Below are 112157 nucleotides of genomic sequence, written 5' to 3'. Positions count from 1 at the left end.
TCGACGAACACCGGATCGACGCCCTGGATCACCGCGAGCGGTTCGGCCTGGTTGCCGGTGACCAGCGCACCCACGGTGAACAGCGAACGACCGATGCGACCGCTGATCGGCGCAGGCACCCGGGTGAACTGCAGGTTCACATTGGCGGTCTGCACCTGCGCGCGGCCCTGCTGCACCGCGGCGGCGGCCTGGCGCGCGGCGGCCTGCGCATCGACATAGTCCTGCATCGCGACCGCCTGCGCTTCGGCCAGCGGCTTCAGACGCTCGGCGCGGATACGCGTGGCCTCGGCGTTGGCGATCGCACTGTTGAGGTTGGCGCTGGCCTCGGCAGTCGCCGCACGATAGAGCCGCTGGTCGATCTCGTACAGCGTCTGCCCGGCGCGGACATAGGCGCCTTCGGTGAAGAAACGCCGCCGGATCAGGCCGGTGACCTGCGGACGCACCTCGGACATCTCGAACGCGGCGATGCGGCCTGCAAGCTCGACCGCTACCGGTACAGAACTGGTTTTCGCGACAACAAAGCCGACCTCCGGCGTCGGGCGTTGCCGCCCCTTGCCTTCATCGCCGGCAGAACAACCGGCGAGCGACAGTGCCGCCAGACCGATCACGGCATAGCGCATGACGAACGTTCGTGTGGGGCGAACGGAAAGCGGAATGGCTAACTCGCAGAAACCTGGGGGACACCGTATACGATGGTTGCTTCGTATCTAGCGGGTTAACCCATGATAGGGCAAGATTGTTTCCTTAGTTGCAAATTTTTTGCCGGATTCCGCTAAAAAGCCTTGCTCAGGCGTGGCCAACCTCCTTGATCGGCACGCTCGCATCGGCGAGTTGTTCAAGATCGAGCGGGATCGCATCGAGAATGGCCTTGCGGCCCTGGACGTAATCCTTGGTGGCATTGACGCAATCGAGCGCGATGACCTTGCCGCCGCGCAGATACACGACCGAGAAGCTGCGGCTCGCCGGATCGCCGCGCACCAGCTCCTGATCGTAATCGACCGACAGGCCCACGGTTTGCAGCCTGAGATCATACTGGTTCGACCAGAACCAGGGAATCGCGTTATAGGCCTGCGCCTGATCGAGAATGTGCGCTGCGGCAACCTTCGCCTGGTCGTTGGCATTCTGCACCGATTCCAGCCGGATGACCCGATCGTTCGCAAATGCATTGGCATGCGCGGCGCAATCGCCGATCGCATAGACATGCGGCAGGCTGGTGCGACAGAATTCATCGACATCGACGCCGTTGCCACCGGCCGCTCCTGCGCTGATCAGCGGGCCGGTCTGCGCGATGATGCCGATGCCGACGATGATCATGTCCGCCGCAATCCGCTCGCCATTGCCGCATTGCACCGCAACGGCATGACCCGAATCATCGGTCTCGATATGGTCGACGGTATAGCCGGTGCGCAGATCGACGCCGTGCGCCCGATGCTCCTCCTCGAAAAACGCCGATAGCGCGGGGCCCGCGACGCGCGACAGCACCCGATCAAGCGCCTCGATCAGCGTCACCTGCTTGCCGAGCTTGCGCATCACTGCCGCCGCCTCGAGCCCGATATAGCCCCCGCCGATGATGGCAACGCTCTGTGTCGCCTCCATGCGCGCCATGATCTTGTCGACATCGGCGCGAGTGCGCACGGCGAAGACATTGCGCGCATTGCTGCCCTGGCAATCGAGCATCCGCGGCGTGCCGCCGGTGGCCCAGATCAGCGTGCCATAGCCCACGCTCGCACCGCCGCTCAGCGTCAGGCTCTGCGCCACCGGATCGACCGCGGTGACGCGCTTGCCGAGCTGCAGGTCAATTCCCCGCTCGGTCCAGAAGGCTTCGGGGCGCAGCAGGATGCGGTCGAACGGCTTGTCGCCCGCCAGATATTCCTTGGACAGCGGCGGCCGCTCATAGGGCGGGAAAGATTCGTCGCCGATCAGACCGATCGTGCCTTCAAAGCCCATCTGGCGCAGGCAAATGGCGGCCTGGGCTCCGGCATGGCCTGCCCCCACGATCGCGATGTCATAGCTGTCCTGCACGGCACTCCCTCCTCAAGATCCAGCCCCCTGCCCTTACGGCATCGCCAGCCATCTGCCGGTTGCGGTCGCGGAAAACAAGCCCGCAAGCGACGCAGGCAATTCTTGGCGCAGACAAAGTGCAATTTGGTTTGACCGCGGCGCATCGTCCAATTATAGGGCGCGACCTGCACCGGCCATTGGCCCGTGCTGGCCTGGATGGCGGAGTAGCTCAGCTGGTTAGAGCGGCGGAATCATAATCCGTAGGTCGGGGGTTCAAGTCCCTCCTCCGCTACCACCGTTAACGTATAGTCTCCCCCCTTTGGGGGCACCCCTTCTGCCAGAGCCATGATGTTCTGCAGTCGGCCCACCATTTCGATATCCAGACCCGTGCGGCCCGGCGCTGGGGTGAGCACCACATAATCGATCAGGCTGCGCAGGATGTTGCGGCCTGTGCGCTCTGCGGCGGCATCGTGCGCGAGGGTGGCGGTGATGTTCTTCACGGCTTCGCGATAGCTGTCGACGATCGCCGGGTGCAGGATGATCGTGTTCTCTGCCTTGCGCTCGCCGATCTGGGCCAGCAGCTGCTCGCGTTCGGCGCGTGCTTTATGAAGCGCGGTGAGCAGCTCGGGGATCTTGCCGCCATCATCGGCGATGACGGTGACCAGGCGATCGATCTTGGCGTTGAGTTGATCGACCTTCTTGCGCTGTGCGCTCTCGGCCTGACGGTCGCGCTTCTGGAGTTCCGATCGCCGCCGGTGATAGTGCTTTACCGCAGCGGCGATCTCATCGGGGTGCAGCAGGTGCTCTTCCAGACCGCCCAGCACCTTGCGCTCGAGCACCGCATTGCTGATCTGCCGGCGGTTGGAGCAGGTGCCCGTGCTGCGCGTATTCGCGCAACCCCAATGGCCGTTTGCGACAATGACCACCGATCCCTTGCAGACGCCGCAGCGGATCATTCCAGAAAGCAGCCGCTTGGGCCTGCGGTTCACTTCCTTTGCGACCTGCGCGCGCGCGCCTAGCGCCAGCTGCAGTCGCTCCCATTCGTCAGCAGGAATGATCTGCAGCTCGGGCACTGGCGTGCGCTGCCACTTCTCGGGGGGATTAGGGCGTGACACGCGACGGCGGGTGTCAGGATCGCGCACCATATGGGTCCGATTATAGACCAGGATTCCGCCATAGATTTCGTTGCGGAGAATACCGTTCTGCCGGCGCACGTCGCCATTGATCATCGACACAGACCATTTGCGGCCTGTCGGCGACGGTACACCCTCGGCATTCAATCGACGTGCGATCGTGCGAGCCGAATCGCCCTCGAGATATTCGCGGACGATTCGGCGGATGATCTCGGCCTGGTCAGGGTCGATCTCGCGTAGGCCAAGCTCCGGCTCGCCGCGTGCATCGAGACGATGCACCTTGCGATAGCCATAGGCCAGATTGCCGGGGATCCGGCCTGCCGCGACGCGGCCGCTCTGCCCGCGCCTGATCTTGTCCGCCATGTCCTTCCGGAACAGCGCGGCCATGGTGCCCTTGAAGCCGATCTGCAGTTCGTTGATCTCTCCCTCGGAGAGGCTGAAGATGCGCGCGCCGGCATGAATGATGTGATCATGCAGCCAGCTCATATCGCCCTGGTGGCGAGAGAGGCGATCCAGCGCCTCCGTGAGCACCTGGTCGGCCTTGCCCGCCTTGATATGCTCTACCAGTCCGTTGAGGCCTGGACGGTCGCGCACCGCCCCGGAAATGGCAAAATCAGTGAAGACCGCCGTTATCGTCCAGCCTTCACGCTCGGCGCGCTCTTGGCAGACCCTGACCTGATCCTCGATCGACCGGGCATTCTGAAGCTGGCTGCTGTAGCGCGCATAGATGGCTGTCCGCACGAATCGCTTCCTCCGTTTCGCGCGCATGGTCGCGCTGTGCCAGTGCCTCGGCAAGCGCAATGGTGATTTCGCGGATATCGATTGGTGGTGACCGGCGCATCAGGCTTTCGCGAGCGCGGCCTCATAGGCTTGGGTGACTCGAGTCACTGCCGTTGCGAAATGCTCGGGGTTGTGCTCGATTCCGGTGAAGATCAGCCCGGCCTTGATCGCTGCCACGCCGGTCGACCCTGTGCCCATGAAGGGGTCGCAGACCGTGCGGCCTGCGATGTTGGTCATGATCTTGTCCATGACGGGTTCGGGCTTCACCGTGCCATGATTGAAAGTCTTGGCCGGAGCGACCGAGGCACTGACAAAGCGCCGCCTCTCGGCAAGGCTTCCCTGCGGTTCAAAGCCGCGCGACCATGCGTGAAAATAGTATTCGGTGTCGTAGAGATAGTGCTTGTTGGCCACCGGCATCGGGTTGTTCTTCGACCATCCGCCCAGGATGAACCGCGAGAACATCCCCTTCAGATGGGCTGACACTTCCGGGATCTGATCATTGTGGCAGAAGACGACAGTCGCACCGCAGAACAAGGGGTTGATGATGCTGTGATCGAAGCCCTTGTCGAGCTGCTCTTCGACGATCATGCGGGTCGCGACGCGCGCTTTGCGCATGTTCCCGGCACCCTTGGCCTTGAACTTGTAGGGCGGATCCATGACGTCGGCATCCATCCAGCCCAGGATGGGCCGGATGGCATAGGCATCGCCCAGGTAGAGGCGGTGCGGACCGATCTGCACCATGTCGAGGATAGCGCTCATCGTCAGGCAGCCTGTCGCGACGGCAGAGGGATGGGATCGCCATTGGCGTCGAACATGTCGGCGAGCAGGCTGGGGGCAGCTGGCGGCAGGGCTGGCTTGCCGATCGATGGTGCATCGGATTGACCGGCTGCCATCGCCTGCCACGCGGCCATGCCATCGCGCTGCCGTTCGAGCTGGCGCACGGCCTTTGACAGCTGACGCCAGTGCTCGGTCAGGTCTTCCCTGCCCTTGCGCTGGATCTCCGTCTCGATCGCATCGCGCGCGCGGGTAACCGCCTCGAGCGTGCGATCAATGGGGCAGATATCCGCGGCGCGGGTGTCGCCGTTGCGCGGGCTGGTGCCCGGCACCGGGTGCCCTGCCAGCCAGGCCTCTGCCGCCGCCCAGGCGGCAAGGTTGGCCTCGGCGGTTTCCGGGTCGATCCTGCCGGCGGCGATCGCGGATTCGGCGCTGGCGATGCGGCGATCGAGCTCGCGCGAGATGAAGGGGCGGTCAGGCATCGCCGTTCGCCAGCTCGAGCAGCACGTCGGCATGGCATGGGCCATCCAGCGGGCAGCAGCATGCCAGGTTCTTGCCGCGCAGATGCTCGCGAATTGCGGCGACCTCATCCGCCTGTTCGGGACGCTCCAGGTACTCGCGATAGAGTGCGACGACATATGCCCGGCTCTCAGGTGTCATCCGCCCATCGCCGACATATGGGTTTCCCCATCGCGACGGGCGGGTGACCTTGACCGCCGGCAGGCCGTTGAGGGCCGCGCTCACAGTCTGGAGCCGCCAGCCACGGCCTCGGGACAGGCGAATTCGGGTAGGCTTGCTCATAGCCCAGCATCCTCGGTTGTCGGCCAGTTCCACAGGCCCTGTCGCCCGCGCGCCGGTATCGGCTCGGGCCAGCGCTCGATCTCATCCATTGGCCAGCCCCAATTGGCGTGGCCGTCTCGGTCGCTGTCATTGGCGAACTCGACCCCGAATTCGCGTGCGATGTCGAAGCCGTTGCGCGGCTCGCCAACCAGAGCGGTGCCAAGGCCGCATGAAACAGGTCGACCGCTCGCCCTCCGCAAAATCGGGATTGCAACATCAGGGCGGAGGCAGGTCATCGCTGCATCTTGTCCGCCCCGCATCAGCTGGAAGAGCAGACAGCGGATTTCGTGGGCGCTTTCTTTGCGCGCAGCCGCGTGGATCACAATTCGCTGGCCGACCAGCGATGCTGGTGGACGCCAGCTCCGGAATTCGAAAGGCTTCGCGCCTTCGATGATCAGGCTCGCCCACGGCTGCCAAACGGTCAGAACCTTGAGAGCACGATCAGGCATGGCCTTCCTCCTGCGAGTATCGGCCTTCATTGCGCGCGATGTACTCTTTCATCATCGAGATGCAGTCCTCTCGATCGCCGTTGCTGATGTAGTTGACACGCCCCCCGTCAATCTGGCCGAAGCCAGCTACCAACAGCACAAATGCGGTGTGACGCGGTCGCGTATCGCCATTCAGGATCCGGTCGATCCCTTCGGCAAGGGCGTTCATGGTCTCATGATATTGCGCTTGGATCGGGTCAGTTTTCATTTTCAGGCTCCTTTGGGCAGGTGGCGGTTGGGGGATGGGGCGATGAGGTTGCCCAGGGTCGCGGCCCCAGGCAGCGAGATCGCGATCGATAAGGGCGTCGGCGGTGGACCGGATGAAGTCGTGGTAGAGCAGCGCGCTCTGCCGATCGGGAGCGACCCGCTGGAGGCGCTTGAGGGCCAGTCGCATCGGCATGGTGAGGCCGCGCGCGACATCGTTGGCGAGGGCTGTGGAGAGGTCAGCCATGCTTTGTGGCTTTCGGTAAATGGCGGTCAGGGTGCGCGGCATCGAGCTGCTGGCGGGTGGCGCGCAGGCGGGTGAAGCGGGGCGTTCGCCCGGCTCCGGCACCGGCGTACCCTTGGCGGGTGAAGCCCTCGCGCTTGAGGATTGCAGCAACTTCGCGGTGCGACACATCCTTCTCGCACCAGACCGCGACGTGCTCGACCGCATTGCTCAGCGTGATCGAATGGAAGTCGTCGAAGAACCGACCGGCGGTTAGGCGGTAATCGGGTGCCATGGGAGCGGTGCTCATGCTGCTGCCCTCCCCGCGCACATCTCGGGCAGGTTCGCGCGCGCCAGCGCCTCGGCGAGGCCTGGGCAGACGCTGTTGCCGATCTTGGCGATCTGGTGGGTCTTCGGCAGCTTGCCGAACTTGCGCGCCCCGCTGTCGGTCCGATACCAGCACTCGGGATCGAGGATGTAGCTCTCGGGGAAACCTTGCGCGCGGGCGAGCTCGCGCGGCTCGAGCATGCGCATGCCGATATCGACCAGGACGAAGGTGACCGCATCGATCGTGACGGTGACCACTGCAAAGCGCGGTTTGACCGTGATGGTGTCGAGCGGCTGATCGACCGGCTGATATTGGCCGATCTCGCTGCCGTAGTATTTGACCAGGAAGGCCGCGACCTGCACCGCGCGGTCCATCACATCCTCGGGAAGCTGGCCCGCCTCGACCAGCGTGGTCTGCACCACCTGCTGCTGCGTGCCGCGCCCGGTGATCGTGCTAACCGGCTTGTCTGCAGGCTGGCCCGGATTGGCGCGATTGCCCCGTTCGGTATTGTGCTGGGCGAGGAAGGCGGCAACGGCGGCATGCTTGCCACCGCCAGCGACCACCGTGCCCAGCGGCTGCTCTGCATCGATCGCGCGCGGGGCCTGCCCCTCCCGCTCACCATAGCCGGTCTGGATGAGGGTCGCACCGACGGCAGCATAGCCACCGCCCGATGCGGTCACCGTGCGAAGCGGATCCGTGACATCGAACGATCTGCTGGCCCGGGTGCTGGTATTATCGACACTCACCAGCGAGGCAGCAACGACACCATGGTGCCCGCCCGTCGATATGACATCTATGGGCTGCTCGGGATGCGAGCCAATACAGTTATTGCGCAGCTTGAGCATCGCCGCCGATTGCAGTGCGATTTCGCCACGATGCGCGCCGGTGATCGTCCTGAACGGTTCATCGACTGTATGGGCACGATCGCCGCCCTGATGCGTGACAGGCAGCAGGCTGGCTCCGATCAGGGCACTGTCGCGCGATGCCGTCACGGTCGGGAACGGCTCTTCAACCGAATGATCGCCGCGCCCGCGCTTCCTGCCGCTGCTGTCTTGCTCGCCATGGGCTGTGCGGGCAAAGACCGGCGCAACAGCTGCCATCTCGCCGCCCTTGGCCGTGGTGATCGTGCGCAGGGGTTCGTCGGCCGACCAGGCGCGACCCGGATTCCAGCTGCTGTTGGTCACCGGCACGATGAAAGGCCGCGCGCTGCCCACCACATAGCGCATCACGCCGGCGGCGATCCTGCGGCAGGTCGCATCCTTGAGCGGGCGCTTGCGATCGAAGATGCTTGGGCAAGGCAGTGTCCAGTCGATGCACTCGGCAGCGGAGCGCCAGGGCAGCAGTTTGCCGGACAGAACGTCCGGGGACCCGGGCTTACCATGCGTCGGCTCAGGCCACACGATCGGCAGGCCGTCGCGCCGCGCGATCAGGAACAGCCGCTTGCGACTGGTCGGCACGCCATAATCGCAGGCCCGCAGCTCGCGCCACTCGACCTTGTACCCCTGCTTGCGGATCCGGCGCACCCACAGGTCAAACTCTTCGCCGCGACGTTCCTTGATCGGCTTGTTGTCGGCGTCGAGCGGCCCCCACTGGCGGAACTCTTCAACGTTCTCGAGCATGATGACATCGGGCGCGCCCTGCCCGCCTGGTGTCGCTTTCTTGAGGCGCTCGATCCAGTGCGGCACGACGTGCGCGAGGTCGCGAATATACTTGTCGCGGGGCTTGCCGCCCTTCGCCTTGCTGTGGTGCTTGCAGTCCGGGGAGAACCAGACCAGCGCGACGGGCCTACCCTCGGTCGCGTCGAGCGGATCGACCGAATAGATCGACTGGCAATAATGGCGCGTGCCCGGGTGGTTGGCCGCATGCACCGCGATCGCCGCCTCGTCATGGTTGATAGCGACGTCGACGTGCCGCCCGAAAGCCGCCTCTAGCCCCGTGGATGCACCGCCGCCGCCTGCGAAATTGTCGATGATGAGCTTCATGCCGCCGCTCCCTTGGTCAGGATGGCGGGCATCTGGTTGTATTCGACGCCTTCGAGGGTGCGGCCTGAGAGGTGCTTGGGTTGGCGCTTCATCGGCCAGCCATTGTAACCACCGTATTCGCCGGACATCGTCACGCGGGTGTCGATGCGCTCGCGGTGGTCGAACCTGCCGCCGATCTGGCGGATCGGGGAATAGGCACCCCATTGCTTGAAGAAATAGGGGATGCCTGCCTTCATGCAGAGATCGCGCAGATGGGTGTGCCAGGACGGGTGCGAGGGCCGCGCGCCGGATCCGCTCTCGCCTCCGCTGATGACCCAATCGGGCATCAGGTCTGTGGGGATATGGCCGAGATGACCGAGCAACGGTTCGCAGCTCCAGAAGCGCAACGCGGCGGGGGTTTCCTTGAGCAGCTTGGCGCGCTGGATAAGGGCGCGCTTGTTCTCGATCGTCACGCCCAGCCAGATGTTGCTGGGGGCCTGCATCTCGTTGTTGAAGGGATGCTGCTCCAGAAGGCCTTTGCCGATCGGCACCATGATCGGTGCCGCGTTCTTGCGCTTGGTCAGATAGTCCCGCATCCGCCGGGGGCGTTTGGTGAGCACCTGAAAGATATGCTGCGGGCAGGCTTCCATCACAGCGAACAGCCGATCGAGCTGTTCATCGGTGACTGCCGGGTGGAACGGGTCTCCCATCGAGTTGACGAACCAGACGGTGGGCAATTTGTATTTCAGCGGCAGCAGCAGCGATTCCTCGGACATGCCGATCTTGCCGGTCCAGACGGCCTTGCCCTTCACCTGTTCAACGGTGCCGGCGTATTTGTCGCTGATCTTTTCGTTGGGGTGCTGCGCCATCCGCCAGGCCAGCGCCATCGCGTAGCAATTGGTGCAGCCGGCGCTGACCAGGCTGCATCCGACAATCGGGTTCCAGGTGCGTTCGGCCCATTCGATCTTGGTGGTCATCAATCGGTCCTTTCACCGAGCATGCGCGCCTGCAGGTCGAAGGCGCTTTGAGGGGTCCATCGAGTGGACGGCGCGCGCGCGGCGCGGCGGGCTGTGATGATCTCGCCTGCCTTGCGCTTCCAGCTGCGCCAGTCGGCCATACGCTTTTCGGCATGGGCGCGGATGAGGTTGTTGCGGATGGCGCTGGGCAGCTGCGGATAGCAAATGTCGCAAATGCGCTGCCAACGCTGGCGAGTGTGCGTGCAGCCTGGCACGTCGCAGACATGCTGGCGGCGGCTCATTGCGCGCGCTCCTGGATGAGATCGTGCAGCTTCCAATCCCTCGCCTGCTGCTCGAGCTGGCGAACGCGAGCGCGAGCACGCTCGAGCTGGGTTGGCAGATTGCGCACCCGCATCCGGAGACGTTCATCGGCCAGTTCTGGGCGGCTGATCGGGCGGCCCATGATCACGCCCACCCCGCCCAATGAAGGCCAAGTGCGAGCACGGCGACCAGGCCCATTGCACCCATTGCGAGGCGGTCGCGGGCGATCTCGGCGCGGCTGTCGGTCGGGGAGACCTGCTGGCCTATCGCGTCGTACAGATCGCCAGCGGGCAGGCGCGGCGGCTTGCAGTCGCGGCAGCGACAAAACTCATCGTGAATCGAATTGACGTGCGGCATCATGCCATCTCCTTCTGGGGTGAGCGATTGGAGTTCTGGGGCTGGTCGGGCTGGTCGAAGACCCAGCAGTGCGAGTTGTGGCCCGCCGGATTGTTCACCTGCTTCTGACCGATGAATTTCCGGGACTTGGAGCCACGCAGGATGCGCTTGAGCTCCATCATGTTGATCGGCGAAAGACCGGCGTTGCGGCAGCGCATCTCGAAATAGCTGAGGCTGACCGCCATATATTTGTCGGCATGCCGGTGCTGGTTGATGCTGTTGCCTTCGGCGTGATCGTTCGGGCTCTCGCGCGAAATCAGGTAATCGACCTTCTCCCAGAAATCGGCGACCAGCGGATGATCACCGCCGCAACTGTCCTGGCGATCCAGCGCCATTTGGTCGACGAAATCGACGGTGCGCTTCAGCCAGCTTTCCTGCAGCCCAGGGAACAGCCCCTTGAGGCAATCGACCGCGGCGGCGAGCTGGCTGTGCGTCTTGATGCAGCGGGAGTTGTGCAGGCCGCGAACACGCTGCCGCATCCCCTCCTCGTGATGCAGATAGCGCCGGAAGTAGTAATCGAGATACTCGGCTTCCTTGCGGATCACATGGATGATCGAGCCGGACATGCTCTCGATCGGCCAGCCCTCGAGCTGCAGCGCGGCGTCACGGGTCTCATCGTTCCACTCAGCCTTGTCGATCTTCATCGACATTAGGCGCTCGAGCACCGCCGGCTGAGCGTCGATGCGCTCATTCTGCATCAGGTAGATGGTGCCCAGGAAGGGCGGCTCGTATGTCTCGGTGCCGGACGATTTCATGCCCAGCACGCGCGGGCTGCGGCCGTTGTAAAGGGTGAGCAGTTCCTGCCAGTCGAACCGGCGCTGGTGCCCCTTCCCTTCCTCGCGATTGCCCTCGATCAGGCCGACAGGCAGGTTCGAGACCTTGAGGAAGTTGCGCGTGACACCGGCGTTGGTGCCCTTGTTCGGGTCGAAGCCCTCGTAACCCGAGCGTCCCAGCATCTTCCACATGAGCTCGACCAGGGTGGTCTTGCCCGATCCGGGCTGGCCGGTGATCTCGAGGAACCCGAGCGACTTCTGCTTTTCGCGGATCTGCACCGCAAACAGCGACATGGTGAAGAACGCGAGCGCGACCAGGCCGCGCGGACCCCATGCCTGCCAGACCAGCGGCACCCAATCGAACTTGAGCGCGTCGGGCTGCCATTCGATATCGAGAATGCGCTCGGGGCTGCGCAGCTTCACCGCCGCCCTGCCCAGGTCGAAATAGTTTTCGCGGTTGACCTCGATCACCCGGCCATCGCGCACCGCCAGATCACCCAGCACCCAGGCACGGTGCGGCGGCGAATAGCCGGTAAAACCGATCGGCTCGACCGTCTTGAGCTGGCGCATCTGCCGCCGCATGATGTTGTCGAGCTGCTCGCCGGTGCCGCTCCACATGCCAGCGAAGGCGAGCAGGCGCTTCTTGAACTCCGATGAAGCGGCGCAGGCGGCGTTGCTGAACCGGGCCTTTTCGGTCTTCGCCCCATCGGGAAAGTCGATCTGGATGAAATAGTTGGTCTCATCCGCAACGTCGTCGCGCTCGCGATACAGGATGCGGAAGGCGCAGTTGGCGATCTCGTTGACCTGAAGCTGCGGCTTCTGGTCTTCGTCATAGGTGGTCTTGGCCCAGAACAGCCGGTTGCCGTGGCGGAATTCGAAGCTGGAAAGCGCCTTGCGATCGATGATCAGCTTGGCCTTTTCGCGTGGGGTTTCGGCGATGGTGACCGCGCCGTTCCACAGGTAATCCTCGATCGCCCGCTCGCCCAAGGGCGCGCGCTCCGGGTCGCCATGGAACTTGACATGGCGCAGCCAGAGATCATTCCAGTCGAGCTTTGTGCCCTCGCCATCCGGGCGGACCTGGGCGGCGGTGGCGTTCCACCCCTCATCGCGGGCGCGCCTGACGAACTTGCGGGTGGCCGACACGCCCGCCGGGCCAACATCGAAGGCGAAGACCAGGCGCGGCGGATTGTTGCGTGCGGGGCTGTCGGCAATGGCCTTGCGGAGCAAGGCGAGGTCATGCTCGGGATAATTGGTGGTGCTCATCAGGCTGACGGCATCAAGGCCCGCCTGGCGCAGCGCCTGGGCGTCGAAGATGCCCTCGGTCAGCCAGATATCGTCTGCGAGCGCGAGCTGCTCATAGCTGGCCGCAGGCGGCGCCCACCACCATCCGCTCCAGTTGCTGCCGTATTTGAAATTGGCCTTGCGCTTGAACCGACCGGCGCGGTCGATCAGGCGTTCCCAATAGCTGCCGTTTTTCAGATCGAAGCGGACGGTGGCGCTGGCCTGGTTGGTCTCGCGGTCGAAATAGGTTTCTTGGGTATAGAGCCCCTGCAGCTGGCTGATATCGAGGCCGCGCTCGACCGAGAGATAGGCGTCGGCGGTGGCGGTGGGATTGGTCTCGCTCGGCGGCGCGCGGCGGGTCCAATCCTCGAAAAGCTCGGGCAGCAGGTTGCGGACGCTGTCTTCCCACCCGCATTTTTCCTGCCTGCCGCATTTGACGATCTTGGGGTCTTCGGCAGCGCAATAGGCCTCCCACTTGTCGCATTGCGGGCACTGGCCTTGCTGCAGCCAGGCACCCTTGGCCGACTTGAACCGGAACATCTGTTTCAGGTCGGCGATAATCTGATCGGAAAGGTTCATTGCGGGCCTTCATGGCGCGGGGCAGCAGCCCCGGAATTGCGGGTGACGAACAAGGCGTTGGCGATTGGGGGATGGGGGAAGTCAGGCGGTGCGCAGCGACCAGCGGTCAGCCGAACATCGGAATCTGGCGCGGATCATGACCGGGGTCATTGCCCGGCTCGCGCGCGCTTTCGGGATAGCGGCGGCGGACATAGTCGCTCGGCGCCATCGGCAGGTTGATCTGCGGATTGGGGATGGCGCTGGGCGACAGGGTGAAGACCGCCGCGAGCTGCGCCTTCCAGGTGTGGCCACAATCGGTGTTGAGGCAGATCAGGTACAGGTCCTTCACCGTCTCGTTGACCCATTCCGACGTGCGGATGGTGGCGGGTGCATTGCAATGCGGGCACTGCACAAACCCCTTGCGCATGCGCGTGGTCAGCCCTTCCCCCTCGCGATCTCTCACCGGATGGCCTCCCTGATGATCAGGCGCGCCTCAGCGCGCATGGCGATGGCGTTGGCGATGATGTCGTCGCATTCGCGCTCAATGCGCTCGGCGTCCGTGCGGCAGATGATACCGTCGGCGGTGGTCTCGACGATCGCCTGGGCGAGGTCGCTGTTTTCCTTGCTCTGCTGAGCGAACAGCACCAGCAAATCCTTGCCTGTGGCGGTGATCGTCGGGGTGCGGACCAGCTCATAGCCCAATTGGCGGGCACGGGTGGCCAGCAAATGAGGATGACCCGGAAGGCCCACCGTCTCATGCTCCAGCACTGCGACCTCATCGACGCGCAGGAAGCTTTCGGTGTGAGGGTTGATGCAATCGCTGATGCGCTGCTGGCGGGTGCCAAGGCGAGAGGCGGCGGCTTCCTGACCGCCGAAGGCGCGCACCAGGGCACGGCAAGCGGTCTTCAATTCCTGCTGATCGGGGGGCAGCACGATGTCGCGGCGATCCGTCATGCGGCCTCTCCGGTGCGATCGAAGGATTTACCGGCTGACGCGGCTCGCAGGATGGTGGCAGACCAGGTCTTGCCGGAACGGTGGGCAGGGGTGACCACCGAGAGGCGCTGCCGGGGGGCGGACGATGATCGGGCAGCAGAAGCCTGACCCAGCGCAAAGGCGCTGGCGACAAAAGTGGCCGTGCGGGCAGGTTCTGTCTGAAGGGGACCAGCCCCTTCCCGCACGGCCACCGGTTCGCAGAGCCAGGTTTCATCTTCCAGCGGATCGGGAAGCGCAAAGCCACGCTGGAAAATGGGGCCGGTCTGCGAGCGGCCGATCTGAATGGGGGATGCAGCGGTCACCGGCGGGCACTCGCGGTCATCCGCTGGGGCGTGCCCAGGTCGATTCCGCAAAAGCGATCGCGCAGCGGCGCTTCGAGCGAGTCCTCGATCGCCTCGGGCTGCAGCACTGGGTGGGGATAGATGTCAGGCCGCAGGACATGGCGCGGCACGTCGAAGGCGCGCTCTGCGATCAGCACGAACTGGTGCGACATGCGGCGGGATGAATGCAGCATCTTCCAGACGGCGGTCTGCGAGCAGCCCAGCTCAAGGCCGAGCTTTTCCTGCGATCCTGCTTTGCGGAGACAGAGGCGGAGCGCCTCGTGGGGGGTGAGTGGCTGTTCCATGGCCACTGGATATAACCTAGGTTATGACCCTGTCAATAACCAAAATACACAGGCAGGTTATAACGGCGGTGGTTATCGCTGAGTCATGAGCGACGATGGCCGAATCGATGGTGACCGCGTCCGGAAGCGGATGGACGAATTAGGTCTAAGCCAGAATGGTTTAGCGCAGCGGGTTGGCGTGTCGCAGGCCTCGATCGCTAAAATCACTGGCGGCCAGTCTTTCGGTTCCAAGCACCTCCACAGGATCGCGCGGGAACTCGGAACGACAGCGGCCTATTTGACTGGCGAAACCGACGATCCCAGCGAGGGCGCGCTTCCGATCCCGACATCCGACGATATCGCCCACCAGGTCGGCGGGGTGCGAATCAAGGAAATCGATCTCGATTACGGGATGGGCGCGACGTGGATCGATGGTGTGCCGGTGACCGAGATCGAGAGGGTCTTCCCTGCCGACTGGCTGGTGCAGTTCACCCGCGCCTCACCGCAGCATCTTTTCTTCGCCCATGGCGCGGGCGATTCGATGATGCCGACGATCCTAGACCGCGACATCGTGCTGATCGACACCACACAGCAAACGCTCAACATGGCCGATCGCATCTGGGCGGTGGCGTTCGGCGGGGCAGGCATGATCAAGCGGCTGCGGCCTCAGCCGGATGGCGGCGTGCGCCTGATGAGCGACAACCCCGCCATCCGCGATGAGGTTGCCTATGACGGAGAACTGTCGATCATCGGGCGCGTGGTGGCCGTGATGAGGAAGGTTTGAGCCGTGGCGGGCGTCATCGGGCCATTGCTTGGTGTCGTGTCCTTCGCGCTGTTGCTTTGGGGACTCATCGGCCTTGCTGTGCCGCGCCGAATTGGGTTTCCGTCACGCTGGTGGGCTGCTTTCACCATGTCGACATTTCTCCCTGCCCTCACCCTTGCAGTGGCTATCGATCCCGCGGCCCGCGATGGCTCGCCGCCTGGTGACCGCGCCGAAACGTCTGATCTGCTGATGATGATTGCGGTTTGGCTGGTCATCGTCGGATTTGGAGCGATGGTTCGGCTCGCCGCGCGCAAAACCTTTCCCGAAAAGCGGGAGCCAGTAGGGTCTAACCCTCCGCACGGAACTCTGCTTTTAAACGAAAGTGTCAAGCCTGACCGGACGCCCGTAGAGGTTGACCATGCGCGACGTACCGCACAGGCAGAAGCGCGACGGCAGGAAGCGGCGCTTAGCGATGGCTATGTCACCCCGTCACCGCCGCCCAAGGCCGTGGTCTATCACCCGCCGCGCAGCAGTTCTGGCCTGGCTCGGCCCCGCAAGAAATCAGGCAAGATGGCGCGCTTTGTGTATGTCGATGCCGACGGAGTGGTAACAGACCGTGAAATCGTGAATTGGCGCATCGTTGGCCCTTATATCAGCGGCTATTGCACGATGAGGAAAGCGAGCCGCGATTTCAGAATCGATCGCGTCGATGAATGGATCGACTATAAATGATCACCCCGCGCTCTCCAGCTTGATTGCCGTCACCAGCCCCCCCGCCCCGAACCGCGTAGTCACCTCGCCGACCAGCCACTTCATGCCGTCAATCTCGCTGTCCCAGCCCTGCAGCTGGACGGGCATGTTGGGGGTGATGGCCGGATCCCCGAAAGCAAGATCATAGGTGAAGCTGTAGGCCGTGCGCTTGGCCTTGTCAGCAGCGGATTTCGCCGCCTTCTCGGCATCGGCCTTGTTCGCATAGACCTTCTTGAGCTTTTTCGGCTTGGTGCCGCCGGTAGTCACGGTCTTGCGCTGGCCCGCATCCTGATCGTGATATTCGGCGCTGACGCCATCGGCGCCGGTGCGTTCTTCATGCCGGAAGGTCCAGCTCCAGCCATCGACCTTGGTCAGGCGCAGGGTGGCCAGCGCCTTGCCACTGGGCGTTGTGCTGGAGCCGAGCGGCATGAAGATGAGCGTGCCCGCCTTGACCGTGGCGACGGCATCGTAACGGCGGCCAAGATCGCGCACGAAGGCCATATCGCTCTTGCCCGCCTGCTCGATCGCCTTGATGGGGATCGCAGCCAGCTCGCCGGTGATGCGCGAGGAAAAGCCGTTCTCCCCCGCGATGGTCTGGATGATGGTACCCAGCGTCGTATCGACCCAGCTCTTGGTGCGGCGGGTGCGATAGTCGCCGGTGAGATCGGCAGAGCGCGCGCGGATGGTGATGATGTCGGGCGGGCCGCTCCTCTCCACCTCATCGACCCGGAAGCTGCCCTTGTCGACCATGCCGGGCAGCACATCGTCGCCGCTTTCCCATCCCAGCGCCAGCTTGAGCACCGCGGCGACCTTGGGCGGGGCGAGCTGGCCATCGTGATTGTGGATGGTGAGATCGAGCGTGTCGGCCTCATCCCCCCGCTTCTCGGTCAGGGTCAGGTCGATGATGCGCGGATTGACGCGGCTCGAAAGGTCCACGCCATTGTCGAGCACCAGGCGGCAGGCGGCCTTGTTCGCGGTCATGGTTCCAACTCTTCCACCGCCGCTTTCCCTCTGCACCCGACATTAAGGTTCAAGCACCAGCCCAATATGTTGAGATAGTAGACCAATCCATAGCCGGAATCCCTGAGGTCATATCTGCCGAAGGCAAACCAGCGAGCGTCCGTGTTGACGAAAAAGCGCATGGTCAATCATGCCGCTCGAGGTCGATCGCGAACTCGGTGCGGCGAGCGATGCCGCCGCCGATGATCGACGTGCCCTTGAGGTCGATATTGACGATGCGATAGCTGCCCCAGATCTGGCCCGCGCCGTCGAGCAGCGGCCAGTTGTCGCCGGTGCTGGCCATATCTACCAGGTTATCGATGGCGCTGAAGCTGCCCGCGACCTCGGGCACCAGAACGCCGACAAAGCTGACCGTGTCTTCGCCCAGGCCGACATATTGCGCGGCGGGGCGCTCCGTGTGGCGTTCGCTCGTCGCGTGCCGCCAGCTCATCCGCCGCTGGAATTCCTGATAGGGCAGGCTTTCCATGCCGAAGACGAACATGCCTAGCACCATCAGCTGCGTGCCCTGGGGCAAGCCAGCGCTGCGGAGGGCCGACGTGTCGAGCGTGGGGGTGGCGGTGAGCGCGCCGAAGAGATCGTCGAGGCGGCGCGCCTCGGAGCGCACCTGGTCGACCCGGCCCCGGGCCTGGTCGAACGGCAGATTCAGCGAAGGCGGAAAGCGCATCGATCAATCATCCTCGTAGCTGGAGCGGCGGCGGACGCCCATGATCTGTTCGATCTTCGCTGCAACCTTCTCCGCAAGCTGGTTGACGTCTTGGCCGGGCAGCGCGTTGATGGTGAAGTTGAACGTCGCCCCGCTGCCTGAGAGGGCGTTCCCTGCCCCGCCCCCACCTCCAGCTGACCGAATTGGTGCTCCAGTGGCAGCGAGGCGTGGCATGCCGCCCCTTGCCACACCCTCGGCGAGCCGCTGAGCCGACTGGATAGCGCGCCCCCTTCCCCCATCGATCCCCATCGCCATGCCAGCGCTCACATGACCGCCCAGCGCCATGAACAAGCGGCTGGGCGACTTGATGCCAAGGAACGCCTTGATCTTGTCGATGCCGATCCCGACGATGCGCTTCAGGGCATTGAAGACGCCCATGGGGTTGCCGAGGATCCCCGAGATCAACCCTTGCACGATCGCCTTGCCGATCGGCCCCATGTTGCTCACGAAACTGCGGATATGGGCGAGCGCGCCGTTGAAGGTCTTCTTGATCGCGTCCCAATGGGTGTAGATCATATAGGCGGCGAAGGCGATGCCGGCGACGAATGCGATCAGGGGATTGGCGAGCATGGCGCGGGCAAGGAACATGATCGCCTGGCCAGCCACCCAGGCACCCGAGCGCAGCAGCCATAGACCCTTGCTGAGCACGCCCAAGGCGCGGAGCTTCTGAAACCAGCCCCATGCGGTTGAGATCGGACCAATGATGCCGCCCAGGGCGATTTTCGCCGCCCCCAGTCCTAGCTTGAAGGCCGCTAGGCCGACGACGATCTTCATGATGGTCGAGGCCGCTTCAGGGTTCGCTTGTGCCCAGGCAGCAACGGATCGGACCGTTGCACCAAGCCATTTGGTGCCTGCGGTCAGCATTGGCAGAAGATGCGTGCCTAGGGTCTTGGTGACCCCCTCCAGGCTGCCTCGAAACTCGATCCAATTTCTCTCAGATGTCTTTGACATCCGATTGAATTCCTTCTCCGTCATGCCGCGCGCGTTAAGCGCCGCCTTGCGGATGGCGATGTATTGCTGCTCGCTCTGGATTAATGCCCGCACGCCAGCCAGCGCCTGTGCGTCAGAGAAGATCAGTCCAAGCTTTGAATCATCACCTCCCGTGGCCTGTCTGGTCAGCTTGGCTATTGTTTCGAGCGGGCTGCGCCCCTCTGCTGCCGCCTTTTTCAGCGCAGCGGGTATATCGATGCCGAGCTTCTTGAACTTGTCGATGCCCTCCTTCGACCCGACAAACCGCATCATGTTGTTGAGATTGCTCGCGGCTTCCGCACCATCACCGGTTTTTGCTTCCAACACCTGCAGCGCCGCTGACAGGTCAGCCACGGCAAACAGGCCCGTCGATCCCAGTGTCGCCATCTGGCTAGCGAGCGCAGGAAACTCCGCCGCCATGTTCTTGACCTCAAAGCCGCCCTTCTGACCGGCAACGGCCATGATCTGGAGCGCGGCAGAGGTCTGGTCGAGCGGCACCTTGAGCGAAAGCAGGTTGGCATGAGCAGCTTTTGCTGCATCGGTCACGTCAGCGTCCCATGCGGTGCCGAACTTGCCGAGCACCGGCAACATGCCTTCCACCTGCTTCTGCCCGAGGCCCTTGCTTGCAAGAAAATCGGCCGCCGTGACGATGTTCTCGGGCATTTGCTTGGTCATGATGGCGGCGCGCATCATGCTGTCCCCGAGCTTGTCGGTTTGAGCCTTCGTAAGATCGAGCTTCTGGGCGAGCAGGGCCAGCTGCTTTTCGTTCCGCATCGCTGCCGCACCAGCAAGGATCAGAGGCGCTGCCAGCGACGCGCCCTGGGCGAGGTCCGACTGGCCCGAGGATATCAGGTTCGCCGCCATGGCCTTGCGATCGGCGGTCTTGCGCTCGATGGCTGCCAGCTGCCCCAGCTTGGCCTTTTGCTGCTCGATCTGGCGGTTGGAGAATTCGAGCTGGCGCGCAAGATCTCGCTCGCGGTTGATCAGCGCCGTGACATTGCCGGTCGCCGACTGCATCTGTTTGCCAACATCGGCGAGCTCTCGCTTCAGGCGGCGCGATTCGTCGCCCATCGCCTTGAGCGCAATCGAGCCCTTCTTGCTGGCTCCGGTGATGTTGCGGATCGAGCCGGAGAGCTTGTCGGCTCCGATGAAGCTGACCAGCAGCGACAGCTTGTTGCTCACGTCTCTTGCTCCATCCGCTTGTCAATCCTTGCCGCAGTGCATCCGGTTCCATCGATCGACCGCCCTGCTGCGCCAGTGGATCAGCTCTTCGAAATCGAGCCCCTCCAGCTCTGACAGCGGCCAATGGAAAATCGCGGCGATGTCGGCGATCAGTTCATCGACACCGGTTCCCCGGACGTCATCTTCTCGATCAGCGCCCGCTCTGCCCGGGTCAGAAAAAAACCGCGGATCACGCCCCCGATTTCGGCGAGGTCTGCCGGGTCAAGTTCGCGTGCCTCTGCATCGGTAAGGATCGGATCAGAGATCCGCGGCACCAGCCTGATGATGGTGGTGACATCGGTGGTGAGAAGATCCTGCAAGGTCAGGCCGCGCAGTTCGCCGGACTTTGGCTTGCGCAGGATCAGGCTGGTGATCCGGGTCTCGCCGCGCACGATCGGCTCGACCAGCTCGATCGGGTCGGAGAAGCGCGACGTGCCGGCGCTGCTGGCGGGGTGCGTGGTTTCGGTGGTCATCTGGGGGAACCTTCATTTGCGGGGGAGGATGGATCGGGCCGGGGGCACCTAACACACCCCCGGCCCTGCCCCGCTCGCGCCGTCCCCCAATGGCAGCGCGTGCGGAATCGAAGAGGTCAGAGGCCGATGGCGGCGCGGATCTCGGCGTAGCGATCGATGCCATCGACCAGCAGGATCGCGTTGATCATGTCGATTTCCATCTCGACGCGGCCATCGACCACCAGCTTGTAATAGGCGAGCGGCATCTTAGCCTTGTGCTCGGTGTCCTCACCGGCCTTGGCGTTGCCCATGTCGATCTCTTCATAGCGACCGCGCATGACCATCTCGACCGCCTGTGGCGCGCTGCCGTCATCGCGCTGATAGGCCCCGACCAGGCGCAGCAGCACGCCATCGACGCGCGGGATGCCGAACTGGCGGATGATCTGGGTGACCAGACCGCCCACCATGAATTCCGCCTCCATGAGCTGCAGCCCCATGTCGATCTTGATCGGACCGAGCATGCCGCCACCGCGCCATTCTTCCATCTGGGCGGCGATCTTGGGCTGGGTGAATTCCCCGACGATGCCGAGATAGCTGTTGCCGTCGTTGTAGAGGTTGAAGTTCTTCAGTTTGCCGGGAAGGCCCATGGCGGTGTCCTTTGTCGATCGAGAGCGGCGATGGTGGCGGCGATCAGTTCAGCTGATCCGCGAAACCGGCGTAATAGCGGTCGGTAATGCGCTGATTCAGGATGATGTTTTCCGCCGGCGCAGCCGGGGTGAAATCATAGTCGATGGTGAGCCTGCCGCTTGCCAGATCGGTCTGGCTGTTGAGCGCGGGATCGAACCATGCGCGGCCGTCGATGATGCGGCCCTGCGCCTTCAGGTTCCTGATTTCCGCATTGATCGTCTCGAGGATGTCCTTCACCAGGCCGCGCGTCATCGGCTTGTCCACAGCCCAGACGAGGCCCTCGGCGATGGTATCCTGCAGCACTTGGGCGGTGCGCACCGCGCTTTCGAACGCGAATTCGGGTACATCGCTGCAGGTGCGGTTGCCCCAGAAGCGATAGCCGTTCATGCGGACCATCGTGGTCACCTGACCATCGTTGAGCACGCCGGCGGGTGTGGTGGCATCCTGCAGGTCGAAATAGACCGACTTGTCGATGCCGGTGACACCATCGACCGCGACGTTGGAAAGGGTCTTGTGCCAGCCCTGCTCCTCATCAATGCGCGCGCGCAGGCCCATGGCGCGGGCGACGGCATCGCCGACGAACTGTTTGGTGAAATTGGGCCAGATGAGCATCAGCTCGCGCGCGGAGAATTCATCGCGATAGGTGAGCGCGTCGGCAATCTCATCGCCGATCGCGCGGGCATAGACCATGCCGCGCAGCCGCTTGGCGATGATCACCATCTCGGCGGTCACATCCTGCACGTCGAGACCGGGGCAGCCCAGGATGCGCGGGCGAATGCCGAGCTGCGCCTGCGCATCGAGCAGGCACTGCATGCCGGTGGCCACGCCGCCGGTATTGCCGCCGATCACGTTGGCGGTGGTTTCCGCGTCATCCTCACCGGGGGCCACGCGCACCACCACCAGGATCGGGCTGGTCTGGTCGGCAATCGCCTCGAGCGCGGGCAGCAGCGTGCCACCAGTACCGGCCTTGCCGATGGCCGAGCGGATATCGGTGACCAGCACCGGGGTATCGAGCGGGAACGCTTCATCGAGCGCCTCGGTCGCGGCACCAGCGGCTGCGGTGGCGGTGGCGACCAGGCCGATCACGGCGCTGGCAATGGGCACGATGGGACGCGCGCCGGTGGTAAGCTCATTGACCTTGATGCCGTGCATGATCGATCTGCCTCTTGCTGCGTTGCGGGCGGGGGTGTTTGCATCAGAGACAAGGGGCAAAGGCTGGCCAAAGGCCAGCGCGGGCGGTTGTTACCGGGCCGGTTACAACGACGTCAGCTATTGCGGGGGCTGGCACCGCCCCGGCGGATCGGGATGGACAGCTGCACGCGCGAATTCGCCTGGCCGATGTCGGTGCGCTCGCCATCGAGCGCAATCACAAGTTCGCCAGGCTGCTCGCCCAGGCCGATGGCGATGCGCTTCAATCGGAGCCGCGGTTCCCAGCGCTGCAGCGCCAGGGCGGTCGCCCCATAGAGCAGCAGGCGCGTGGCCCCGTTGATAGGCTGGTCGATCAGGTCGAACAGCATCGACCCGTAATCGCGCCGCATGACGCGGGTGCCGAGCGGGGTCGAGAGGATATCCCCGATCGACTGGGCCAGATGCGCGTTGCCGTCGAGCTGCTGCCCCGTGGCCTTGTCGATTCCCAGCATCTGCAGTCCCCTTATTGCGGCGCGCCGGTTTGCCCGCTGCCAGGCTGCACGCCACCATGGCGGTGGGTCTTAAGGCTGACACCATCGGCAATCACGTCTTCGCTCGCGGTCAGCGTGCCGTTGAGCGTGACGTCACCGTTGATCGTCAATCCACCGGGCGCGGTGATCGTGGCAGTCGCACCATCTGGCAGCAACGCCTCGAGATGATGCGCTTCCGGATCATAACGCAGCTGTGCGCCATCGACGAAGTCTATGCGCTCTTCCAATGTAGAGCCGAGCGGAGGGAAGGTGTCGCGGGTGATGCCGGTGAGCGCCACCCCTGCCCCGATCTCACCATCGGGACAAAGAAGAACCACCTGCTCGCCCACGGTCGGGGGCGACCAGATGCGCGTGTCACCGCAGCGCGGCATGATCCAGCGAATGGGCGGCGTGATAATCTCACCCCCTTGCGGATCTCCACAGCGAACGATGCACCGACCAGCGTGGAGATCAACGGAATCGACAACCCCCAAGCGAATTAAGGTGGCTACATCAACGGGTATGTCTTCAGAATGACTGTAAGCAGAAGACCCAATCATGGCGCGGAACCACTGCAATCGTGGCGCATCGCCAATGATTTTCTGTTAATTAATGCGGCCACTGGCTTAATCCCTCACGATTGTAACACGCGCAATCAGATCGTGCGGGTCCAACCCTATAAAGTTCAACGCTTTACTTGCATTGTCAGTTTGCAAGGCTGTCGTAACGGGAACGCCATTCGCTAGGCGTGTGCAGCCCAAATCCCAGTGCTCCAAAGAATAGCCCGCTGGCAACGCGACGCTGATTTCCATATAACCATCGCTTGCAGGAGTGACCGAATAGACCAAGCGATATGTCACCCTTCCTACGGCATCCATGCTGATGGTGGGAGCAGCCACCACCAGCTGAAAAGTGGAAGTTGCTGATCCAGCGGTTCTCTGTAGCGTTGGTGCGGCAGGATCGGCGGTTGCACCCATAACCTTCGTGACGCCTTGGCCACCCACTTCCTGCCCACCGCCGCTATTTCCTATCCACAGGGGCTTGATGTTGATGGTGTCGATGAAGTTCGTACCTGCTCCCGAAAAATAATTTCCGATCACCAAGCTTGATGACCCGTCAACCGAGGCCGTGCTGTCAGTAGCAATATTTGTAGCTACAACCTCAAACCAATTACCTTCAACAATACACGCCTGCCCCATAATAACCGCGGTTGTTTCAGGAGAGGCCTCAAAGAGACAATTTGTTACTCTAGATCTTGTACTATTTGCGATATCGCACACCACATCCAGATTGCGATTAGCGTAGATCCAAGAATCGCGAAATTCTATCAAGTTTGGGTTGTTGAGGAAAGTCCCACCATCATTGTGGGTCCGCAATACACGTGAAGGTGCGACCCCCAGCTCCTCCCCGATCAGTCCGGTTATAATGATTCTCTCAAAAACGTCGCAGTACGTCAGCCCATTCTTTGCATCACCCGAAAAAACGCACCCGACCGCACCACTACCGTTTGAGATATACGCTATATCGTGAAATCGAGAATTACAGAATCCGGTAAAATCAACGGCGCGATGCTGAAGGTTAGTTTTATCACTTAAGGCATGAGCTCTGATTGAAAAGTTACCGATGTTTGCACCCAGAACTCTTCCATCACCGATCGAAGAACCATCTCGCCTTAGTAAAGGCCCTTCTGGTGTACCAATTTGTAGGACGGTACTTCTAAATCCAGATCCTTGGATGTTAATCCCCTTGTGACCGACTGGAACAGAAATATCATTGACGACAAAGATACCCGGCCCCATGCGGATGGTCCCTCCCTCGGGAGGCAATGCGTCAAACGCCTTCTTGAATGCGATCTCGTTTTGAGCGCCATTCTTGGCTGCGCTGAAGCCATACTGTTCCGCCCAGACCGTTCGCCGATTGAGTGCTTCCAGAGTTTCTGCATCAGTTTGCGGATCAGCCCCCTGTTGCAAGAACCGTAGATGACTAGCTCCGGCGGGTGAAGCAAGCATGCTTCCGATGCCTTCAAGAGCTTCCTTAAAATTAGACCCATCTTCAATCAATTGGGTAATGAAATTACCGAGAGAACGACCCAATGTGGCTAGCTCACTCTGCAAAACAGGATTTCCAGCGTCATTCAAATACAAGTTCGCAGGATTTGCTGTAAAGAAATATTCACCGCTATTTGTTCCGGCTATCCCCGCTATTATACTGGGAAAAATTCGATCTACTGATAGCGCAGCTACATTAGCAACATCTGCGCTGTTCAACGCTTGGTCGCGAGCATTTTCAGCAGCTTCGAGTGCAGGGGCGACCGCTGCGCCAACCAGGCCGGAAACAGCTGCTCGCCGCGTCACACCGTCCTTCACAAGAACCACCTGCTCGTTGCCGTTAAGATCAATGGCAGGATTGAGAAGGCTGATCTTGGTCACGTGTCAATCTCCGGAAGGTCGAAATTTGGCCAAAGTAGATGATCCGTTATCGGCAGACCCGTCACGGCTGCCAGGTCGGTGGCTTCGCAAACGAGCTCTTCGATCAGGTTGCTAGCATGGCGAATGGCATCGACATCGTGGAAACCGGGGTCTTTGCCTTCGCGAAGGGCATTGACCTGACGCCAGAGCGGCAAGCGATCGTTGATCCGGCGAGAGGCCTCTCGCTTGATGGCCTGTATGCATGCTGCTCGGGCTGACTCGAGGTCTGAAGGGCCAATGGAGCGCAACTGAGGTCGCCCGCGCTTATCGGGCACGATCTCACAACCTTGAGCCTGCCCGGCGAGCAGCGCCGCGTGCCGAGCTGGCGAGACTGATACGGCATCTCCGGGAATGTCGGCATGCACCGCGGGGCTGAAAAAGCCGCCTCGTGAAGCGCTGTAGTAAATCTTGCTGCCTGCCCCCATCGTCAAATTCCGATCGCGATGTAATTGGCCTGATAGCTGGCCTGGTTGTTGTAAGCGCTGAAACCTGAAGCGCTGATCGTGCCCACCAGCACGTTGACATAATTGTCCTGGATCGACGGAGAGCTGAGGCCACCGTCGGTGATGACTGCGAAACATTCATTGGGAAAGGCGATGCCGAACGCGACCGATGTGGATCCATTGGCCGCAGCAGTGAAGCGGCCCTGTTTGATGATCAGCCCGCCGGTTCCGGGAAGCTCACAGCTGCCATTCTGAACGAGAGAGCGTGGAAGGCTGGAAAGTACAGCAGGCGTGATCGCTTGATCGGCAGCGATGCCGGCCTTCATTGTTGCCGAGCTTGCTGCAGTCACGGTGAGCACGCGATTGGCGGTCAGATTGCCACCTCCGCTGACCAGTCCGCCACCGGTAATGGTGCGCCCCTGCAACATATTGATCGCGTCATTGACCGTGCCCTGAAAGGCTAAAAATGCATCATTGAGCGCAGTTGCCAGCGCATCGAGAACACGCTTGACCTTTCTGGGCGACATGATGCGAGTGTCATCAAGACCATCATCCGCTTCCGCGTTGGTCGCGATTTCTGCCACGCCCTTCACATCTTCGCTGGCGGGCGGGTTGAGGAACAGCGCATCGCCGAACTCGATCAGCGCCGCCATGTTGTTGGCGAAGGCGATGTCGAACATGATCAGGCCAGTTGCCAGCTCAGCCTTGCTGAGCACCGGATTTTCTACGGCGCTGTAGACGGCCAGCAGCACGCCGGTATCGGTGTAGATACCGATTCCAGTCACGTCGTAGATGTCCGGGCTGGCATCATAGGCTGTGACGTGGATCACATTGGCGCTGACAGCCTGGCCCGACACCGAAAGCACGCGCTTGAACTCACCAGGCAGAGCATCGAGAGTTGGGGCCATGATGAAGGGCGTGGAGGTGAGCCCGATCTCAGTGATCCGCACCTCATCGGTGCCGCCGCTTTCTGCCGCGACGATCGCGTCAAAGCCTGCATTGGTGATCATCATCGCAAGCGATGCCATCAGCTCACCTCCATGAATATGCTGTCTTCCCGGGTGATCGGCTCGCCATCTTCCGTCTGAAGGTAATTGTCCCAGCGCGGATCGGCGTCATGCGCGGCGGCAAGATCAAAGCGGAGAGAGGTTGCTGTCATCGCAGCCGGCGAGAGATAGGCCATCGCCTGCGCTTCGAGATACTGGACGAAGGTGAAGTGCGAGCGCGCGGGCTTCACTGAGGCGACGTCTCGGATGATCGCCGCTGCGGTCTCTGCGCTCAGAAAGCTGGGCGGAATGAGATTGGCGGGCATCCGCACTTCGAAAGTGTGGACTGGCTGACGGGGGTTGGCCTCGAACCATTCGACGATCTCGAGCAGCGGGTTGAAGCGATCAAGCACCTCGCGGACGATGGCCCGGGTGCCCTTGCGGCGATGGAACGGGATCGCATCCCAGATCGCGGCGCGGCGCTCGCTTTCTGTCCATTGCGGATCCCAACGCGCGATCGCGAGCCCCCACGCGAGGAAGGGCAGCAGTTCTGCCGGGCAGGTATCGGGGTTCCACAGATTGCCGACCTGGGCGATATCGATATCCGCACGCATCGCCGCCTCGAGCGCCATTTCGGAGCTTTGGGCGTTCGGTGGCAGGAGGCTGCTGGCCAGAACCTGATCGGGAAGAGCCATGACCGCGATCAGTCCCAGGTGCCGCCGATGGTGACATCGATATTGGCGCAATGCCCTGCCTGCAGCATGGAATAGACCTGATCGACAGCCGGTTCGGCCAGCTCAACCCGCTGGACGCCGGCGACATGCAGCGCGGCGATGATCGCAGATCGCGGGATGTCTCGGCCAAGGCGGCGCGCAGTGGCGAGAAAGGCATCAAGACTGGCCAGCGCAGTCGAGAGGATAAGGTCGGGATCCGGACCCGAATACAGCCAGAGCTGAGCCGCGATATTGAAGGGCTGGATATCAGCGGACTGGACGCTGACCAGATCGGTCAGCGGGCGCACCTGGTCATTGAGCAGCACGGCTTCGACCGCTGCGAGCGTTCCCGGAGGTGCGGTGCCATCGCCGGTACGCGACAGGACCGAAACCACCACCTCGCCCGGCTCAGGCGAGGTGGCCGACGCATCGAGCACATCGCCCGATGCCGAGATCGCGTGATAGACATAGGCCATTTCAGGCCCGGCGACCGAGAAGCTGTGCGGGGCGAGCAGCACGCGGCGGCGCAGCTCATCGTCGCTTTCCATGACGGCCGCCGCGCCCGTGAAAGGGTTTGCGGGCGTGATCTCGAGTCGCTCCACGGCGTAGAGCGCCGCCAGGTGATCGAGATTGGTGCCGCGCGCGAAGGCGATGAGCAGCTGGCGGGCCGCGTCGTCGAAAGCCTGGGCGAGCACCTGTTCGTCATAGCTGTCCGCCTGCAGCAGTTTGATCGCCGGATCGGATTCCACCAGCGCGCTGAAGGGCGGGAAGAGCGCGAGCAGCTGGGCACGCTTGGCCTCATAGCGCGTTTCGAAATCCGTCTGCGGCACCACCGAGGGCGGCGGCAGACGCGACAGGTCGATGGCTGGCGACGTGGCGATAGAAGAGATTGACATGCACGCCAGCAGCATGATGGCTTGGCCAAAGGCCAGCGGGCGCGATTGTTACTGGGCCGATTACAATGACAAGAATTCGGTCACGCAAGAAAACGGCCCAGCAGGGGCTAGCAACACCTGCTGGGCCGAGCACGAGTCGCTGCGACCACGGCTCACGCACTTAAAGCATAATGCGATGACCGCCATTGTGATGTCCATGGCGTTAAGCACCTTTCTCGATGGCCCTAGTCACCGCTTCGAGCACGGCGTTCATATCATCAGCACCGAACCCGAGCAGCCGTCGGGCCTCATAGCGGGCGCGGACGGTGCGGCCGTCACGGGTTCTGCCTACAATACCGACCTGACCATCGTGGTGAATCGAAGCAATCTTCTCGATAGCGCCGCCGCCGAAATTGAGCTCAACGCTATCTGGAGTGGCCTTGATGCGCATATTGCGAGCCATCCTAATCCGACGGAACATGCGCTTGTTGGCCCGGATACGCCTGCCATCAGGGCCTTTACGCGGACGGCGCGGCGCCATGGCCTTGCCATCGGGTTCCTTGTTAGCGGCGATGCGCTGGGCATTGGACCGGCGAAGCGACTGGCCGACCTTCAACGACAGCTTGCGACGTGCGCCGGGCTCCAAGCGCAGCATGAGGCCATCGAGCCAGTCTTCAACCTTGGTGAGATCGGTGTCGGCCATGATCAATTCCAGGGCGGCAGTGGCCCGTCTTCATCGGCGATCTCAGTGAGCGGCGGGGTGCCAGGAGCCGGTTCGCCATCGTTGGCGATCAGGGGCAGATCATCGTCGAACAGCGGGTCAGGCTCAGCCAGGTGTTGCAAGTTGAAGCCCCCATCTTCGCGGCGGCTGACCGACACGTTTTCATCCAGCATGATCTGCAGCTGAAGATCGACGGTTTTGCTGTCGATGAGATCGACTTCGATCGAGAAAGCTTCCTGCCCTGGCGTCAGCCGTTCTGGCTGGTTGACGCTCAGCCAATTGGTGACCGCCAGCATGACGACGCTGGGTTCGCCCGCATATTCGATCAGGATGATGTTGAGCCGGTAGCGATAGGCAAAGCCCAGCGTACCGGTACCGCGCGACACCAGCGCGCCCTGATCGACCCACATCAGCAGCTTTTGCGGGTCGCGCTCTGCCTCGGGCAGCATGGCAACGATCGCGGCGCGCAGAGAGGCGGGCTTGATCATGCCGGGTCCTTTTCCGGCAGCTGGGCCATATCGCCCGCGCGCTGGGTTTGCGGGATCGAGGAAGTGAGCTGATCGCCCATGCGTTCGACCTGCCTGCCCGATGAGAGGGCAACCAGCGCAGAGAGGCAATCGGCGATCTTGACCACCAGGCCACCGGCGATGGCGGAGAAGATCGATTCCGCCCAGTCGGGCAGCTTGCCCCATGTCATGGCGGCAATGATCGCCAGCAACACGATGAAGCAGCCGGCGGCTATGAACTTGACGACGCTGCGGTCGCCCTGACGATCGAGGACGCTGCTCATCGGGCGCTCCACTTCGCATGGGCCTTGGCGATCTTGATGTGATAGGCGTTCTTCGCATAGCCCGTGCCGTTATAGCCCTGGGCGAAGGGGATGCAGGCCGCATGCACGTTGCTGATCTGCCGCAGCTCATCCTGAAGACGCCTGCTCTCGATAAAGGCGCAGAAGGCATCGAGATGGTCCCGCTCGCTGCGCTTGATGGCGTCCCAGAACAGCTCGACCGTAGCAAAGCCCGCTGCCCGATGATTGAAGCCCATGATCTGGTAGCGGCCTGCCGAGGCAGACTTGAGCGCGGCCTCGGCATCGAGCGCGATCGCCTGGTTGAGCCGATCCCACTCCCCTGCCCCGCCGATATAGAGCTTCTTGTTCCACGACCTGCTGGACAGGTTCGGATGGCTGGCGCGAAACCGACCATCGGTGAATTCGTCGAACTTGTGCGCTTCGAACAGGATGCGCGGCCTGCCATCGGGCAGGAAGCCGCTGCCTTTGCTCTCGACCTCATCGACCGCGCGGATCTGTGCGACGGTGCAGCCCAGGCGGGCAGCGGCCGCGGCAAAGTCCTGCGGCGAGAGCCCGATCTTGGCGATCGGCGCCGGCGCAGCGGGGGCGCGGCGGCGGTCCCAGCTGGCAGCGAGCTGGTTGATCAGGTCAACCTCTGGCTGCACGAACTGGTTGGCGGGGGCGCTGGGGCGCAACAGCGCAACAATCCGGTCGGCGGTGGTGGTCATGACGTAGCCTCCTCCGAGCGCATTTCTTCGAGCAGCTGCTTTGCGCGCTTCAGCGTACGATGACCGGGGTCGATGCCTTCCATCGCATCGAGCAACAGCTGGATGATGGTCCACATCTTGGCACGGCGCTTGTCTCCCCGCTCCTCGCGCTCCTCGCATTCCTTGAGGGCATTCTCGATCCGGCGGAATCGCTCCTCGAGCTTTTCAGCCTCCCGCACGGCTGCCTGCTGGCGCTCGATCCGCCAGGCATCGTACTTGTTCCAGGCGAACTTGAGACCGACGCCCAGCGTAGCCAGCAGCGTGACGATCGCCGAAATCAGGGCGGGTGCATGTACCATAGTCAGTCCCATAGCTGGATGGTCTCGCGCATCGCGGGCGCGGTCTCGGTGATGTCGGGAAGTTGCACGACGGTGCCTTCGGCAAGCTGAGGGCCGGATGCGGCCAGCCCCGGGTTGAGCGCATAGGCCTGTTCCGTCACGCCCTGGGTGCGCCCCAGCACGCGCCAGCAGATAGCATCGAGCGTCTCGCCAGCAAGAGCGGTTGCGGTGGTCATAGCAGCGACACTCGGTTGCGCGGCACCGGCTTCTCAGCCCCGATCGAGAGCAGATCGCTGATCGCATGATGCGCCATGCGGCGATATTCGTCGGCGGTGAGCCGTTCGTTCTCGCTGCGGATATTGGCCTGATCGGAGGCGACCAGATCACGGTGCGTGTCGGCGACCTCGGCGGCCGCGTAATAGCGGATGATGCGTTCCCACAGCACCACCGAGCGTTTACGGCCGCCGATGCTGACATCATCGATCGACGCCAGATCATTGGCACCGCCGGCGGCCCAAGCACTTCGCCAGGCATGCAGTTGCCGTAGCGCCGTGATTACCGCGCCTTCGATTGCGGCGACCAGGCGTTCATGGGTGACCACGCCCTCGCCAATGCGGAGCGTGTCGCGGATGGAATTAACGTCGATCGCGGGAAACCAGTCGTCGACGCTGACCGAACTGTCAACGGGAGAGGCCGGTGCGGGCGGCGTGGCGATGAAACCTGACACTGCGCGGGCCTTTCTGCTCTTCCGGGCCGAACCGCTTTACGGGGGGTGGGGATCGCCTGTGGCTTATGGGCGGACCCTGGCCAAAGATGATCCGCCCCCCGAGCGGCGTGGGCCGATCCTTCAATCCTGCTCGGTCTGGTCAGCGGGCGGCGTGACCAGGCGCTCGAGGCGCTCGATATACTTCTTGATCCCGATAGCCTTGTTGAGCTGGAGCGCACGCTTGCAGGCATCGAGCGCAGCGTGCAGCAGCGCGGCCTTGCCGCCGGCAGGCGCGCTGTCCGCCTCTGCCTCGAATTGCTCGGCGGCCCTGGCATAGGCGCGGCCCAAGGCCTTGAGCAGCTTGGCGCGCGCCTGATCGGGCATGTCGTAATCGCCGGTCAGCCTGTCGAGACGCATGAGCTGATCAAGCGTGGCGAGCTGCGGCTCGCCCAGCACGGCGGTGGCGATTTCCTCGGCGAGCAGGCAGGCGGGGGTGCGAAGATAGCGCTCGGGCAGCGTGATGCCGAAGCGGAGCACATGCTCGCCGATGTCGAGCGCGCGTTCGAAGTCGCGATAGTCGATCGCCCAGATCATCATCTGCGCGACGATTTCATCCTGCGCGGCAGTGCCGTCATAGAGGCCAGCGGCCAGCGCACCATCGACCCATGCCCGGAAGGTCTCGGCCATCTCGCGCTTGATCGGGTTGCGGCCCTCGATCGACTGGATATCGGACAGCGAGCGGAGATTGTCCTGCAGCACCGCGTAGAGCGCGCGATATTCGCTGGCGACATCGCCGGTTTCCGGCATGGCGACGGCCTGGCCGACTGCAGCGGCGGTCTCCATCAACCCTGCCTTGGCTGCAAGGGCGCGTTCACGGTGGCGGCGGGCAAGGCTGGTCATGGCTGGTCCTGGCATTGGGGTTGCGTCAATGGTGGGGGCTTCCCACCCCGCTCGACCTGTTCGTCAGGCTCCGGCGACCCTTTCGGGCTGATACGCTGCCATGTCCCCGGCATTGGCTTCCGGGGCTTTAGGCTCTCATGCAGGGTGCGATCTGCGATCCATGAAGGCTGACCCAATAATCAGCCGCTGGAGGCCTTGCGAGCCGTGCCAGACACCCCTCTCGGGTATTCGGTTAGTCGGGCTTCTTGCCCATGACGATGTTCTCGACCAGTGCGCACATGCCATAGTCTTCGACGACATAGGCTTCGTTCACGCTTTCATAGTTGGCGATCTGATCGTAATCGGGCTCTTCCCTGACCGTGCGGCGACGGGTGTTTTCCTGCCAGTAGATCGACAGGTTATCGAGCCGGGTGATCAGCAGCGAACCTGCCGGGAAGAACGGTACGCGCACGGCGCGCAGCCCGCCGATTTGCTTTTCCGAGCGCATGATGCGATCGACCGCCTCGACCTCGGTGGCCTTGTCACCTGCGGTGTTGACGATGCTGAAATACTTGTCGTGCACCAGGTCGCGGCCGACGATCACCACCAGTTCGGTGTCATCGCGGTTCCATTCGTCGATCAGCTCGACCGCATCGAACACCAGAGCGTCCAACGACTTGTAATCGACATCGACACCCGGCTCGCCGCCGGCATCGACATAGATCGCCTTGAGCGGATTGACGGTTAGGCCCCCATCGTTGAGCACGCGCTCTGCTGCATGCGTCCGGATCTTGTAGAGCCAGCCCAGATTGACGTCCTGCAGCAGCGGATTGGCGACACGATCGGTCTCTGCGGCAGCCGAGGTGCCGTTCCAACCGATCATGATGCGATCGCGACCCTGCTGTTTTGCGATGGCATCGCGCAGCAGCGTCTGGAATTCGGGCCTGTGGCGCCAGGCATCGATCTTGGCATATTTCAGCGCATGGTCGAAATTGGTCTGCTTGCAGCTGTATCGGCCGCGATCGGAGGTGTCGGTGGGGTCGGTCGGCGTGCGGCGATTGCCGGCGGCGGTGTTGGTGCGACCAGCCAGCGGGCGAGTGGTGCCGATGCCTACCTTGTCGCCTTCCTGCTGGATCACCGGCACCATCTGGATCAGCTGCAGGAATTCGCTGCTGTGCTTGATGGCCTCCTCGAGGTTCTGTTCGACGACGGGGGCGACCGTGAAGCTCTTGCTCACGGCATCGGGGTCAACGCCATTGAGCAGCGCGATCTGCGACACATAGGCGTTGAAAAGGGCACGGGTGGCGTTCTGCATCGTCTGATTCCTCGTTGACTTCTGGGTGCTTGAGCTGGGTCTGGTGGTTGCGGGGGACCGGACGGATGATCAGCAGTTGGTCAGGGTGAAGTTCGCGCCATTGGCCTGCGGGCGCTGCTGTTGACCAGGCGCTGCGGTGGTCTCAACGCGCTTGTCGAGCGCGGCGAACTTGAGGGCGAGCGCGTCGATTTCCTCGCGCTGGGCGGCAGCCTGGGACTGCAGCGCGCCTTCGACCTTTTCGGCAAAGCCGGTGAAGAGCGCCGAGAAGGCCTGCATGTCGAAGCCCTGCGCCACGGTCTGCGGCGCCGGATCGGCAGGCTTGGGATCGGCGGGCTTGCTGGTGAACTTGGCGGAAAAGTCGTCGAGCACACTCTTCAGACCTGAAAGGAAGCCCTGTCCCGCCTCGGTGGTGGTGCCCTTGTCGTCGGCGAGCTCCAGCGCAAAGGCGGTCTCACCATTGAGCACGATCGAGCCGGGTGCGGCGCGATTGAACTGCAGGCGCTCGGTCGCGATCGCGGCGGGGCTGTCGGTGAGCGCGCAGCCCATGAGATAGGCAAAGCCCTTGCCGGCGAAATTGGGTTCGATCTCGATCGATGGATAGACCTTCTGGCCCTGCGCGTTGAGCTTCATCGCGTCTTCGAGAACGTCGAATTCGCCGAACAGCGCCTTGCGCTTCTCGGTCTTGCCGTTGAAATTGACATCAACCTCGCCGACCGAAACGGCCACGACATCGCCATAGCTTCGGAAGGGTGCATCTCCAGTGATGCCGCGGATATGTTCGATGTTGAGCCGCGCGCCATAGGTCTTCGGATCATAGCTCGACGCCATCTCGTCGATAATCCTGTCGTCGATCGTGCGGCCATCGACGGTGGTTCCGGCGGTTGCCAGGAGGAAGGGCTTGGTGCGCTTGAACTTCATCGACATCGAGATGGCTCCGTTGCGAGGTGCTGCCAGGTGTCGTGAGATGCCCGGCGGAATTGACACCCTTGGGGCTGAAAATGGCCACATCATGCAACGGGCAGCCGTTGTTACCGGCGTGATAACAATCAGGCGGGCGCGCGCGGGATGGCGCTTGCAGGGCATGGAAAGGCCGTCATGGCCATCCTTGCTGCCCTTCCCACCACCCCGTTCGATGCGCGGCGCGCCGCGCGGTCGCTGTATTGGCGTGGCTGGTCGATGCAGCAGATTTCCGATGAGCTGGGGGTCAGATATCCCACCATCGCCAGCTGGAAAACCCGCGACAAATGGGACGATGCGCCGGTGGTGTTGCGCATGGAGGACGGGCTCCAGGAACGCTATCTGACCCTGATTGCCAAGGAGAACAAATCGGGGAAGGACTTCAAGGAAATCGACCTGCTGGGGCGGCAGATCGAGCGCATGGCGAGGGTGCGCAAGTTCGGTGGCGATGAGGGGCGCGAGAGCGATCTCAACCCCAATATCGAGCGCCGGAACGACGAAAAGGCCAAGGCCAAGCGGGCGGAGAAGCGCAAGAACTGCCTCACGATCGACCAATATCAGGCGCTGCTCGACGACTTCCACGATCGCAATTTCGAATATCAGGAGGCCTGGTGGGATCAGCGACACCAGCGCACGCGAAAGATCCGCAAGAGCCGGCAGGTCGGCGCGACCTGGTATTTCGCGCGCGAGGCTTTCGCCAAGATCGCGGAGATGGCGATCGAGGGGAAACAGCCCCGCAACCAGATCTTCCTGTCCGCCTCGGAGCGCCAGGCGCTGAAGTTCCGGCGCGAGATCACCAACTGGGTGCGCCGCGTCACCGGGGTCGAGCTCAAGGGCAAGATCATCATGCTCGACTTCACGGGCTTGCACGGTGATGACGGGCCATCGCTGGACTCGGTGGGCCTCTATCCGCTCTCGACCAACAGCGCGACGGCCCAAGGCGAGAGCGGCGATTTCTATTTCGACGAATTCTCGTGGGTCGGCGGATTTGCCGAGCTGAACAAGGTCGCCAGCGCCATGGCGACGCACAGCATCTACACCAAGACCTATTTCTCATCGGCCTCGACCAAGACGCATGAGAGCTATGCCTTCTGGTCGGGCGAAGAGTGGAACCGGGGCCGCACCAAGGGCGACCAGCGCCCGTTCGACCTGTCCCTGAAGAACCTGCGCGACGGCGCGATCATGCCCGATGGGAGCTGGCAGCAGATCCTGACCATCCATGACGCGGTGAAGCGCGGCCTGGGCGACCTGGTGGACATCGAGCAGCTGCGGAAGGAATATTCGGAAGACTCGTTCCGAAACCTTTTCGAATGCGAGGAAATCGACGACGCGCAATCGAGCTTCCCGTTCGCTCTGATCGGCCCGGCTCGGGTCGACAGCTTCTACCAGTGGCGCGACTTCAAGCCCGAGCTGATCGGCATGCCGGGCGCGCGGCCCTTTGGTGAGAAGCGGGTCTGGCTGGGCTATGACCCGAACAAGCAAGGCCGCGACGATGCTGCGCTGGCGGTGATCGCGCCGCCCGAAAAGCCGGGCGGAAAGTTCCGCGTGCTCGAGAAGCTCCGGTTCAACGGGATCGACTTTCAGGGCCAGGCCGATGAGATCAAGAAGGTCGCGGCCCGGTACAATGTCGAAGACATCGCGATCGATACCACCGGCAGCGGCGAGGCGGTGCTGCAGCTGGTGCTCAAGTGGTTCCCGACTGCGCGCCGGATCAACTATTCGGTCGCGGTCAAGGGCGCACTGGTGATGAAGGGCCAGAACGTCTTTCGTAACCGCCGCATCGAGTTCGATGCAGGGTGGAGCGACGTGCAGGCCGCTTTCATGGCCATTCGCCCAACCCTCACTGGCTCGGGCAGGCAGGTCACCTATACCGCCAAGCGCAATGGCGAGGTCGGCCATGCCGATATCGCATGGGCGATCCTGCACGCGCTTTCCAATGAACCGATGGACGCCAGCGAGCCGGTCTCGCGCGGGGCCAAGGTCAAATTCTTCGACTGATCACAAGAGGACAGGCCATGAGCGACAGCACTGACATCATCCCCGCCGCGCCCGCGCAGGTGCCCGCTCCTGGCAGCGGCAGCGGGCGGGTTTTCACCTTCGGAGATCCCGAAAGCGTGATGGACGGGCGCGAGCTCTGGTCGTACTTCGAGATGTGGAAGAACGGTCGCTGGTACGAACCTCCAATGCCGATGACCAAGCTGGCGAAGTCGTTCAACATGTCGCCCCACCATCGCAGCGCGATCGCGCTGAAGGTCAACCTGCTGCTCAAGCACTTTACGCCAACCAGGTGGCTCGATCGGGCCAATTTCGAGCGCTGGGCAATCGATTTCCTGCAGATGGGCAATGGCTATATCGAGCGGATCGACAATCTGGGCGGGCGGGTCATGACGCTGCGACACAGCCCCGCGATCTTCACCCGCGTCGGCAGCGAGCCGGGCACGATGTTCTTCATCAAGGGCTCGCTGGGGCATGATCACGAATTTCGGCCGAACAGCGTTTTTCACCTTCTGCAGCCCGATGTTTCGCAAGAGGTCTATGGGGTGCCGGAATGGCTATCGGCGCTGCAGGCGGGCCTGCTCAACGAAAACGCCACCCTTTTCCGCCGCCGCTACTACCTCAATGGGGCGCACGCCGGCTTCATCCTCTACCTGTCCGACCCGCTGGCTGACCCGGAGACAGCAGACGCGATCGAGGATCGGCTTGGTTCGGCCAAGGGCATCGGCAATTTCAAGAACATGTTCCTGCACATCCCCAACGGGAAGAAGGACGGCATCCAGGTAATCCCGATCGCCGATGTGGCGGCGAAGGACGAGTTCATGAGCATCAAGAACGTGACGCGCGACGATCTGCTCGCCGCGCACCGCGTTCCGCCGCAGCTGATCGGCATCATCCCCCAGAACAATGGGGGCTTCGGGGATGTCAGCAAGGCCAGCGACACGTTCTACGAGAACGAGATCGAGCCGATCCAGCAGCGCATGCGCCAGCTCAACGAATGGCTGGGCGTCGAGGCCCTGGTCTTCGCGCCCCGCGCTGCCCCGGCGCCGGGCGCGCGCGCCGGATGATCTGCTAACCCTGCCGCGAAAGCGGCGGGGGCAGAGGCGCGCCAACGCCTCCAACCGACGGACCAGACCCGCCACAATCCAACCGATCCTGCCCATGGAACAGGGGACCGGATCATCCCGCCTGCCGACTCGGCGCGGGAACAAATATGGAACAAACGCGATGGAGTCGAGTCTCTCTTCCGTGCAGCCGGTATCGCCGGTGGCACCCTATATCGGCGGCAAGCGCAAGCTCGCAAAGCGCCTGTGCGCCATGATCGACCAGGTTGATCACCAGACCTACGCAGAGCCCTTTGTAGGCATGGGCGGTGTGTTCTTCAGGCGGTCGCAGCGTCCGCCGTGCGAGGCTATCAACGACTGGTCGCGCGAGGTGCACAATTTCTTCCGGGTGCTCCAGGTGCATTACCTGGCGTTCCTCGAGATGATGCGCTTCCAGATCACGTCGCGGGCGGAATTCGAACGGCTTGCGCTGGAGAAGCCAGAGACGCTCACGGATATGCAGCGCGCGGCTCGGTTTCTCTATCTTCAGCGCACCAGCTTCGGCGGCAAGGTGGTAGGGCAGAACTTTGGTGTCTCACTTGGCCGAGGGGGCCATTTCGATGTGACCAAGCTGCAGCCGCTCCTCGAGGCAGTGCATGAGCGCCTGTCGGCAGTTGTGATCGAGCGGATGCGCTGGGCCGACTTCATCCGCAGATATGATCGGTCCGGCACGCTGTTCTATCTCGACCCGCCTTATTACCGCTCCGAGGGCGACTATGGCGCTGGGATGTTCGATCGCAGCGAATTCGCGGAGATGGCAGAGCTGCTCGCTGGGCTCAAAGGCCGTTTCATCCTGTCGATCAATGACCATCCGGAGATCCGCGAAACCTTTGCTCGGTTCCACCTTGAGCCCGTCCAGGTGGGCTACAGTATCGGCGGCGGCCACAAGCAGGCCAAGTTCGGTGAGCTGATCATCACTCCGACCCGCTAAACCACCCCTGCTGCCTATCGGTTCACCGGAGGGCCGGAGCGCACCACCGCGCTCCGGCCCTCTCGATGTGCCCGAGCGGGTGCCCACGGGGCCGCCCCTGCCCCCTGACACCCCTCGCGGCGAAGGCCATCGCCCCCACCCCGCGCGCCGCGCTCGCCCCCACGCTCCACTTTCGCCTTCCTGCTCGGGTTTTTGTGCAGATCGGGCGGTCCTTGGAAATCCTTGGGAGGGGTACCCCCCTGGGAAAAACCCTACATTCCCTACATCGGTCGGAAAGCACAGCTAATGCACTGATATTGCATCGAAAAAATGTAGGGTTCGAAACCCTACATCGTCCTACATTTTATGCCCAAAAATCCTATGTCATTGATGAATATATGTTTTTTTCATTCAATATATAGGGTTCTATCAATCCTATCAGGTAGGGAAGATGTAGGGAAAATATAGGGCCGGAAACCCGCAGAAAACCTTGGATGTAGGGAATGTAGGGTGTTTCCCGCGCATAGGCGGCACCCTTAGCGGCCTGACGAGAAACTGCGAAATTTTCGGCAGCGTGCCAGCGGCATGCCGTGATCATCGATCGCGGGGATCATTATGCAGTTCTATGCAGGTGTGGCCGCTGAGCCAGTCGGCCGAGCTAGGGCTTGCGTTTGGGCAGCTGGTCCATCAGCGTAATGTTGATGATGCCGCGCTCTTTCGGATAGTCGAAGCCCTGCAGCGCCCGGATGATGATCTAAGCGACCGACGAACCTTCGGCCTGGTGGCTCAACTGCTCGATGCGATCGGGGTCATAGGTGACGATGGCGAATCTGCGGCGCGACATGGCCGCTTTGTTCTCACCTTGTTCTCAGTACGTCAATGCACACTGTGAAGCTAATCACAGCGCGGCTCGCGTGTCCTGCCCAATGAAGGCAGGCTCACCTCCGAGCCGGCCTGGCATACGCGACCCTGGTGCCAAGCCGTTGCCGAGGGGTTGTGATCTTTCAGCGCGCGACCCCTCGGCAAGTCGTAATTCCACTGGTGTGAAGGCCAAATAATGTCCCGCTATAGGCGGACTTTTCGCAGGGTACGTTTTCGACCAATTCGCTCCTCCGCTACCATTCCTTCAAGACATTCGGTGCACCTACCCAAGCGTCGCAGCCCGCGAGCTGGAGAGGGCCGTAATCGATTCTGCCACGTGACGGCTGGCCAGCTGCCGCCGCCCTCCGCTCCCCGGAAGCTTGGGCAGACTGCCCCTTTGTGCGCGGCGGTCGTTGACGACCCTCGCGATCAGCCAGCATTCCTGCCATCCATATCGCGGGAGCGCGCGCCCAAGATACAAAATAGCGCAGCGATATGTCTGATTTATAACATAATGTCTGGACAGGCGTCGCGACGAACCGATAGGGTTTGCCTCGGCGCGGGGGTAATTGGGTTGCACCGCACCGACTGACGGGTGTCGTGGCAATTGACAGGCAATATTCTTGAGCCATCCAGATCAATCTGAGCGCAGGCTGGATGGCTGGAAGGCGATTGCGGGCTATTTCCGCCGTGACCGCACGACCGTGATGCGCTGGGCGCGCGAGCGCGATCTTCCCGTGCACCGGCTTCCTGGCGGCAAGCAGGGTTCGGTCTTCGCCTATGAACATGAGCTTGCATCCTGGGCCGGGCAAGCCGAGCAGCGCGACCTGGACAGTCCGGCCGTTCAGCCGCCGCCGCAGGTTCTGGCTGCAACCGATCGGCCGCCGCAGAATGCCATGCCTTCGAGAGTCGGCCCTTTCCCCTCACCGCGCGGGGGCAAACGTCTTTTCGTCGGCGCGAGCGTGGTCATCGCCATCGGCGCGCTGGTCGTCGCGACGGTCACGCTGACCGAAATGCTCGCGCCTGGTCCGTCCCCAATCGAGCGGGCCGCAGCCCTGCCGCATAACAAGAACGTAACCGACGATTATGTCGCCGCGCGCGATTTATGGGCTCGGCGCACGCCGGAGGATTTGCGCCGTGCGATCGCGCTGTACGAGAAGGTGATCGCCGCGGACAAGGATTTCGCGCCCGCCTATGCAGGGCTGGCCGAAGCCTGGCTGATCTATCGCGAATATGGCGCGGCGACCGAAAGCCGGGCGTACAGCGCCGCTAAGTCTGCGGTCGAACAGGCGCTCGCGCTCGACAACCAGCTGGCAGCAGCGCATCGCGCCAACGGTTTCATCCAGTATTGGTGGAGCTACGATGCGCAGCGATCGGTCGATTCCTTCCGTCGTGCGCTCGCACTCGACCCGCGCGATGGCCTCACCCATTTCTGGTACGCCAATGTCCTTTCCGATCTCGGTCAGGATGCCGCCGCGCAGCGCGAATATGATACCGCGCAGCTGCTGCTGCCCGGAACCCCCGCCATCGCGGTCGAGCGCACCTGTGCGCACTGGCAAGCGGGACGTGACCGGCGCGCGGTGATGGAGCTGGAACAGCTGAAGTCGCAATATCCGGCGGACGCCACCATCCGCAACTGCCTGGCCTGGGCGCATATCTCGCGCGGCGACATCAAGGCCTATGCGCGTGAGTATCGGGCGCTGGCGGCGCTGCGCGGGGTACCGGAGATGAAGCGCCTGTCCACCCAGCTTGATACGGCCATCGAGCGCAATCCGGCTACGGCGCATCTGGTGCTGGTTGCCGAAGCGCGGCGCGAATTTGCCGAGGGCGAGCGCAAGACCCGCATGACGCCCGCCTTCCACGCCTCGTGCATGGGCGACCGCGCAACCCTGGTCATCCTGCTCAAGCAGGCCGCGACGCTGGGCGAGCGCTGGTATTCGGCAACGCTGAACAAGCGCATCGCGGAAAAGTGGCGCGGCGATGCCGAAGTGCAGCGGCTGCTGCGCAAGGTGGTCATCGCGACACCCAGGGTCGATCTGTCCTGATGTAACGCCGCGCCAGACGATACATCCGCGATTTCCCGTCATTTGCGACAATATGCCACAGACTCAATCTGCATCATCGCGCCTAGACTGGTTGCGGTCTGATCGACGGTGTGCGGGGTAATTCGTCGACCCAAAACGGCTGCTGGCCAACCTTCGTGCCCGCGCATCGGCGATCAGGCCACCGATGATCCCTTGTGGAGCGATCCATGGCGCGAACCTGGCTGTTTCTGCTGCTGATTCTGGCGGTGGCGGCGCTCGCACTCATGGTGCCGCGCGAGACCGCGCGCGCGCAGCGGCTGGAATTCGCCTCGCCCAGAGATAAATCCTTGAACGGTAGTGTCCAGCGCGTGCAGGCCGATCTCGCCCGCAATGTCGATAGCTGGCAGGGCGCACGCGATTGCCGTTCGCCGGCCCGAGCCCGCGCCGCGCTCAAGCCCGTTCTCGCGCAATGGCTCGGCCGCCGGATGACCGATCGCCCCATGCAGCGTCTGGCGCGCTGGGGCTATCATTCGGGCGATATGTGGCACGAGGCGCAGGTGATCGACGGCCAACCGCATTGCCGCGCTGGCTTCCGCCGCGTGATCGCCTTTGCAGAATTTCGCTAGAGCTGTGTCGGTGTGACGACCGGCATTGCAACCGCATGCAGTTCTGTCAGAGTTGGCAGGTCGCGCACCCTGCAGCCAGGAGACGATGATGCTACCACCCTTTGCACGCCGCGCGCTTGCGCCTATTGCCCTCGCCGTCTGTCTGCTCGGCTCAAGCCTCGCAGCCCAGGGAACACCGAGCCTGACCCTGTTCAACGGCGAAGGTCTTGATGGAGCCGCCGTCACGGTGCGCAGCGATGTCGCCAACCTGCAGGACATGCCGGCCCGCGAAGGCTTTGATGGAACCGCGAACGATTATGCCTTCTCGCTCAAGGCAGAGGGGCTTTGGCTGGTATGTATGGATGCGGGCTTCCGCACGCGCTGCCGCGAGGTGTCGGGCGAGGTGCAGGCGCTCGGAGAGGATGGCGGCTCGATCAGCTCGGTGCGCTATCTGGGCCCTTCTGCTCAGACGCCGGGCAGCGGCAGGCCCGCCGGCACCCCCGGCCAGAGCGTCATGCGCCCATCCGCTGACGCCCCGCCGATGTTCAACACGGATTTGTTCGGCAGCGACCTGCGCGAAATCATCTACGACCGGCCGGGCATGGACTGGAAAAGCTGCAAGGCGGCGTGCGACGATGAGCGGCAATGCCGGGCATGGACCTATGTCATCCCCGGCCGGACCGAACATGGCGAATGCTTCCTGAAAGAGGCCGTGCCCGAACCTTCGGAAAGCGACTGCTGCGTTTCCGGTATCAAGCGCCAGCGAGATGGCATTGGAAGCCTCTGGCTGCCACAGGCTGCGCCCGTTCCCGATAGACCGCGCCCGCGACGGCGTGGCTGAGAGCGGCTGGCGCCCCCGCGCTCAGGCCTGTGCTAGCAGCGTCTCGCTCATTTCCCACAGCCGTTCGGCGCTATCCTGATCGACCGCGTGCGGCTCGACATCGCGATAGCGCACCGGCTGCTCGCCCGAGAGTGCAGCGATGTTGCAATCCTCGCAATAGACGCCGCCCATGCCTTCGAGCAGCGGGCTGGTCGCCGCCCAGAGCGTGGTGGTGCAGCCCTGGGTCGGTGTCTTGAACATGGCGCGGGCGCCGTCGGAAATCTCACCCTGTTCGTTGAGCCAGCCAAGCACGATCATCTCTTCGGTCGGCAGATGGCGCTGGAGAGGCGTGAAAATGCCGCCGGGATGCACCGCAAAGGCCTGCCCGCCGCTGTCCTTCAACCGGGCGTTGATGCCCAGTGCGAACAGGCTGTTGGCGGTCTTGGACTGGCCATAGGCCTTCCACTTGTCATAGCTGCCATCGGTCCAGTTGGGGTCGTCCCAGCGGATGGCGGACAGTTTGTGCCCGGTGGAAGACAAGGCCACTACGCGCGGCCTTTCAGTGCGCTGAAGCAGCGGCAGCAGCGTCGTCGCCAGCGCGAAATGGCCCATATGGTTGGTGCCGAACTGCAGCTCCCAGCCCGGCCCAACGCGCATTTCCGGACAGGCCATGACGCCGGCATTGTTGATCAGCAGATCGAGCGCGGTGTTGTCGGAGGCAAAGCCCAGCGCGAACCGCTTGACCGAAGCGATATCGGCAAGGTCCATCAGCGCGATGCGGATATCGCCCGGCATCCCTGCCAGCGCGGCATTGGCCTTTTCGGTATCGCGCGCCGGCACGGTAACCGATGCGCCCGCCGCCGCCAGCGCGCGCACCGTTTCCAGCCCTATGCCCGAATAACCGCCGGTGACGATGACCGTCTTGCCCTTGAGGTCGATGCCCGCCAGCACCTCATGCGGTTCGCTGTGGCGGCCGAACGGGGAATCGACAGGCTTCTGGTGGTCGGCGATCATCGGCAGCTCTCCTTGGCGCTTTCGGGCGCTTCAGGCGAGCGCCTCTTCGAGCGGACAATAGGCATAACCCAGGTCATCCGCCACTGCCTTGTAGGTCACCCGCCCGTTCCAGACATTGAGACCGGCAGCAAGGTGCGGATCGCTGCGCAGCGCGTCCTTCCAGCCCTTGTCGGCCATGCGCAGCATGTGCGGCAGCGTGACGTTGTTGAGCGCATAGGTGCTGGTGCGCGCAACCGCGCCGGGCATGTTGGCGACGCAATAATGCACGATGCCGTCGACGATATAGGTCGGGTCGGCATGGGTGGTGGCGTGGCTGGTCTCGAAACAGCCGCCCTGGTCGATCGCGACATCGACCAGCACCGCGCCGGGCTTCATCGTGCCCAGCATCTCGCGCGTAACGAGCTTGGGCGCCGCCGCACCGGGGATCAGCACCGCGCCGATGACCAGATCGGCATTGGCAACGCTGTCGGCGACATTCGATACGTTGGCAAAGCGCGTCTTGGCGCGCGCCTCGAAATAATAGCCCAGCCGCTCGAGCACTTCGGGATTGCGGTCGAGGATCGTCACGTCCGCGCCCAGCCCTGCGGCCATCTGTGCGGCGTTGAAGCCGACCACGCCGCCGCCGATCACGCAGACATTGCCGGGCAGCACGCCCGGCACCCCGCCGAGCAGGATGCCGCGACCGCCATGCGCCTTTTCGAGCGCGGTCGCGCCCGCCTGGATCGCCATGCGCCCTGCGACCTGGCTCATCGGCTTGAGCAGCGGCAGGCCGCCGCTCGCATCGGTGACCGTCTCATAGGCGATGCAGGTCGCCTTGGACTCGACCAGATCCTTGGTCTGCTCCGGATCGGGCGCGAGGTGCAGATAGGTGAACAGGATCTGTCCTTCGCGCAGCATCGCGCGCTCGATCGACTGCGGCTCCTTGACCTTCACCACCATCTCGCATTCGGCAAAGATTTCGGCGGCGGTCTCGATCAGCTTTGCGCCCGCGCGCTGATAATCGCTGTCCTTGGCACCGATGCCCAGGCCCGCGCCCGACTGCACCCATACCTCGTGCCCGTGCTGCACCAGCTCGCGGGCGCTTTCGGGCGTCATGCCGACGCGATATTCGTGGTTCTTGATTTCCTTGACGGTGCCAACGCGCATGACTTCTTCTCCTGCTGCTATTGTTTGTCCCGCCCTTACTCCGACCTCCCGCGCTGCGCGATCAGTTTTGTTACTTTATTACATTATTGCGCAATTTTCCGAATCGAAACCGGAATGTTGCAAATATCCGCCCCGCCAGCGGGGATATTGAAGAACGCATCCTTCCGGTTCGCCCGTGCCCGCGCATAAGCGACAAACGACTCGCTGGTGCTTTCCAGATATTCGAGCTTCGGGCGCTCCGCCTCGGGCAGTTCGGTCGCCAGCCGCACCGAGCCGATGACGGTGCGTTCTTCGGGGCTTTCATAGAAGCCCAGGGCACCGGTGCCGCGCGGCAGGCTGGAGAGATGCTCGATCCCCTCGACCACGCGCCCGACCAAAGCGATATTGCGATCCAGATGCCGCGGCGCATGGCCGATCACGGTGTAAAGCTCTGCGCCCGACCCGGTATCGGGCGAGAGGTTGCGGCCGACGCCGACCATGCCATAGCAATGCACCGGCCAGACGCTCTCGTCATTGCTGGCAACCGGCCAGCCATCCAAGAAACCCAGCGCCTTGGCATAGGCGTCAGGAGCCGTCCAAGGCTCAGCGCCGCTGTTGCCGGAAGCGATATTCAGGCCCTTCCGATCGACCACATAGCCGCTCTCCGGCACTTTCGCGATACCCGCAGGCAGCGGCTTGGCCTTGGCCTCGTCCTCGGCATCGGGATCGCCCCATTGCACGACATAATTGTCCTGCACGCGCACGATCGCGGTGTCGTCCCACCAGTGCGCGGCTGCCAGCTTGCGGATATTGCCCACCCAGCCGGTGCTGAATGGCGCAGGCATAAGCTGGATCACCACGCGGCGCGATTTGCCCTTCGCATCGGGCGCAAGCTCCATCACCAGCAGGTCTTCGGGCGCGATCTTCGCCCAAGCCGAGGGCGGCGCGGCAGCAATGATATCGCCCGGCCCAGGACTGGCGGGCGGCGGATCGCTCGCGGCGATCAGGCTCAGGGGCAACAGTGCAGCGGCAGTGCGCAGCGCAGCGGAGCGGAATCGGTTGGCTGTCATGGGACGACGCTAACACGGCGCAAAGGCTTGCGAAACCTTGGCCTCACGTGCAGTCTCGCGTGCGGGTCGGGAGGGAGACTCGCATGACATTGCCGCCGGACGAGGACGACGACACGCCGCTGGCACTGCGCAACAGCCGCACCACGCTCGACCGGTTGCTCGACGAGATGATCGAACAGCCCGAAAACCTGCCATCGATCGCCGAACGCATCCACCAGGTGTTCGGCGAGACCCGCGCGGTGATGGTGCTCGACATGAGCGGCTTTTCGCGCACCACCCAGCGGCACGGCGTCGCGGCCTTTCTGCTGATGGTTCATCAGATGAAGCGGCTCGCGCTGCCCGAGATCGAGGATCATGGCGGGCTGCTGATCAAGGCCGAGGCCGACAATCTCTATTGCCTGTTCGATGATACCGACGATGCCGTCCGCGCCGCCCGCGGCATCATGCGCCAGCTGAACGCCGCCAACATGGTGCTGCCCGAGGAACGCAAGCTCTATGCGTCGATCGGCATCGGCTATGGGCAGGTGCTCAACATCGACGACGAGGATGTCTTCGGCGACGAGATGAACCTGACGTGCAAGCTGGGCGAGGATGTGGCGCAACGCAGCGAGATCCTCCTGACCGAGGGCGCCCGCGCGACGCTGACGCTGAAGAATGTCGAGACCCGGCCCGAACAGGTCAGCATTTCTGGCCTCGTGCTGACCTATCACGTCGTCTCCTGAGCGCGCCTCTCCCGTGCAAACACCGCTTGCGCGGTGCACCGCTTGGATATAGGGGGTCGCCTTCCAGGACATGCGGAGCGGTGGCCGAGTGGTCGAAGGCGCTCGCCTGGAAAGTGAGTATACGTCAAAAGCGTATCGAGGGTTCGAATCCCTCCCGCTCCGCCACTCATTTCCTCGATCAGACATCCCCTGACTGGGGTTCAGCGATGAAACAGGCGTAAAGCCACGCCTTGCCTGGCGACCGCTGCAGGAGCGAGGACGGTAATCGCGCCGGGCAGGACCTTGAAATGCGCTGGCGTCGCGGTGACGATTTCCCCGTCGGTGTTGATCGGCATGGGGCGGCGCGTCTCGATATCGAACTCGACGCAGCGGGCGGTCCTGACCTCTTTCCAGGCGCCATGCGTACCCGTGCGGAAGGCGCGCACCATCAAGGCGAGCTTCCAAAGGTTGCGCATCTCCAGGCTGTAGAGGTCCAGCGACCCGTCATCGATCGCGGCGGTCTGTTCGACGACATTGCCACCCCCGTAAAGACGCCCGTTGCCGATCGCGATCTGATAGGTCTTGACCCTGATCCCGCTGCCCTTCTCGATGATCGTCGCGCGAAACCGCCGTGCCCCGGCCAGAATCCGCAGCGCGGCGACCGCATAGCCCAGCCGCCCGAAGCGCTTCTTGATCGCAGGATCGAGCTTCTGCGCCAGATCGCTGCTGAGGCCGATGCTGGCGACGTTGAAAAAGGCATGGCCGTTGACCATGCCGACATCGATCTGCCGTGTGTGCCCGGCAACGATCACGTCCGCGGCGGCAGCAAAATCGAGCGGGATGGACAGCGTCCGCGCAAGGTCGTTGGCGGTTCCAGCCGGAATGATGCCCAGCGGCAGCCCGCTCTCTATCACCGCCGGGGCCGCCGATGAGATCGATCCGTCGCCGCCGCACACCACGATGATATCGGCCGATTGATGCAGCCGCGAGATGTCCCGCGCGATTTCGGGCAGGTTGGCGAAGGGCTCGGCAGTGACCGAGAGGCCCGCCGCATCCAGCCGCGCGCGCACCGGCCCGAGTGCAGCCTCGCCCTGCCGCGATTTGGCATTGTGGAGCAGCAGGACACGCTTGCCGGTAACGGATCGCACGAACAGACCTATCGCTTCAGGAGGACGACCGTACCAGCCATAGCCGGTTCTCGCATAAAGCCCTGCATAATCTTTGCAGACGGGTCCGAAGCCAGGTTCGAGGGCTTCCGGGAGAATGGGCGTATCGGTAGTAAAATCCTCGGCCAGGGGCCCTGAAACCGGGCTTTCCACACCGCCCCGGTTGGTTCATGAACGGGCTTTGCATTCATAGGAGCATGCATGCATTTTGACGAGGTCGTTCTGGGTCGCCGCAGCATCCGTGGATACAGACCCGATCCGGTGCCGCGCGCCCTGATCGAGGAAATCCTGCAGATCGCGATGCGCGCGCCCTCTTCGATGAACACCCAGCCGTGGAATTTCTACGTGATTACCGGCGAACCGCTCGACCGGATCCGGCAGGGCAATACCGAGAGGATGATCGCCGGCGTGCCGCAGTCGCGCGAATTCCGGACCGGCAAGCCCTTTGCCGGACCACATCGTGACCGGCAGATCGGGGTCGCCAAACAGCTATTTTCTGCAATGGGCATTGCGCGCGACGACGCAGATGCCCGCCAGGACTGGGTTTTGCGCGGCTTCCGTCAGTTCGATGCACCGGTGTGCATCATCATCACCTATGACCGCGAACTGGACGGCAGCGACGATACTCCGTTCGATTGCGGCGCTGTCGCGACGGCCCTGGTCAACGCGGCATGGTCGCGCGGGCTCGGCACGGTCATCAACAGCCAGGGCATCATGCAGTCACCCGTCGTGCGCGAACATGCGGGGATCGCGGATGATCAGGTGATCATGAAGAGCATCGCTCTGGGGTGGCCGGACGAGAGCTTCCCGGCGAACGCGGTGGTTTCCACGCGCAAGTCGGTCGATGAGGCCGCCGTCTTCGTGGGGTTTGAAGAACCGGTGCGATAGCTCTGCTCGGAAAAGACTGCGGCGATGCCCTGCCCGACACCTAAGGCCGGAGCAGGGCACGCCGCTTCTGCGTGATATTCGCAATCGATTTTCATCCGATAAATGCGAATGATTATCATTGACGCAATCCGTCCGTTGCGATAGCTCCCCAGCCCGATGGAATCGGGATTGGCGATGCTTGTGCACTGTGACGAACATGATACGGACGTCGTGACGGGCTTCGCGGACAGATCATGACCCGCTCCTCGATCAGGACCTGGGCCGTCGTGCACAAATGGACGAGCCTGGCGTGCACCGCATTCCTGCTGATGCTGTGCATCACGGGGCTGCCACTGATCTTCCACGACGAGATCGATTATCTGACCGAGGAGCAGCCGGTGCTCGGGATGCCCGGCATCGGCTCGTCGGGCACGAACGAAGGCCTGCTGTCGCTGGACGACATGCTGGCGCGGGCGCTCGCCAATCGGCCGGGCGAAGTGCCGCTCTACATGGCATTCGACAACGATCAGCCGTCAATGACGATCACCACCGGGCCGCGCCCCGATTCTCCAGCAGCGGAAATGACGATCCAGTCGTTCGACCGCTCGACGGGCAAGCTGATCGGCAAGGTGGCGGAAAACGACGGCGGCGTGATGCACTTCCTGCTCAAGCTGCATACCGACATGTTCCTGGGCCTGCCCGGCATGCTGTTTCTGGGCGTAATGGGCATCTCCTTCGTCGCGGCCCTGGTGTCGGGCGTGGTCCTTTATGCGCCGTTCATGCGAAAGCTCGACTTCGGCACGCTGCGCAGCGGCCGCAGCGCCCGCACCAAATGGCTCGATTATCACAACCTGCTGGGTATCGTCGGCCTCGCCTGGATGCTGGTCGTCGGGCTGACCGGGGTGATCAACGCCTTCGCGGTGCCGATCGAGAAACTGTGGAAGGCAAACGAACTCGCCGCGATGACGCGCGAATATGCCGGGCGCGAGCCGCTCGATCCAGCGCGCTATGGCTCGCTCGACACCGCGATGGCCGCAGCACGTGCCAGGCTGCCGGACAACAATCCGCAATTCATCGCCTTTCCCGGCGGCACATTCAGCTCCAACCACCACTATGCCGTGTTCTTCCAGGGCGATAGTCCGCTGACCGAACGGTTGCTGACCCCGGCGCTGGTTGACGCGGAGACCGGTCGCTTTACCGACGCCCGGCAAATGCCCTGGTATTATCAGGCGCTATCGCTGTCACGGCCGCTGCATTTCGGCGACTATGGTGGCCTGCCGCTCAAGCTGCTCTGGGCCGCATTGACGCTGTTCACCCTGCATGTGCTGGGCACGGGTCTTTATCTCTGGCTGGCCAGGGGCCGGACGAGCAGCCCCGCGCAAGCCCGGTCGCCAGCCCCCATTGCCGAGCCCGCCGAATGACCCGCTCGCGATCGCTCCTTACCATCTTCGCCTGGCCGTTCGCCATTTTCGGCATCGGCCTTGCGGGGCTTGTCGTCGCACTCACCGGGGACGGCTGGCGCGATGCCGCCTCCTGGGCCGCGCTCAGCGCGCCGGTCGCCGCCGTCTTCTGGGCGATGCGCGCGCGCCGCACCTGATCTTTGCACTTCTCAATCCAAGGAATTCAAGCCGTGAAGAGTTTCTCGTTCCGCCCTGCCCTGCTTGCCGCCACCGCGCTCGGGGCGATCGGCCTGGCCAGCCCCGCCCTGGCGCAGCAGCAGCCGGAGGCAGAGGACAGGGAAACCATCATCGTCACCGCCCAGCGCCAGAACCAGTCGGGCGTCGAACTGAAAGGCAGCGCCGGGGTGCTCGGCGACAAGGATGCAGCGGACATCCCGTTCGCCATTCGCAGCTATAATGCCGCGCTGATCCTCAACCAGCAGCCGCAGACGCTGGGCCAGGTGCTGGAGAACGACCCCACCATCCGTACCACCACCGGTTTCGGCATCGCGGGCGAACTGTTCGTCATCCGGGGCTTCGCGCTGGCGGGTGACGATATCGGCTTTGACGGACTGTACGGCATCACCCCGCGCCAGCTTGTCGCGCCGGAATTGTATGAATCGGTGCAGGTCCTCAACGGTGCCAGCGCGTTCCTCAACGGCGCAGCCCCCGGAGGCACCGGCATCGGCGGCAGCGTCAACCTGATCCCCAAGCGCGCCACCGCCGACCCGATCACCCGGGCGACGATCGGCATCACCGGACCGGAGCATGTCGGCGGTGGGTTCGATGTCGGACGCCGCTTGGGCAGGAACGGCGAGTGGGGCATCCGCATCAATGGCACCGCGCGCGCGGGCGATGCCTCGATCGACGACGAATTTCGCAGCAGCTATCTGCTCGGAGCGGCCATCGATTACAATTCGGGTCCGTTCCGCGCGATGCTCGACCTTGCCTATCAGCGGGTCAAGGTGTCGCATTTCCGCCCCAAGCTGCGCGTCAACACGTTGACGGCCATCCCCGACGCGCCCGATGCCGGCACCAATTTCGGCCAGCCCTGGCAGTACACGACGCTGCGCGACATTTTCGGGCAGTTCCGCATGGAATATGACGTCGCCAAGGATGTCATGGTCTATGCCGCATTCGGCGCGCGCGATGGATCCGAAGAGGGCGTTTACAGCACCCCGACCCTGGTCAACTTGAACGGCGACATCACGGTCAGCAGCTCGTTCATCCCGCGCACCGACAATAACGAGGCCGCGACCATCGGCGCGCGCGCGAAGCTGAGCGGCGGCGGCATCAGCCACGAATTCAATTTCGGCGGGTCGATGAACTGGCTGGTCAACCGCAACGCTTTCCGGTTCTTCGACATATCTGCGCAGCGCAACAATCTCTACGCTCCGGTGGAAGTCACGCCCTCGACCCGGGTGACCTTTGTCGGTGGCAATCTGGACGATCCCTTCCCGATCTCGCGCACGCGGCTGGCGAGCGCCTTCTTCTCGGATACGATCGGTTTCTGGGACGACCGTATCCTCGTTACTGCGGGCCTTCGCCTGCAGGTGATCAACGCCAAATCCTATTCCAATGCCACAGGCGCATTGGTCAGCGAATATGACGAGGACAAAGTAACGCCCGTCTTCGGGCTGGTGATCAAGCCGACCGAAAACCTGTCGCTCTACGCCAACCGCATCGAGGGGCTGGTTCAGGGCGCTGCGGCACCGCTGACCGGTGCGAACCCCTCGGGCGGCGCGGCTCTGCCGGTCAGCAATGCGGGCGAAATCCTCCCGCCGTTCGTCTCCGAACAATATGAAGTCGGCGGAAAGCTCAGGCTTGGCGCGATCGATCTGTCGCTGGCGCTGTTCCAGATCGACCGCGAAAGCGCGATCCTGCGCCCCGACCCGGACAATGCCGGTACGCTCGAATTCGGCCCCTTTGGCATCCAGCGTCATCGCGGCATCGAATTTACCGTCGCGGGCGAGCTGACCAAGGGGCTGCGTCTGATCGGCGGCGGATCGGTGATCGACGCCAAGCTGCGCCGGACGCAGAACGGCGTCAGCGATGGCGCACAGGCGGTGGGCGTGCCCGAATATACGCTTAACGCCAATGTCGAATGGGATGTGCCCTTCATCCCCGCTCTGACCCTGACCGGCCGTGTGGTGCATACTGGCGAACAGGCGGCCAATATCGGCAATAGCCTGTTCCTGCAGGATTGGACCCGTGTCGATCTAGGCGCGCGCTATGTCACGGTGCTTGCTGGCAAGCCGCTGACCTTCCGCTTCAATGTGGATAACATTGCCGATGCCGACTATTGGGCCTCGGCTTTCGACAGCTTCCGGCCCGACCTGCAACTGGGTGCACCGCGGACCTTCAAGGCGTCCCTGACCTACGATTTCTAGGTCGGGTAAGGACGCGCCGGTATCAGGCCGCGCGCTTCCTTCCGATCAGCAGTGCACAGGCGGCGAGGACGGAGCCGAGGCTCATCAGCAGCGCGACCACCGGCAGGCCATAGCCTAGCGCGAACAGCAGGCCCGCAAGCGAAGGAGCGAGCGCCGATCCGCCGCGCCCCACGCCGATGACGAACCCTGTCGCCGAAGCACGCAGCGCGACCGGGAAGCCGGTCGCCACCAGAGCATAGAGCCCGACGACCCCGGCATTGGTCATGAAACCGGCGGCGGCAGCGACCATTGACAGCCGCGCCAGATCGCCCTGGCCCATGCCGAAGATGACTACCAGCACGCACGATACCAGCATCGCGGCGATGGTCAGGCTGCGTACCGGCAGGCGCAGCGTCAGCAGGCCGAGCACCAGCGATCCGCTGGCCCCGCCGATGCTCGCCCAGACGAGCACGCCCGCGGCCTCTGCAGGAGGATAGCCGAGATCGGCAACGATCTTGGGGATCCATTTCATCACGAAATAGAAGGTCATGATATGGCCGAGATAAGCCAGCGTCATCGCCGCGGTGACCTTGATCCATTCGGGCGCGAACAGCCGCGACAATGGGACCCTGCCCGTCTGCGCGCCGCCTGCTGGCAAGCTGTCGACGGTCCGGTGCCCCATCGTCTGCAATGTGCGGTTGATCCGCTCCAGCGCGCCCTGGGGCTGACGGCTGGCGAGATAGGCGATCGATTCGGGAACGCGCCACCAGGTGACGAGGATCATCAGCGCGGACCAGGCCGCGCCGAACAGAAAGACCGATTGCCAATCGAAATGCTGGAGCAACTGGGTTGCCGCCAGCCCGCCCAGCACCGTGCCGACGGGATAGCCGCCCGCCATGATGACCACCGCGAGCGGCCTGTAGCGCGCATTCGCCGCCTCGGCCGCCGCCGCGTTGATCGCCGCGAGCATGCCGCCGATGCCCAGCCCGGTGAGAACGCGCCAGGCCGAAAGCGCGATCACGCCGCCCGCACTGGCCGCGCCGAGCATGCCGACGGTCATCAGCGCCAGGCACAGCAAGATGGTGTTGCGCCGCCCGGCGGTATCGGCGAGCCGCCCCAGCGTCAGCGATCCCAGCGCCATGCCCACCAGCTCCATCGACAGCACCAGCCCCAGCACGCCGCGATCGATGCCCCAGGCGGCAGAAATGCCCGGCGAGGCAAAGCTGATCGACATGACGTCGAATCCGTCGAGCGCGTTGAGCGCCACCATCGTCGCGACGATCGACCACTGATAGCCCGACATCGGCCCGGTATCGATGATCGCCGCCGGATCGCCCGATGTCATGCCCTGCTGCGATGCAGCCATGTTCCTCTCCCTTGCGTCATCGCCTGCCCCCGGTTGTGAAGACCGGTGGACCGCTCAGTGCGTGTAGATCAATGCATCGAGCGCGACGAGACCTTGGCCATCCGGGTAGACGATCACCGGATTGAGATCGACCTCGGCGATGGCAGGCGTGCCGACCATCACGTCGATCATCCGCATCGCCAGCCGGGCGACCGCCGCGACGTCGAGCGCGGGCGAGCCGCGATAGCCGTGCAGCAGCGCGGCACTTTTCAGCCGGCCCAGTTCGGCGATGATCGCTGCCTCGGTCATGTCGGGCGTGATCAGCCGCGCATCGTGCTGCAATTCCGCGGTCACGCCGCCAAAGCCGACCAGCACCACCGGCCCCCATTGCGCATCGCGCTTCGCGCCGACGATCAGCTCAAGCCCGCGCTGGCCCATCGCCTCGACCAGCACGCCATCGAGCGCCAGGCTGGCATCGTAGGCTGCGACATTCGCATGGAGCCGGTCCCAGGCGGACAGCAGCGCAGCCTCGTCGGCCAGGTTGAGGATCACGCCACCCGCGTCGCTCTTGTGCCCCAGCGCCGCCGCCTGTGCCTTGATGACCACCGGATAGCCGATGCGCGCGGCGACCTGTGTCGCCTCTTCGGGCGTTGCGGCAAAGCCGCCCTGCGGGAACGAAATGCCGGCAGGGTCGAGCAGCGCCTTGGCCTGATATTCGGGGATGACCCCGCGCCAGGTCGGCAGGTCGAGCGCCAGCGGCTCCGGCGCGCGCTCGGTCAGGTCGCGCTGGCCCAGCGCGACCAATCGCGCGATCGCGCGAAAGGCGCGTTCGGTGCTGGGGAAGACCGGCACGCCGGCCGCACGCAGCCGGTCGAGAATGTCTGGCGGCAGCAATGTGCCTTCGTCGAGACTGGCATAGATCACCGGCTTGGCACGATCACCGCCTTCGACCGCGCTCAGCAGCGGGGGCAGCTTGATGCCGATGGTCGTCGCATCGGTCTGGATGATGCCGGTGACGATGCAGCCGAACCGATCATCGCGCTGCAACGCGGTGACCAGCCGCGCATAGATGGCCGGTTCGACCAGCCCCTGAGCGGTGATGTCGAGCGGATTGCTGACCGCGACGAAATCGGGCATCGCCGCACGCACCGTCGGCGCGTTCGCATCGGTCAGCACCGGCAGGTCGAGCCCCAGTTCTTCGCACAGGTCGAGCGTCAGCGCCTTGAACGCGCCCGACTCTCCTACGACCGCCAGGCCGCCGCTCGGCAGCGCGGGGCAGCGCGAGGCGATCTCGGCAATGTCGCCCAACTCTTCCAGCGTTTCCGCAAAGACCACGCCCGCGCGCTCGACCATCGCGCGCATCAGCACATAATCGCCCGCCATCGCGCCGGTATGCGTCGCCGCGCTCTCGCGTGCCGCGCTCGACTTGCCGGGATGCAGCAGCACGATCGGCTTGCCCGCCGTGCGCGCCGCCCGCGCCGCCGCCAGAAAGCGCTGCGGCTGGCGGAACTGCTCGACGATCATCGCGATGACCTGCGTCGCCGGATCGGCGATCAGATGCTCGACATAATCCTCGACGCCCGAGCCTGCCTCGTTGCCGGTCGAGACCGACAAGGTGACGTTCATGGCACGCGACAGGAAGGTCGTCGCCAGCACCGCCGCCATCGCGCCCGATTGCGACACGATGCCGATGCCGCCCCCCGGGCCAGGGGACGGCACCAGCGTCTCGACAAAGGTCAACGGAATGCGATCGGCATAGTTGACCAGCCCCAGGCAATTGGGCCCTTCGATGACCATGCCCGCCTCGTCCGCGATCCGCGCCAGCTCGCGCTGATCGGCCAGACCCTGCTCACCGCCTTCGGCAAAGCCCGCGGAAAAGATGATCGCAGCCCCACACCGCCGCGCCGCCAGCGCACGCACCGCATCGAGCACGCCCGCACGCGGGATGGCAAGCACCGCGACATCGACATCCAGCGGCAGGTCGTCGATCGAAGCCAGGCAAGGCCTACCCGCGATCTCGCTGCGTTTCGGATTGATCAGATGGACCGGCCCCGCAAAGCCGTTGCGGTCGAGATTGGACACGACCGACGCGCCGAGCGCGCCAGGCTTGTCCGATGCGCCGACCACCACCACCGATCGGGGCGACAGCAGGCGGCGAAGGTCACGCTGCGACGATGCGGCCACAGGCGGGGTTTCCAGATCGATCATCGGCTCGGCGCTCCGGGTTTCAGGCGGGCTGCTTTTTCACGTCATAGGCGCCAAGACCCGGCTTGTAGGTCTTGTCGTCGATGAACTGCTTGATGCCTTCCTTGCGACCGTGATTGTCGAAGCTGTTCGCGGCCTCCTGCGCGCGGATCAGGAAATCCTCGGCATTGTCATAGGTCATCTCGCGCACGCGGCGGATGGCGTCCTTGGTCGCCTTGAGCGCGACCGGGTTCTTCTCCAGCAGCACCTTCGCCACCTGCTCGACCCGCGCCTGCAGTTGGGCGAGCGGCAGCGATTCGTTGACCAGACCCCATTCGGCCGCGGTCTTGCCGTCGACATTCTCGCCCATCATCGCGTGATACATTGCCTTGCGGAACGGCATCAGCTCGGTTGCGACCTTCGAGGCCCCACCGCCCGGCAGAATCCCCCAGTTGATCTCGGACAGGCCGAACGTCGCCTCATCGGCGGCAAAGGCCAGATCGCAGCCGAACAACGGGCCATAGCCGCCGCCGAAGCACCAGCCGTTAACCATCGCGATCGTCGGCTTCTGGTACCAGCGCAGCCGGCGCCACCAGCCATAGGCTTCGCGCTGCGCCTGCCGCGTCGCGCCCAGCCCCTGCGCCTCGGTCTCGCGGAAATATTCCTTGAGATCCATACCCGCCGACCAGCTGGTGCCTTCCCCGGTGAGTACGACGACACCAACATCCTCGCGAAATTCCAGCTCGTCGAGCACCCGGCCCATCTGGCGGTTGAGCCTGGGGCTCATGCAGTTGCGCTTTTCGGGGCGATTGAATTTCACCCATGCGATGCGGTCGGTCACCGTATAGGCGACGGTGTCTTCTTCGGTACGTTCGGTCATCGGTTCGCAGCCTTTCCTGGAAATGTCGTCCTGAAATTCGTGGTTATCGCTCAGATGGGGTAATGGCCGGGTTCGGTCTCGACCGTGATCCAGCGAAGCTCGGTAAAGGCATCGATCCCCGCCTTGCCGCCAAAGCGACCATAGCCCGAGGCCTTGACCCCGCCGAAGGGCATCTGCGCCTCGTCATGCACGGTCGGGCCGTTGACATGGCAGATGCCCGACTTGATCACCCTTGCGACCTTGAGCCCGCGGGCGATGTCGCGGGTGAACACCGATGCGGACAGGCCGTATTCGGTATCGTTGGCGAGCGCGATCGCATCGGCCTCGTCGCGTGCGCGGATGACCGCGACCACCGGGCCGAAACTCTCTTCACGAAACAGGCGCATGTCAGGCGTGACCCGATCGACGACATGCGCGGGCATCAGCACGCCCTCGGATGCCCCGCCGCTGACCAGGACGCCGCCGGCGTTCAGCGCATCGTGCACCAGCGTGCCGACATGATCCACGGTCTTGCGATCGATCACCGCGCCGAGCGCCGCCTTGCCTTCGCGCGGATCGCCCACGCCGAGCGTCGCGACCTTTGCGGCGAATTTCTCGACAAAGGCGTCGGCAACCGCATCGACCACGATGATCCGCTCGGTCGACATGCAGATCTGCCCCTGGTTCATGAACGCGCCGAATGCCGCCGCCTTCACTGCCTCGTCGAGATCGGCATCCTCGAGCACGAGCAGCGGCGCCTTGCCGCCCAGTTCGAGCAGACAGGGCTTGAGATGCTCGGCCGCGCGCCTCGCGATGATGCGCCCGACTGCGGTCGATCCGGTGAAGTTGATGCGCCGCACCGCCGGATGGTCGATCATCGCACCGACCACCTCGCCCGCATCCTGCGGCGCATTGGTGACCAGATTGACGACTCCATCACCCAGCCCCGCCTCGACGAAGCAGCGCGCGATCAGCGCGTGCGTTTCCGGGCACTGCTCGGAAGCCTTGAGCACGACCGTATTGCCGCAGGCGAGCGGCATCGCGATTGCGCGCACACCCAAGATGATCGGCGCGTTCCACGGTGCGATGCCCAGCACCACGCCCGCCGGCTCGCGCACCGCCATCGCGATGCAACCCGGCTTGTCGGACGGGATCACCTCGCCGCCGATCTGCGTCGTCATCGCCGCCGCCTCGCGCACCATATTGACCGCGAGCATATGGTTGAACCCGGCCCAGGCGGCCGTCGCGCCGGTCTCGGCCTGCATAGCGGCAATGAAATCGGCCTGGCGCGCCACCATTGCATCGGCCGCACGGGTCAGCGCCGCGCGACGAGCACCCGGCCCGAGCGCCGCCCAAGCGGGCAGCGCTGCTGCCGCCGCATCGGCCGCCGCAGCCGCATCGGCCACTGTTGCCGCTGCTGCACGCGTGGCCACATCGCCCGTCAACGGGTTGATCCGGTCGAACCGGTCAGCGGCCTCGATTGCCTTTCCACCGATCAGCAAATCCGTCTTGAACATCGGAACCATCCTCTCGTTGATTGATATGCCACATATCAATGTTGGCCAAGCGATGCAATCGGGGTAAAGCCGCTTATGGCCAGAAACGATCCGCCCGCCGCGCTGCATGATCCCCTCGATGCCCTGCTGGGCTACCAGCTGCGCCGCGCGTCGAGCGTGATGATGGCGGACCTGGCCGCAGCGCTGCGCGAGACGGGGCTGCGCCCGGTCGAAGCGTCGATCCTGCTGGTGATCGAATCGTCCCCCGGCTGCACACAGAGCGATGTGGGACGTCTGCTGGCGATCAAGCGCGCCAACATGGTGCCGCTGATCGCAGGGCTGTTCAAACGCGATCTGATCTATCGCGCGCCGGTCGATGGCCGCTCGCAGGCGTTGTTTCTCTCCCCTGCTGGTGAGACCATGGCCCGGGAAGCGCGCAAGGCGATCGACACCCACGAGCAGCGGTTCCAGGTGCTGTTCGAGGACAGCCAGGTTGCAGCTCTGCTCGACGGGCTGCGGCTGATCCGCAAGCACGGCTAGGCGCAGCAGGCCATGCGGCACGCCATCCACCCGTCGTCGCGATAGGGGCGAAAGCGCATGATGGAGAGCCTCAATCTGCGCCATCTGCGATCGGTGGCGGCGATCACACGGCTCGGCAGCCTGTCTGCCGCCGCGAGCCAGGTGAACATCTCGCAGCCTGCGGTCACCCAGGGCCTGTCGAAACTGGAAGCGCAGCTCGGCATCGCGCTGTTCCACCGGCTGCCCGAGGGCATGCAGCCGACCGAAGCTGCGGAGCTGCTGGCCCCGCGCATCGAGCGTGCGCTCGACCATATCGGCAGCCCGCTGGTGACGATGGCGCAGATGCGCGCGCTGCTGACCCTGGCCGAGGGTGGCAGCTATGCCCGCGCCAGCGCCATCACCGGCCTGTCGCAGCCCGCGCTGCACCGCGCGCTGGCCGATCTTGCCATCGTGCTCAAGCGATCGATGGTGGAACGGCGCGGCAAGGGCATCGCATTCACCGAAAGCGGTCGCCGGACGGTGCGCGCCTTCCGCCTCGCCCGCGCCGAGTTGCGTGCGGGTCTGGCCGAGGTCGAGACGCTGAAGGGACGCGAAATCGGCCGGATTGCGGTCGGTGCGATGCCGCTTTCTCGCGCGCGGATTCTGCCCGAAGCGGTGGCGGCCTTTCATGCCCGGCATCCCGAAGCACGCATCCTGGTGACCGAAGGCGCGTTCGCCGATCTGATCGAGCCGCTGCGCGACGGCGATCTGGATGTCATCGTCGGCGCCTTGCGCGATCCTCCCCCAGGAGACGATCTCGAGCAGCAACCTCTGTTTCTTGACCGACCGGCGATCATCGGACGCAGCGATCATCCGCTGGCCGGCGGCCATGCCAGCCTGGCGCAGTTTGCCGGATATCCTTGGATCGCCTCGCCCCAGGGCACCCCGCTGCATGCCCGCTGGCGCGCGATGTTCGAGAATGCAGGGCTGGAGCTGCCCAGAGTTCCGATCGAATGCGGATCGGTGATCGCCATCCGCCATATCCTGGCCAGCAGCGACTTTCTCGCCATGCTTTCCCCCGACCAGGTCGGGCTGGAGCTTTCCACCGGATTGCTCGCGATCATTGGTGAAGTCCCCGCCGAATTGAGCCGAACGATCGGCATTACCACCCGCAGCGGCTGGCGCCCGACCAGGGTGCAAGCCGCCTTTCTCGCGGAGCTGCGGCTGGTATCGCGCTGACGCGTCACCCAGCCGCACCGCATAAGAAAAATCTAAATCTGGCCGTAGCTTGGTTTGTCCGGAAATCCGTCCGGCATCAGAATTCGAAGCTCGCCTGGAGGAACCATTGCCGCGGACGGGCAAAGATCCGCTCGGCATAGCCCAGCGTCGCCAGCGATGCGTTGCCCTGGATCAGGTAACGCTCGTCGAACAGGTTGGTAAGGCCGCCCTGCAGCTTCCACCCATCCTCGTGCGACAGCGTGAGCGACGCATTGCCGACAAAATAGCCGTCCTGCTCGATCTCCGGCACGCTGCCGGTGATGAACACCAGCGACGAAGTGTATGACCCGTCGAAGCGCGGCGTCAGCTTCATCGCATCGGTCAGCTGGAAATCATAAGCGATCCCGAAACTGCCCTGGAACGAGGGCGTCAGCGGCAGGTCGTCGCCGGGAAGCACGGTCGCGGTCGCACCCGGGATGGCGGTGATCGACAGGATGTCGTCGTCGAGCAGGCTCACCGACGCATCGAACACGAAGCCGCCGGCGCGATACGAGGCTTCGGCCTCGAACCCGCGAATGCGCGCCTTGCCGGCGTTGAACAGCAGCGGCACGGGTCCGGCGCGGAAGATCAGCTGGATATCCTGGTAATCCGCCTGGAAGGCCGCGAGGTTCAGGCGAAGCGCACCGAAATCCATCTTCGCGCCGAGCTCGTAGCTGTCGACCGTTTCCTCATCGAACGGGATCGGCACATTGCCCGCCGGTGCGGCGTTGTACCGGGTGTTGAAGCCGCCCGATTTGAAGCTGCGCGCATAGGAGATATAGGTGCTCAGCCAGTCGGAAACCTGGTAGCGCACGCTCGCCGACCCGGTCAGCGCCGAGAAGGTCTCGCGGTTCGGGTTCGGGAAGATGAACAGCGGACCGCCCTGCGGGATGGCCAGGGTCGGCAGCGGATTGGGATCGGGACGGGTCGAGGGGAACAGGTTGAGCACCGTGCCCTGATAGGTCTTGCGGTCCTCGGTATAGCGCAGCCCGCCGGTGAGCTCGAGGCCGCTTGCAACCTCCCAGCTCAACTCGCCGAACACCGCGAAGGACTTGGTCTCGAGATCGGACAGCTGAAGGTCGCGGCTTCCCGGTCCGCCGGCGAGGATCGACGCGATCACCGGCGGTGAAGGCGGGAACGAAATCGGCACCGAGGCGCGCTCGTTGGTGTCCTCGTCGAAATAATAGGCGCCGAGAATGCCGTTGACCGGGCCGGCATCGAGCTGGAGCTGGACCTCCTGGCTGAACTGCTTCGACTGCGCCCCGACATCGGTGGTCAGGATCACGAACGGCGTGTTGTCGGCGTCGCGAATGCCGCGCGAGTCGGTGTCACGATAGGCCGTGATGCTCTTGACCGTCAGCGCCTCGGACAGCTCCAGGCTCGCGGTGGCAGAAAGACCCCAGACCTTGGACGTGCTTTGCACCGGCGCGGTGCCGCCATTGGTGAAGGGACCACGGTTGTAGAAATCATTCGCGCAGCGCGGGTCGTTGATCAGCGGCACATTGGGCGCGCCGAAGCGCGGGTTTCCGGGCGTCAGCGGCGCAAACGGGATCGTCGCGCCGGGACAACCGGCACCGACACTGGCAATGGCCGGAACGGGGGCCTGCTCGTTGATCCCGGCGAACACGAAGGGCGCACCATTCTCGTTGCGCTCGGTATAGTCGCCGCGCAGCAGCAGGGTGAAGCTCGGCGATGCCTCCCATTTGAGCGACGCGTTGAGCGTGTAGACATTGTCATTGCCCAGCCGCAGCCCATCGAATTCACGCCGGACATAGCCGTCGCGGCTGCGGAAACCGCCGGAAACGCGCGCAGCAAGGTTGCTGGCGATCGGCAGGTTGAGCGCGGTCGAGCCTTCAATGAGATTGTCTTCGCCGGTACGAAGGCGGCTGCGCCCCGAAAAACCGTCGAAATCGGGCTCGCGCGTGTTGACCAGGATCGCGCCGCCGATGGTGTTGCGGCCGAACAATGTGCCCTGCGGACCGCGCAACACCTGCACGCTTGCGATATCGCCAAGCTCGATCGTGCCGCCGACCGAGCGGCCGACATAGACATCGTCGATATAGACGCCGACGCCCGGATCGACCGCAGCCGTCGGATCGAGCTGGCCAATGCCGCGGATGAACACCACGGCTGCCGCGCTGTTGCCCGAAAGCTGACCGGCCGGCTTGAACTGCAGGCTAGGCGTGAACCGCTCCAGATCCTGGGTCTGGGTGATCTGGCGATCCTCGAGCGCCTCGCCGCTGAACACGGTGACCGCGACCGGCGTTTCCTGCAGCGATTCCTCGCGGCGGCGGGCGCTGACGATGATTTCCTGCGGTTGCGAACTGTCCGCCCCTGTCTGGCTATCCGGGCTGGTGGCTTGGGCCCATGCCGCTTGCGGCGGAGCGGAAAGCGCGAGCAGCCCCAATGCAGTGCTGGTCGCGGAGCGGATGCGGATCTTGCGAATCAGGCTCATGGCATTCTCCCCATGGTGCATTTCTCGTCCGGAAATGCTATGTGAGAGAACATTGCAGATAGACCCTGGCGGCTCTAATCAGATTTGCTGCTTGCTCATAAGAAAAATCTAAGTCTGTTTGACGGCATCTAATGCTTAGCGGCTTGGGTTCTCGCAGGAGCGGCTGCCACCCTCGCGGTGCCAGACGAAGCCTTGCACGAATGCGCAGGGCGACAACGGGCCGCCCCGACTTGGCGTCTCTCAGGCTGGACTCAGCCCTGCTCGGGCTTGCGCGCCGCCTTGTCGAGGTCATAGGCCCCAAGCCCCGGCTTGTAGCTCTTCTCGTCGATGAACTGGCGGATGCCTTCCTTGCGCCCGTCGGTCTTGTCGTGAAAATTGGCCGCTTCCTGCATGCGGACCAGATAGTCCTCGGCCTCGTCATAGGTCATCACGCCGACCCGGCGCACCGCATCCTTGGCGAACTTCAGCGCGACCGGGTTCTTCTTGAGCAGCAGCTGTGCCACCTCGGTGGTGCGCGCCTCGAGCCGGTCGAGCGGCACGCTTTCGTTGACCAGCCGCATCGCGCTCGCCTGCTTGCCGTCGATCAGCTCGCCGGTCAGCGTCAGCCACATCGCGTCGCGCATCGGCAGCAGATCGACCACCACCTTGGTCACCCCGCCGCCCGGTAAGATGCCCCAGTTGATCTCCGACAGGCCGAATTGCGCCTCGTCCGCGCAGATCGCCAGATCGCAGGCAAACAGCGGGCCGAAACCGCCGCCGAAGCACCAGCCGTTGACCATCGCGATGGTCGGCTTCTGGAACCAACGCAGCCGGCGGAACCAGCCATAGCTCTCGCGCTGCGACTTTCGCACGCCGCGCAGCCCTTGAGCCTCGGTCTCGCGGAAATATTCCTTGAGGTCCATGCCCGCAGACCAGCTGTTGCCCTCCCCGCCCAGCACCAGCACGCCGACATCGTCGCGATATTCGAGATCGTCGAGCACCTCCATCATCTGCCGGTTGAGCGCGGGGTTCATCGCGTTGCGCTTTTCGGGCCGGGCAAATTTCACCCAGGCGATGCGATCCTCGACACGGACCGAAACGACCTGATCTTCGGACATGTTATCTCCCCTCTCAGTTTCTGGCGCTCGACATCGGAGTAAATTGTATGCCATGCGTACAATCTGCGCAATCGAAAACGCGATTTGGCATGTCGCAAAAGGTCAGACTTCCGCAGTGCGTCTGCGCGCCCTGGGGCGTGGACTTGGCCTCGCGATCCGTTCGAGCATCGCGCCCAGCAGCGCGACCTCTTCGCCGGTCAGTGTCTTGACCAGCGCTCTGTCCGCCGCGTTGATCGCGGCCAGCATCGCAGCCATCCGCTCTTCCCCGCTGGCGGTCAGATGCAGGGCATTGGTGCGCGCATCGCGCCCGGCGCGGCGCTCGATCAGGCCGCGCTGCTCGAGAATGTTCACCTGCCGCATCGCGCTCGACCGGTTGATGCCCAGCGCGTGGCCGAGCGCGGTCTGATCGCAACCGGGATTGTCACGGATCAGCAGCAGAGCCGTCATCTTGGCCGGAGACAGGCCGAAGGGCTCAAGCGCCCGGCGCGCATCCTGTTCGGCGATCAGGCTCGCCCGCTGCAGCTGGTACCCGACCAATTGCCGCAGATCCTGGCCCTGCTTCAAAGGCATCGGCAAATCTCCCCGGGCCCTGTGCCCCGAGGCATATTAGCCAGGTTTGTCGAGCATGAAATAGAGCGCAGCGACCAGCGGAACGGTGGCGACCAACCCCCAGAACAGCCAGCGCCGTGCCAGCGTGCGATAGGCTTCGGGCACCTCGCCGCCATTCTGAAAGGCGCGCGCCATCCGCGCCTGCCTGATCTGGATCGGGATCAGCAGCCCCAGCCAGATCACGCCAGCAGCAACAAAGCTGATCTGGCTCCACAGCAGCCAGGCGGGCCCCGGGAAATCATAGCGCGCCTCGTACATCGCGCCATAGCCGCCGACGATCGTCAGGACGATGCCTGGCACCGTCAGCCCGAAATCGGTGCCGGTGACCATGCGCTGGCCGAAGCCGATGATTCCGGCGCTACGGGTGCGGTCGGCAAACACCTTCCACACGGCGGTCACCGTGATGTTGCCCAGCAGCAGGATGACCCCCAGCACGTGCGCGAACTTGTAAATCGAAAAAGCCGTCATCGCCCCGCCCTGGATCGCTGGCGCACCAGCCTTGCGCGCGATGCTAACCGGTTGCGTGCCCGATGTCTGCGATAATCTGTCTAATTTTTCTGACACTTTCAGTCGCGACAGGGTCATAGGCTTGCAAGAGCATGTTGCCCTTACCGCATCAATCTGGTCTATGATATCGGCCAAGGGGGATTGCCGAATGCCCGATCGCGAACCGCTGATTGACCGCAAATTTGCGAGCAGGGTCGACTGGAACCTGTTGCGCACCTTTGTCGATATCGTGCGCGCAGGCGGGATCGGAGCGGCAGCGCGCAAGCTCAACCGCCAGCAGCCCAGCATCAGCGCGGCATTGAAGCGGTTGGAGGATCATGTCGGCACCGTGCTGCTGATCCGCACCGCGACCGGGGTGGAGATGACGCCCGCGGGCAAGGCGATGATGGCGCTGTGCGAGGACATGCTCGAATCCGCGCGGATGATGCCGCACCAGATCGCGCAGGCGACCAAGCGGGTCGAGGGTTTTGTCCGCATTCAGATCGTCTCGGGCCTGATCTCGCCCGAATTCGACGAGGCAATCGCCAGCTTCCATCGCCGCAACCCCGATATCCATATCGAGATCCGCGTCTCGCCCTGGCGGCAGGTGCTCGACGCGCTCGAACAGGGCGAGGTCGAGATCGGGGTCAGCTATGACAGCGCGGTGCGCGGGGGCCTGATGTACGAGCCGCTGCTGGTCGAGCGGCAGCAACTCTATTGTGCGCGATCGAGCCCGCATTACGGCCATCGCTACAGCCGCCTCACCGATTTGAGGGCTGAACATTTCGTGCTGACCGGCGATGACGAGATCGAGCTCATCACCAATCTGCGCCGCCGCAATGGCCTCGGCACCAAGGTCAGCGGCCTGGCCGAGGATATCAACGAGGCGCAGCGGCTGGTGCGGCTGGGCGTCGGCATCGGCTTCCTGCCCGTTCCCGCAGCAGAGGAGGATGTTGCCAAGGGTCGGCTCTGGCCAATGCTCTATGCCGATATCGAGCCCGCCTATGACATCTATCTGCTCGCGCGCACCGATCCTGCGCGCGATACCGCGACGCAGCTTTTCTGGGACGAGGTCTTCCGCAGGGTCCGCGCCATGCGCGAGGCATAGATGCAGCCTATGACTTTCATCGCATTTTTGCCCCTGCCTTCATGATGCGGTGCAGCGCAGACTTCCGGACGGTTTCGGAGTTGCGTAATGACGATTTCCCTGAAGGACAGACTGTTCAACCTTGTCCCGCCTGCCATGGTGGCGCTGGTCGTGCTGTTCTGGGCCTATGCGCCCAAGGCGGTGACGAGTATTCCGTGGATGCTGATCGTCACCTCGTCGCTGATCACGCTCACCGTGCTGCTGCTCGAATTCGTGCACGAGCGCCATGCGGGCTGGCGGATGAACTGGCAGGAATTCCGCACCGACCTTTTCTATGTCGTGCTCAGCTCGACCGTCATCGCCTGGCTGAGCAAGACGCTGGCCGAGGACCCGCTGCTCGCGCTCAAGGACTGGCTGGGCATCAGCACCACCTGGATGGCCGAGGTGCCGTGGCTGGTGCAGGTGATCATGGTTGTGGTGATCCTCGAATTTGGCCAGTATTGGATGCACCGGCTGATGCACAATGTGACGCCCTTCTGGCTGACGCATGCGCCGCATCATCACATCACCCAGCTCAATGCCGCCAAGGGCTATGTCGGCAACCCGATCGAGCTGTTCCTGATCAGCCTCAGCGTCCTCGCCTTTTTCGACTTCGACCTGACCGCATTGTTCGCCGGGCTCAACGTGCTCAATGTCGTTTCCACCTTCGCGCATGCCAATGTGAAGGCCGATCCGCCGATCTGGTATTCGTTCGTCTTCACGACCATCCGTCACCACAGCCTGCACCATTCGACCGATTATGAGGCGACGCGCTGCAATTACGGCAATTCGCTGATCCTGCTCGACCGCATATTCGGCACCTACAAGGAGGGCGAAGGCGTGCTGGTCGGTCAGGACGATCGCAAACGACTGTCGATCTGGGAGCAGACGATCTTTCCCTTCGTGCCGCTGATCGACCGCTGGAAGGCTCGGCGCAGCGATAATGGCGGGAGCAGCGCCCCGGCATGATCGACCTGCGCGCCCGGCGGATCGACGCGGCGCGCGACGCGCTGGGCCAGGGCGACCTGCAGGCGACGCACAAGCTCGCGGCCTCGCTCATCCACGACGATCCGCGCGATGCCGAGGGGCATTTCCTGCTCGGCGTCACGCTCGCCGACGCGGGACAGATTGCGCAGGGCATCGCGAGCCTCGAGCGCGCGGTCGCGCTCGACCCGCAGGGCGAATATCGCGCGCAGCTCGCCAAGCTCTATGCGATGGTGCGGCGCGAGGGCGATGCGGCATTCGTGCTCGAGCAAGCCGAAAGCGCCTTGCCCAGCGACGCGTTGAGCCGCGACACCATGGGCTGCGTCTATGCGCGCCTGGGCAATCATTCCGCCGCGCTCGGCCATTTCCGCGAGGCGGTGCGGCTGCAGCCATATGCCAGCGAATATCGCTACAATCTTGCTGTGACGCTCAACTTTCTCGGCCGGGTCGACGAGGCCGAAGCGGCGCTCGAAGCGCTGATCGGGATGGCGGGCGATCATGCCCGCGCGCACCATCTGCTCGCCAGCCTGCGCAAGCAGAGTGCCGAGAAGAACCATGTCGCCCGGCTCGGCCAGACCTATGCGCGGGCACGCGAGGGCCGCGACCGGCTGCTGCTCGGCTATGCGCTGGCCAAGGAGCTCGAGGATATCGGCGAGCCCGAACGCGCGCTCGACATATTGTGCGAGGCCAATGGCGAGCATCGCCGCGCGCTCGACTATGATTTCGCGCGCGATGCGGCCAATTTCGATGCGATCGAAGCGAGCTGGGCCGATCTGAAGGCCGCGCCCCCCGCTCGGGCCGAAGCGGACCCGCCGATCTTCATCATCGGCATGCCGCGCACCGGCACGACTTTGGTCGACCGCATCCTGTCTTCGCACCCTGAGGTCGAGAGCGCGGGCGAGTTGCAGGCGATGCCGCTGGCGGTGAAGCGCGCTGCGGGCACGCGCAGCCGCAACGTGCTCGATCCCGAGACGATCGCGCTCGCGGCCCGCGCGAACATGGCCGCGATCGGCCGCGACTATCTCGAGCGCGCGCAGCATCACCGCCGCGATGCGGACAGGCGCTTCATCGACAAGTTTCCCGGCAATTTCCAATATGTCGGCTTCATCGCCCGCGCGCTGCCGAATGCACGGATCATCTGCCTGCGCCGCCATCCGATGGACACGGTGCTGAGCAACTTCCGCAACCTGTTCGCGGTCAGCTCGCGCTATTATGATTACAGCTACGACCTGCTCGACATTGCCGCCTATTACGCACGGTTCGACCGGCTGATGCGCTTTTGGACCGAGCAGCTTCCAACCCGCGTGCTGGAAGTGCAATATGAGGACCTGATCGCCGATCAGGAGGGGCAGACCCGTCGGCTGCTCGATCATGCCGGGCTCGACTGGTCGGACGATTGCCTATCCTTCCACACCAATGCCGCGCCGGTTTCCACGCCGAGCGCCGCGCAGGTTCGCCGCCCCATCTACTCCGACTCCGTCGCGCGCTGGAAGCGCCATGCCGATGTGCTGGCGCCGGTATCGCGCTTCTTCGAACAGCACGGCATTTCCGCCACATGACCGGGAGATCTCTGCCCATGTCCCGCCTGCTCGTATCTGCCACCCTGGCGTTGGCCGCGCTCGGCATCATCTCCCCGGCCCAGGCTCAGGCCGGACATGCACCAAAGCTGCGCGTGGTCGAATGCGGCGCGGAAAGCTGCCTCAGAATCACCGGCCATCGCGATGACAGCGCCGCGCCGGTCCTCATCAACGGGCATGAGATCGCGGTCACTGGCCGGCATCGCTGGACGGCGCGGGTCCCGGTCGCGAAGGTGCGGAACTGGTCCGCACCCTATGCCCGCAGCATCCAGCTTTCCGTGGCAAATGAAGAGCATAGCGCCCAGTTGCCGATAGGCCTGCTCGGCACGCGCGGCGATCTCGCCATGCTGGTCGTGTCGGTCAAGTAATAACGGGGTCCAACGAAAGTAATAAAAGTACAAAACCGGGTTATATATTGAAAGTTTTCTCCCGCGTGGCTATATCAGCCGCCAGCGGCCGCAGAGCTGCATTTGTCTGACGCAGGAGAAAAACCCATGATAACCCGGCTCGTGGCGCTCGCCACCGTCGCGTTTGCCCTGACGGCCACCGGTGCCGCCGCGAACGAAACCGCCACCAATCCCTTCGCCAAGGACAAGGCGATCCTCAACCTCGCAGATCTCGACCTGTCGACCGCCGACGGCCAGCAACGCCTCGCCATCCGCGTCGATCAGGCTGCGCGCGCCGTGTGCGGCGATCGCCTGTCGAACGTGCATCTGGCCGCCGAAGCCAAGACGCAGGAATGCCGCACGTCGGTTGCTGCCGATGTCCGCGCGCAGATCGAACAGCGTCTGGCCCGGGCCAGCACCGCATCGGGCGCAAAGCTCGCCTCGCTGCGCTGATCTTTCTGTCGTGATCCGCGACCGGAACCCCCGGTCGCGGGCATGTCAATTTGTTGGAACCAGGATCGGCTCGGGCCACCAGGTCAGCGTGTGCACGTCATGCGCCGAGGTCCACAGGCCGCCGCTGGCATAGCGCAGCGCACCGCTGCCTTCTGCCTTGCCCAGCCGCGCGACCACGGTCAGCGCCTTGGGATCGATCGCGACGAACGTCTGGTCCTCGGTGGTGCGCAGCCAGACCATCCCCGCGCCGGTATCGATATCGCCCCATTTCAGCTCCTTGCCGACCTTGACCCTGCCAGTCACCTCGCCGGTAGCAGGATCGAGGCGCGCGACGGTGCCGTCGCCCTGTTCCTGCACCCAGACGGCGCCCTCGCCCGCGGCCGAAAAGGCTGGTGAATCGCCCATAGCCGTGGTCTTGGTCACCGCATTGGTGGCAGGGTCGATCCGCTGCACGGTCTTGCCCTCGCTGCTGATCGCCCAGAGGGCATCGAAGCCGAAGACCAGATAATGCGTGCCCGGTGTCACTGCGATGGTGGCGGTGATCGCGTTCGTGGCAGGATCGATGCGCGAGACCACGCCCTTGTTGTCGCTCGCCACCCAGATCGATCCCGCGCCCGCAACCACGTTCAGTTCGCCCTTGGGGTTGGCGATGCCCGTGGCGATGGTGGCCAGCTTTTCGGCCTTGGCGGTGTCGATGCGGACGACCGCGTTCTCCTTGCAATCGGCGACCCACAGACTGCCGTCATGGATCGCCATCGCGCCGCAGGGCCGCCCCATCGCCACCGCAGCCAGCTTGCCCGAACGCGACCAGCGCTCGACCCGCCCATCATTGGTGGCCCAGACGCTGTCACCGTCGACCGCCAGAAAATCGGCAAAGCCTGGCACGTCGATCACCTGTTCGGCCGAGGCGGGGGTGACGATCAGTACAGATAATCCGGTGGCCATCGCGGCGGCAGCCTTGCGGAACTTGGTCATCATCAGCCCTTCCCTTCTGAAAATCTGCTCAAGCCATTTGCGCGATAAAGGCGCGCCAGCCCCCGAGATGCGTGATGTCCTCGGCGCCATCGAGCGCGCGCGGTTCGGCGACGAAGCCCTTGACGCTCGAGCCATCGGCCAGCGTCACGGTTCCGATCGCGAGCGGCGGCGGCACCTCGACGGTGAAGCTGCCGAACTCGGCGACGCCCAGCTCGTACACCTCGACCGCAATCGAGGCCCCCTCGCCCGTGTGCACCAGCGCCGGCTTGGGCGGGACGCTGTTGGCAATCGCGTAGAGCCGATATTCGGGCGCAGTCTCGAACGCGCCGACGAATTTCGCGTCGCGCGATGTGAGCTGCCAGTGCAGCGGCATGTCCTTCAGATGCGCGCCGACAACGGCGAGTTTCACGGTCTGCATTTTGCCCTCCAGATCGAGCGGGGGTGGAGATGGAAGCGAAGCCTTGGCGAGATAGGCGTCGGCGATGTCGAGCAGCGCGCGGTCGCTATGCGCCGGGCCGATCAGCGTGATGCCGAAGCCGGTACCGTTGTGCCGTGCACCTGCCGGCACGGCGAGCGCGGCCATGTCGAGCAGGTTGACGAAATTGGTGTAGAAGCCGAGCGCGCTGTTGAGCGCGATCGGCGCGGCAAGCATTTCCTTGACGCGATAGGTCGTCCCGGCGGTCGGGAAGGCCATCACGTCGATGCTCTCCCAGAGCTGATCGGCATGGCGCTTGAGCTCGGCGAGGCGATAGATGCCATTGAACAGATCAACCGCCCTGGTCTCCAGTCCCGCCGAGACGATCTCGCGCACGGTCGGGTCGATGGCATCGGGGTTGCTGGGGAGCAGATCGCCCAAAGCGGCGGTGCGCTCGGCCACCCAGGGACCGCCATAGAGCAGCTGCGCGGCCTCCTGCAGCGGGGCATAATCGATCTCGACCACGGTCCCCAGGCCCGCGAGCCCCTTCAGTGCCTGGTCGTAAAAATATTCCGCCTCGACATCGCCGAAGAACATCCGCTGATCGCGGCGCGGCACGCCGATGGTGCGGTGGCAAAGCGGCAAGTCGGTGAGCGGCCGCGACCAGGCGTCCGCAGCATCAAAGCCCGCAACGATCCCGTCGATCAGCCGCGTATCGGCCGTGTCGTCGGTGAACACGGTGATGCAGTCGATCGACCGGCACGCCGGGACCAGCCCCCTGTTGCTCCAGCGGCCCTTGCTCGGCTTGAACCCGATCAGATGCTGGAACGCTGCGGGCACGCGGCCCGAGCCTGCGGTATCGGTGCCGAGCGCAAACGCGACCAGCCCCGCCGCGACCGCGCTCGCCGATCCCGAGCTCGATCCGCCACTGACATAGGCGAGATTGTGCGCGTTGCGCGGCGCGCCATAGGGGCTGCGCGTGCCGTTGAGGCCGGTAGCGAACTGGTCGAGATTGGTCTTGCCGACGCACAAGGCACCAGCCGCGAGCAGTTTCTCGACCACGCTGGCCGAGGCTTGCGGCGCATAGGCGAAGGCCGGGCATGCCGCCGTGGTCTGAAAGCCCGCGACATCGATATTGTCCTTCACCGCGAACGGCACCCCCGCCAGCGGCAGATGCTCGCCCGCCGCCACCCGCGCATCGATAGCGCGCGCGGCCTCCAGCAGGGCCTCGGGCGACGCGCGGCTGATCCAGATCTGCGGCTGCACCGCATCGTAGGCCGAGATTCGCTCGAGCGCCGCTTCCGCCTCGGCGACCGCGCTGCTCTGGCCGCTCCTGACCGCTTGGGCGATGCCGGCCGCGCTGAGGCGAAACGGCGCGCTCATCCGTGCCTCGTCAGCGCCAGGATCGGCTCGCCGGGCTGCACCGATTGCCGTTCCTTGGCATAGAGCGCCGCGACCGTGCCCGCGCCGGGACTGTCGACGCGACATTCCATCTTCATCGCTTCGATGATCGCGATGGCATCGCCCGCCGCGACCTCGTCGCCGACATTGACCAGCATCTTCCACACGCTGCCGCCAAAGGGCGTCTCTATCAGGTCCGCGCCCTCGGGCACCTCGACCGCCGCGCTCTGGCTGACCGGAGCATCTGCCGGATCGGCCCGGTCGAACTCGCCCAAGCGCTGCCATTCGGCGCGCTCGGCATCGAACGCGGCTTGGCGATTGGATTCATAAGCGGCGATGGATTCGGCATTGTCGGCGAGGAATGCGCGATAATCGGCGAGGCGGAATTCGGAGGGCTCGATGCGGATCGAGCGTCTGCCGCTGGGAAAATCGCGCCGCCATTCGGCGAGTTCCTCGGCGCTCACCGGATAGAAGCGGATCTGGTCGAAAAAGCGAAGCAGCCAGGGCTTGCCCTCGGTAAACGCCTCGGTCTGGCGATAGGTGTTCCACACCTGGATGGTCCGCCCGAACAGCTGGTAGCCGCCCGGCCCCTCCATGCCGTAGATGCACATATACGCGCCGCCGATGCCGACGACATTGGGCGGGGTCCAGGTGCGTGCCGGGTTGTATTTGGTCGTCACCAGCCGTTGACGCGGATCGACTGGGGTCGCCACCGGCGCGCCGAGGTACACATCGCCCAGGCCCAGTACGAGATAATTGGTCTGGAAGATCAGGTTTTCGACCGCCTCTGCGTCGGGCAGGCCGTTGATGCGGCGGATGAACTCGATATTGTCCGGGCACCAGGGCGCGTCGTCGCGCACCGTGCCCATGTACTTCTCGATCGTCTCGATCGTCGCCGGATCGCGCCAGCTCAGCGGCAGGTGGACGATGCGCGAGGGGATGGTGAAATCTTCCAGATCGCCGAGCCGCTCCTCCGCCGCCATCAGCGCGGCGAGCGCGGCGGCCTGGTTCATCGTGCTGCCATCGAAATGGAATTGCAGCGAGCGGATGCCCGGCACGATATCGATCACACCGGGCAGCGCCATGCGCTCAAGCTCGGTCATCAGCGCCTGCACGCGGATGCGCAGCTCGATATCGAGCACGATCGGGCCATATTCGACCAGGATGTTGCGGTCGCCCTGCTGGCGATAGACGGTGCGCGGGCGCTGCGGCCCTTCGGCGATGATGCCCAGGATCGGCGACAAGGTCTCGATCGGGCGCGCAGGGCTCTGCATATGCCCCTCACCGGTCGCGACCAGCCGCCGCTGCAGGCTGTCTGCCGCGAACGCGTCGTGGGCGTTGACCGGCACGAAGCGCAGCCGGTCGCCGGGAGCGAGCTGACCGATCTTCCAGCGGTCCGCCGCGATCACCACGAACGGGCAGACGAAGCCGCCGAGCGAAGGACCGTCCGGTCCCAGGATGATCGGCATGTCGCCGGTGAAATCGACCGCGCCAATGGCATAGGGATTGTCGTGGATGTTCGACGGGTGCAGACCCGCCTCGCCGCCGTCCTTGCGCGCCCATTGCGGCTTGGGGCCGACCAGGCGGACGCCGGTGCGGTTCGAGTTGTAATGCACCTGCCAGTCGGCGGTGATCAGCGTGTCGATATCTTCGGGCGTGAAGAAATCAGGCGCGCCGTGCGGGCCATAGAGCACGCGCAGCGTCCATTCGCTGCCGATCTCGGGCAGCGCGACGTGCGACAATGGCGCATCGGTCGCGGAACCGGCGAGATGCAGCGTATCGCCCGCGAGCAGCCGCCGCGCGGCATGGCCGCCGAACTGACCAAGCTCGAAGGTGCTGGTGCTGCCGAGATAGGGCGCAATGTCTAGCCCGCCTGCAAACAGGATATAGCCGCGCAGGCCGCCGCCGGTCGCGCGGCCGAGGCTCAGCGTCTGGCCCGCCGCGACATCCACCGGCGCACCGCGTGCCACCGGAGCGCCATCAATCGTCGCGCCAAAATCCGCGCCCATCAGGCAAATGCGTGCGGGCGCGTTGAACAGCAAGGTTGGCCCGGTCAGCGTCAGTTCCAGTCCGGACGTGCCTTCGGGATTGCCGAGCAGCCGGTTGCCGAGCCGGAACGACTGATCGTCCATTGGCCCCGAAGGCGGAACGCCAACCGCCCAGAGCTTCTGACGCCCCGGCCAGTCCTGCACCGTGGTGGCCGTGCCGCCACTCACCACCTGAATGCTCTGCGGATGATAGACCACGCTTTCGAGCGCGCGGGTCGAAACCTCGCCGGTAACGAAGGCCGGCGCGCGCACCACCTCGCGCAGCCAGCGCAGATTGCTCTCGATACCGTCGACGCGTGACTGGTCGAGCGCGGCCTGCATCGCGGCAACCGCGAGCTCGCGCGTCTCGGCATGCACGATCAGCTTGGCGAGCATCGGGTCGTACCAGCTGCTTACCGTGCTGCCCGCCATGACCCAGGTCTCGGTGCGAATGTCCTCGGGAAAGCGCACCGAGGTCAGCGTGCCCGAGGTCGGGCGATAGTCCTGCGCGGGGTCCTCGGCATAGAGGCGCACCTGCACCGAATGGCCGCTGGGCGCGGTCGGCGCGCTGCCCAGAAACGCGAAATCGCCCTGCCCGCCGCGCACCATCCATTCGACCAGATCGATACCGAACACCTCTTCGGTCACGCCATGCTCGACCTGAAGCCGGGTGTTCATCTCGAGGAAAAAGAACTCCTTGCGCTCGGCATCGTAGAGGAATTCGACCGTTCCGGCGGAGCGATAGCGCGCCGCCTCGCCCAGACGGATCGCGGCGGCATAAAGCTCGGCGCGAATCGTATCGGGAAGCAGCGGCGCAGGGGCTTCTTCGACCACCTTCTGGTTGCGGCGTTGCAGGGAGCAGTCGCGCTCACCCAAGGCCACGACCCGTCCCTCGCCATCGCCGAAAATCTGCACCTCGATATGCCGGGCGCGGCGGATGAAGCGTTCGAGGAACACCCCGGAATCGCCGAAATTGCCCTGGCCGAGCCGCGCCACGGTAGCAAAGCCCTCGCGCACGTCTTCGGCATTCTCGCACACGCGCATGCCGATACCGCCGCCGCCCGCCGTCGCCTTGAGCATGACGGGAAAGCCGATGCGCTCGGCCGCCTCGACCGCCTCGGCCTCGTCGGTGAGCAGATCGGTGCCCGGCGCCAGCGGTACGTCATGCGCCGCTGCCAGCGCGCGCGCGCTGTGCTTCAGCCCGAAGGTGCGGATATTGTCGGGATCGGGGCCGATGAACACGATCCCCGCCGCCGCGCAGGCCTCCGCAAACTCCGCATTTTCGGCAAGAAAGCCATAGCCCGGATGGATCGCCCCTGCGCCGGTTGCCCGCGCCGCATCGAGGATTGCCGAGACATTTAGATAGCTCTCGCTCGCGCGCGCAGGGCCGATGCACACCGCCTCGTCGGCTAGCGCGACATGCAGCGAATCCTCGTCGGCCTCCGAATAGACCGCGACCGAACGCAGCCCCATCTTGCGCAGCGTGCGGATGATGCGCGTGGCGATCGCGCCGCGATTGGCGATGAGAACGGTATCGTAGCTCATGCGGTGACGATCATGCGAACAGGCGTGGGGTTGAAGCCGTTGCAGGGATTGTTGATCTGCGGGCAGTTGGAGACGACCACGGTCACGTCCATCTCGGCGCGCAGATCGACCGTCAGGCCGGGCGCACTGATGCCGTCGACAATGCCGAGCGACCCGTCCGCCTCTACCGGAACGTTCATGAAGAAGTTGATGTTCGAGACGATGTCGCGCTTGCCGCGCCCTTCGAGCAGGTTCGCCTCGAGGAAATTCTCGACACAGGCATGTTCGGACTTGGTGTGATGGCCATATCGCAAGGTATTGGATTCACACGAACACGCACCGCCAATCGTGTCGTGATAATCGACCGCCGTGCCGACGATGGTCATCATCGCGCGACCCTCGTTCGAGCGCAGCACGGTGCCTTCGCGCAGGAACAGATTGCCTTGTGCAGCGACGGTATCCTGCGCGCTATATCGTTCTGCATCGTCGGCGGTGGCATAGAGCAGGAAGTCGACGGCCTGGTTGCCTTCCAGATCGACGATGCGCAGCGTCTGCCCGGCGGCGATATGGTGCAGCCAGGGCGCGCGCGCAGGCACGATCTCGTCGTGGACGATGGGGCCGGAAAGGCCAGCGATATGGGGATCGGCGCTCATTCGGGTGAAACTCCTGCGATCAGCGACGGAAATAGTCTTCGACGTTCAAGAAGGCGCGCTGGCCCTCCGGCGTCGCGTTACGGATAGGGTCGGTTTCCGGAGTCACCTCCCCGCGCCAGGCGGTGACGCGCAGCGGTGTGACGCTATATGCCGGGCGGGCATCGAGCACGTGCGGCACGTTGGCGATCACCACGATCACGTCCATCTCGGCGCGCAGCAGTACGCTGCGCCCGCCCTCGAACGGGCCAACATCCGGCACGATGCTGCCATCCTCGGCGATGATCGCGCCCTTGAACAGGTTGATGCACGGATGCACGTCGCGCCGCCCCAGCCCGTGCTTGGCCGCGCCGAGCAGAAACCGTTCGCGGCCATTGGGACAGGGGCTGTAATTGGCACCCTCACCATATTTCGCGGCATTGGTCTGAGCGTTGGACGTGCCGCAGAACGCGTCGTGCGTGCCGGCTCCGTCCTCGACGATGCTCATCAGCACCCGGCCCATGTCCGACAGCAGAAGCTTGCCTGCGCCCAGATAGCCGTTCCACTGCACCTTGACCGTATCGGCGACGCTGAGCCGCTCGGTCGGCATTTCGGCGTTGAACAGCTGCAGCCCGGCACAGGCATCGCCCTTCAGGTCGATCAGCCGCAGCCGCGTGCCGCGCGCCAGCCTGCGCGTCGCATAGCCGCCCGGCGCGATCGTCTCTTCCCAGAGCAGGTCTTCACTCGCGACGCCCTCGGGCAGGTCGTCGGCAATTGGCGGCAGCACCGGCATCGATTCCACTTTGGTCCCGGCCATGCTCCGCGCATGGGCGCGGGCGGCGGACGGATCGCTCAAAACGGCGGTCATGCAGCGGCTCCCTTGGCATGTTCGCCCGCGTCCGGCTCGTAGAGCGGGGGCAGCAGGGCGGTGGTGGTGACGAGTTGCAGCTGGTGCACGCCGCGCACCCGGCGCAGCGCATCGCACAGCTCGTTGAGGCGGACGGCGGGGCCCTGGACCAGCAACACCTCAAGCGACTGGTCGTCCTCGAGAAACACGTGCTGCGAGGAGATGACCTCCTTCAGATATTCGGCCTGGGTCTGCGCGAGTTGATGGCGCACCCGGCCCCGGTCGCCGCGATAGACGATGGTCAGCGTGCCCGCGAGCATCTCGTCGGGCCGCGTCGTCGCCTCGTGCGCGGCGAGCGCATGGCGGATCAGCTCTGCAATCAGCTGCGAGCGCGAGGGCAGCCCGCGTTCCTCGACCATCATGTCGAGCTGACGGAACAGCTCGCTCGGCAGGCTCATCGACAATCGTGCGACACTGGTCGGCTCGGTTCCCATCATGCGTTCTCCTGGGTCTTGGCAATCTCCAGAACCGCCGGTTTTTCAGGCTCTTCCGGGTTGCTCTTCTTGTTGAGGGTCAGGTCATAGACAGCGGTCGCGCCGAAGCGGTGTGGCGCGTGCGGATCGTGCCGACGCTTGTCGAGCGCGAGCACGCGCGTGCCGAGCGTGAACGCCTCGCGAATGTCGTGCGTGACCATGATGATGGTCAGCGCATAATCGCTCCACAGTTGGCTGATCAGCGCGTGCATGTCGGCGCGGATGCCGGGATCGAGCGCGCCGAAGGGTTCGTCGAGCAGCAGGATGCGCGGCCGCTTGATCAGCGCCTGTGCGATAGCGAGCCGCTGCTGCATCCCCCCGGAAAGCTGCGCAGGATATTGGTGCATGCTGTCGCCAAGGCCGACCGCGACGAGCATCTCCTCGGCCCGCGCTCGCGCCGCCTTGCGCGCCGATCCGAACAGCCGGGCGTTGAGCGGCGCCTGTTCGCATTCGAGCCCGAACATCACATTGCCCAGCGCGGAAAGGTGTCGGAACACCGAATAGCGCTGGAACACCACGCCGCGATCGGGCCCGCATTCGGGCGCGAGCGGCTGGCCGTCGAGTTCGATCACACCGCGCGTCGGGCGCTCCTGGCCCAGGACGACGCGCAGCAGGCTCGACTTGCCAGCGCCCGAGGGGCCGACGATCGACACGAACGAGCCGGGCTGGATGTCCAGATCGACCTTTTCCAGCACAATCTTGTCGCCATATTCGACCCAGACGTTCTGGAGGCTGAGGATCGGCGCGGCGCTCATCGGCCCTGCCCTTCCGCCCAGGGAAAGGCCTTGCGGCTGGTCAGCGCGAGCGCCCAGTCCATCACGATCGCGAGCAGCGCGATCCACGCGACATAGGGCAGGATCACGTCCATCGAGAGGTAACGGCGGACGAGGAAGATGCGGTAGCCCAGCCCCACATCCGCCGCGATCGCCTCGGCCGAGATCAGGAACACCCAGGCCGGGCCGAGCGCCAGCCGGACAGCGTGGATCAGGCGTGGCATCGCCTGGGGCAGCGCGACGCGGATCATGATCTGCCAGGAACTTGCGCCCAATGTCTGCGCCTTGATCACCTGTTCGGCGGGGAGCGCGGCGATATAGGCGGCGATATCGCGGATCATCACCGGCGCGACGCCGATGGCGATCAGCGCGACCTTGGCAGTTTCCCCCAGGCCCAGCGCGATGAACAGGATCGGCAGCAGCGCGATCGGCGGGATGACCGCGATACCGGTGACCAAAGGCCCGAAGGTGGCGCGAACCGGCGGCAGCACCCCCAGCACCAGGCTGACGACCAGCGCGGTCAGTGTCGCAATGCCCAGGCCCAGACCGAGGCGCTGCAGGCTGGCGAACGTGTCGGCCCAGAAGGTGACCTGCCCGGTAAGTTGATCCGCCTGAAACATCAGCGCCGACATCGCCTGCCCCATCGCCCCGGGCAGCGGCAGGATTTTATCGAACGGATTGTCGGCATGGCGCTGCGCCGCGACGATCAGATAGGCGATCAGCAGCACCGCGACCGGCAGTGCGCCGAGCAAAATGCGTTCGCCCTTTTTCGGATGTCGGTTGACCCAGCGCATCGCCGTTCCCCTGCTCCGATCCGCGCTTACAGCTTGCCGTCGGCGGCGAGCTTCATGAACGCATCGTCGAAGCGCAGCGTCACCCGCGCCGGATCGCCCAGCACCTTGCCGCCGGGGAACGCGATACCCACTGCGTCAGCGCTCGCCGCGCCCTTGAACAGGCCCTTGGAGAAACTGAAATCGCGCACCTGCGTCATCGTGTTGACCAGCGCCGGAGAGGTCGCCGCCGCGACCGCCGCCTTGGGATCGGCGTAAAGGAACGTCGTCTTGAGCTGGCTGTCGAACATTTCGGGTGTCGCGCCCGAAAGCTTGGCCATCGCGGCGCGCGCGGCCTTGCCTTCCGCATCGTCGCGCAGCATCAGCGCCACCGTCTCGTACCAGATGCCCGCGAGCGCCTTGCCCAGGTTCGGATTGGCCTTGAGCGTCGCAGTGTCGACCACCATCAGGTCGAGAATCTCGCCCGGAATATCGGCGGAACTGAACACCTGGGTAACGCCGGGCTCACCCTTCATCACCGAAAGCTGCGGGTTCCACGCCACCGCAGCGTTGACATCCGCCGCGCCAAAGGCCGCGACGATGTCCGCATCAGACGTGTTCACCGTCTTGACGTCGGTCGACTTGAGCCCCGCCTTTTCGAGCGCGCGGGTGAGCAGATAATGCGAAACCGAAAGCTCGACCAGATAGACCTGGCGGCCCTTGATCGCCGCCAGGCTGTTCGCGCCTTTCAGCAGCACACCATCATTGCCGTTCGAATAGTCGCCGATAATGACCGCGGTGGTATCCTTGCCGCCCGCCGCGGGAATGGTCAGCGCGTCCATATTGGCGACGGTGACGCCATCGAACTTGCCCGCCGTGTACTGGTTGACCGACTCGACATAGTCGTTGACCTGCACGAAGTTGATCTTGATGCCGTATTTGTCGGCCCATTTCTTCACGATGCCCGCTTGCTGCGCATAAGGCCAGGGCATCCATCCGGCATAGATCGACCAGCCGATATTGAATTCGGTCTTTGGCTTGGCGGGCCCGGGGGAACCGGAACAGGCGGCGAGCGCGAAAGCCCCCAGCATCGCCAGAAGGGTGGAAAGCCTGCGCAACAGCCTCGTCATGATTCGGTCCCCTTTCGCAGTGCAGCATCACGAGCGCAGACAGGCTTGTCCAGCAGAAAATATTACCATGAGTGAAAAACGTAATAACCGTCGGACAGCGCACACTTCCTCCGCTGGTCCGCGGCGCCCAGCTGTCAGGGTTCGCTTTGCGCAACTGATAGCCCTGCAATGCCCGAAAAACTGCGCCAGTTCAGCGGACGGTGATTCGCTCGGCCAGGCGCCGACCTTCCGCAGCATGTGATTCGCCGGTATGATTCGCGCCTCATCCGCGAAGCGTTTCTGCGTTAGGGGCGGGCTGTGCGATCGGCCATCAAACCGCGTCAATCCCGTCATTTTTTGCAGTGCAGCACGAAATGCCGTTCATACTGAGCAAGTGCAAAATTATTACGCTTGACGCATTCCGTAATATCCATACCGTATTGGATGTCGCTGGCAGTCCGCCAGCGGCACTATCGACTGTTCGCAAGCGAGGGTCCGTGGATCGAAAGCCGGCCTGTTCGGATATCAGACAAGGCGCTGCGCACCGCGCAGACGGCACGATCACCCTACGCAAAGCGATATCTACCCCCGCAGGCAAGACCGCCGCGCGACGTGCAATGGCGCGCGCGCAGACAAGGCGGCGCGTGTGGGGAGTTTCAGGGAGAACAGGCCGGAAAACCGGCGATCAAGGGGTCGGCATCGCCAGAACCCCAGGGGAGACGGGTGTCATTTGAAAAGGCTCACCAAGAATTGGGGGTCTGAAGATGACGAACAAGCTGTTCCGCGCCACCTTGCTGGGCGCTACCATGTTGATGGGCATGGGCACCGCGCCTGCCTTTGCGCAGGACATTGCGGGTGATGACGCGCAGGATACCGAACAGGAAGGCGGCAGCAACGTCATCGTCGTGACCGCGACCCGCCGCGCGACCTCGATCCAGGACGTGCCGATCAACATCAGCGCGATCGGCGACGAGCAGCTCGCCCGCCAGCGCATCGACGATGTGCGCGACATTGCCGATTTCACCCCGGGCCTGACCATCTCCGACACCGGCCCCGGATCGACCGGCGCCATCGTGCTGCGCGGCCTCAACGCTTCGGACACCAGCGCAAACGGCGCCTCATTCGATGACGCGCTCGGCCTGTATCTGGGCGAAGTACCGCTCTATTACGATTTCAAGCTGCTCGATATCGCCCGTGTCGAGGTTCTGCTCGGCCCGCAAGGCACGCTCTACGGGCTGGGAACGCTGGCCGGCGCGATCCGCAACATCCCCAACCGCCCCAATCTCGAAAGCTTCGAAGGCGAGGTGCACGGCCGTTTCTACGCCAAGCAGCACAGCAGCAAGCTGGGCTATCAGGCCGATGGCGTGATCAACATCCCGATCATCAAGGATCACCTCGCCTTCCGCAGTTCCACCGGCTATTTCTACGATCCCGGCTTTATCGACTATACGCTGCTTCTGCAGCGGCCGGGCGTTTCGCTGCCCCAGCCCAACGGCCCCAATTTCATCAGCGCGGCGGGTTATGCCGCCAACCTGCGCCGCGAGAACGACGTCAATTTCGAGAAGACGATCAGCACGCGCAACCAGCTGCTCTATCAGGCAAGCGAGGACTTCAAGCTCAACATCACCTATGCGTTTCAGCGCACCAAGACCGATGGCCGCCAGTCGAACAGCGATTTCGTGTTCGGCACCGGGCGGTATGAAAGCGCGGCGCGCTTTCTCGAGCCGGTCAATCGCCGCGCGCATCTGATCAGCGCGGAAATCAACGCCAATATCGGCAATATCGCCGATCTGGTGGCGACCACCGCGCATACCGATGTCAAGAACGAGCAGGTGGGCGACAATACCGATCTGCTGCTCGACCTCGATTATGGCTATGAATCCTTCCCGGCCTTTTCGAGCTTCAACGAAAGCACCAACCGGCGCAAGCAGTTCAACCAGGAAGTGCGCTTCGTCTCGCGCCATGGCGGGCCGTTCAACTGGGTACTGGGCGCATTCTACAACCGCCGCACGCTGCAGAACGACTATCGCGAGCGGCTGCCGGGCCACCCGTTCGTTGCCTTCGGCACGTTGCCCAACCCGCTCGAGCTCGAATATGTCTCGTTCAACCGCTCGCGGGTGACCGAGCGCGCGATCTTCGGCGAAGGCACCTTCCGCGTCACGCCCGAATGGCAGGTCACGGCGGGTGCGCGCTATTTCGGCTATCGCTCCGAAGTCGCGGGCCGCGCGGTGCTGCCGCTGCTTGGCGAACCCCTGAGCCCCTATGACCTGCCCTCGGCGGGCGGCGTCGCCAAGAAGAGCGGCTGGGTATGGAAGTTCAACAGCTCGTACAACATCACCGACGATATCATGGTCTATGCGACCTATTCGAAGGGCTATCGCCTGGGCGGGCCGAATACCGTGGCACCATGCGTGCTGCCGCTCAATCCGAACCAGCAGAATGTCTGTGCGCTGCCCAACGAGCAGCAGTTCGGCCCGGATACCACCAAGAACCTGGAACTAGGCATCCGTACCGAGCTGTTCGACAACATGCTGACGTTCAACTTCAACGTGTTCCAGATCAAGTGGAACGGCATTCAGGTCGCCTCGGCGACGGTCAACGGCGTGGTCGGGATCACCGTCAATGGCGGCACCGGCAAGTCCGAGGGCTTCGAAACCTCGTTCCAGCTGCGCCCGCTGCCCCGCTTCACCATCCAGGGCAATTTCTCCTATCTCGACGCGCGGCTGACCCAGGACGTGCCGGGGATCATCGCGGTCAACAGCCCGGCAGGAATCTATCCCAGCCGTCCGATCCAGCTCGACGCGCTGTCGGGCGACCGGCTGCCGGGTTCGGCCAGGACCAGCGGCGCACTGGGCGCGACCTATACCGCGCCGTTCATGGACGGCAACATCGTCGCCGACTGGACCGCGACCTATCGCGGCAATGTCGTCACCCGGCTGGGCTGGGATCGCGCGTTCGGCGACAAGCTGCCCGGCTTCACCACCCACCGCGCCTCGGTCTTCTACGAGACCGACCGCTACAGCCTTGGCGTCTGGGCCAACAACATCTTCGACAAATATGCGGTCAACGCGGTGTCGAACGATCGCTCGCGCGTCGGTCTGAACGACGGCGTCCGGCTGCGCTATCTGCGCAACAGCGTCATCAACCCGATGACCCTGGGTCTGGAGGCTCGGTTCAGGTTCTGATCGCAGGCTTGGGCGCGGGGCCGGTTGGGCAAGGCCGGTCCCGCCCCATGCGACCCGCCAGCAAGGGGGCCAGGTGATGACAGCCAAAAGCCGAATTCCGGGATTTGCGGGGCTCGCCGTGGTGCTGGCGACCTCGGGCGGGCTTGCCGCCGAACCCGCTGCCCCCCTGCCCCGGCTGTTCGCCGAACGCTGGATCGACGGCACCAACGGCGCCGAACCGGTCGCGCAAGTGCAGTCGCTCGACGCCGACACGTTCGTCATCCGCCAGTCGGTCAAGACCAATTTCGAGGCGCCGTTTCTCTATCTGCTGTTCGGGCGCGACAAGGCGCTGCTGATCGACACCGGCGCCGAAGGCGGAGTCATCCGCCCGGTGGTCGACCGGGTGATCGCCGAATGGCTCGCCGCGCATGGCCGCCAGGCCATCCCGCTGGTCGTCGCGCACAGCCATGCGCATGGCGACCATATCGCCGGCGATGCCGCCTTTCGCGACCGGCCCGATACCGTGCTGGTCGGGCTGAAACCGGCGGATGTCGCAGCCTTTTTCGGCATCAAGCGCTGGCCCGGCGATATCGCGACCTTCGATCTCGGCGGCCGGGCGCTGTCGATCATCCCGACGCCGGGGCATCAGGCCGCAGCGATGATGGTCTATGACCCGCGCCTCAAGATCCTGCTCTCGGGCGACACGCTCTATCCCGGGCGGCTCTACGTGCCGGTCAATTTCCTCGGCGACAACCGCGCCAGCATCGACCGGCTGAGCGCTTTCGTGCGCACGCATCCGATCCGCGCCGTGCTCGGCGCGCATATCGAGATGACGCGCGCGCCGGGGCGCGATTATGCGCACGAGGCGCTGGAACATCCGAACGAGCATCCGCTCGAGCTGCCAGCAAGCGAGATCGCCAAGCTACGCCAGGGGCTCAGGGCGAAGCTCGACACACCGGGCCAGTCGCAGGTCCATGACCGCTTCATCATCGTACCGGTGCCGCCCCGTGACGAATGACCGCATAGATGAGGTCTATGGGAACTATTGGCCAATGCCGTCTGGCGTGATGGCCCGGATTTTACAACGCTCTTTCCACTGCGAACCTCAACCGTCCCGCCTTCAGCGCTGCCCTATGCCGGCAGCCCGGGACCGCAACGTGAGTACAGGCACATGAACGGAGTCCGCGTCGGCAACCGCATCATCGGGGCAGATTCGCCCGTCACCATCGGCTGGGAGAACGTGCCCAAGGTCGAAGGCGGCCCGTTCAAGCGGCTGTTCTTCACCTGGTTCCAGCCTGCCGTGCTCTTTTCGATGATCGCGTTCTGGTATTATGCGCCCAATTCGATCGCCAAGGCCTCGACCGCGATCGGCATCGGCATCGCGTTTCGCGCGCTGCTGCTCGCGCTCGAATGGGTCAACCCGCGCTACAAGAGCTGGGAGCTGACCTGGAAGGAATGCGTCACCGACCTGTTCTATGTGGGCCTGGGTTATACCATCCTCAATCTGGTCGACAATTTCATCGGCAGCGACGTGCTGATCGAGACCCTGCTGAGCAGCTTCGACTGGGACAAGTTCGCCTGGTTCACCGGCCTGCCGCTGCTGGTCCAGGCATTCCTGATCCTGTTCATCTTCGATTTCGGCCAGTACTGGATGCATCGCGGGATGCACAACTGGTACCCGCTCTGGCTCACTCATTCGGTGCACCATTACATTACCCAGCTCAACATCAACAAGGGCGCGGTCGGCAATCCGGTCGAGCTGTTCCTGATCGGGCTGGGCATCGGCGGCCTGTTCGACTTCCTGCCGCGGGCCGCGCTGCTCGCCGGGGCCATCGGCATGTCGATCGGCGTGTACCAGCATATCAACGTGCGCTTCAACACGCCCGCCTGGTGGCGCTTCCTGTTCAACACCACCGAGCATCACAGCCTGCACCATTCGCTCGATTTCGAGGCGACGCGCAGCAACTATGCCAGCAATTTCATCTTCATCGACCGCATGTTCGGCACCTGTGTCGATGGCGAGGCCGAATTGCTCGGCATGGAAGGCGGTCGTCGCATGTCGATCCGCGAACAGATGACCTATCCCTTCACCGAAGGCTGGAAGACGATGAAGGAAAAGTTCGGCAAAGGCCATGATACCACGGCAGTGCCCGCAGAATGACCGGTCAGGCGCACAGCGTGAGCGACACGCTTCCCGGCATGGCCGCAGCCAGCGACAGGCGCAGCTGGATGCGACTGATCGACTGGATTTGGACGGTACGCGGTGAACTGCCGCTGCCCGCCGGACAGGGCGCCGACGAGGCCTTTGCGAGGCTCGAACCGTTCTTCCGTGAACCCGGCACCAGCTTCGATCGGGCCGAGGGGCGCCTGACCTTCACCAAGAAGGACCCGCTCGCGCAGGACCGCATGTCGATCTATGATCGGGGCGAGCTGCGCGTCGAGAGCCAGCCCGGTGGCGGCGTGCTGCGCTTCTGGATGACCAGCAAGTCGCTGCTGTTCTGCTTCCTCGCGCCCTTGCTGTTTGTCGCCTTCGGCCAGATCACCGTCGGGGTCGGCATATTGGCCAAGCCCGACACCGAGCAGGCGGACAAGAAGAAGGACCAGGAAAAGGACAAGGTCCGCGAACTGCACTGGATCGACCAGATGCTCGGTGCGCCTGCCCCCGAAAAGCCCAAGAAGGATGAGAAGGACAAGAAGAAGGAAGAAGGCGGCAAGGACCGCTTCTCGCCGACCTCTGCCTATGTGTTCGCCGGGCTGTTCGCGCTGCTCTACGTGATCGGTCGCATTCTAGAAGATCGGCTGATCCGCAGGCGCTTCCTGCGCAGCCTGGCGGGAGACTAAGCTTTCCCGATCGCGACGCGATTGCCGTTTGCGCCGGCGCACCCTAATTGGTCCAGCATGAGCAGATGGCCCTTCGACGCGCAGACCGATGATATCCGCCCGCTGCTGATGCAATTGCACAGCGCAGGCGAACCGTTCGCCATCGCCACGCTGGTCGAGACCTCGGGCCCTGCCCCGCGCGAGATCGGGGCACAGATGCTGATCACCGGCGATCAGCATTGGGGCTATCTCTCGGGCGGCTGTATCGAGGCCGATGTCGCGCGGCACGCCCGCGAAGCGATGGCCGAGGGCAAGCCGAGACTGCTGCGCTATGGCGAGGGCAGCCCGTGGATCGACATTCGGCTCGCCTGCGGCACCGGCATCTCGGTGCTGGTCGAGCCGCTGCGCGGCGATGACCCGGCAGTGTCTGCGCTGCTGGATGGCTTTCAGTCGCGACATCCGGTTCTGTGGTCCAGCGATGGAACAGCGCGCGAGGCGCTTTCCTCCGACGATGTACCGCGCTTCGCCTGGAATGCTCGCCGCTACTCGAAGCGCTACGATCCTGTCCTGCGGCTGGTGCTGATCGGCGAGGATGCGACGGCGCTCGCCTGCGCGACGCTCGGCCAGGCGATGGGAATGGAGGTGGCGCTGGTCACCCCCAACGGCCCCGAAGCCACGCCATGGCCGGGACTGTCCTATCATCGCGCCTCGCCCGCCGACGCGCTCAAGGCGATTGGGCTCGACCGGTGGACGGCGGTGGCGGTGCTGTCGCACGATCGCGAGGATGACGAAGCCGGGCTCGCCGCCGCGCTCATCTCGCCTGCCTTCTATGTCGGCGCGATCGGCGCGCGCATTCGGCTCGACGGACGCATCGACCAGTTGCGCCGCCAGGGCGTGAGTGAGGCAGAGATCGCGCGGCTGCGCGCACCGATCGGGCTTCAGGGCTTCGGCAAGGCTCCGCGCGATATCGCGCTGTCGGTGGTCGCCGATGTCGCGCGCGAGTTCCACGCACGCTCGGCCAGCGCCAGCGAGGCCGCATCATCGATATCGAGCAGCGCGCCGCTATCGTCGGTATCGAGATAGGCGAGCGCCCTGTCCTTGAGCGCATCCCCTGCCCCGCGGTCGCCCGAAAGCTGCATCAGATCAGGCAAGGCGGAACGCACGAAGCAGACCGGATGGCCGGGCTTGCCATCGACCCTGGGCCGCGCGGCATAGCCCGAGCGCTGGGCGAGCCGCGCCAGTTCGCCGCACAAGGCGACCGGCACCAGCGGCATGTCGCCCAGGAACAGGAATGCCCCTTCGCTCTCGTCCGGCAGGCTGGCAACACCCGCGCGGATCGAAGCGGATATGCCCTGCTGCCAGTCTGCAGCCTCGACCAGATGGCAGTCCAGCCCGGCCAGCGCGTCACCGATCGAACGACCATGCTCGCCGACGACGACCAGCACCTCATCAAAGCCCCCGGCTGTCACCGCCTGGGCAGTGCGACGGATCATCGGCACACCATCGAGCGGCGCGAGCAGCTTGCCCCCGCCGAACCGCCGCCCCGCGCCTGCCGCCAGGATGACGGCGCACCAGCCGGGCAGCGCCATTGAACGCGCGGCGATCAGGCCTTGACCTGGTCGCGCAGTGGCAGGGTACGGATGCGCTTGCCGGTCGCGGCGAACAGCGCGTTTGCCAGCGCAGGCGTCGCCGGCGGCAACCCGGGCTCGCCGATGCCACCGATCTTCGCGCCGCTTTCGATGAAGTGCACGTCGATCTGCGGCGGCGCATCGGCCAGCCTGATCAGCTCGTAATCGTTGAAATTGCTCTGCACCACCGCGCCCTTGTCGAGCGTGATCTCTTCACCGATCGCCGAAGACAGCCCCATGATCAGCCCGCCGGCAATCTGCGCTTCGGCGTTGAGCGGGTTCACCGTTGTGCCGCAATCGACCACCGCCCAGGCTTTCAGCACCTTGGGACGGCCGTCTTCCTTGACCGTCGCCTCGACCACTTCGGCAACGATCGTGCCGAAGCTCTCGACGATCGCGATGCCGCGCCCGGTGCCTTCGGGCAGCGGCGTGCCCCAGCCCGATCGCTTGGCGACCATATCGAGCACCGCGCGGTGGCGGGAACCTTCGGCCAGGTGCTTGCGGCGGAATTGATACGGGTCCTCGCCCGCCGCCTTGGCGAGCTCGTCCATGAAGCTTTCGTTGTAGAAGCCGAACTGGGTCGAATTGACCGAGCGCCACGGCCCGTCATTCTGGTTCGACTGGTACTTGAAATGGCGGCGCGAGACGGCGGGAATGTCGTAGATGAACGTCACCTCGCCCTCGGCGGTGTCGCTCTGCACATAATCGGCCTGCCAGCCGGTAATCTTGCCGTCGTTGCTCAGCGAGGCCTTGAACTGGCTCGACGATTGCGGGCGATAGGTGCCGTGGCGCACCTCTTCCTCGCGGCTCCACACCAGCTTGACCGGATAGGGCACCTGCTTGGCGATCACCGCCACCTGGTCGATGATCTCGGTGACATTGGGGAAGCGCCGACCGAAGCCGCCACCCATGATCATCGGGTTGAACGCGACATCGTCGATGCCCAGCCCCGCCGCCTTGGCAGCGCGATCGCGGGTGGTGAGCGGGTCCTGCAATCCGCCCCAAAGCGTCAGCTTGCCGTTCTTGTAATGGCCGGTGAGCGCGAACGGCTCCATCATCGCATGGTGCAGGAACGGCACGCGATAATCGGCGGTGACGAGCTTTGCGCCCGGGGCCTTGAACGCCGCCGCGACATCGCCATCGCCCGCCTCGCCCTCGGGCTCGCCGGTCTGGCGCAGCTTGACCTGTGCGGCATGGATCGTCTCGCTGGTGAGCGCGCCATGCCCGCCATCGGAGAATTTGGGGGTCAGCGCCTGCAGGCCCTTGAGCGCCTGCCAGTAGCGCTTGGCGACGACCACCACGGCGTCATCGAGCTTGATCACCTTCTCGACGCCGGCCACGGCCAGCGCGGGCTTTTCATCGACCGAAACCAGCTTGCCACCGCGCACGGGCGCAGCCGCAATCGTCGCCACGCGCATATCGGGCAGCACCAGATCGATGCCGTATTTGGCGCTGCCATCCACCTTGGCGGGGATGTCGATGCGCGGGACCGGCTTGCCGATCAGCTTGTAGTCCTTGGCCGACTTGAGCTCGGGCGATCCGGTCAGCGAGCGCTCCGCCGCACCGGCGGCGAGTTCGCCATAGCGCAGCGACTTGCCCGATTTGGCATGGATCACCTTGCTGTCCGCCGTGGTCAGCTCGCTCGCCGGAACGCCGAGCCGGTCGGCGGCTTCCTCGATCAGCGCAAGGCGCACCGAGGCCCCGACCACGCGCATGCCGACCTGGCCGGTAAAGCGCACCGCCGACGAGCCGCCGGTGATCTGCAACGGCATCGATCGCGCGAGCATTGCCATGACTGCATTGGGCAGCGCGTTGATCACGCCCGGCATCGAGGAGTCGCTGAGCAGGAAACCGCGGCCCAGCGCGGCATTGGCAAAGGACAGGTCTGCCGGGGCCTGCTCGACCTTCACCTTGGACCAGTCGGCATCGAGCTCGTCGGCGAGCATCTGCCCCATCGCCGTGTGCGTGCCCTGGCCGAAATCGATATGCGGCGAATAGACGGTGACTGTGTCGTCCTCGGCGATCTTCATCCAGCTGAGGAAATTATGGTCGTTGCCCGTCTCGGTCAGCGCCTTGGCGCGCGCATTGGCCGAACGGTCGGACCAGTAGACGCCGAACACGCCGCCGCCGACGAGCAGCGCGCCGCCGACCAGGAACGCGCGGCGCACGATGCCGCGCTTCTTCTTCACCGGGGTCGCAGGCTCCATCACATCCATGTCGGGATTGGGATTGTCCGCCATCATGCCTCTCCCATCGCCGGTGCAGTCGCAGGCGCACTCGCGGCTGCCGCCTTGCCGGTCGCGGCGAGGATCGCCTTGCGGATGCGCGGATAGGTGCCGCAACGGCAGATATTGGTCATCGCCTCGTCGATCTGTTCGTCGCTGGGGCTGCCGGTACGCTCGATCAGCGCCACCGCCGCCATGATCTGGCCCGACTGGCAGTATCCGCATTGCGGCACCTGCGCCTCGATCCAGGCCTGCTGCACCGCATGCAGTGTGCCATCCGCGCCCTTGAGCCCCTCGATCGTGGTGACCGACTTGCCCGCCATATCGGCAAGCGGGACGCTGCACGAGCGGGTCAGCTCTCCATCGACATGCACCGAGCACGCGCCGCAGGCGGCGATGCCGCAGCCGAATTTGGTGCCAGTGAGCTCGAGCTCTTCGCGCAGCACCCAGAGCAGAGGCGTATCGGCCTCCGCCTCGACGCTGACCGGTTTGCCATTCACCTTGAAGTCGATCGCCACGCGCGTGCTCCCCCGATTATTGCTGCGATGTTGCATAGCAGCAAAGCCCGGAGAACGGCAAACGAAACGCGCGGGTATCCGCGGCCCGATCGCGAAAAATTCAGGGGATTTTCGTCTGTCCGTCGGCGGTCAGCTCGACCAGACCCATGGCATTGCCCGCAGGGTCGGTGAACAGGCCGAGCACCACCACGCCGGGCACCTCGAAACGCGGCGCGACGGTCTTGCCGCCATTCGCTTCGATTTCGGTCAAGGTGGCAGCGACATCGGGCACGCCGATATAGATCACCTTCTGCATGGGATCGGTGCGGAGCGTTCCGGGCAGCACCGGGCCGCTCACCGGCACCGCGACGACACCCCCGGGCCCTGCGGTCCAGCCGAAGACCTTCTCGTAGAACGCGGTCTGCCCGGCATCGGCAGGGCCTGCGATATCGAAATAGACGATAGGGGCGGGCATGCGCTTCGGTGCCTCCTGTGCTGTGGCATGGAATGGGAGCGTGGCAGCGGCGAGCGCGCTCGCAAGTACGAAGCGGAACGGAAAAAGCGAAACGATCATGCCATCACCTCCTCAAGCCCCGAGTCTGCCACGCCCCGCCCGGCCTGGCTTGGAAAAACCGGCGCGCGCGGCGCCATGGTCGGCGCGGTGTCGAGCCCCTCGGCCTCGCGCCGTTTCTGATAGGCCGAGGGCGGCATGCCGGCGAGCAGGCGAAACTCGCGCGCCAGATGCGCCTGATCGGCAAAGCCGAACGCGGCGGCGGTATCGGCGAGCGTGTCGCGGCCCTGCTGAAAGCCGGAATTGCCAAGCACCGCCGAGAGCCGGTGCAGCCGCAGCCAGTATTTGGGCGAGCAGCCGATCGTCCGGGCAAATCGGCGGCGCAGGTCGCGGTCGGTCCAGCCGAGCAGCTGGCAGAGCTGCTCGGCGCGCCAGGGTTCGGCAGGCGCGACGCGCAGCCCGGCAGGCGGCGGCGGCAAGCGACGGGCCACCCAGGCTTGCAACAGATCGATCCGCGCAGCAAGGTGGCTCTGCTCGCCAAGCCGGTCGCGCAGGTCCCGGAAGTCCCGACCGATCACGTCCTCGGCCAGAACCGGCGGCGCGCCATCGCCCAGCGGCAGCGGCCCGAAGAGCAGGATGGCGGCATCTGGGTGCAGGCGCGCGGCAACAAACCGCGTCACCCCCAGCGAGCGAGAAAAGCGTGGGCCGGTCTGGATCGGCGTGATCCATCCGCCCGCAAAGCCCGTCGCGCGCTCGCCGGCGCTCCATTCATGGCCGTCGCCCAGGCTGATCACCAGTTCGACATAAGGCTTGGGAATGGCGGCGGCCTCGCCCAGCAAATGCCCCTCCAAATGCCAGAACGCCTTGACCGCCCAGCTGAGCGCCCGATCCGGCGGCCGTTCGAAATATGCGATCATCGCCTGCACCCCAAGGGAGCGGACAGCTTGCCATGTGCACGCGCCGCGTCAAGCAGGCCGTCGGTTGGACAGCATATGCGCATCCTTCGCCATGCGCAGCGCGTATCGACTTGATACACCCCTCTCTCTTCTCTTGCGCACGATCAGGGTCCATAGGCTGGCGATGGAACAGACCACCCGACTTTATGCTGACCTGCAGCGCCGCCCCAACGGCGATAGCGGCTGGAGCGAAATCTACGACCGGTTCGTCGCCCGGCTGACTGCACTCGAGGCAGGCCGCTCCGCGCCGAGCGCAGGCGCACCCTTTCCCGATCTGCAGCTTCCCGACCATCACGGGCAGTATCAAAGCCTGCAGGCCCTGCAGGGTAATCGCCCGATGATCGTCAGCTTCGTGCGCGGCGGCTGGTGCCCCTATTGCCGGGGCGAGCTGGAACAATGGCGCGAGCAGATGCCGGCACTGGCGGCGGCGGGCGGCAGGCTGGTCGTCGTGGTCGGTGAAATCGCAGGTGGCGCAGACCGCATCCATGCGATGCTCGGCGGCGAAGCGGTTGTGCTATGCGATATCGACCATGGCGCGGCGCTCGACCTAGGCCTGGCATATCATGCCGGGGCCGATCTGCTGCAGCGCTACCACGACGCCGGGCTCGACCTTACCGATGTTTATGGCACGGCCAGCGGCATTCTCCCCATACCCGCCACCTTCCTGATCGATTCCCGCGGTCTGGTGCGAGAGGCATGCGTCGATCCAGACTTCCGCGTCCGCGCCGACCCCGCTGCGATGGTGGCCGCGCTGACGCAGCTCTGAAGCCCCGTTTGTGGCGGGATTCCGCCGCTTCATGCACAACGCGTATCGAATCCATACCCGCCTGATACGTTCACGGCGACAAGGCCTCCGGCGATAAACGGTCATCCGAACGCGGCATCCTCCGCGTCGGGCCGGAGACCGATCATGGCCCCTGAAAGCCTCACCGTTGCCGAACGCTCGCTCGCTTGCGCTCCGGACGAATGGGGTCGATTGATGGCGGCGGCGCTGGCGGGGCACAGGGGCGCGTACAACCGGCTGCTCGGCGAGATCCAACCCTGGCTCGAGCGCTATTTCATGCGGCGCCTGCCGATGAGCATCGCCGAGGATCTGGCCCAGGAATGCCTCATCGCAGTGCACCAGAAGCGCCACACCTACGAGCCCGGTCGCCCGTTCCGCCCCTGGCTGGCGACGATCGCGCGCTACAAGTGGATCGACCGGCTGCGCGCCATGGGACGCAGGCCGACCGTATCGATCGAGGACGAGCTGGTCGAGCCGCAGGTCGACGATCACGAGTTCAGCGTCACCAGCGCGATCGTGCTGGAGGAACTGCTCTCCCGCCTGCGTCCGGCCCAGACCGCGGTCATCCGCCTTGTCAAGCTCAAGGGCTACAGCATCGAGGAAGCCGCCGCGATGACCGGCCAGTCGGAATCGCTGGTCAAGGTCAACATCCATCGCGGTCTTGCGAAGCTTGCGGGTTATGCCGCCGCGCCGGCAGAGTGACGGGTCGTGACGATCATCCGCTCACAGCGCGAAGCAGGCGAGATCGTCCGCGACCACCATCGGCCCCTCATAATGCTGACGGATCGCCGCCTCGCCCTCCTGCTGGCGCACCAGCGCGCGCTGCATGTTGTGCGACAGGACCAGCAGCTTCGGATCGATCGCCGCCGCCATCTCGCCAATTGATGCAGGCGGACGGTGCAGCCCGCGCGGCTGCCCCTCGCCTTCGGGGATAACATTGTGCGCGACGAGAATGTCGGGTCTGCGCCCCGCGAGCGCGTCGACAAAACTCTGGCTCATCGCATTCTGGTCGCCTGCAAAGACGATGGTCCGCCCGCGTATCTCGACCAGATAGGCGAGCGCCGGGACCACGCCGTGCTCGACCGGAATGGCGGTGACCTTCACCTGCCGCGCGGCATCCTCGAACACAAGCGTCGCGCCATCGGGTGACGCCTCGACGGGCAGCAGTCTCGCCTTGCCCTCGCTCCCGTCGAGATAGCCCGACAGGTAGCGAAAGGCCCCCGCCTGCGGATCGAACAGCGCGCGCAAGTGATCGCGCATGCCCGGAAAATAGTCGCTGCCTATCGGACCGATGACCGGCAGATCGGCCGTCCGGTCGGAAAAGCCGCCGCTATTGAGGATCGCGTCGAGATCGGCGGCATGATCGGCATGGAAATGCGTGATCGCGATGGCAAGATGGTCCTCGAAGCGCGCCCCTGCCTCGCCATAGCGCACGAAGGCGCCGCTGCCGGCATCGATCAGCAGCACCGCCTTGCCATCGAGCCAGAGCAGCGCGGACGATCCGGCGCGCGAGCCTTCGGCAATCGGGCCGCCAGACCCGAGGATCTGCATGGCGACCGTGCTGTTGCACGCAGCCCCGGCTTGCGGCACGGCCAGCAGACAGGCTGCGCCCAGGAGCGCGGATTTCCAGTAACCAGATCGCTTCATCCGAACATCCCTTGGGCAAGAACACGCATGCGGCAGCCTGGCCACCGGGGTTTCGGGGGGAACGGTGTGGCCGAAGCTGCCGCATGATGGTCCGTAACTTGCCAACGGGCCATGCCGCTGTTTTCGTTGATGTCGCGAACAGGGTTACGCGAATAGCCGACCGGTACAGCAAATCGGATCATCAAAATTGTAACCGCTTCGGCCCCAATTGCGAAACAGGCCGCATGGCAACTGCCGTGGCGCGCATCCGCATTTCAGCGATGCCTTTTGGACCCAGCATTATCTCATGAACCAGGCCGCACTCATCCAGGCGCTTTGCGACGACCTGACTCCGGTGACCCCCGCAAGCCCGAGCGAGACAATCGCCAGGGGCACGCTGATCGGCGGCAGCGCGGCGCTGCTTGCCGTGCTCGCGATCTGGGGCGTGCAACCCGGCATCGATCATGGCTGGACGCTCTGCGCATTCCTGCTGAAGGCTGGCGCGATGATGGCGCTCGCGGCCATCGCATTGCGCAGCCTGGCGGCACTCGCGCGACCGGCTGCCATGCCCGTCGCATTGTGGCCCGGACTGGCGGTCATCACCGCCGCGCTGGGGTTCGTCGCGCTGGGCCAGATGCTCGTCGCGCATGAATCGGGCGCAGAACAACTGATGTTCGGCGAGAGCTGGCAAGCCTGCCCGTGGCGGATAGCCGCCCTCTCGCTGCCGCTGCTGGGCGGCATATTCCGGTCGCTGCGCCAGCAGGCGCCGGTGCATCTGCGACGGACGGGCGCGATCGCCGGGCTGCTTTCGGGATCGATCGCCGCCGCGGTGTATGCGCTGGCCTGCACCGAGCAGTCGGCCGCATTCGTGCTGTGCTGGTATGGCCTCGGCATCGGTCTGGCGACGTTGCTCGGCGCGGTCAGCGCTCCGCGACTTTTGCGATGGTGACCGGGTTTGGACTGTAACCGATCAGGGCGCCCCTGCGAACGGATCAGTGCCAGACAGGCACCGCAACCGACCCATTCCCGGAGATACCGTCATGAATAGCGCTCAAAAGACCATCAGCCTTGCCGCCACCGCCGCGATGCTGGCCGTGACCGGCCTCAGCATCAGCGCCCATGCCGCCGAAAAGGCCAAGCCCAAGGATCTGGTGCACTGCTATGGCATCAACACCTGCAAGGGCACATCGGACTGCGCCACCGCCAAGACCTCTTGCAAGGGCCAGAACTCGTGCAAGGGCAGCGGCTTCATCTCGACCACGGCCAAGGAATGCGCCGCCAAGGGTGGCAGCCTGACCGAACCCAAGTAATCGCCCCGCTCGATTGAGGCAGGCCCGGCTCCGCAAAGGCGAGGCCGGGCATTGTCTGCTCAGGCGTGCGCGGCAAGCCAGGCCCCCCGACGGAAAGCCCCATTCATGCCCCAGCCCTCGCTTCCCCGATTTGCAGGCTATGGCCTGGGCATGCGCACCGAGCATTACGACGCCTATCTGAGCGGCACCGCGCCGGTCGATTTCGTCGAGATCATCTCGGAAAATTTCATGGGCGAAGGCGGCCGCCCGCTGCACCTGCTCGAACGGGCGCGCCAGAACTATCCCGTCGCGATGCATGGCGTCTCGATGTCGATCGGGTCTGCCGACGGCCTGAGGGCCGATTATCTGGCCCGGCTCAGACGACTGGCCGACCGCATCGAGCCGCTCTGGGTGTCGGATCACCTGTGCTGGACCGGCGTCGATGGCTTCAATTCGCACGACCTGCTGCCCCTGCCCTATACCCGCGAGGCGCTCGACATCGCCGCCCGCAATATCGCGCTGGCACAGGACCTGCTCGATCGGCCGCTGCTGATCGAGAACCCGTCGAGCTATATCCATTTTGCCGCTGACGTGATGGCAGAGTGGGAGTTCCTGGCCGAGCTCACACGCCGCACCGGCTGCTATCTGCTGCTCGACATCAACAACATCTATGTCAGCGCCACCAATCACGGCTTTGATCCGCTCGCCTATCTGGCCGGCATCCCGCTCGACCGCGTGCGCCAGATCCATCTCGCCGGGCACAGCGCCGGGCAGGACGGCCTGCTGATCGATACGCATGACCATCCCGTTCCCGATCCGGTCTGGGCGCTTTACGCTGAGGCTATGCCCAGGCTTGGCGATGTGGCCGTGATGATCGAGCGCGACGACGATATTCCGCCGCTGGAAACGCTGATGGGCGAACTGGCCCTGGCGCGGCGGCTGGCGAAACCCGGCGAAAGCCTGGCAGCATGAACCTGCACGATCTTCAGATCGAGTTCTGTGCCTTCCTGCGCAGCGACAGGGCGGTCCCGCTCGCAAGCGTCGCTCCGGCCGCCCAACGGGGTCTCGGCGTCTATCATTTCGCACATCGCGCAACACTGGGCGCGGCGCTGCGCGACGTTTTCGAGCGCACGCACGCATGGCTCGGCGATGCGCGCTTCGAACAGGCGGCCGACCGCCATATCGCGCTTCATCCGCCCTCGAGCTGGACGCTGGCCGATTATGGCGAGGGCTTCGACGAGACGCTGTCCGCGCTTTATCCCGACCATCCCGAAGTCGCCGAGCTCGCCTGGCTCGACTGGACGTTGCGCGCGGCGTTCAACGGCCCCGACAGCCCGGAGCTGGACCTTGCCCGGCTGACCGAGGTCGATTGGGATAGCGCGCGGCTTGTGATCAACCCGACGCTGGCGAGCCGCCCGATCATCACCAATGTCGCGCTGATCTGGCAGGCGCTCGAAGATGGCGAGGCCGACCCGCCACCGGCCGATCGGCTGCCGAGCGAAGCGGTGTTGACCGTCTGGCGGCAGGGCCTGATGCCGCGCTTCCAGACGATCGAATTTGTCGAGCTCGATGCGCTCGCATTGGCCATGCGGGGCGAGAGCTTCGGCGCGATCTGTGCCATGCTCGCCAAGAGCTCCGCAGGGAGCGAAGCGGCAGCGGCACGGGCAGGTGCGATGCTGCAACGCTGGTTTACCGAGGCGGTGCTCGTCGCGCTGGCGTGATGCGTCTGCCCGCCATGACCGCAGGGCATGAAACCCATGCACGCTGCCACCATTTGCAAACGCGGCGGCAGGGTGCATGATCCTGCGGATGACCCTCACTCCTCAGCCCGACCGCGATCCCTGCCCTGCCGCGCATGACCCATGGGAACAGCCGACCAATGATCTTGTCGCGCGGCTGTGCCAGTCGGGCGCCGGTTCGCGGGTCCCGCGGATTGGCGATCGCTTCCCCGATTTCGCCCTGCCCGATTCGCACGGACATCATGTCACGCTGCCCCAGTTGCTTGATCGGGGGCCCGTGGTGCTGAGCTTTTTGCGCGGACGATGGTGTCCGTTCTGTGCCCGAGAACTCAGCATCTGGCACGATGCGATGCCCCGGCTGGAAGCAGCAGGCGGCAGGTTCGTCGCTATCAGCGCCGAGACCGGCGGCCGGGCAGAGGATTTCCGGCGGGAGATCGCGCCCGGGGCAACGATGCTGTGCGATGTCGATCACGGCCTTGCCCTGTTGCTGGGGCTGGCCTTTCCGATCGGCGCGGATCTGAACCGGCGCTATGCCGATGCCGGGCTCGATCTCGGCGCGATCTATGGTAATTCCGGCCAGCTGCTGCCGATCACCGCGACCTATGTCATCGATCGCAGCGGCATCGTTCGCTTCGCCAATATCGATCCCGATTTCCGCCGGCGCGCCGACCCCAATGCCGTGATTGCGGTCGTCGAGGCCTTGAGCCGGTCGGGCGGGTAAGCGCGCTCAGCCCCAGGCCCGGGCGCGGATCGCCCGCACCAGCGCATCGGTCGCCACCGATCGCTTGCGGCCCGATACGGTCGCGAAAACCGTGGTGCGCGCGATGGTAATGCCCTGGACGGCGACCGGCCTGACCCGATCGGGCAAGGCCAGGCCTGCCGGCACCCAGGCGCAGCCCAGCCCGTTGGCGACCAGATCGACAACATCGCCCTCGAGATTGGCGCTATGCCGGAATTCCGGACGCAACCCGGCCTCCGCGCACAAGGCGGTGAATTCTGCCGCGACATGCGCGTCGCCGTCGATCCAGGCGAGCCGCGCCAGTTCGGGCAGATCGACGGAGGGCTGCTGCGCCACCCGGCAATCGATCGGGGCAACCGCTATCAGTTCCTGGCGCGACAGCACGATGGTGTCCAGCCGCTCGGGCGGATCGCCGGGCTCGGGCAGCACAGCAGCATCGACCTCGCCCTTCAACAGGCTCTGCAACAGGCTGGCGGCGTCCGCCTTGAGCAGCGACAGCTGAAAGCCGGGCAGCCCCTCCATCACCTGCGCCAGCGCCATGCCGAGCTGTTCGGAAACCGCCCCGGACACCCCGAGCGTCACCGGGGCATGTACCTGCCTGCCGATGCCCCGCGCGAGCAGCTTGGCCGCCTGCGCCGCGTCATAGGTGCGCTGCAGATGCGGCACCATCTGCCGCCCCAGTTCGGTCAAATGCGTCAGCGACCGTTCGCGCCGGAAAAGCTGCCCGCCGAATTCCTCTTCCAGCTTCTGGATGGCACGCGTGAGCGAAGGCTGAGTGACATTGCACTCCTCCGCCGCGCGCGTGAAATTGAGCGTCCGCGCCGCCGCCAGAAAATATCGGACCTGATGCATTTCCATCAAAGGCGCTCCGGGCGGTACAGCCAGAAAATCACCGTTTTCCGCCGGACAACCCCTGATTTTCGCAGCAAGTGGCACAGTGATCTAACGATAAACAGGCGTCAATTGTGACGATCTGACTATCATTTAGTCCGCAATCGAATTAATCTGCCTCCAAGCCCTTACCTGCGCTTTCCGCTTGGCGAGACCCGATGGCCGATATCGCAATCTGGATGAAAAGCTTTGCCGCCGTGACCGATGCGGGCAGCTTTTCCGCCGCTGCGGCGCGGATCGGCAGCAGCCAGTCGACCCTGTCGAAACACGTCGCCGCGCTTGAGGCGCATCTGAAGACACGGCTGTTCAACCGGACCACGCGATCGCTGACGCTGACCACCGATGGCGCGCGCTTCTACGAAAAGGCGATGAGCGCGCTCGATACGATCGAAGCGGCCGAAGCATCGGTCGGGCTCGAGGGCGAAGCGGAGGGCATCGTCCGCGTGACCGCACCGCTGACGCTGGCCGAGAGCCGCCTGATCGCGATGCTGACGCGGTTCATGGCGGAAAATCCCAGGATCGAGATCGATTTCACCGCTTCGGACCATGCGCTCAATCTGGTTGCGGACAATCTCGACCTGGCGGTGCGCGTCGGCCAGCTCGCCGATAGCCGTCTCATCGCCCGTCGGATTGGCGTGGCGCGGCGCATCGCGGTCGCCGCGCCCGGCTATCTCGCGCGGGCTGGCCGCCCGCAAGCCCCGGCCGATCTCGCGCAGCACCAGTGCATCGTCTATTCGCTGCTGGGCACCGGATCGCGCTGGGCCTTCGAGGATGGATCGTCGGTTGAGATCCATGGCAGCTTTCGCGCCGACAGCCCGCATCTCGTGCGCGCTGCCGCTGTCGCCGGACTGGGTGTCGCGGTGAATGCGCGCTGGCTGTTCGAGGATGCGATTGCGGCAGGCCAGCTCGAACATATCCTGGTCGAGCATGAACCGGTGCGCATGCCGATCCATATCGTGCTGCCGCCGGGCCGCTATGTCCCGGCGCGGACGCGCAGCCTGATCGATTTCCTGAGCCGCGCCTTTGCAGCGGACCCCTTGCTTGCCCCCGATTCTCCAGCCTAGCCTGCGGGCTGAGGAATATCCTAGCCCGTCCTTGACCAGGCAGGTTCCGCCTTTCATGACGCAGCGCTCAGCGCGTCCGCCAGAACGGCATTGAACGCACCCGGCTGCTCGAAATAGGGCGAATGGCCCGCTCCGGACAGGACAACTTCACGCGCCTCCGCCGCTGCCAGCATGCCGGTGAGGCTGTCGGGTGGCCAGATCGGATCGCAGGCACCCATGATCAGCGTTACCGGCACAGCGAGTTCAGCAAGCTGGCCAGGCGCGATCAGCACCTCGGGCGCGAACAGGCGCTGCCCCCAGGCCGGATCCAGCGGCGCATTGGCCGCCGCGATATGACGATAGAGCAAGGCCTTGGCCGGTTCGTCGGTTTCGAACTGCGGCTGCAAACCCAGCGCTGCCGGGCCCCGCTCGTCCATCCGCGCGGTCGCCTCGCGAAAGGCCGCAAGCCCGGGCGGATGGGCAATCCCCGCCAAAGTGCAGCACAGGACCAGCGCGTTCACCAGATCGGGCCGCGACAGCGCCAGGCGGAGGCCTGCCCAGCCGCCGAGCGACTGGCACACCAGATCGATGCGCATCAGCCCGAGCGCTTCGCACACACCGGCGGCGCCCTGTACCATCGCCTCGACCGGATCGCTGTGAGGCGATGGCGGATCGGATCGGCCGAAGCCCGGCAGATCGATCGCAACCACATGCCGGTGCGGCGCAAAATGATCGAACTGCTGCCACCAGCCTGCGCTGTTGCCGCCCGCCCCGTGGATGAACAACAGGCTGGGCGTTTCGGCTTGCATGCGCCCCGCAGCAATCCAGGCGATGCCATTGGTCGTGCCTGACGCCCGCATGTTCAAAGTGACTCTGGCAGCGAGAGGCTGATAGCCCTGGGCCGGAAAGCACCGATCATGTCTTCGGCAGCACGGCGCATTTGCATATCGCCCCCCAAATCGTCACGATAGTCAGCGGCACGTCATCAACCGCGACCCCCTAAGTTTACGGGATTGTAGCAGTTATTACAAGGATCGCCATGGCCAATCGTCAGGACCAACGCGAAAAAGTGATCCAGATGCTGGCGGATCATCTGCTGACAGCCGGTCTGGCGCAAACCAGCCTCAGGCAGCTGGCGGCGGCGTGCGGCACAAGCGACCGGATGCTACTCTATTATTTTGCCGACAAGGCAGAAATCATGACCCTGGTGCTTGGGCGAGTCGCCGAGCAGTTTTCGAGTGCGCTCGACCTGGCGCTGCCGCCCGACCGGCTCCCGCCGCAGACTCTGCTGCAACAGGCAAGCGCGCTGGTGCGCACGCCCGCCATGCGCCCGACCATGCGACTGTGGCTGGACATGGTAGCGGCAGCAGCGCGGCAGGAGCAGCCGTTCCCCGCCATCGCCACGGCGATCCTGCACCAGCTGATGGCCTGGATCGAAGCCAGGCTGGAAGGTCCGCCGGGACCGGCCAGACGCCAGCGCGCCGCATTCCTGCTCGCCCTGATCGATGGGATCGCGATTTTCGACATGACCGGCGGCGAAGCCGAAGCCGACGCTGTCGAACAGGCGCTGAGCGACATTCTGCTGACTTGAAGCATCGCTGTAACTGCCCTTTCTGCTGCGGCGAATTGCGTGTAGCATCCATTACGGACATCCTACCCGCCTTTCGAGAGAACGACTTCATGACCGAGGCCCAGCACCGCCGCTGGTTGAAATTCACCGCCATTTCCGTCGCAATCTTCGGCCCGATCTTTGCCACCGGTACGATCGAAGGTCTCGCCGCCCCTGCGCGCTGGTCGCTCGACATTCTGGCCTGGCCAATCGACGGCGCACAGGATTTTGCCGCGCCGACCACGCGCTTTCTCTCCGCACTGACCGGCGGATTTCTCCTCGGCTGGGGCGTGATGATCTGGTTCCTCGCCACGCGCGTCCACCGGCACGCTCCGGAGCCGGTCCGCCAAGCGGTGCTGGCGGGACTGCTCGGCTGGTTCCTACTCGACAGCACAGGCTCGATTGCCTCGGGTCAGCCGATCAATGCGCTTTTCAACGTGGCCGTACTGCTGATCCTGGTCGGCCCGCTCTGGTTACCCGCGAAGGACGCATGATGTGATGTCCCCGCTGCCGCTCGATCACCTCACCATCTTGAGCCGCGATGCCGAAGCAAGCGCGGCCTGGTATGGCGCGCTGCTGCCCTGGCTCGGTTTCGAGCGCGCCAAGCCTGACATCTGGCACAATGCCAATGGCTTGTACCTGCAGTTCCGCACCGCCAAGGCCGAAACGCGCCCCTATGAACGCTACGGAGCGGGGCTCAACCATCTGGGCTTCACCGCGCCCGATCCCGGTTTCGTCGAGGCCCTCGCCACGCACATGACCAATCTGGGCCACGAGGCGCGGTTGCAGCGGTTCGGCGACGGCATCGTCGCGCTGTTCATGCCCGATCCTGATGGTCTGCGCGTCGAGGTGTCCTGGTATCCCGAAGGCGTCCCGCCGGTGGATTGAGCCGGCCGGTTTGGCAGCCGCCGATCTGACGGCACAAGACTGGCAATTTACGGGAGCAGCAGCGTCGAGCCCGTGGTGGCGCGGCTTTCCAGGTCGCGATGCGCCTGCTCGGCCTGGTCGAGCGGATAGGTCTGGCCGATGGTCACCTTGACCTTGCCCGCACGGATCATCTGCCACAGCCGCGCCGCACCCGCCTCGCGCTCGGCCGGATCGGCATAATAATCGAACAGCGTCGGCCGGGTGCTATAGAGCGATCCCTTGCTCGCGAGGATACCGAGATTGACGCCGGTCACCGGCGCGCTCGCATTGCCATAGGACACGATCAGTCCACGCCGTCCCGTGCTGTCCAGCGAGGCTTGCCAGGTATCGAGCCCCACGCCGTCAAAGACCACGCGCACGCCGGCACCGCCAGTGAGCTCGCGCACGCGGCGCGCCGTATCCTCGCGGGTATAGATGACGATATGGTCGGCGCCCGCCCCGCGCGCGAGCGCGGCCTTTTCCTCGCTGCTGACGGTGCCGATGACGGTCGCGCCGCCAGCCTTGAGCCATTGCACCAGCAGCAGCCCGACCCCGCCCGCTGCGGCATGGACCAGCACCGCCTGACCCGGCTCGACCCGTGCGCAACGTTCGACCAGGAATTCGGTGGTGCACCCCTTGAGCAGCGCGGCGGCGGCGACATCGTCCGAAATATCCTCGGGCAATCTGAACAGGCTGGCGGCGGGAAGGTTGCGGATATCGGCATAGGCGCCGCGCGCGGGGCCGAAGGTCGCCACGCGATCGCCGACGCTCAGTCCCTCGACCCCCTCGCCTACCGCCTCGACGACGCCTGAGGCTTCAAGGCCCAGGCCGCCGGGCAGATCGACGGGGTAGATCCCGCGCCGGTGATAGGTATCGATGTAGTTGAGCCCGACCGCGGTCTGGCGCAGCGTCACCTCGCCGGGTCCTGGAGCGGAAAGCTCGACCGTCTGCCACTCGATCACCTCGGGGCCACCATTGGACCGGATTATCGCCTGGCGTGCGTGCATCGTTCTGCTCCATCCCAATTGTCGCTGTCTGACGTCCAGCGTTGATCGATCGCCCTTGCCCTCGCAAGAGGCTCGCCCCTGCCCTACGCCATGCCCATGCTCCTGTCATCGGCTTCAAGCTCTGGGACAAGGGAAGATGGATACGGGATGGTCAGCCCGGTGCACCCCCTACTGCCTGATACAGGCCGACCAGTGTAGTCAATTCGTCGGCCCTGGTCTGGATCAGCGAGAGATCGACTCCCAGCAGCGCGCGCTGCGCATCCACCTGCTCGATATAGGCGGTATAGCCGGCCCGGTATCGGTTGGACGCGTGGCGCAGCGCATCAGCCACGGCGACCCGTTGGGCGCGCAGGGACGTTTCCTGTTCGGTCAGATTGGCGAGCACCGCCATCCGGTCCTCGACCTCGCGAAACGCGTTGAGCGCCGCCGAGCGATAAGCCCAGGCGGCCTGATCGCGCTGCGCGGCCGCGCCGTCGAGCTGCGCGGTCAGCCGGCCACCCTGGAAGATCGGCGCAAGAATGCTGCCGCCGAGCGACCACAGGCTGATCGGGTCGGCGAGCAGGTCCGAGATCGCGAGGCCTGCGCTCGCACCCAGATTGATCGAGGGCATGAACTGCGCACGCGCGGCCCGCATCTGCGCATCCGCTGCGGCGATGCGATATTCGGCGGCCGCAATGTCGGGGCGGCGGCGAAGAAGCTCGGACGGCAGGGTCGCGGGCGCGGCCGGCTGGCGCAGGGCATCGAGCGTCCCGCCGCGCACGATCGCCCCCGGAAGCTCGCCCGTCAGCACCGCCAGCGCATTTTCCTGCCGCGCGATCTGCGCCTTGAGCTGCGGCACCAGCTGGACTGCAGCCTGATATTCAGCCTCGGCCTGGCGCAGTTCGAGCTGCGAGGTATAGCCGACCTCGGCGCGGTCGCGTGCGAACTTGAGCGCCTGCTGCCGCGCCGTCACCGTCTCGTCGAGCACCACCAGGCGCGCATCGAGTGCAAGCAGCGTGATATAGCCTGTCGCCGTGGCTGCGGCGACCGAAAGCCGCGCTGCCTCCTCGCTGGCCTCGCTCGCAGCGACATTGGCGCTCGCCGCATCGACCCTTGCCGCATTCTTGCCGAACAGGTCGAGCTCGTAGCTCGCCCGGAACGCCGGTTGCGCCGCGAGCGAGTTCAATCCCTGCCCGAAGGGGGAGACTTCGCGCCGCGCAGCGCCATCGACGCTCAGGCCCAGCGAGGGGAGCAGCAGCCCGCGCGAGCCGCGCTCGGTAGCACGCGCCTCCTCCACCCGCGCTGCGGCGATCTGGACATCGGGATTGTTGGCGCGGGCCTTCTCGACCAGCGCGGACAGCTGCGGATCGCCAAAGGCCTGCCACCATTGCGCCTCGACCGGGGCGGTCATGCCAAGATCGGTGCGCCACGCGACCGGCGCGGCGACCGATGCACCCTGCGGCGCGTCCTGCAGCGCTGGGGCGCAGGCGGAGAGCAGCAGCGCACCAGTAAGCACGGCGATGAGAGGGCTGCGCATCGGCCTCACTCCCCGGTGTGCACGGTGGCGACCACGGACATGCCGGGACCGAGCCTTCGGGCGAGCTTCTGGCCGGGGTCGAGCACGATGCGCACCGCAATGCGCTGCGGTACCTTGACGAAATTGCCTGCGCCGGTGTCGGGCTTGACGATGCTGAACTCGCTGCTGGCGGCGGGCGCGATGCTCTGGACCCGACCGGTAAGCTTTGCCCCGCCCAGCGCATCGACCTCGAGCGTCGCGCGCTGGCCGACCGCCATGGCCTCGGTCTGCGCCTCCTTGAAGTTGGCGACGACCCACAGTTCGTCGGGGACGATGTACATCAGCTGCGTGCCCGCACTGACCAGCTGGCCTTCGCGCGCGGTGATCTCGCTCAGCCGACCCGACCGCGGTGCGCGGATTTCGGTGCGCGACAGCTCGAACGCGGCCAGATCGCGCGAGGCTTCGGCGCCCTGCACCTGCGCCTCGAGCGCGCCGCGCCCCACGCGGACCGAGCGGACGTTTTCCGCCGCGATCGCGCGCTGCGCCTGGGCCTGGCGCACGCCGGCCTGCGACTGGCGAAGCGCCGCCAGTGCCTGGTCGCGCTCGCGCAGCGAGACCGAGCCCTCGTCGACCAGCTCGTTGATGCGGTTCATGTCGGCCTGCGCCTTCTGATAGCCGGCCTGCGCGCTCGCCACGGCGGCGTCCTGAAGCTGCAGCTGGGCCTGGGCCGAGCGCAGGCTCTGCTCGCTATTGGCGAGATTGGCCTTTTGCGCCGCTATGTTGGCCGCGCCCTGCTGCACCTTTTCGCGGAAGGGCGTTGCATCGATGCGCGCAAGCAGCTGGCCCTGTTCCACCTTCTGGAAATCGGCGACGCGGACCTCGACCAGATAGCCTGCGACCTGCGGGCTGACGATGGTCGTGCGCCCGCGCACATAGGCGTTGTTGGTGGTCTGGTCGCCTCCGGCAAAGGGCGGCAGTCCCCAGGCAAACAGCGCGACGAGCACGCCGATCACGATCAGCACGCCGGCGACCAGCACGCGCTGGCGCGACAGTTGCGGCGACCAGCCCTTTTCGGGCGCCGCAGGCTCGGCGGTGCTGCCCGATGCTTCGGTGGTGGCGGCTTGCGGGTTGGTGGATGTCATGGCTCGTTCCTTGCGCGCATGGCCTCGATAAAGGCGAGTTCCTTGGCGAGCGGATTGCGCCCGCGAATCTTGTTGATCACCCAAGGCACGAACAGCGCGACGAAGGTGATCGCCGCGAGCGTGCCGATGAGGAAGAAGACGTCGTTGAAGGCGAGGACCGCGGCCTCGCGCCCGATCTGCGCCGAGATGCTGGCCGAGGTCGCCTGCTGCACCAGCGCCGGATCCTGTTGCAGCGGAGCGGTGCGCTGCGCCGCGTTCGAGAAGGCCTGCGAAAGCTGGGCGTTGCTCATCGCCAGCGTCGTGCCGGCATCGATCAGATGCGTCTTCAGCCGGACCGTGTGAAAGGCCGACAGCAGCGCGATCCCCGCGAGGCCGCCGACCGATTGCGACAGCGAGAAGATGGCGATGAAGCTGATGATATAGTTCTGCCCCGCCGCCAGCGCGCGCAGCATCCCCTCCATGAGCACCGGGCCCATGGCGAACACGGCCGCAAAGGCGATCGCCGCTTGCGACAGGTACAGGTCCTGCGGGCGGCTCATGACGCCGGTGCGGGTATCGGCAAAGGCGGCGACGCCGATGACCAGCACGGCAAACAGCACCGGACGGGTCAGGTCCTTGGGGTCGAGCCGGATCACCGACAGCACCATGCCCGCGACCGTCGCGCCGGTGAGCACCCAGAAATAGCCAGTCAGCTGCTCGTTGCCATAGCCGAGCGCAGTGAACATGCCGCTCGCGCCGAAACCCTGCTCGGCCACGAGGATGCGCACGGTCGCGCCGATCGCCGCGATGCTCAGGATCGCGCGGCTCGACAGCCAGCTGAGATCGAGCATCGGGCTCTTGCGATTGGCCTCGATCAGCAGGCAGCCGCCCAGGCCGATGACTGCCAGCGCCACCGCATAGCCCAGCCAGGGCGCGTCCCACCACACGATGCGGCCAAGGATCAGGAATGCGCAAAGCGAAGCGACCCCCAGCACGAACAGCGCCATGCTGGGAATGTCGAGCTTCTCGAAGGTCAGCTTGCGAACCCCCGGTGGCAGGCGCAGCAGATAGACAAAGGCGAGCCCCAGCAGCGAGAGCGCGAACTGGAACTGGAAGACACGCGCCATATCGCCATCGACCAGCAGCGCTGGCGAGAGCGCCCGGGTGAGCGGAAAGGCGATCTGGGTGAGGCCGAGCGACAGCACGAGGCCGACGGTGCGCATCGCCGCAGGAAGCCCCTGCATGAGATAATAGATGGTGAGCGCCGACAACCCGCTCGCGGCGATACCCGCCACGGCGCGCGCGGCCAGCTCGGCGTGATAGCCCGGTCCGATAAGCTGCACGAAATTGGCGAGCACGAGCCCCGCCATCGCCCAGCGGACGAAAAGCTGGATGCCGAATTCCTGCCGGACGCGGAACAGCAGCATGCTCATCGTGGCATAGGTCGCGTAGAAGGCCACCGTCATCCAGCCCGCCTCGACCGGGGTCAGCGCGAACTCGGCCTGCAGCGCGGGCGTGTTCGCCAGCAGAAAGCCGTTCTGCGCGCCGCCGACCAGGCCGATGAACACGCCGATCGCCAGATAGGCGGCCTTTCTTCGCGGCGGATGATCGGGATTGGCAGGCGATCCGGGCAGGATGGGCATCTCGTGCGGCTTGAACGCATAGCCGTCGGCCTTGTCGATCAGGGGGCGCGGGGGCTCAGCCACAGTCGAGCACCTCGTCGATCAGCACCATCTCGAGCGCGTCGCCGAACCTTTGGTCGTCATCCATGCCCTCGACCAGTCTGGTCAGCCGTTCGCGCCGGGCAACGCTGCTGGCTGCCGCATAGATGAAATTGGCGACCCTGAACTCAAGATGGTGGGGAGCTGTCTCCAGATGCTGCGCCGCTTTCCGCGCCAGATCGTAAAAGCGCTGATGGAGCGGGGCGGACAATTCGCGCAGCAACCAGTCCGATCGATCGGAGTCGACCGTGATATCGCGCAGAATGAGACGCGGGACTTCCGGATGGGCCAGCAGATGGGCGATATAGGCGGCCATGATCCTGCGCAGCCGCGCGGCAGGTGAGGAACTGCCCTCCCCGCTTTCGGCCGCGCTCAGCGCATCGAGCAATTGGGCCGCCGCGCTGGCGACCAGCGCCTTCCAGAGCCCCAGCTTTCCGCCGAAATGATAGGATATCAGCGCGACATCCACCCCGGCATCGGCCGCGATCAGGCGCAGCGGCGTGGCCTCATAGCCCTTGGCGGCAAAGTGCGTCCTCGCCGCCTCGAGCAGGGCCGCGCCGACTTCTCGCCCATTGTCTTTCGGGCGTCCGGGATTCTTGCGATCTGCCATGTGCCATCCCTGCGTTCGGCACGACGCGGCCGAGCTAATTCAACGTCTGTTGAATACGTCGCCGATGAGGTCGGGTTCCGAGCGCGCAGAAAAATTATAACATGGATTAATCGCAGCTGCGGTTTTGGTTGCCACCGCCACGCACACAGCGGGTCAATTGACAGCTTTTGGTGCACGCAATGGCACCGCCCGGCCCTCGGCCGCACTGGTCCGTTTCCACGCCGCAAGCAGCATTATTCCATGCCGCTACCGACCGCTCTGCCAGCGGGGCAACGGTCGGAACAGGCTGCGCTCAGTTGCGCTTGCGGCTGGTGCGCAAGGCGCTCATCGAACCGGTATAGCGGGTGCCGAGCATGAAGCTGCCCACAGCCGCCGCCGGCCCACCACGAGCATCATCGGCGCGTGGCAGGACAGCAGCCAGGTCGATCGCGGGCACACCGTCTGCCTGCAGTGCCAGGTTCAGCACCGCCGCATCGCCTGCCTTCAGCGCGGCAAAGCCGGTTTCGACCTCGGCCAGCTCCTTCTCCAGCGCATCGACCCGCGCCAGCGCATAGCTGGTCGGCCGTGCCTCGGTCGCCGTGATCGCGCCATAGGCCATGTCCATATTCTCGCGCAGCCGCTCCTCGCCGGTGATCGCCCCGCCTTCGGTGGTGGCGACGACCTGCTTGCGCAGCGCATCGGCCTTGCCGACCAGCGCCAGCGCTTTGGCCTTGTTCGCAGGCGACGTCGATTCATTGTCGGCCACCGCCTGGGCCTGCGATTTCACTGCGTTCAGCCCCGCCGTCAGCGCGCTCATCCGCACGAACAGGCCTTTCACGCGTTCGGCCGCATCATATTGCGCCTGACGATCGGCCACCGTGAACTTCGCGCGCTTGTCCAGCCCTACCACCAGCGGCATCTCGGTGACCTTGCCGGCCTTGGTGAGCCGCACCGTATAGGTGCCCGGCATCACCCGCTGGCCCTGGGTAGAGGCGAACGCGAGCGAGGCTGCAGGCGGAACCTGCGGCGGCTTGGTCCGCATCGACCAGACCACGCGGTTCAGCCCCTTGCGCTTCGATGTCGGCAGTTCGTCGATCACCTTTCCATTGGGATCGATGATTTCCAGCTTCATCCGCCCCAGCACGTGCCGGGCCTTCTGGTAATAGGTGATGACCGCCCCATCGACCGGGTTCTGGCCGACATAGGTCGCATCGCCCTCTGGCCAGCCGCCACTGCCGCGGATCCGCTGCTGCACGGGTTCGGACCGGATCAGCGTGACGTCGCTGGCCACGACCTCGGGGCTCAGAGCCCGCACCGGGCTGATATCGTCGATGATCCAGATACCGCGACCATGCGTTGCCAGCACCAGGTCATCGCCCTGCGACGCCACGGCGATATCGCGCACCGCGACCGCGGGGAAGTTGCCGGGCCGGAATTCCTCCCAGTTCGCTCCCTTGTCGCGCGAGATGAACAGGCCGAATTCGGTGCCGACGAACAGGATGTCGGGGCTCAGCCGGTCTTCCTTGACGACATGGGCATAGCCGCGCACGCCCGGCGTGGCCGGACCGACCAGCCGGGTCCAGCTCTTGCCGTAATCGCCGGTCTTCAGGATATAGGGCGCCATGTCGCCGAAGCTGTGCCGATCGACCGCGACATAGGCCACCGCCGGATCATGCCGGCTGGCTTCGACCCAGGCGATGCTGACATCGGGGCCGAGCTTCATCGCCTTGCCGACGTTGGTCCAGCTTTGGCCGCCGTCGCGCGTCAGCTGGACATTGCCGTCATCGGTGCCGACCCAGATCTGCCCGGCCATCAACGGGCTTTCCGAGATCGAATAGATGGTCGTGTGCATTTCCGCCGAAGAATTGTCGACGGTAATGCCGCCCGATTTCTCCTGCTGCTGACGCGCCGGATTGTTGGTGGTCAGGTCAGGCGATATCCGGTCCCAGGTCGTGCCGTGATCGCGCGTGCGGAACAGATACTGGCTGCCGATATAGATCGTGCCCTTTTCGTGCGGCGACAATGCGATCGGGGTGTTCCAGTTGAACCGCAGCTTTTCCTTGTAGCCGCCCTTGGGCTGGATATCGCGCGATTCCAGTGTCTTGCGGTTGATCCGGGCAATGTTGCCGCCCTGATATTCGGCGTAGACATAATCCGGGTCGGCCGGGTCCGGGAAAACCCAGAAGCCATCGCCACCGTAGAGATTCTCCCAGCGGCTGTTGGTGATGCCGCCAGGATATTCGCTGTCGCCCACCCAGCTCGAATTGTCCTGCAGGCCGCCATAGACCTGATAGGGGTCCTTGTCATCGATGCTGACATGATAGAACTGACTGATCGGCAGGTTGAAGCTCTTCACCCATTTGCTGCCGCCATCATGGCTGATCCACAGGCCGCCATCGTCGCCGCCGACGATATGCTTGGTATTGGCCGGGTTGATCCAGATGTCGTGCCAGTCGCCATGGCTGCCGCCCGATGCATTGGCAAAGCTCTTGCCGCCGTCATCGGACACGATCATGTTGAGGTTCATCTTGAACAGCCGGTTGGCGTCCTTGGGATCGGGCACGATCTTGCTGAAATAGAACGGCCGCCAGACCATGTTGCGGCTGCGGTCGCGCTCCTCGAAGCTCTTGCCGCCATCTTCGGACACGTACAGCGCGGAACGCTCGCTTTCGATAAAGGCATAGACCCGGTTGGGATCAGCAGGCGAGAACACCGCCTCGATCCGACCCCAGGGCCCCTTGGGCAGCCCCTTGGTGGTGCTGGCATCCATCGCTGCCCAGGTCCGACCGCCATCGTTCGAGATCTTCATGGCGCTGCCCGAAGCCGCATCCGGGCCCTCTCCGCCCGAGCGGAAGGTCCAGCCCTTGCGGCGAAAATCCCACAGGCCGGCCATCACCCGATCGGGATTGGCCGGATCGAGCGCAACCGACGAGCAGCCCGTCGACAGGTTGCTGCCTTTCAGGATCTGCGTCCAGGTGACGCCGCCATCGGTGGTCTTGTAGAGGCCGCGGTCCGGGCTGTCCGACCAGAGCGCGCCGGGCGCGCAGACATAGACGATGTCGCTGTTCGTCGGATGGACGACGATCTTGGTGATCCGCTCGGTCTTGGGAAGGCCCATGCGCGTCCAGTTGTCGCCACCATCGGTCGACTTGTAGACGCCGTCGCCGATCGACACCGAATT

At 64.5% G+C, this 112157-nt stretch carries 113 protein-coding genes, 2 tRNA genes and 1 pseudogene (2 of these 116 running past the window's edge); 38 read left to right on the top strand and 78 right to left on the bottom strand.

The annotated features are described in order from the left end of the window. Both OPU69_RS02425 and OPU69_RS02420 read right to left on the bottom strand, forming a co-directional pair. Nucleotides 1-620, bottom strand: the 5' portion of a protein-coding gene (locus tag OPU69_RS02425; protein WP_498509194.1) for an efflux RND transporter periplasmic adaptor subunit. It extends 532 nt beyond the left edge of the window; only the first 620 of its 1152 coding nucleotides appear in the window; it begins with the start codon at nucleotides 618-620; its stop codon lies off the left edge, out of view. A gap of 166 nt (nucleotides 621-786) precedes the next feature. Then, nucleotides 787-2022 (bottom strand): NAD(P)/FAD-dependent oxidoreductase, encoded by a 1236-nt coding sequence (locus OPU69_RS02420; RefSeq protein WP_498509193.1) that lies wholly within the window; start codon nucleotides 2020-2022, stop codon nucleotides 787-789. Nucleotides 2023-2219: 197 nt separating this feature from the next. Here OPU69_RS02420 and OPU69_RS02415 point away from each other — a divergent pair. After that, nucleotides 2220-2296: transfer RNA gene (locus tag OPU69_RS02415), tRNA-Met, on the top strand. On the opposite strand, the gene OPU69_RS02410 is transcribed toward OPU69_RS02415, so the two are convergent. The 17 genes from OPU69_RS02410 to OPU69_RS02330 all read right to left on the bottom strand — a co-directional run bounded on the left by OPU69_RS02410 (nucleotide 2253) and on the right by OPU69_RS02330 (nucleotide 14635). Further along, nucleotides 2253-3902 (bottom strand): recombinase family protein, encoded by a 1650-nt coding sequence (locus tag OPU69_RS02410; RefSeq protein ID WP_498509317.1) that lies wholly within the window; start codon nucleotides 3900-3902, stop codon nucleotides 2253-2255. The two genes, OPU69_RS02415 and OPU69_RS02410, sit on opposite strands and share 44 nt — an antisense overlap. Nucleotides 3903-3974: 72 nt before the next feature. Then, entirely contained in the window at nucleotides 3975-4673 is a 699-nt protein-coding gene (locus tag OPU69_RS02405; protein ID WP_498509192.1) for a DNA methyltransferase, read from the bottom strand. Nucleotides 4674-4675: 2 nt separating this feature from the next. Further along, on the bottom strand, nucleotides 4676-5170 hold the full coding sequence (locus OPU69_RS02400) for a hypothetical protein (RefSeq protein ID WP_498509191.1): 495 nt from the start codon (nucleotides 5168-5170) through the stop codon (nucleotides 4676-4678). After that, nucleotides 5163-5489 carry a DUF4326 domain-containing protein gene (locus tag OPU69_RS02395; RefSeq protein ID WP_498509190.1) on the bottom strand — a complete coding sequence of 109 codons (327 nt, stop codon included), beginning with the start codon at nucleotides 5487-5489 and terminating at the stop codon, nucleotides 5163-5165. The genes OPU69_RS02400 and OPU69_RS02395 overlap by 8 nt, the downstream gene beginning before the upstream one ends. Then, nucleotides 5486-6007 carry an ASCH domain-containing protein gene (locus OPU69_RS02390; RefSeq protein WP_498509189.1) on the bottom strand — a complete coding sequence of 174 codons (522 nt, stop codon included), beginning with the start codon at nucleotides 6005-6007 and terminating at the stop codon, nucleotides 5486-5488. Before OPU69_RS02390 ends, OPU69_RS02395 begins: the two co-directional genes overlap by 4 nt. After that, nucleotides 5970-6467, bottom strand: a complete 498-nt coding sequence (locus OPU69_RS02385) for a hypothetical protein (protein WP_498509188.1) — start codon at nucleotides 6465-6467, stop codon at nucleotides 5970-5972. The genes OPU69_RS02390 and OPU69_RS02385 overlap by 38 nt, the downstream gene beginning before the upstream one ends. Then, nucleotides 6460-6753: a hypothetical protein gene (locus OPU69_RS02380; RefSeq protein WP_498509187.1), complete on the bottom strand. Its 294-nt coding sequence runs from the start codon at nucleotides 6751-6753 to the stop codon at nucleotides 6460-6462. Before OPU69_RS02380 ends, OPU69_RS02385 begins: the two co-directional genes overlap by 8 nt. Beyond that, nucleotides 6750-8753: a DNA cytosine methyltransferase gene (locus OPU69_RS02375; RefSeq protein ID WP_498509186.1), complete on the bottom strand. Its 2004-nt coding sequence runs from the start codon at nucleotides 8751-8753 to the stop codon at nucleotides 6750-6752. Before OPU69_RS02375 ends, OPU69_RS02380 begins: the two co-directional genes overlap by 4 nt. Then, nucleotides 8750-9709, bottom strand: a complete 960-nt coding sequence (locus OPU69_RS02370) for a phage Gp37/Gp68 family protein (protein ID WP_498509185.1) — start codon at nucleotides 9707-9709, stop codon at nucleotides 8750-8752. Before OPU69_RS02370 ends, OPU69_RS02375 begins: the two co-directional genes overlap by 4 nt. Next, nucleotides 9709-9990: a hypothetical protein gene (locus OPU69_RS02365; RefSeq protein WP_498509183.1), complete on the bottom strand. Its 282-nt coding sequence runs from the start codon at nucleotides 9988-9990 to the stop codon at nucleotides 9709-9711. The genes OPU69_RS02370 and OPU69_RS02365 overlap by 1 nt, the downstream gene beginning before the upstream one ends. Further along, entirely contained in the window at nucleotides 9987-10157 is a 171-nt protein-coding gene (locus tag OPU69_RS02360) for a hypothetical protein (protein ID WP_498509181.1), read from the bottom strand. The genes OPU69_RS02365 and OPU69_RS02360 overlap by 4 nt, the downstream gene beginning before the upstream one ends. Further along, a complete protein-coding gene (locus OPU69_RS02355; RefSeq protein ID WP_498509180.1) occupies nucleotides 10154-10369 on the bottom strand; it encodes a hypothetical protein in 216 nt (71 codons plus the stop codon). The genes OPU69_RS02360 and OPU69_RS02355 overlap by 4 nt, the downstream gene beginning before the upstream one ends. Beyond that, complete coding sequence (locus OPU69_RS02350; protein WP_498509179.1) at nucleotides 10366-13038, bottom strand: toprim domain-containing protein; 2673 nt, start codon at nucleotides 13036-13038, stop codon at nucleotides 10366-10368. Before OPU69_RS02350 ends, OPU69_RS02355 begins: the two co-directional genes overlap by 4 nt. A gap of 106 nt (nucleotides 13039-13144) precedes the next feature. After that, nucleotides 13145-13444 carry an Ogr/Delta-like zinc finger protein gene (locus OPU69_RS02345; RefSeq protein WP_181266836.1) on the bottom strand — a complete coding sequence of 100 codons (300 nt, stop codon included), beginning with the start codon at nucleotides 13442-13444 and terminating at the stop codon, nucleotides 13145-13147. A gap of 32 nt (nucleotides 13445-13476) precedes the next feature. Then, a complete protein-coding gene (locus OPU69_RS02340; protein WP_498509178.1) occupies nucleotides 13477-13971 on the bottom strand; it encodes a phage regulatory CII family protein in 495 nt (164 codons plus the stop codon). Further along, nucleotides 13968-14312 (bottom strand): hypothetical protein, encoded by a 345-nt coding sequence (locus tag OPU69_RS02335; protein ID WP_498509176.1) that lies wholly within the window; start codon nucleotides 14310-14312, stop codon nucleotides 13968-13970. The genes OPU69_RS02340 and OPU69_RS02335 overlap by 4 nt, the downstream gene beginning before the upstream one ends. Beyond that, nucleotides 14309-14635: a YdaS family helix-turn-helix protein gene (locus OPU69_RS02330; protein WP_498509175.1), complete on the bottom strand. Its 327-nt coding sequence runs from the start codon at nucleotides 14633-14635 to the stop codon at nucleotides 14309-14311. The genes OPU69_RS02335 and OPU69_RS02330 overlap by 4 nt, the downstream gene beginning before the upstream one ends. 85 nt (nucleotides 14636-14720) lie before the next feature. Here OPU69_RS02330 and OPU69_RS02325 point away from each other — a divergent pair, with 85 nt between their 5' ends. Together OPU69_RS02325 and OPU69_RS02320 are read left to right on the top strand one after the other, a co-directional pair. Continuing rightward, entirely contained in the window at nucleotides 14721-15398 is a 678-nt protein-coding gene (locus OPU69_RS02325; RefSeq protein WP_498509173.1) for an XRE family transcriptional regulator, read from the top strand. A gap of 3 nt (nucleotides 15399-15401) precedes the next feature. Continuing rightward, entirely contained in the window at nucleotides 15402-16109 is a 708-nt protein-coding gene (locus tag OPU69_RS02320; protein WP_498509172.1) for a hypothetical protein, read from the top strand. Here OPU69_RS02320 and OPU69_RS02315 read toward each other — a convergent pair whose 3' ends face one another. The 24 genes from OPU69_RS02315 to OPU69_RS02200 form a co-directional block, all read right to left on the bottom strand. After that, entirely contained in the window at nucleotides 16110-17108 is a 999-nt protein-coding gene (locus OPU69_RS02315; RefSeq protein ID WP_498509170.1) for a contractile injection system protein, VgrG/Pvc8 family, read from the bottom strand. 163 nt (nucleotides 17109-17271) lie between these two features. Continuing rightward, entirely contained in the window at nucleotides 17272-17811 is a 540-nt protein-coding gene (locus OPU69_RS02310; protein ID WP_498509169.1) for a phage tail protein, read from the bottom strand. A gap of 3 nt (nucleotides 17812-17814) precedes the next feature. Then, nucleotides 17815-19683, bottom strand: coding sequence for a phage tail tape measure protein (locus OPU69_RS02305; RefSeq protein ID WP_498509168.1), 1869 nt, complete (start codon nucleotides 19681-19683; stop codon nucleotides 17815-17817). A 339-nt stretch (nucleotides 19684-20022) separates the two neighbouring features. After that, on the bottom strand, nucleotides 20023-20109 hold the full coding sequence (locus OPU69_RS02300; protein WP_498509316.1) for a hypothetical protein: 87 nt from the start codon (nucleotides 20107-20109) through the stop codon (nucleotides 20023-20025). Between the two features lie 41 nt (nucleotides 20110-20150). Further along, nucleotides 20151-20513 carry a phage tail assembly protein gene (locus OPU69_RS02295; protein WP_498509167.1) on the bottom strand — a complete coding sequence of 121 codons (363 nt, stop codon included), beginning with the start codon at nucleotides 20511-20513 and terminating at the stop codon, nucleotides 20151-20153. Between the two features lie 116 nt (nucleotides 20514-20629). Further along, nucleotides 20630-21139, bottom strand: coding sequence for a phage major tail tube protein (locus OPU69_RS02290; RefSeq protein ID WP_498509166.1), 510 nt, complete (start codon nucleotides 21137-21139; stop codon nucleotides 20630-20632). Nucleotides 21140-21182: 43 nt separating this feature from the next. Beyond that, nucleotides 21183-22331, bottom strand: a complete 1149-nt coding sequence (locus tag OPU69_RS02285) for a phage tail sheath subtilisin-like domain-containing protein (RefSeq protein ID WP_498509165.1) — start codon at nucleotides 22329-22331, stop codon at nucleotides 21183-21185. 113 nt (nucleotides 22332-22444) lie between these two features. Further along, the gene (locus OPU69_RS02280; RefSeq protein ID WP_498509163.1) at nucleotides 22445-22819 is read right to left on the bottom strand and encodes a GPW/gp25 family protein; all 375 of its coding nucleotides are present in this window, start codon (nucleotides 22817-22819) and stop codon (nucleotides 22445-22447) included. A gap of 11 nt (nucleotides 22820-22830) precedes the next feature. Next, nucleotides 22831-23397 carry a phage baseplate assembly protein V gene (locus OPU69_RS02275; RefSeq protein ID WP_498509315.1) on the bottom strand — a complete coding sequence of 189 codons (567 nt, stop codon included), beginning with the start codon at nucleotides 23395-23397 and terminating at the stop codon, nucleotides 22831-22833. Between the two features lie 66 nt (nucleotides 23398-23463). Next, nucleotides 23464-25266 (bottom strand): hypothetical protein, encoded by a 1803-nt coding sequence (locus tag OPU69_RS02270; protein ID WP_498509162.1) that lies wholly within the window; start codon nucleotides 25264-25266, stop codon nucleotides 23464-23466. Then, complete coding sequence (locus tag OPU69_RS02265; protein ID WP_498509161.1) at nucleotides 25263-25730, bottom strand: hypothetical protein; 468 nt, start codon at nucleotides 25728-25730, stop codon at nucleotides 25263-25265. Before OPU69_RS02265 ends, OPU69_RS02270 begins: the two co-directional genes overlap by 4 nt. Before the next feature lie 2 nt (nucleotides 25731-25732). Then, nucleotides 25733-26776 (bottom strand): gp53-like domain-containing protein, encoded by a 1044-nt coding sequence (locus OPU69_RS02260; protein ID WP_498509160.1) that lies wholly within the window; start codon nucleotides 26774-26776, stop codon nucleotides 25733-25735. Continuing rightward, entirely contained in the window at nucleotides 26776-27429 is a 654-nt protein-coding gene (locus tag OPU69_RS02255) for a phage tail protein I (RefSeq protein ID WP_498509159.1), read from the bottom strand. The genes OPU69_RS02260 and OPU69_RS02255 overlap by 1 nt, the downstream gene beginning before the upstream one ends. Nucleotides 27430-27437: 8 nt before the next feature. Then, the gene (locus tag OPU69_RS02250; RefSeq protein WP_498509158.1) at nucleotides 27438-28343 is read right to left on the bottom strand and encodes a baseplate assembly protein; all 906 of its coding nucleotides are present in this window, start codon (nucleotides 28341-28343) and stop codon (nucleotides 27438-27440) included. A 202-nt stretch (nucleotides 28344-28545) separates the two neighbouring features. Continuing rightward, nucleotides 28546-29025 carry a phage virion morphogenesis protein gene (locus tag OPU69_RS02245; RefSeq protein ID WP_498509157.1) on the bottom strand — a complete coding sequence of 160 codons (480 nt, stop codon included), beginning with the start codon at nucleotides 29023-29025 and terminating at the stop codon, nucleotides 28546-28548. 2 nt (nucleotides 29026-29027) lie between these two features. After that, a complete protein-coding gene (locus tag OPU69_RS02240) occupies nucleotides 29028-29531 on the bottom strand; it encodes a phage tail protein (protein WP_498509156.1) in 504 nt (167 codons plus the stop codon). Next, on the bottom strand, nucleotides 29528-29833 hold the full coding sequence (locus OPU69_RS02235) for a hypothetical protein (RefSeq protein ID WP_498509154.1): 306 nt from the start codon (nucleotides 29831-29833) through the stop codon (nucleotides 29528-29530). The genes OPU69_RS02240 and OPU69_RS02235 overlap by 4 nt, the downstream gene beginning before the upstream one ends. Further along, on the bottom strand, nucleotides 29830-30558 hold the full coding sequence (locus OPU69_RS02230) for an N-acetylmuramidase family protein (RefSeq protein WP_498509153.1): 729 nt from the start codon (nucleotides 30556-30558) through the stop codon (nucleotides 29830-29832). The genes OPU69_RS02235 and OPU69_RS02230 overlap by 4 nt, the downstream gene beginning before the upstream one ends. Further along, the gene (locus OPU69_RS02225) at nucleotides 30555-30896 is read right to left on the bottom strand and encodes a hypothetical protein (RefSeq protein WP_498509152.1); all 342 of its coding nucleotides are present in this window, start codon (nucleotides 30894-30896) and stop codon (nucleotides 30555-30557) included. Before OPU69_RS02225 ends, OPU69_RS02230 begins: the two co-directional genes overlap by 4 nt. 2 nt (nucleotides 30897-30898) lie before the next feature. After that, the gene (locus OPU69_RS02220; protein WP_498509151.1) at nucleotides 30899-31111 is read right to left on the bottom strand and encodes a tail protein X; all 213 of its coding nucleotides are present in this window, start codon (nucleotides 31109-31111) and stop codon (nucleotides 30899-30901) included. Continuing rightward, the gene (locus tag OPU69_RS02215; protein WP_498509150.1) at nucleotides 31108-31602 is read right to left on the bottom strand and encodes a head completion/stabilization protein; all 495 of its coding nucleotides are present in this window, start codon (nucleotides 31600-31602) and stop codon (nucleotides 31108-31110) included. The genes OPU69_RS02220 and OPU69_RS02215 overlap by 4 nt, the downstream gene beginning before the upstream one ends. A gap of 120 nt (nucleotides 31603-31722) precedes the next feature. Continuing rightward, the gene (gpM, locus tag OPU69_RS02210; RefSeq protein WP_498509149.1) at nucleotides 31723-32481 is read right to left on the bottom strand and encodes a phage terminase small subunit; all 759 of its coding nucleotides are present in this window, start codon (nucleotides 32479-32481) and stop codon (nucleotides 31723-31725) included. Nucleotides 32482-32713: 232 nt separating this feature from the next. Continuing rightward, nucleotides 32714-33775 (bottom strand): phage major capsid protein, P2 family, encoded by a 1062-nt coding sequence (locus tag OPU69_RS02205; RefSeq protein ID WP_498509148.1) that lies wholly within the window; start codon nucleotides 33773-33775, stop codon nucleotides 32714-32716. 69 nt (nucleotides 33776-33844) lie between these two features. Next, nucleotides 33845-34699 (bottom strand): GPO family capsid scaffolding protein, encoded by an 855-nt coding sequence (locus OPU69_RS02200; protein ID WP_498509146.1) that lies wholly within the window; start codon nucleotides 34697-34699, stop codon nucleotides 33845-33847. A gap of 171 nt (nucleotides 34700-34870) precedes the next feature. Between OPU69_RS02200 and OPU69_RS02195 the strand changes: the two genes are divergently transcribed. The 6 genes from OPU69_RS02195 (at nucleotide 34871) to OPU69_RS02170 (ending at nucleotide 43071) form a co-directional block, all read left to right on the top strand. Then, nucleotides 34871-36730: a terminase large subunit domain-containing protein gene (locus OPU69_RS02195; protein ID WP_498509145.1), complete on the top strand. Its 1860-nt coding sequence runs from the start codon at nucleotides 34871-34873 to the stop codon at nucleotides 36728-36730. A gap of 17 nt (nucleotides 36731-36747) precedes the next feature. Then, complete coding sequence (locus OPU69_RS02190) at nucleotides 36748-37794, top strand: phage portal protein (RefSeq protein ID WP_498509144.1); 1047 nt, start codon at nucleotides 36748-36750, stop codon at nucleotides 37792-37794. Between the two features lie 94 nt (nucleotides 37795-37888). Then, the gene (locus OPU69_RS02185; protein WP_498509142.1) at nucleotides 37889-38761 is read left to right on the top strand and encodes a DNA adenine methylase; all 873 of its coding nucleotides are present in this window, start codon (nucleotides 37889-37891) and stop codon (nucleotides 38759-38761) included. A 1463-nt stretch (nucleotides 38762-40224) separates the two neighbouring features. Then, complete coding sequence (locus tag OPU69_RS02180) at nucleotides 40225-41646, top strand: tetratricopeptide repeat protein (protein ID WP_498509140.1); 1422 nt, start codon at nucleotides 40225-40227, stop codon at nucleotides 41644-41646. A 206-nt stretch (nucleotides 41647-41852) separates the two neighbouring features. Then, entirely contained in the window at nucleotides 41853-42251 is a 399-nt protein-coding gene (locus tag OPU69_RS02175) for a hypothetical protein (RefSeq protein WP_498509138.1), read from the top strand. 85 nt (nucleotides 42252-42336) lie between these two features. Further along, complete coding sequence (locus OPU69_RS02170; RefSeq protein ID WP_498509137.1) at nucleotides 42337-43071, top strand: PAN domain-containing protein; 735 nt, start codon at nucleotides 42337-42339, stop codon at nucleotides 43069-43071. A gap of 21 nt (nucleotides 43072-43092) precedes the next feature. Here the strand turns inward: OPU69_RS02170 and OPU69_RS02165 are convergent, their stop codons facing one another. The 3 genes from OPU69_RS02165 to OPU69_RS02155 all read right to left on the bottom strand — a co-directional run bounded on the left by OPU69_RS02165 (nucleotide 43093) and on the right by OPU69_RS02155 (nucleotide 46259). Next, complete coding sequence (locus OPU69_RS02165) at nucleotides 43093-44064, bottom strand: oxidoreductase (protein ID WP_060980032.1); 972 nt, start codon at nucleotides 44062-44064, stop codon at nucleotides 43093-43095. A gap of 30 nt (nucleotides 44065-44094) precedes the next feature. After that, nucleotides 44095-45210, bottom strand: a complete 1116-nt coding sequence (ald, locus tag OPU69_RS02160) for an alanine dehydrogenase (protein WP_498509136.1) — start codon at nucleotides 45208-45210, stop codon at nucleotides 44095-44097. A gap of 83 nt (nucleotides 45211-45293) precedes the next feature. Further along, nucleotides 45294-46259 carry a peptidylprolyl isomerase gene (locus OPU69_RS02155; RefSeq protein WP_498509135.1) on the bottom strand — a complete coding sequence of 322 codons (966 nt, stop codon included), beginning with the start codon at nucleotides 46257-46259 and terminating at the stop codon, nucleotides 45294-45296. A gap of 83 nt (nucleotides 46260-46342) precedes the next feature. On the opposite strand from OPU69_RS02155, the gene OPU69_RS02150 reads away from it, so the two are divergent. Both OPU69_RS02150 and OPU69_RS02145 read left to right on the top strand, forming a co-directional pair. Further along, complete coding sequence (locus tag OPU69_RS02150; protein ID WP_498509134.1) at nucleotides 46343-46981, top strand: adenylate/guanylate cyclase domain-containing protein; 639 nt, start codon at nucleotides 46343-46345, stop codon at nucleotides 46979-46981. A 74-nt stretch (nucleotides 46982-47055) separates the two neighbouring features. Next, nucleotides 47056-47146, top strand: a tRNA-Ser gene (locus OPU69_RS02145). A gap of 35 nt (nucleotides 47147-47181) precedes the next feature. Here OPU69_RS02145 and OPU69_RS02140 read toward each other — a convergent pair. Beyond that, nucleotides 47182-48108, bottom strand: coding sequence for a lipid kinase (locus tag OPU69_RS02140; protein ID WP_498509133.1), 927 nt, complete (start codon nucleotides 48106-48108; stop codon nucleotides 47182-47184). Between the two features lie 219 nt (nucleotides 48109-48327). Between OPU69_RS02140 and OPU69_RS02135 the strand changes: the two genes are divergently transcribed. The 4 genes from OPU69_RS02135 (at nucleotide 48328) to OPU69_RS02120 (ending at nucleotide 52822) form a co-directional block, all read left to right on the top strand. Continuing rightward, complete coding sequence (locus OPU69_RS02135) at nucleotides 48328-49014, top strand: nitroreductase (protein WP_060980036.1); 687 nt, start codon at nucleotides 48328-48330, stop codon at nucleotides 49012-49014. Nucleotides 49015-49247: 233 nt separating this feature from the next. After that, on the top strand, nucleotides 49248-50414 hold the full coding sequence (locus tag OPU69_RS02130) for a PepSY-associated TM helix domain-containing protein (RefSeq protein WP_498509132.1): 1167 nt from the start codon (nucleotides 49248-49250) through the stop codon (nucleotides 50412-50414). Continuing rightward, nucleotides 50411-50590: a hypothetical protein gene (locus tag OPU69_RS02125; RefSeq protein ID WP_498509131.1), complete on the top strand. Its 180-nt coding sequence runs from the start codon at nucleotides 50411-50413 to the stop codon at nucleotides 50588-50590. Before OPU69_RS02130 ends, OPU69_RS02125 begins: the two co-directional genes overlap by 4 nt. A gap of 33 nt (nucleotides 50591-50623) precedes the next feature. Further along, complete coding sequence (locus tag OPU69_RS02120) at nucleotides 50624-52822, top strand: TonB-dependent receptor (RefSeq protein ID WP_498509130.1); 2199 nt, start codon at nucleotides 50624-50626, stop codon at nucleotides 52820-52822. A 22-nt stretch (nucleotides 52823-52844) separates the two neighbouring features. Here OPU69_RS02120 and OPU69_RS02115 read toward each other — a convergent pair whose 3' ends face one another. The 4 genes from OPU69_RS02115 to OPU69_RS02100 are packed head-to-tail and all read right to left on the bottom strand — an operon-like array spanning nucleotide 52845 to nucleotide 58706. Beyond that, nucleotides 52845-54167, bottom strand: a complete 1323-nt coding sequence (locus OPU69_RS02115) for an MFS transporter (protein ID WP_208598100.1) — start codon at nucleotides 54165-54167, stop codon at nucleotides 52845-52847. Between the two features lie 54 nt (nucleotides 54168-54221). After that, a complete protein-coding gene (locus OPU69_RS02110) occupies nucleotides 54222-56354 on the bottom strand; it encodes an acetate--CoA ligase family protein (protein ID WP_498509128.1) in 2133 nt (710 codons plus the stop codon). Between the two features lie 19 nt (nucleotides 56355-56373). Further along, nucleotides 56374-57210 (bottom strand): p-hydroxycinnamoyl CoA hydratase/lyase, encoded by an 837-nt coding sequence (locus OPU69_RS02105; RefSeq protein WP_498509127.1) that lies wholly within the window; start codon nucleotides 57208-57210, stop codon nucleotides 56374-56376. Between the two features lie 50 nt (nucleotides 57211-57260). Further along, a complete protein-coding gene (locus tag OPU69_RS02100) occupies nucleotides 57261-58706 on the bottom strand; it encodes an aldehyde dehydrogenase (protein WP_498509125.1) in 1446 nt (481 codons plus the stop codon). 75 nt (nucleotides 58707-58781) lie between these two features. On the opposite strand from OPU69_RS02100, the gene OPU69_RS02095 reads away from it, so the two are divergent. Further along, nucleotides 58782-59225, top strand: a complete 444-nt coding sequence (locus OPU69_RS02095; RefSeq protein ID WP_498509124.1) for a MarR family winged helix-turn-helix transcriptional regulator — start codon at nucleotides 58782-58784, stop codon at nucleotides 59223-59225. Between the two features lie 57 nt (nucleotides 59226-59282). Beyond that, nucleotides 59283-60422 carry a LysR family transcriptional regulator gene (locus OPU69_RS02090; RefSeq protein WP_498509123.1) on the top strand — a complete coding sequence of 380 codons (1140 nt, stop codon included), beginning with the start codon at nucleotides 59283-59285 and terminating at the stop codon, nucleotides 60420-60422. Nucleotides 60423-60498: 76 nt separating this feature from the next. Here the strand turns inward: OPU69_RS02090 and OPU69_RS02085 are convergent, their stop codons facing one another. The 4 genes from OPU69_RS02085 to OPU69_RS02070 form a co-directional block, all read right to left on the bottom strand. Beyond that, a complete protein-coding gene (locus tag OPU69_RS02085; protein ID WP_498509122.1) occupies nucleotides 60499-62895 on the bottom strand; it encodes a TonB-dependent receptor in 2397 nt (798 codons plus the stop codon). 251 nt (nucleotides 62896-63146) lie between these two features. After that, on the bottom strand, nucleotides 63147-63992 hold the full coding sequence (locus OPU69_RS02080) for a p-hydroxycinnamoyl CoA hydratase/lyase (RefSeq protein ID WP_498509121.1): 846 nt from the start codon (nucleotides 63990-63992) through the stop codon (nucleotides 63147-63149). Nucleotides 63993-64094: 102 nt separating this feature from the next. Further along, entirely contained in the window at nucleotides 64095-64562 is a 468-nt protein-coding gene (locus OPU69_RS02075; protein WP_498509120.1) for a MarR family winged helix-turn-helix transcriptional regulator, read from the bottom strand. A 36-nt stretch (nucleotides 64563-64598) separates the two neighbouring features. Next, the gene (locus tag OPU69_RS02070; protein ID WP_060980044.1) at nucleotides 64599-65069 is read right to left on the bottom strand and encodes a DUF2269 family protein; all 471 of its coding nucleotides are present in this window, start codon (nucleotides 65067-65069) and stop codon (nucleotides 64599-64601) included. Between the two features lie 187 nt (nucleotides 65070-65256). Here OPU69_RS02070 and OPU69_RS02065 point away from each other — a divergent pair, with 187 nt between their 5' ends. The 5 genes from OPU69_RS02065 (at nucleotide 65257) to OPU69_RS02045 (ending at nucleotide 69613) form a co-directional block, all read left to right on the top strand. After that, nucleotides 65257-66195, top strand: coding sequence for a LysR family transcriptional regulator (locus tag OPU69_RS02065; RefSeq protein WP_060980045.1), 939 nt, complete (start codon nucleotides 65257-65259; stop codon nucleotides 66193-66195). An 87-nt stretch (nucleotides 66196-66282) separates the two neighbouring features. After that, nucleotides 66283-67182, top strand: a complete 900-nt coding sequence (locus tag OPU69_RS02060; RefSeq protein WP_498509119.1) for a sterol desaturase family protein — start codon at nucleotides 66283-66285, stop codon at nucleotides 67180-67182. Next, entirely contained in the window at nucleotides 67179-68756 is a 1578-nt protein-coding gene (locus tag OPU69_RS02055; protein ID WP_498509118.1) for a tetratricopeptide repeat-containing sulfotransferase family protein, read from the top strand. Before OPU69_RS02060 ends, OPU69_RS02055 begins: the two co-directional genes overlap by 4 nt. 17 nt (nucleotides 68757-68773) lie before the next feature. After that, nucleotides 68774-69142 (top strand): hypothetical protein, encoded by a 369-nt coding sequence (locus tag OPU69_RS02050; protein ID WP_066044183.1) that lies wholly within the window; start codon nucleotides 68774-68776, stop codon nucleotides 69140-69142. A 126-nt stretch (nucleotides 69143-69268) separates the two neighbouring features. Continuing rightward, the gene (locus OPU69_RS02045; RefSeq protein ID WP_498509116.1) at nucleotides 69269-69613 is read left to right on the top strand and encodes a UrcA family protein; all 345 of its coding nucleotides are present in this window, start codon (nucleotides 69269-69271) and stop codon (nucleotides 69611-69613) included. A 45-nt stretch (nucleotides 69614-69658) separates the two neighbouring features. Here OPU69_RS02045 and OPU69_RS02040 read toward each other — a convergent pair whose 3' ends face one another. From OPU69_RS02040 to OPU69_RS02000, 9 genes are read right to left on the bottom strand one after another with little or no spacing between them, the layout of a single operon-like run. Beyond that, on the bottom strand, nucleotides 69659-70588 hold the full coding sequence (locus tag OPU69_RS02040; RefSeq protein WP_498509314.1) for a Vgb family protein: 930 nt from the start codon (nucleotides 70586-70588) through the stop codon (nucleotides 69659-69661). A gap of 28 nt (nucleotides 70589-70616) precedes the next feature. After that, complete coding sequence (gene atzF, locus OPU69_RS02035; RefSeq protein WP_498509115.1) at nucleotides 70617-72386, bottom strand: allophanate hydrolase; 1770 nt, start codon at nucleotides 72384-72386, stop codon at nucleotides 70617-70619. Further along, nucleotides 72383-75976, bottom strand: coding sequence for an urea carboxylase (gene uca, locus OPU69_RS02030; RefSeq protein ID WP_498509114.1), 3594 nt, complete (start codon nucleotides 75974-75976; stop codon nucleotides 72383-72385). Before uca ends, atzF begins: the two co-directional genes overlap by 4 nt. Continuing rightward, nucleotides 75973-76608, bottom strand: a complete 636-nt coding sequence (locus tag OPU69_RS02025) for an urea amidolyase associated protein UAAP2 (protein WP_498509113.1) — start codon at nucleotides 76606-76608, stop codon at nucleotides 75973-75975. Before OPU69_RS02025 ends, uca begins: the two co-directional genes overlap by 4 nt. Before the next feature lie 19 nt (nucleotides 76609-76627). Next, nucleotides 76628-77452, bottom strand: a complete 825-nt coding sequence (locus tag OPU69_RS02020; protein WP_498509112.1) for an urea amidolyase associated protein UAAP1 — start codon at nucleotides 77450-77452, stop codon at nucleotides 76628-76630. Then, on the bottom strand, nucleotides 77449-77925 hold the full coding sequence (locus OPU69_RS02015) for a CopG family ribbon-helix-helix protein (protein ID WP_060980054.1): 477 nt from the start codon (nucleotides 77923-77925) through the stop codon (nucleotides 77449-77451). Before OPU69_RS02015 ends, OPU69_RS02020 begins: the two co-directional genes overlap by 4 nt. Further along, complete coding sequence (locus OPU69_RS02010) at nucleotides 77925-78719, bottom strand: ATP-binding cassette domain-containing protein (protein ID WP_498509110.1); 795 nt, start codon at nucleotides 78717-78719, stop codon at nucleotides 77925-77927. Before OPU69_RS02010 ends, OPU69_RS02015 begins: the two co-directional genes overlap by 1 nt. Beyond that, nucleotides 78716-79531: an ABC transporter permease gene (locus OPU69_RS02005; RefSeq protein WP_498509109.1), complete on the bottom strand. Its 816-nt coding sequence runs from the start codon at nucleotides 79529-79531 to the stop codon at nucleotides 78716-78718. The genes OPU69_RS02010 and OPU69_RS02005 overlap by 4 nt, the downstream gene beginning before the upstream one ends. Before the next feature lie 26 nt (nucleotides 79532-79557). Next, nucleotides 79558-80637, bottom strand: a complete 1080-nt coding sequence (locus OPU69_RS02000; protein WP_498509108.1) for a putative urea ABC transporter substrate-binding protein — start codon at nucleotides 80635-80637, stop codon at nucleotides 79558-79560. 743 nt (nucleotides 80638-81380) lie between these two features. Here OPU69_RS02000 and OPU69_RS01995 point away from each other — a divergent pair. The 5 genes from OPU69_RS01995 to OPU69_RS01975 all read left to right on the top strand — a co-directional run bounded on the left by OPU69_RS01995 (nucleotide 81381) and on the right by OPU69_RS01975 (nucleotide 87683). Further along, entirely contained in the window at nucleotides 81381-83801 is a 2421-nt protein-coding gene (locus OPU69_RS01995) for a TonB-dependent receptor (RefSeq protein WP_060980058.1), read from the top strand. Nucleotides 83802-83877: 76 nt separating this feature from the next. Further along, complete coding sequence (locus tag OPU69_RS01990; RefSeq protein WP_082730713.1) at nucleotides 83878-84798, top strand: MBL fold metallo-hydrolase; 921 nt, start codon at nucleotides 83878-83880, stop codon at nucleotides 84796-84798. A gap of 153 nt (nucleotides 84799-84951) precedes the next feature. Next, nucleotides 84952-85941, top strand: a complete 990-nt coding sequence (locus OPU69_RS01985; protein ID WP_498509106.1) for a sterol desaturase family protein — start codon at nucleotides 84952-84954, stop codon at nucleotides 85939-85941. A gap of 17 nt (nucleotides 85942-85958) precedes the next feature. Beyond that, the gene (locus OPU69_RS01980; RefSeq protein WP_498509105.1) at nucleotides 85959-86621 is read left to right on the top strand and encodes a hypothetical protein; all 663 of its coding nucleotides are present in this window, start codon (nucleotides 85959-85961) and stop codon (nucleotides 86619-86621) included. Between the two features lie 57 nt (nucleotides 86622-86678). Next, nucleotides 86679-87683, top strand: a complete 1005-nt coding sequence (locus OPU69_RS01975) for an XdhC family protein (RefSeq protein ID WP_060980060.1) — start codon at nucleotides 86679-86681, stop codon at nucleotides 87681-87683. A 23-nt stretch (nucleotides 87684-87706) separates the two neighbouring features. Here the strand turns inward: OPU69_RS01975 and OPU69_RS01970 are convergent. The 5 genes and pseudogenes from OPU69_RS01970 to OPU69_RS01950 all read right to left on the bottom strand — a co-directional run. Then, a pseudogene (locus OPU69_RS01970) lies at nucleotides 87707-88189 on the bottom strand (nucleotidyltransferase family protein); the annotation flags it as partial. 14 nt (nucleotides 88190-88203) lie between these two features. Beyond that, the gene (locus tag OPU69_RS01965; RefSeq protein WP_498509103.1) at nucleotides 88204-90468 is read right to left on the bottom strand and encodes a xanthine dehydrogenase family protein molybdopterin-binding subunit; all 2265 of its coding nucleotides are present in this window, start codon (nucleotides 90466-90468) and stop codon (nucleotides 88204-88206) included. Beyond that, nucleotides 90468-90971 (bottom strand): (2Fe-2S)-binding protein, encoded by a 504-nt coding sequence (locus OPU69_RS01960; RefSeq protein ID WP_231725689.1) that lies wholly within the window; start codon nucleotides 90969-90971, stop codon nucleotides 90468-90470. The genes OPU69_RS01965 and OPU69_RS01960 overlap by 1 nt, the downstream gene beginning before the upstream one ends. A 100-nt stretch (nucleotides 90972-91071) precedes the next feature. Then, complete coding sequence (locus OPU69_RS01955) at nucleotides 91072-91524, bottom strand: VOC family protein (RefSeq protein WP_498509102.1); 453 nt, start codon at nucleotides 91522-91524, stop codon at nucleotides 91072-91074. After that, nucleotides 91521-92378, bottom strand: coding sequence for a helix-turn-helix domain-containing protein (locus tag OPU69_RS01950; protein ID WP_498509100.1), 858 nt, complete (start codon nucleotides 92376-92378; stop codon nucleotides 91521-91523). Before OPU69_RS01950 ends, OPU69_RS01955 begins: the two co-directional genes overlap by 4 nt. A 163-nt stretch (nucleotides 92379-92541) precedes the next feature. Here OPU69_RS01950 and OPU69_RS01945 point away from each other — a divergent pair, with 163 nt between their 5' ends. Then, the gene (locus OPU69_RS01945) at nucleotides 92542-93183 is read left to right on the top strand and encodes a peroxiredoxin-like family protein (protein WP_060980065.1); all 642 of its coding nucleotides are present in this window, start codon (nucleotides 92542-92544) and stop codon (nucleotides 93181-93183) included. Between the two features lie 144 nt (nucleotides 93184-93327). Next, nucleotides 93328-93903: a sigma-70 family RNA polymerase sigma factor gene (locus tag OPU69_RS01940; RefSeq protein WP_498509099.1), complete on the top strand. Its 576-nt coding sequence runs from the start codon at nucleotides 93328-93330 to the stop codon at nucleotides 93901-93903. A 21-nt stretch (nucleotides 93904-93924) separates the two neighbouring features. Here OPU69_RS01940 and OPU69_RS01935 read toward each other — a convergent pair whose 3' ends face one another. Further along, nucleotides 93925-94848 (bottom strand): MBL fold metallo-hydrolase, encoded by a 924-nt coding sequence (locus tag OPU69_RS01935; RefSeq protein WP_498509097.1) that lies wholly within the window; start codon nucleotides 94846-94848, stop codon nucleotides 93925-93927. Nucleotides 94849-95134: 286 nt separating this feature from the next. On the opposite strand from OPU69_RS01935, the gene OPU69_RS01930 reads away from it, so the two are divergent. The 5 genes from OPU69_RS01930 (at nucleotide 95135) to OPU69_RS01910 (ending at nucleotide 98576) form a co-directional block, all read left to right on the top strand. Next, nucleotides 95135-95776: a DUF1109 domain-containing protein gene (locus OPU69_RS01930; RefSeq protein ID WP_498509096.1), complete on the top strand. Its 642-nt coding sequence runs from the start codon at nucleotides 95135-95137 to the stop codon at nucleotides 95774-95776. 91 nt (nucleotides 95777-95867) lie between these two features. Then, nucleotides 95868-96137 carry a BufA2 family periplasmic bufferin-type metallophore gene (gene bufA2 / locus OPU69_RS01925; RefSeq protein ID WP_060980069.1) on the top strand — a complete coding sequence of 90 codons (270 nt, stop codon included), beginning with the start codon at nucleotides 95868-95870 and terminating at the stop codon, nucleotides 96135-96137. Between the two features lie 105 nt (nucleotides 96138-96242). Further along, a complete protein-coding gene (bufB, locus tag OPU69_RS01920; protein ID WP_498509095.1) occupies nucleotides 96243-97088 on the top strand; it encodes an MNIO family bufferin maturase in 846 nt (281 codons plus the stop codon). Beyond that, nucleotides 97085-97837, top strand: a complete 753-nt coding sequence (locus OPU69_RS01915) for an HvfC/BufC family peptide modification chaperone (RefSeq protein WP_498509093.1) — start codon at nucleotides 97085-97087, stop codon at nucleotides 97835-97837. The genes bufB and OPU69_RS01915 overlap by 4 nt, the downstream gene beginning before the upstream one ends. An 88-nt stretch (nucleotides 97838-97925) precedes the next feature. After that, nucleotides 97926-98576 (top strand): peroxiredoxin-like family protein, encoded by a 651-nt coding sequence (locus OPU69_RS01910; protein WP_498509092.1) that lies wholly within the window; start codon nucleotides 97926-97928, stop codon nucleotides 98574-98576. 6 nt (nucleotides 98577-98582) lie between these two features. Here OPU69_RS01910 and OPU69_RS01905 read toward each other — a convergent pair whose 3' ends face one another. Beyond that, nucleotides 98583-99452, bottom strand: coding sequence for a LysR family transcriptional regulator (locus OPU69_RS01905; RefSeq protein ID WP_060980073.1), 870 nt, complete (start codon nucleotides 99450-99452; stop codon nucleotides 98583-98585). A gap of 191 nt (nucleotides 99453-99643) precedes the next feature. On the opposite strand from OPU69_RS01905, the gene OPU69_RS01900 reads away from it, so the two are divergent. Further along, a complete protein-coding gene (locus tag OPU69_RS01900) occupies nucleotides 99644-100549 on the top strand; it encodes a LysR family transcriptional regulator (protein ID WP_066044182.1) in 906 nt (301 codons plus the stop codon). A gap of 53 nt (nucleotides 100550-100602) precedes the next feature. Here OPU69_RS01900 and OPU69_RS01895 read toward each other — a convergent pair whose 3' ends face one another. Beyond that, nucleotides 100603-101337 carry an alpha/beta fold hydrolase gene (locus tag OPU69_RS01895; RefSeq protein ID WP_498509091.1) on the bottom strand — a complete coding sequence of 245 codons (735 nt, stop codon included), beginning with the start codon at nucleotides 101335-101337 and terminating at the stop codon, nucleotides 100603-100605. Between the two features lie 230 nt (nucleotides 101338-101567). Between OPU69_RS01895 and OPU69_RS01890 the strand changes: the two genes are divergently transcribed. From OPU69_RS01890 to OPU69_RS01880, 3 genes are all read left to right on the top strand, one after another. Then, nucleotides 101568-102119, top strand: a complete 552-nt coding sequence (locus tag OPU69_RS01890) for a TetR family transcriptional regulator (protein WP_066044177.1) — start codon at nucleotides 101568-101570, stop codon at nucleotides 102117-102119. Nucleotides 102120-102208: 89 nt separating this feature from the next. Next, a complete protein-coding gene (locus OPU69_RS01885; protein WP_066044176.1) occupies nucleotides 102209-102631 on the top strand; it encodes a hypothetical protein in 423 nt (140 codons plus the stop codon). Nucleotides 102632-102635: 4 nt separating this feature from the next. Beyond that, on the top strand, nucleotides 102636-103025 hold the full coding sequence (locus tag OPU69_RS01880) for a VOC family protein (protein WP_498509089.1): 390 nt from the start codon (nucleotides 102636-102638) through the stop codon (nucleotides 103023-103025). Nucleotides 103026-103072: 47 nt separating this feature from the next. Here OPU69_RS01880 and OPU69_RS01875 read toward each other — a convergent pair whose 3' ends face one another. From OPU69_RS01875 to OPU69_RS01850, 6 genes are all read right to left on the bottom strand, one after another. Beyond that, nucleotides 103073-104050 carry a quinone oxidoreductase family protein gene (locus OPU69_RS01875; RefSeq protein ID WP_498509088.1) on the bottom strand — a complete coding sequence of 326 codons (978 nt, stop codon included), beginning with the start codon at nucleotides 104048-104050 and terminating at the stop codon, nucleotides 103073-103075. A gap of 151 nt (nucleotides 104051-104201) precedes the next feature. Next, a complete protein-coding gene (locus tag OPU69_RS01870; RefSeq protein ID WP_498509087.1) occupies nucleotides 104202-105566 on the bottom strand; it encodes an efflux transporter outer membrane subunit in 1365 nt (454 codons plus the stop codon). 5 nt (nucleotides 105567-105571) lie between these two features. Continuing rightward, nucleotides 105572-106687 carry an HlyD family secretion protein gene (locus OPU69_RS01865; RefSeq protein ID WP_066044171.1) on the bottom strand — a complete coding sequence of 372 codons (1116 nt, stop codon included), beginning with the start codon at nucleotides 106685-106687 and terminating at the stop codon, nucleotides 105572-105574. Then, the gene (locus OPU69_RS01860) at nucleotides 106684-108372 is read right to left on the bottom strand and encodes an MFS transporter (RefSeq protein ID WP_498509086.1); all 1689 of its coding nucleotides are present in this window, start codon (nucleotides 108370-108372) and stop codon (nucleotides 106684-106686) included. Before OPU69_RS01860 ends, OPU69_RS01865 begins: the two co-directional genes overlap by 4 nt. After that, nucleotides 108365-108997, bottom strand: coding sequence for a TetR family transcriptional regulator (locus tag OPU69_RS01855; protein ID WP_498509084.1), 633 nt, complete (start codon nucleotides 108995-108997; stop codon nucleotides 108365-108367). The genes OPU69_RS01860 and OPU69_RS01855 overlap by 8 nt, the downstream gene beginning before the upstream one ends. A gap of 292 nt (nucleotides 108998-109289) precedes the next feature. Continuing rightward, nucleotides 109290-112157, bottom strand: the 3' portion of a protein-coding gene (locus OPU69_RS01850) for a VPS10 domain-containing protein (protein ID WP_498509083.1). It continues 354 nt past the right edge of the window; only the last 2868 of its 3222 coding nucleotides appear in the window; its start codon lies off the right edge, out of view; the stop codon is at nucleotides 109290-109292.

Source organism: Blastomonas sp. 34TW, from assembly GCF_059803595.1.
The sequence above is the reverse complement of the archived record's forward strand: the minus strand, read 5'-3'. Positions and strand labels throughout refer to the sequence as shown.

Bases quoted from the DNA above. Each gene is read 5' to 3' on its own strand.
- OPU69_RS02310 (WP_498509169.1), bottom strand. From the start codon at position 17,811: ATGCGCTTTCCGCCTTCGCTGAATCTGCCGTTCGACCAGGCCCGGGGC.
- OPU69_RS02170 (WP_498509137.1), top strand. From the start codon at position 42,337: ATGATGCTACCACCCTTTGCACGCCGCGCGCTTGCGCCTATTGCCCTC.
- OPU69_RS01950 (WP_498509100.1), bottom strand. From the start codon at position 92,378: ATGATCGCATATTTCGAACGGCCGCCGGATCGGGCGCTCAGCTGGGCG.
- OPU69_RS01990 (WP_082730713.1), top strand. From the start codon at position 83,878: ATGACAGCCAAAAGCCGAATTCCGGGATTTGCGGGGCTCGCCGTGGTG.
- OPU69_RS02000 (WP_498509108.1), bottom strand. From the start codon at position 80,637: ATGACGAGGCTGTTGCGCAGGCTTTCCACCCTTCTGGCGATGCTGGGG.
- OPU69_RS02250 (WP_498509158.1), bottom strand. From the start codon at position 28,343: ATGTCAATCTCTTCTATCGCCACGTCGCCAGCCATCGACCTGTCGCGT.
- atzF (WP_498509115.1), bottom strand. From the start codon at position 72,386: ATGAGCGCGCCGTTTCGCCTCAGCGCGGCCGGCATCGCCCAAGCGGTC.
- OPU69_RS02290 (WP_498509166.1), bottom strand. From the start codon at position 21,139: ATGGGCCTTCCCGGCAAACTGAAGAACTTCAACCTCTACAACGACGGC.
- OPU69_RS02015 (WP_060980054.1), bottom strand. From the start codon at position 77,925: ATGGGAACCGAGCCGACCAGTGTCGCACGATTGTCGATGAGCCTGCCG.
- OPU69_RS02370 (WP_498509185.1), bottom strand. From the start codon at position 9,709: ATGACCACCAAGATCGAATGGGCCGAACGCACCTGGAACCCGATTGTC.
- OPU69_RS02220 (WP_498509151.1), bottom strand. From the start codon at position 31,111: ATGACCACCGCAACCGCTCTTGCTGGCGAGACGCTCGATGCTATCTGC.
- uca (WP_498509114.1), bottom strand. From the start codon at position 75,976: ATGAGCTACGATACCGTTCTCATCGCCAATCGCGGCGCGATCGCCACG.
- OPU69_RS01895 (WP_498509091.1), bottom strand. From the start codon at position 101,337: ATGCAAGCCGAAACGCCCAGCCTGTTGTTCATCCACGGGGCGGGCGGC.
- OPU69_RS02050 (WP_066044183.1), top strand. From the start codon at position 68,774: ATGTCCCGCCTGCTCGTATCTGCCACCCTGGCGTTGGCCGCGCTCGGC.
- OPU69_RS02045 (WP_498509116.1), top strand. From the start codon at position 69,269: ATGATAACCCGGCTCGTGGCGCTCGCCACCGTCGCGTTTGCCCTGACG.
- bufB (WP_498509095.1), top strand. From the start codon at position 96,243: ATGCCCCAGCCCTCGCTTCCCCGATTTGCAGGCTATGGCCTGGGCATG.
- OPU69_RS01885 (WP_066044176.1), top strand. From the start codon at position 102,209: ATGACCGAGGCCCAGCACCGCCGCTGGTTGAAATTCACCGCCATTTCC.
- OPU69_RS02350 (WP_498509179.1), bottom strand. From the start codon at position 13,038: ATGAACCTTTCCGATCAGATTATCGCCGACCTGAAACAGATGTTCCGG.
- OPU69_RS01985 (WP_498509106.1), top strand. From the start codon at position 84,952: ATGAACGGAGTCCGCGTCGGCAACCGCATCATCGGGGCAGATTCGCCC.
- OPU69_RS02115 (WP_208598100.1), bottom strand. From the start codon at position 54,167: ATGGCTGCATCGCAGCAGGGCATGACATCGGGCGATCCGGCGGCGATC.
- OPU69_RS02405 (WP_498509192.1), bottom strand. From the start codon at position 4,673: ATGAGCGCTATCCTCGACATGGTGCAGATCGGTCCGCACCGCCTCTAC.
- ald (WP_498509136.1), bottom strand. From the start codon at position 45,210: ATGCGCGTTGGCACCGTCAAGGAAATCAAGAACCACGAATATCGCGTC.
- OPU69_RS02340 (WP_498509178.1), bottom strand. From the start codon at position 13,971: ATGACGGATCGCCGCGACATCGTGCTGCCCCCCGATCAGCAGGAATTG.
- OPU69_RS02395 (WP_498509190.1), bottom strand. From the start codon at position 5,489: ATGAGCAAGCCTACCCGAATTCGCCTGTCCCGAGGCCGTGGCTGGCGG.
- OPU69_RS02165 (WP_060980032.1), bottom strand. From the start codon at position 44,064: ATGATCGCCGACCACCAGAAGCCTGTCGATTCCCCGTTCGGCCGCCAC.
- OPU69_RS02260 (WP_498509160.1), bottom strand. From the start codon at position 26,776: ATGGCATCGCTTGCGATGATGATCACCAATGCAGGCTTTGACGCGATC.
- OPU69_RS02400 (WP_498509191.1), bottom strand. From the start codon at position 5,170: ATGCCTGACCGCCCCTTCATCTCGCGCGAGCTCGATCGCCGCATCGCC.
- OPU69_RS02040 (WP_498509314.1), bottom strand. From the start codon at position 70,588: ATGACCAAGTTCCGCAAGGCTGCCGCCGCGATGGCCACCGGATTATCT.
- OPU69_RS02295 (WP_498509167.1), bottom strand. From the start codon at position 20,513: ATGACCACCGAAACCACGCACCCCGCCAGCAGCGCCGGCACGTCGCGC.
- OPU69_RS02075 (WP_498509120.1), bottom strand. From the start codon at position 64,562: ATGCCTTTGAAGCAGGGCCAGGATCTGCGGCAATTGGTCGGGTACCAG.
- OPU69_RS02155 (WP_498509135.1), bottom strand. From the start codon at position 46,259: ATGACAGCCAACCGATTCCGCTCCGCTGCGCTGCGCACTGCCGCTGCA.
- OPU69_RS02330 (WP_498509175.1), bottom strand. From the start codon at position 14,635: ATGGAACAGCCACTCACCCCCCACGAGGCGCTCCGCCTCTGTCTCCGC.
- OPU69_RS02385 (WP_498509188.1), bottom strand. From the start codon at position 6,467: ATGGCTGACCTCTCCACAGCCCTCGCCAACGATGTCGCGCGCGGCCTC.
- OPU69_RS01965 (WP_498509103.1), bottom strand. From the start codon at position 90,468: ATGGCGGACAATCCCAATCCCGACATGGATGTGATGGAGCCTGCGACC.
- OPU69_RS02355 (WP_498509180.1), bottom strand. From the start codon at position 10,369: ATGATGCCGCACGTCAATTCGATTCACGATGAGTTTTGTCGCTGCCGC.
- OPU69_RS01930 (WP_498509096.1), top strand. From the start codon at position 95,135: ATGAACCAGGCCGCACTCATCCAGGCGCTTTGCGACGACCTGACTCCG.
- OPU69_RS01870 (WP_498509087.1), bottom strand. From the start codon at position 105,566: ATGCGCAGCCCTCTCATCGCCGTGCTTACTGGTGCGCTGCTGCTCTCC.
- OPU69_RS02085 (WP_498509122.1), bottom strand. From the start codon at position 62,895: ATGAGCCTGATTCGCAAGATCCGCATCCGCTCCGCGACCAGCACTGCA.
- OPU69_RS02190 (WP_498509144.1), top strand. From the start codon at position 36,748: ATGAGCGACAGCACTGACATCATCCCCGCCGCGCCCGCGCAGGTGCCC.
- OPU69_RS02150 (WP_498509134.1), top strand. From the start codon at position 46,343: ATGACATTGCCGCCGGACGAGGACGACGACACGCCGCTGGCACTGCGC.
- OPU69_RS02225 (WP_498509152.1), bottom strand. From the start codon at position 30,896: ATGGTACATGCACCCGCCCTGATTTCGGCGATCGTCACGCTGCTGGCT.
- OPU69_RS02020 (WP_498509112.1), bottom strand. From the start codon at position 77,452: ATGACCGCCGTTTTGAGCGATCCGTCCGCCGCCCGCGCCCATGCGCGG.
- OPU69_RS02285 (WP_498509165.1), bottom strand. From the start codon at position 22,331: ATGCACGGCATCAAGGTCAATGAGCTTACCACCGGCGCGCGTCCCATC.
- OPU69_RS01880 (WP_498509089.1), top strand. From the start codon at position 102,636: ATGTCCCCGCTGCCGCTCGATCACCTCACCATCTTGAGCCGCGATGCC.
- OPU69_RS02240 (WP_498509156.1), bottom strand. From the start codon at position 29,531: ATGATCAAGCCCGCCTCTCTGCGCGCCGCGATCGTTGCCATGCTGCCC.
- OPU69_RS02025 (WP_498509113.1), bottom strand. From the start codon at position 76,608: ATGAGCGCCGATCCCCATATCGCTGGCCTTTCCGGCCCCATCGTCCAC.
- OPU69_RS02205 (WP_498509148.1), bottom strand. From the start codon at position 33,775: ATGCAGAACGCCACCCGTGCCCTTTTCAACGCCTATGTGTCGCAGATC.
- OPU69_RS02095 (WP_498509124.1), top strand. From the start codon at position 58,782: ATGGCCAGAAACGATCCGCCCGCCGCGCTGCATGATCCCCTCGATGCC.
- OPU69_RS02375 (WP_498509186.1), bottom strand. From the start codon at position 8,753: ATGAAGCTCATCATCGACAATTTCGCAGGCGGCGGCGGTGCATCCACG.
- OPU69_RS02235 (WP_498509154.1), bottom strand. From the start codon at position 29,833: ATGAGCAGCGTCCTCGATCGTCAGGGCGACCGCAGCGTCGTCAAGTTC.
- bufA2 (WP_060980069.1), top strand. From the start codon at position 95,868: ATGAATAGCGCTCAAAAGACCATCAGCCTTGCCGCCACCGCCGCGATG.
- OPU69_RS01915 (WP_498509093.1), top strand. From the start codon at position 97,085: ATGAACCTGCACGATCTTCAGATCGAGTTCTGTGCCTTCCTGCGCAGC.
- OPU69_RS02245 (WP_498509157.1), bottom strand. From the start codon at position 29,025: ATGGCCGACACCGATCTCACCAAGGTTGAAGACTGGCTCGATGGCCTC.
- OPU69_RS01900 (WP_066044182.1), top strand. From the start codon at position 99,644: ATGGCCGATATCGCAATCTGGATGAAAAGCTTTGCCGCCGTGACCGAT.
- OPU69_RS01855 (WP_498509084.1), bottom strand. From the start codon at position 108,997: ATGGCAGATCGCAAGAATCCCGGACGCCCGAAAGACAATGGGCGAGAA.
- OPU69_RS02185 (WP_498509142.1), top strand. From the start codon at position 37,889: ATGGAACAGGGGACCGGATCATCCCGCCTGCCGACTCGGCGCGGGAAC.
- OPU69_RS02005 (WP_498509109.1), bottom strand. From the start codon at position 79,531: ATGCGCTGGGTCAACCGACATCCGAAAAAGGGCGAACGCATTTTGCTC.
- OPU69_RS02315 (WP_498509170.1), bottom strand. From the start codon at position 17,108: ATGACCGCGAACAAGGCCGCCTGCCGCCTGGTGCTCGACAATGGCGTG.
- OPU69_RS02090 (WP_498509123.1), top strand. From the start codon at position 59,283: ATGATGGAGAGCCTCAATCTGCGCCATCTGCGATCGGTGGCGGCGATC.
- OPU69_RS02305 (WP_498509168.1), bottom strand. From the start codon at position 19,683: ATGGCGGCGAACCTGATATCCTCGGGCCAGTCGGACCTCGCCCAGGGC.
- OPU69_RS02080 (WP_498509121.1), bottom strand. From the start codon at position 63,992: ATGTCCGAAGATCAGGTCGTTTCGGTCCGTGTCGAGGATCGCATCGCC.
- OPU69_RS01955 (WP_498509102.1), bottom strand. From the start codon at position 91,524: ATGATCGTTTCGCTTTTTCCGTTCCGCTTCGTACTTGCGAGCGCGCTC.
- OPU69_RS02275 (WP_498509315.1), bottom strand. From the start codon at position 23,397: ATGATTGGGTCTTCTGCTTACAGTCATTCTGAAGACATACCCGTTGAT.
- OPU69_RS02055 (WP_498509118.1), top strand. From the start codon at position 67,179: ATGATCGACCTGCGCGCCCGGCGGATCGACGCGGCGCGCGACGCGCTG.
- OPU69_RS02380 (WP_498509187.1), bottom strand. From the start codon at position 6,753: ATGAGCACCGCTCCCATGGCACCCGATTACCGCCTAACCGCCGGTCGG.
- OPU69_RS01875 (WP_498509088.1), bottom strand. From the start codon at position 104,050: ATGCACGCACGCCAGGCGATAATCCGGTCCAATGGTGGCCCCGAGGTG.
- OPU69_RS02365 (WP_498509183.1), bottom strand. From the start codon at position 9,990: ATGAGCCGCCGCCAGCATGTCTGCGACGTGCCAGGCTGCACGCACACT.
- OPU69_RS02255 (WP_498509159.1), bottom strand. From the start codon at position 27,429: ATGGCTCTTCCCGATCAGGTTCTGGCCAGCAGCCTCCTGCCACCGAAC.
- OPU69_RS02130 (WP_498509132.1), top strand. From the start codon at position 49,248: ATGACCCGCTCCTCGATCAGGACCTGGGCCGTCGTGCACAAATGGACG.
- OPU69_RS02325 (WP_498509173.1), top strand. From the start codon at position 14,721: ATGAGCGACGATGGCCGAATCGATGGTGACCGCGTCCGGAAGCGGATG.
- OPU69_RS02280 (WP_498509163.1), bottom strand. From the start codon at position 22,819: ATGCTGGGAATCGACAAGGCCACGGGGCAGCAGCTCGACGGCAACGCG.
- OPU69_RS02110 (WP_498509128.1), bottom strand. From the start codon at position 56,354: ATGATCGATCTGGAAACCCCGCCTGTGGCCGCATCGTCGCAGCGTGAC.
- OPU69_RS01865 (WP_066044171.1), bottom strand. From the start codon at position 106,687: ATGACATCCACCAACCCGCAAGCCGCCACCACCGAAGCATCGGGCAGC.
- OPU69_RS01905 (WP_060980073.1), bottom strand. From the start codon at position 99,452: ATGGAAATGCATCAGGTCCGATATTTTCTGGCGGCGGCGCGGACGCTC.
- OPU69_RS02200 (WP_498509146.1), bottom strand. From the start codon at position 34,699: ATGTCGATGAAGTTCAAGCGCACCAAGCCCTTCCTCCTGGCAACCGCC.
- OPU69_RS02135 (WP_060980036.1), top strand. From the start codon at position 48,328: ATGCATTTTGACGAGGTCGTTCTGGGTCGCCGCAGCATCCGTGGATAC.
- OPU69_RS01940 (WP_498509099.1), top strand. From the start codon at position 93,328: ATGGCCCCTGAAAGCCTCACCGTTGCCGAACGCTCGCTCGCTTGCGCT.
- OPU69_RS02065 (WP_060980045.1), top strand. From the start codon at position 65,257: ATGCCCGATCGCGAACCGCTGATTGACCGCAAATTTGCGAGCAGGGTC.
- gpM (WP_498509149.1), bottom strand. From the start codon at position 32,481: ATGACCAGCCTTGCCCGCCGCCACCGTGAACGCGCCCTTGCAGCCAAG.
- OPU69_RS02060 (WP_498509119.1), top strand. From the start codon at position 66,283: ATGACGATTTCCCTGAAGGACAGACTGTTCAACCTTGTCCCGCCTGCC.
- OPU69_RS02345 (WP_181266836.1), bottom strand. From the start codon at position 13,444: ATGCGCAAGGGGTTTGTGCAGTGCCCGCATTGCAATGCACCCGCCACC.
- OPU69_RS02010 (WP_498509110.1), bottom strand. From the start codon at position 78,719: ATGAGCGCCGCGCCGATCCTCAGCCTCCAGAACGTCTGGGTCGAATAT.
- OPU69_RS01935 (WP_498509097.1), bottom strand. From the start codon at position 94,848: ATGAAGCGATCTGGTTACTGGAAATCCGCGCTCCTGGGCGCAGCCTGT.
- OPU69_RS02410 (WP_498509317.1), bottom strand. From the start codon at position 3,902: ATGCGCGCGAAACGGAGGAAGCGATTCGTGCGGACAGCCATCTATGCG.
- OPU69_RS02100 (WP_498509125.1), bottom strand. From the start codon at position 58,706: ATGTTCAAGACGGATTTGCTGATCGGTGGAAAGGCAATCGAGGCCGCT.
- OPU69_RS01995 (WP_060980058.1), top strand. From the start codon at position 81,381: ATGACGAACAAGCTGTTCCGCGCCACCTTGCTGGGCGCTACCATGTTG.
- OPU69_RS01910 (WP_498509092.1), top strand. From the start codon at position 97,926: ATGACCCTCACTCCTCAGCCCGACCGCGATCCCTGCCCTGCCGCGCAT.
- OPU69_RS01975 (WP_060980060.1), top strand. From the start codon at position 86,679: ATGAGCAGATGGCCCTTCGACGCGCAGACCGATGATATCCGCCCGCTG.
- OPU69_RS01945 (WP_060980065.1), top strand. From the start codon at position 92,542: ATGGAACAGACCACCCGACTTTATGCTGACCTGCAGCGCCGCCCCAAC.
- OPU69_RS02070 (WP_060980044.1), bottom strand. From the start codon at position 65,069: ATGACGGCTTTTTCGATTTACAAGTTCGCGCACGTGCTGGGGGTCATC.
- OPU69_RS02175 (WP_498509138.1), top strand. From the start codon at position 41,853: ATGGCGCGAACCTGGCTGTTTCTGCTGCTGATTCTGGCGGTGGCGGCG.
- OPU69_RS02390 (WP_498509189.1), bottom strand. From the start codon at position 6,007: ATGAAGGCCGATACTCGCAGGAGGAAGGCCATGCCTGATCGTGCTCTC.
- OPU69_RS02230 (WP_498509153.1), bottom strand. From the start codon at position 30,558: ATGACCACCACCGCCGACCGGATTGTTGCGCTGTTGCGCCCCAGCGCC.
- OPU69_RS02195 (WP_498509145.1), top strand. From the start codon at position 34,871: ATGGCCATCCTTGCTGCCCTTCCCACCACCCCGTTCGATGCGCGGCGC.
- OPU69_RS02105 (WP_498509127.1), bottom strand. From the start codon at position 57,210: ATGACCGAACGTACCGAAGAAGACACCGTCGCCTATACGGTGACCGAC.
- OPU69_RS02265 (WP_498509161.1), bottom strand. From the start codon at position 25,730: ATGGGGGCAGGCAGCAAGATTTACTACAGCGCTTCACGAGGCGGCTTT.
- OPU69_RS02125 (WP_498509131.1), top strand. From the start codon at position 50,411: ATGACCCGCTCGCGATCGCTCCTTACCATCTTCGCCTGGCCGTTCGCC.
- OPU69_RS01890 (WP_066044177.1), top strand. From the start codon at position 101,568: ATGGCCAATCGTCAGGACCAACGCGAAAAAGTGATCCAGATGCTGGCG.